This window comes from Arthrobacter sp. (assembly GCF_031179985.1).
Classification (GTDB): Bacteria; Actinomycetota; Actinomycetes; order Actinomycetales; family Micrococcaceae; genus Arthrobacter.
Genome location: NZ_JAPSHJ010000001.1, coordinates 64,728 through 177,802 on the forward strand (window position 1 = coordinate 64,728; position 113,075 = coordinate 177,802).

Annotated in this window: 110 protein-coding genes, 7 tRNA genes, 1 other RNA gene and 2 riboswitches (2 of these 120 cut by a window edge); of the genes, 33 read left to right on the top strand and 85 right to left on the bottom strand. The window is 62.1% G+C overall.

The genetic code is table 11. The features are described 5' to 3' along the window. From metE to RIN13_RS00380, 9 genes are all read right to left on the bottom strand, one after another. On the bottom strand, positions 1–630 hold the beginning of the coding sequence (gene metE / locus RIN13_RS00340) for a 5-methyltetrahydropteroyltriglutamate--homocysteine S-methyltransferase (RefSeq protein WP_309105352.1). It extends 1,713 nt beyond the left edge of the window; 630 of the gene's 2,343 nt are visible here — the first part of the coding sequence; the start codon lies at positions 628–630; its stop codon lies beyond the left edge, outside the window. Positions 631–738: 108 nt separating this feature from the next. Beyond that, complete coding sequence (locus tag RIN13_RS00345; RefSeq protein ID WP_309105353.1) at positions 739–1,707, bottom strand: methylenetetrahydrofolate reductase; 969 nt, start codon at positions 1,705–1,707, stop codon at positions 739–741. A gap of 671 nt (positions 1,708–2,378) precedes the next feature. Continuing rightward, positions 2,379–2,510 carry a hypothetical protein gene (locus RIN13_RS00350; protein ID WP_309105354.1) on the bottom strand — a complete coding sequence of 44 codons (132 nt, stop codon included), beginning with the start codon at positions 2,508–2,510 and terminating at the stop codon, positions 2,379–2,381. 40 nt (positions 2,511–2,550) lie between these two features. Next, positions 2,551–3,291, bottom strand: a complete 741-nt coding sequence (locus RIN13_RS00355) for a hypothetical protein (RefSeq protein ID WP_309105355.1) — start codon at positions 3,289–3,291, stop codon at positions 2,551–2,553. Then, on the bottom strand, positions 3,281–4,312 hold the full coding sequence (locus tag RIN13_RS00360) for a vWA domain-containing protein (RefSeq protein WP_309105356.1): 1,032 nt from the start codon (positions 4,310–4,312) through the stop codon (positions 3,281–3,283). Before RIN13_RS00360 ends, RIN13_RS00355 begins: the two co-directional genes overlap by 11 nt. Beyond that, the gene (locus tag RIN13_RS00365; protein ID WP_309105357.1) at positions 4,309–5,310 is read right to left on the bottom strand and encodes a VWA domain-containing protein; all 1,002 of its coding nucleotides are present in this window, start codon (positions 5,308–5,310) and stop codon (positions 4,309–4,311) included. The genes RIN13_RS00360 and RIN13_RS00365 overlap by 4 nt, the downstream gene beginning before the upstream one ends. Next, positions 5,301–5,765: a hypothetical protein gene (locus tag RIN13_RS00370; RefSeq protein ID WP_309105358.1), complete on the bottom strand. Its 465-nt coding sequence runs from the start codon at positions 5,763–5,765 to the stop codon at positions 5,301–5,303. Before RIN13_RS00370 ends, RIN13_RS00365 begins: the two co-directional genes overlap by 10 nt. Then, positions 5,755–6,630, bottom strand: coding sequence for a DUF58 domain-containing protein (locus tag RIN13_RS00375; protein WP_375164629.1), 876 nt, complete (start codon positions 6,628–6,630; stop codon positions 5,755–5,757). Before RIN13_RS00375 ends, RIN13_RS00370 begins: the two co-directional genes overlap by 11 nt. 7 nt (positions 6,631–6,637) lie before the next feature. Further along, entirely contained in the window at positions 6,638–7,645 is a 1,008-nt protein-coding gene (locus tag RIN13_RS00380) for an AAA family ATPase (protein ID WP_309105359.1), read from the bottom strand. 162 nt (positions 7,646–7,807) lie between these two features. Between RIN13_RS00380 and RIN13_RS00385 the strand changes: the two genes are divergently transcribed. After that, positions 7,808–8,011, top strand: coding sequence for a hypothetical protein (locus RIN13_RS00385; protein WP_309105360.1), 204 nt, complete (start codon positions 7,808–7,810; stop codon positions 8,009–8,011). 7 nt (positions 8,012–8,018) lie between these two features. On the opposite strand, the gene RIN13_RS00390 is transcribed toward RIN13_RS00385, so the two are convergent. From RIN13_RS00390 to RIN13_RS00465, 16 genes are all read right to left on the bottom strand, one after another. Continuing rightward, the gene (locus tag RIN13_RS00390) at positions 8,019–9,224 is read right to left on the bottom strand and encodes an ROK family transcriptional regulator (RefSeq protein WP_309105361.1); all 1,206 of its coding nucleotides are present in this window, start codon (positions 9,222–9,224) and stop codon (positions 8,019–8,021) included. Between the two features lie 184 nt (positions 9,225–9,408). Then, a complete protein-coding gene (locus RIN13_RS00395; protein ID WP_309105362.1) occupies positions 9,409–10,599 on the bottom strand; it encodes a methyltransferase in 1,191 nt (396 codons plus the stop codon). Next, positions 10,583–11,734, bottom strand: coding sequence for an NAD(P)-binding domain-containing protein (locus RIN13_RS00400; RefSeq protein WP_309105494.1), 1,152 nt, complete (start codon positions 11,732–11,734; stop codon positions 10,583–10,585). The genes RIN13_RS00395 and RIN13_RS00400 overlap by 17 nt, the downstream gene beginning before the upstream one ends. A gap of 207 nt (positions 11,735–11,941) precedes the next feature. After that, positions 11,942–12,014: transfer RNA gene (locus RIN13_RS00405), tRNA-Ala, on the bottom strand. Positions 12,015–12,201: 187 nt separating this feature from the next. Beyond that, positions 12,202–12,274 (bottom strand) — tRNA-Ala (locus RIN13_RS00410). Positions 12,275–12,421: 147 nt separating this feature from the next. Continuing rightward, entirely contained in the window at positions 12,422–12,823 is a 402-nt protein-coding gene (gene rsfS, locus RIN13_RS00415; protein WP_309105363.1) for a ribosome silencing factor, read from the bottom strand. 30 nt (positions 12,824–12,853) lie between these two features. Continuing rightward, positions 12,854–14,161 (bottom strand): hypothetical protein, encoded by a 1,308-nt coding sequence (locus tag RIN13_RS00420; RefSeq protein ID WP_309105364.1) that lies wholly within the window; start codon positions 14,159–14,161, stop codon positions 12,854–12,856. Positions 14,162–14,172: 11 nt separating this feature from the next. Then, positions 14,173–14,787 carry a nicotinate-nucleotide adenylyltransferase gene (nadD, locus tag RIN13_RS00425; protein ID WP_375164636.1) on the bottom strand — a complete coding sequence of 205 codons (615 nt, stop codon included), beginning with the start codon at positions 14,785–14,787 and terminating at the stop codon, positions 14,173–14,175. A gap of 55 nt (positions 14,788–14,842) precedes the next feature. Next, the gene (locus RIN13_RS00430) at positions 14,843–15,088 is read right to left on the bottom strand and encodes a hypothetical protein (RefSeq protein ID WP_309105366.1); all 246 of its coding nucleotides are present in this window, start codon (positions 15,086–15,088) and stop codon (positions 14,843–14,845) included. 80 nt (positions 15,089–15,168) lie between these two features. Next, positions 15,169–16,524, bottom strand: a complete 1,356-nt coding sequence (locus tag RIN13_RS00435; RefSeq protein WP_309105367.1) for a glutamate-5-semialdehyde dehydrogenase — start codon at positions 16,522–16,524, stop codon at positions 15,169–15,171. A 26-nt stretch (positions 16,525–16,550) separates the two neighbouring features. Further along, positions 16,551–17,702 carry a glutamate 5-kinase gene (gene proB, locus RIN13_RS00440; protein ID WP_309105368.1) on the bottom strand — a complete coding sequence of 384 codons (1,152 nt, stop codon included), beginning with the start codon at positions 17,700–17,702 and terminating at the stop codon, positions 16,551–16,553. After that, positions 17,692–19,281 (bottom strand): GTPase ObgE, encoded by a 1,590-nt coding sequence (gene obgE / locus RIN13_RS00445; RefSeq protein WP_309105369.1) that lies wholly within the window; start codon positions 19,279–19,281, stop codon positions 17,692–17,694. The genes proB and obgE overlap by 11 nt, the downstream gene beginning before the upstream one ends. A 119-nt stretch (positions 19,282–19,400) precedes the next feature. After that, on the bottom strand, positions 19,401–19,664 hold the full coding sequence (rpmA, locus tag RIN13_RS00450) for a 50S ribosomal protein L27 (protein WP_247045811.1): 264 nt from the start codon (positions 19,662–19,664) through the stop codon (positions 19,401–19,403). A gap of 60 nt (positions 19,665–19,724) precedes the next feature. Next, positions 19,725–20,033 (bottom strand): 50S ribosomal protein L21, encoded by a 309-nt coding sequence (gene rplU / locus RIN13_RS00455; RefSeq protein WP_247045937.1) that lies wholly within the window; start codon positions 20,031–20,033, stop codon positions 19,725–19,727. A gap of 342 nt (positions 20,034–20,375) precedes the next feature. After that, positions 20,376–21,938, bottom strand: coding sequence for a bifunctional hydroxymethylpyrimidine kinase/phosphomethylpyrimidine kinase (locus RIN13_RS00460; protein WP_375164631.1), 1,563 nt, complete (start codon positions 21,936–21,938; stop codon positions 20,376–20,378). Beyond that, positions 21,930–22,027: riboswitch (TPP riboswitch) on the bottom strand. (Overlaps the previous gene by 9 nt.) A 119-nt stretch (positions 22,028–22,146) precedes the next feature. Beyond that, the gene (locus RIN13_RS00465) at positions 22,147–25,365 is read right to left on the bottom strand and encodes an Rne/Rng family ribonuclease (protein WP_309105371.1); all 3,219 of its coding nucleotides are present in this window, start codon (positions 25,363–25,365) and stop codon (positions 22,147–22,149) included. Positions 25,366–25,854: 489 nt separating this feature from the next. On the opposite strand from RIN13_RS00465, the gene RIN13_RS00470 reads away from it, so the two are divergent. After that, positions 25,855–26,532 carry a vitamin K epoxide reductase family protein gene (locus RIN13_RS00470; RefSeq protein WP_309105372.1) on the top strand — a complete coding sequence of 226 codons (678 nt, stop codon included), beginning with the start codon at positions 25,855–25,857 and terminating at the stop codon, positions 26,530–26,532. 97 nt (positions 26,533–26,629) lie between these two features. On the opposite strand, the gene ndk is transcribed toward RIN13_RS00470, so the two are convergent. Genes ndk through ileS form a run of 4 tightly spaced genes read right to left on the bottom strand, consistent with a single transcriptional unit; the run spans position 26,630 to position 32,269 of the window. Then, positions 26,630–27,046: a nucleoside-diphosphate kinase gene (gene ndk, locus RIN13_RS00475; protein ID WP_309105373.1), complete on the bottom strand. Its 417-nt coding sequence runs from the start codon at positions 27,044–27,046 to the stop codon at positions 26,630–26,632. Between the two features lie 39 nt (positions 27,047–27,085). Continuing rightward, the gene (locus tag RIN13_RS00480; RefSeq protein WP_309105374.1) at positions 27,086–27,550 is read right to left on the bottom strand and encodes a DUF4233 domain-containing protein; all 465 of its coding nucleotides are present in this window, start codon (positions 27,548–27,550) and stop codon (positions 27,086–27,088) included. A gap of 3 nt (positions 27,551–27,553) precedes the next feature. Further along, the gene (locus RIN13_RS00485) at positions 27,554–28,915 is read right to left on the bottom strand and encodes a glutamate ligase domain-containing protein (protein ID WP_309105375.1); all 1,362 of its coding nucleotides are present in this window, start codon (positions 28,913–28,915) and stop codon (positions 27,554–27,556) included. A gap of 3 nt (positions 28,916–28,918) precedes the next feature. Further along, a complete protein-coding gene (gene ileS / locus RIN13_RS00490) occupies positions 28,919–32,269 on the bottom strand; it encodes an isoleucine--tRNA ligase (protein ID WP_309105376.1) in 3,351 nt (1,116 codons plus the stop codon). 392 nt (positions 32,270–32,661) lie between these two features. Between ileS and RIN13_RS00495 the strand changes: the two genes are divergently transcribed. Continuing rightward, complete coding sequence (locus RIN13_RS00495) at positions 32,662–33,684, top strand: endonuclease/exonuclease/phosphatase family protein (RefSeq protein WP_309105377.1); 1,023 nt, start codon at positions 32,662–32,664, stop codon at positions 33,682–33,684. 46 nt (positions 33,685–33,730) lie between these two features. On the opposite strand, the gene RIN13_RS00500 is transcribed toward RIN13_RS00495, so the two are convergent. Further along, on the bottom strand, positions 33,731–34,495 hold the full coding sequence (locus tag RIN13_RS00500) for an SDR family oxidoreductase (RefSeq protein ID WP_309105378.1): 765 nt from the start codon (positions 34,493–34,495) through the stop codon (positions 33,731–33,733). 90 nt (positions 34,496–34,585) lie between these two features. On the opposite strand from RIN13_RS00500, the gene valS reads away from it, so the two are divergent. Beyond that, positions 34,586–37,264 (top strand): valine--tRNA ligase, encoded by a 2,679-nt coding sequence (gene valS, locus RIN13_RS00505; RefSeq protein WP_309105379.1) that lies wholly within the window; start codon positions 34,586–34,588, stop codon positions 37,262–37,264. 321 nt (positions 37,265–37,585) lie between these two features. Here valS and RIN13_RS00510 read toward each other — a convergent pair whose 3' ends face one another. The 6 genes from RIN13_RS00510 to RIN13_RS00535 form a co-directional block, all read right to left on the bottom strand. Then, positions 37,586–38,200, bottom strand: coding sequence for a disulfide bond formation protein DsbA (locus RIN13_RS00510; protein WP_309105380.1), 615 nt, complete (start codon positions 38,198–38,200; stop codon positions 37,586–37,588). Between the two features lie 67 nt (positions 38,201–38,267). Beyond that, on the bottom strand, positions 38,268–39,557 hold the full coding sequence (clpX, locus tag RIN13_RS00515; protein ID WP_309105381.1) for an ATP-dependent Clp protease ATP-binding subunit ClpX: 1,290 nt from the start codon (positions 39,555–39,557) through the stop codon (positions 38,268–38,270). 184 nt (positions 39,558–39,741) lie between these two features. Further along, the gene (locus RIN13_RS00520; RefSeq protein ID WP_066291976.1) at positions 39,742–40,401 is read right to left on the bottom strand and encodes an ATP-dependent Clp protease proteolytic subunit; all 660 of its coding nucleotides are present in this window, start codon (positions 40,399–40,401) and stop codon (positions 39,742–39,744) included. Between the two features lie 36 nt (positions 40,402–40,437). Beyond that, positions 40,438–41,034: an ATP-dependent Clp protease proteolytic subunit gene (locus tag RIN13_RS00525; protein ID WP_309105495.1), complete on the bottom strand. Its 597-nt coding sequence runs from the start codon at positions 41,032–41,034 to the stop codon at positions 40,438–40,440. A gap of 244 nt (positions 41,035–41,278) precedes the next feature. Further along, positions 41,279–42,661: a trigger factor gene (gene tig / locus RIN13_RS00530; RefSeq protein WP_309105382.1), complete on the bottom strand. Its 1,383-nt coding sequence runs from the start codon at positions 42,659–42,661 to the stop codon at positions 41,279–41,281. A gap of 80 nt (positions 42,662–42,741) precedes the next feature. Beyond that, positions 42,742–42,816: transfer RNA gene (locus RIN13_RS00535), tRNA-Pro, on the bottom strand. Between the two features lie 147 nt (positions 42,817–42,963). Here RIN13_RS00535 and RIN13_RS00540 point away from each other — a divergent pair. Beyond that, a tRNA-Gly gene (locus tag RIN13_RS00540) sits at positions 42,964–43,037 on the top strand. Here RIN13_RS00540 and RIN13_RS00545 read toward each other — a convergent pair. The 4 genes from RIN13_RS00545 to RIN13_RS00560 all read right to left on the bottom strand — a co-directional run bounded on the left by RIN13_RS00545 (position 42,989) and on the right by RIN13_RS00560 (position 46,517). Further along, entirely contained in the window at positions 42,989–44,050 is a 1,062-nt protein-coding gene (locus RIN13_RS00545) for a squalene cyclase (protein ID WP_309105496.1), read from the bottom strand. The two genes, RIN13_RS00540 and RIN13_RS00545, sit on opposite strands and share 49 nt — an antisense overlap. A 15-nt stretch (positions 44,051–44,065) precedes the next feature. Next, on the bottom strand, positions 44,066–44,962 hold the full coding sequence (locus RIN13_RS00550; RefSeq protein WP_309105383.1) for a DNA-formamidopyrimidine glycosylase family protein: 897 nt from the start codon (positions 44,960–44,962) through the stop codon (positions 44,066–44,068). After that, a complete protein-coding gene (locus tag RIN13_RS00555) occupies positions 44,962–45,456 on the bottom strand; it encodes a ribose-5-phosphate isomerase (protein WP_309105384.1) in 495 nt (164 codons plus the stop codon). Before RIN13_RS00555 ends, RIN13_RS00550 begins: the two co-directional genes overlap by 1 nt. Positions 45,457–45,524: 68 nt before the next feature. Beyond that, positions 45,525–46,517: a hypothetical protein gene (locus RIN13_RS00560; RefSeq protein WP_309105385.1), complete on the bottom strand. Its 993-nt coding sequence runs from the start codon at positions 46,515–46,517 to the stop codon at positions 45,525–45,527. Between the two features lie 145 nt (positions 46,518–46,662). Between RIN13_RS00560 and pepN the strand changes: the two genes are divergently transcribed. Then, complete coding sequence (pepN, locus tag RIN13_RS00565) at positions 46,663–49,218, top strand: aminopeptidase N (RefSeq protein ID WP_309105386.1); 2,556 nt, start codon at positions 46,663–46,665, stop codon at positions 49,216–49,218. A gap of 3 nt (positions 49,219–49,221) precedes the next feature. Beyond that, the gene (locus tag RIN13_RS00570; protein WP_309105387.1) at positions 49,222–49,701 is read left to right on the top strand and encodes an OsmC family protein; all 480 of its coding nucleotides are present in this window, start codon (positions 49,222–49,224) and stop codon (positions 49,699–49,701) included. Positions 49,702–49,704: 3 nt separating this feature from the next. Here RIN13_RS00570 and RIN13_RS00575 read toward each other — a convergent pair whose 3' ends face one another. Then, a complete protein-coding gene (locus tag RIN13_RS00575; RefSeq protein ID WP_309105388.1) occupies positions 49,705–50,715 on the bottom strand; it encodes an NAD-dependent epimerase/dehydratase family protein in 1,011 nt (336 codons plus the stop codon). 135 nt (positions 50,716–50,850) lie between these two features. Between RIN13_RS00575 and RIN13_RS00580 the strand changes: the two genes are divergently transcribed. Next, positions 50,851–51,516, top strand: coding sequence for a mechanosensitive ion channel domain-containing protein (locus tag RIN13_RS00580; protein WP_309105389.1), 666 nt, complete (start codon positions 50,851–50,853; stop codon positions 51,514–51,516). 2 nt (positions 51,517–51,518) lie between these two features. Further along, complete coding sequence (locus tag RIN13_RS00585) at positions 51,519–51,989, top strand: globin (protein WP_309105390.1); 471 nt, start codon at positions 51,519–51,521, stop codon at positions 51,987–51,989. A gap of 4 nt (positions 51,990–51,993) precedes the next feature. Here RIN13_RS00585 and RIN13_RS00590 read toward each other — a convergent pair whose 3' ends face one another. Then, positions 51,994–52,659 (bottom strand): hypothetical protein, encoded by a 666-nt coding sequence (locus RIN13_RS00590; RefSeq protein ID WP_309105391.1) that lies wholly within the window; start codon positions 52,657–52,659, stop codon positions 51,994–51,996. A 63-nt stretch (positions 52,660–52,722) separates the two neighbouring features. Between RIN13_RS00590 and RIN13_RS00595 the strand changes: the two genes are divergently transcribed. Beyond that, on the top strand, positions 52,723–53,700 hold the full coding sequence (locus tag RIN13_RS00595) for an acyl-CoA thioesterase II (RefSeq protein WP_309105392.1): 978 nt from the start codon (positions 52,723–52,725) through the stop codon (positions 53,698–53,700). 97 nt (positions 53,701–53,797) lie between these two features. Here RIN13_RS00595 and ettA read toward each other — a convergent pair whose 3' ends face one another. The 3 genes from ettA to ssb all read right to left on the bottom strand — a co-directional run bounded on the left by ettA (position 53,798) and on the right by ssb (position 56,835). Continuing rightward, positions 53,798–55,480: an energy-dependent translational throttle protein EttA gene (gene ettA / locus RIN13_RS00600; protein WP_309105393.1), complete on the bottom strand. Its 1,683-nt coding sequence runs from the start codon at positions 55,478–55,480 to the stop codon at positions 53,798–53,800. An 83-nt stretch (positions 55,481–55,563) separates the two neighbouring features. Next, the gene (locus tag RIN13_RS00605; RefSeq protein ID WP_309105497.1) at positions 55,564–56,103 is read right to left on the bottom strand and encodes a DUF6993 domain-containing protein; all 540 of its coding nucleotides are present in this window, start codon (positions 56,101–56,103) and stop codon (positions 55,564–55,566) included. Between the two features lie 138 nt (positions 56,104–56,241). Continuing rightward, on the bottom strand, positions 56,242–56,835 hold the full coding sequence (ssb, locus tag RIN13_RS00610) for a single-stranded DNA-binding protein (protein WP_309105394.1): 594 nt from the start codon (positions 56,833–56,835) through the stop codon (positions 56,242–56,244). A gap of 219 nt (positions 56,836–57,054) precedes the next feature. Here ssb and RIN13_RS00615 point away from each other — a divergent pair. From RIN13_RS00615 to RIN13_RS00625, 3 genes are all read left to right on the top strand, one after another. Continuing rightward, a tRNA-Arg gene (locus tag RIN13_RS00615) sits at positions 57,055–57,127 on the top strand. A 94-nt stretch (positions 57,128–57,221) separates the two neighbouring features. Further along, a complete protein-coding gene (locus RIN13_RS00620) occupies positions 57,222–58,418 on the top strand; it encodes an MFS transporter (protein WP_309105395.1) in 1,197 nt (398 codons plus the stop codon). A 217-nt stretch (positions 58,419–58,635) separates the two neighbouring features. Continuing rightward, positions 58,636–59,079 carry a lipopolysaccharide assembly protein LapA domain-containing protein gene (locus RIN13_RS00625; protein WP_309105396.1) on the top strand — a complete coding sequence of 148 codons (444 nt, stop codon included), beginning with the start codon at positions 58,636–58,638 and terminating at the stop codon, positions 59,077–59,079. Between the two features lie 40 nt (positions 59,080–59,119). Here the strand turns inward: RIN13_RS00625 and RIN13_RS00630 are convergent, their stop codons facing one another. From RIN13_RS00630 to RIN13_RS00645, 4 genes are all read right to left on the bottom strand, one after another. Continuing rightward, complete coding sequence (locus RIN13_RS00630) at positions 59,120–59,296, bottom strand: hypothetical protein (RefSeq protein WP_309105397.1); 177 nt, start codon at positions 59,294–59,296, stop codon at positions 59,120–59,122. A 187-nt stretch (positions 59,297–59,483) separates the two neighbouring features. Further along, positions 59,484–60,323 (bottom strand): sugar phosphate isomerase/epimerase family protein, encoded by an 840-nt coding sequence (locus tag RIN13_RS00635; protein WP_309105398.1) that lies wholly within the window; start codon positions 60,321–60,323, stop codon positions 59,484–59,486. After that, positions 60,320–61,534, bottom strand: a complete 1,215-nt coding sequence (locus RIN13_RS00640; protein WP_309105399.1) for a dihydrodipicolinate synthase family protein — start codon at positions 61,532–61,534, stop codon at positions 60,320–60,322. The genes RIN13_RS00635 and RIN13_RS00640 overlap by 4 nt, the downstream gene beginning before the upstream one ends. Continuing rightward, a complete protein-coding gene (locus tag RIN13_RS00645; RefSeq protein WP_309105400.1) occupies positions 61,534–62,703 on the bottom strand; it encodes a Gfo/Idh/MocA family oxidoreductase in 1,170 nt (389 codons plus the stop codon). Before RIN13_RS00645 ends, RIN13_RS00640 begins: the two co-directional genes overlap by 1 nt. Positions 62,704–62,869: 166 nt before the next feature. Between RIN13_RS00645 and RIN13_RS00650 the strand changes: the two genes are divergently transcribed. The 3 genes from RIN13_RS00650 to RIN13_RS00660 are packed head-to-tail and all read left to right on the top strand — an operon-like array spanning position 62,870 to position 65,483. Next, the gene (locus RIN13_RS00650; RefSeq protein ID WP_309105401.1) at positions 62,870–64,033 is read left to right on the top strand and encodes a LacI family DNA-binding transcriptional regulator; all 1,164 of its coding nucleotides are present in this window, start codon (positions 62,870–62,872) and stop codon (positions 64,031–64,033) included. Further along, positions 64,021–64,833 carry an alpha/beta hydrolase gene (locus RIN13_RS00655; protein WP_375164632.1) on the top strand — a complete coding sequence of 271 codons (813 nt, stop codon included), beginning with the start codon at positions 64,021–64,023 and terminating at the stop codon, positions 64,831–64,833. The genes RIN13_RS00650 and RIN13_RS00655 overlap by 13 nt, the downstream gene beginning before the upstream one ends. A 32-nt stretch (positions 64,834–64,865) precedes the next feature. Continuing rightward, on the top strand, positions 64,866–65,483 hold the full coding sequence (locus RIN13_RS00660; RefSeq protein ID WP_309105402.1) for a GNAT family N-acetyltransferase: 618 nt from the start codon (positions 64,866–64,868) through the stop codon (positions 65,481–65,483). On the opposite strand, the gene RIN13_RS00665 is transcribed toward RIN13_RS00660, so the two are convergent. From RIN13_RS00665 to mptB, 3 genes are all read right to left on the bottom strand, one after another. Continuing rightward, a complete protein-coding gene (locus RIN13_RS00665; protein WP_309105403.1) occupies positions 65,473–66,375 on the bottom strand; it encodes an aldose 1-epimerase family protein in 903 nt (300 codons plus the stop codon). The genes RIN13_RS00660 and RIN13_RS00665 overlap by 11 nt on opposite strands. Before the next feature lie 101 nt (positions 66,376–66,476). Beyond that, positions 66,477–67,244 carry a type I methionyl aminopeptidase gene (gene map / locus RIN13_RS00670; protein WP_309105404.1) on the bottom strand — a complete coding sequence of 256 codons (768 nt, stop codon included), beginning with the start codon at positions 67,242–67,244 and terminating at the stop codon, positions 66,477–66,479. A 28-nt stretch (positions 67,245–67,272) separates the two neighbouring features. After that, a complete protein-coding gene (mptB, locus tag RIN13_RS00675; RefSeq protein WP_309105405.1) occupies positions 67,273–68,826 on the bottom strand; it encodes a polyprenol phosphomannose-dependent alpha 1,6 mannosyltransferase MptB in 1,554 nt (517 codons plus the stop codon). 160 nt (positions 68,827–68,986) lie between these two features. Between mptB and orn the strand changes: the two genes are divergently transcribed. From orn to def, 3 genes are all read left to right on the top strand, one after another. Then, positions 68,987–69,658 (top strand): oligoribonuclease, encoded by a 672-nt coding sequence (gene orn, locus RIN13_RS00680; protein ID WP_309105406.1) that lies wholly within the window; start codon positions 68,987–68,989, stop codon positions 69,656–69,658. Between the two features lie 131 nt (positions 69,659–69,789). Then, positions 69,790–69,862 (top strand) — tRNA-His (locus tag RIN13_RS00685). Between the two features lie 103 nt (positions 69,863–69,965). Further along, positions 69,966–70,538: a peptide deformylase gene (def, locus tag RIN13_RS00690; protein ID WP_309105407.1), complete on the top strand. Its 573-nt coding sequence runs from the start codon at positions 69,966–69,968 to the stop codon at positions 70,536–70,538. Between the two features lie 22 nt (positions 70,539–70,560). Here def and RIN13_RS00695 read toward each other — a convergent pair whose 3' ends face one another. The 4 genes from RIN13_RS00695 to rnpB form a co-directional block, all read right to left on the bottom strand. Then, the gene (locus RIN13_RS00695) at positions 70,561–71,358 is read right to left on the bottom strand and encodes an HNH endonuclease family protein (protein ID WP_309105499.1); all 798 of its coding nucleotides are present in this window, start codon (positions 71,356–71,358) and stop codon (positions 70,561–70,563) included. Positions 71,359–71,539: 181 nt separating this feature from the next. Beyond that, positions 71,540–71,752, bottom strand: coding sequence for a hypothetical protein (locus tag RIN13_RS00700; protein WP_309105408.1), 213 nt, complete (start codon positions 71,750–71,752; stop codon positions 71,540–71,542). 62 nt (positions 71,753–71,814) lie between these two features. Further along, positions 71,815–73,293 carry a glyceraldehyde-3-phosphate dehydrogenase gene (locus tag RIN13_RS00705; protein ID WP_309105409.1) on the bottom strand — a complete coding sequence of 493 codons (1,479 nt, stop codon included), beginning with the start codon at positions 73,291–73,293 and terminating at the stop codon, positions 71,815–71,817. Positions 73,294–73,574: 281 nt separating this feature from the next. Further along, an RNA gene (rnpB, locus tag RIN13_RS00710) (RNase P RNA component class A) lies at positions 73,575–73,968 on the bottom strand. 106 nt (positions 73,969–74,074) lie between these two features. Here rnpB and RIN13_RS00715 point away from each other — a divergent pair. Beyond that, complete coding sequence (locus RIN13_RS00715; protein ID WP_309105410.1) at positions 74,075–74,839, top strand: peroxide stress protein YaaA; 765 nt, start codon at positions 74,075–74,077, stop codon at positions 74,837–74,839. 25 nt (positions 74,840–74,864) lie between these two features. On the opposite strand, the gene RIN13_RS00720 is transcribed toward RIN13_RS00715, so the two are convergent. Both RIN13_RS00720 and RIN13_RS00725 read right to left on the bottom strand, forming a co-directional pair. After that, on the bottom strand, positions 74,865–75,602 hold the full coding sequence (locus RIN13_RS00720) for a C4-type zinc ribbon domain-containing protein (protein WP_309105411.1): 738 nt from the start codon (positions 75,600–75,602) through the stop codon (positions 74,865–74,867). A 120-nt stretch (positions 75,603–75,722) separates the two neighbouring features. Next, positions 75,723–76,646: a Nif3-like dinuclear metal center hexameric protein gene (locus RIN13_RS00725; RefSeq protein WP_309105412.1), complete on the bottom strand. Its 924-nt coding sequence runs from the start codon at positions 76,644–76,646 to the stop codon at positions 75,723–75,725. A 99-nt stretch (positions 76,647–76,745) separates the two neighbouring features. Between RIN13_RS00725 and msrA the strand changes: the two genes are divergently transcribed. The 3 genes from msrA to epsC all read left to right on the top strand — a co-directional run bounded on the left by msrA (position 76,746) and on the right by epsC (position 78,897). Further along, entirely contained in the window at positions 76,746–77,270 is a 525-nt protein-coding gene (gene msrA, locus RIN13_RS00730) for a peptide-methionine (S)-S-oxide reductase MsrA (RefSeq protein ID WP_309105413.1), read from the top strand. Between the two features lie 65 nt (positions 77,271–77,335). Continuing rightward, entirely contained in the window at positions 77,336–78,271 is a 936-nt protein-coding gene (gene cysK / locus RIN13_RS00735; protein ID WP_309105414.1) for a cysteine synthase A, read from the top strand. Positions 78,272–78,312: 41 nt separating this feature from the next. After that, positions 78,313–78,897, top strand: a complete 585-nt coding sequence (gene epsC / locus RIN13_RS00740; RefSeq protein ID WP_309105415.1) for a serine O-acetyltransferase EpsC — start codon at positions 78,313–78,315, stop codon at positions 78,895–78,897. Between the two features lie 91 nt (positions 78,898–78,988). Here epsC and gndA read toward each other — a convergent pair whose 3' ends face one another. Beyond that, the gene (gene gndA, locus RIN13_RS00745; protein WP_309105416.1) at positions 78,989–80,425 is read right to left on the bottom strand and encodes an NADP-dependent phosphogluconate dehydrogenase; all 1,437 of its coding nucleotides are present in this window, start codon (positions 80,423–80,425) and stop codon (positions 78,989–78,991) included. Between the two features lie 238 nt (positions 80,426–80,663). Here gndA and RIN13_RS00750 point away from each other — a divergent pair, with 238 nt between their 5' ends. Both RIN13_RS00750 and RIN13_RS00755 read left to right on the top strand, forming a co-directional pair. Then, a complete protein-coding gene (locus RIN13_RS00750) occupies positions 80,664–81,389 on the top strand; it encodes an FCD domain-containing protein (protein WP_309105417.1) in 726 nt (241 codons plus the stop codon). Positions 81,390–81,504: 115 nt separating this feature from the next. Then, complete coding sequence (locus tag RIN13_RS00755; protein WP_309105418.1) at positions 81,505–82,560, top strand: D-2-hydroxyacid dehydrogenase; 1,056 nt, start codon at positions 81,505–81,507, stop codon at positions 82,558–82,560. 25 nt (positions 82,561–82,585) lie between these two features. On the opposite strand, the gene RIN13_RS00760 is transcribed toward RIN13_RS00755, so the two are convergent. Together RIN13_RS00760 and RIN13_RS00765 are read right to left on the bottom strand one after the other, a co-directional pair. Further along, the gene (locus tag RIN13_RS00760; protein WP_309105419.1) at positions 82,586–83,794 is read right to left on the bottom strand and encodes a hypothetical protein; all 1,209 of its coding nucleotides are present in this window, start codon (positions 83,792–83,794) and stop codon (positions 82,586–82,588) included. Next, positions 83,791–84,318 carry an RNA polymerase sigma factor gene (locus RIN13_RS00765; protein WP_309105420.1) on the bottom strand — a complete coding sequence of 176 codons (528 nt, stop codon included), beginning with the start codon at positions 84,316–84,318 and terminating at the stop codon, positions 83,791–83,793. Before RIN13_RS00765 ends, RIN13_RS00760 begins: the two co-directional genes overlap by 4 nt. A gap of 109 nt (positions 84,319–84,427) precedes the next feature. Between RIN13_RS00765 and RIN13_RS00770 the strand changes: the two genes are divergently transcribed. Continuing rightward, positions 84,428–85,177 carry a class I SAM-dependent methyltransferase gene (locus RIN13_RS00770; RefSeq protein WP_309105421.1) on the top strand — a complete coding sequence of 250 codons (750 nt, stop codon included), beginning with the start codon at positions 84,428–84,430 and terminating at the stop codon, positions 85,175–85,177. Positions 85,178–85,287: 110 nt separating this feature from the next. Here RIN13_RS00770 and RIN13_RS00775 read toward each other — a convergent pair whose 3' ends face one another. From RIN13_RS00775 to RIN13_RS00805, 7 genes are all read right to left on the bottom strand, one after another. Further along, positions 85,288–86,637: an MFS transporter gene (locus RIN13_RS00775; protein WP_309105422.1), complete on the bottom strand. Its 1,350-nt coding sequence runs from the start codon at positions 86,635–86,637 to the stop codon at positions 85,288–85,290. Positions 86,638–86,830: 193 nt separating this feature from the next. Next, entirely contained in the window at positions 86,831–87,628 is a 798-nt protein-coding gene (locus RIN13_RS00780) for an IclR family transcriptional regulator (RefSeq protein WP_309105423.1), read from the bottom strand. A 349-nt stretch (positions 87,629–87,977) separates the two neighbouring features. Further along, positions 87,978–88,262: a hypothetical protein gene (locus RIN13_RS00785; protein WP_309105424.1), complete on the bottom strand. Its 285-nt coding sequence runs from the start codon at positions 88,260–88,262 to the stop codon at positions 87,978–87,980. Between the two features lie 91 nt (positions 88,263–88,353). Then, positions 88,354–88,429: transfer RNA gene (locus tag RIN13_RS00790), tRNA-Val, on the bottom strand. Positions 88,430–88,535: 106 nt separating this feature from the next. Further along, positions 88,536–89,456 (bottom strand): NAD-dependent protein deacetylase, encoded by a 921-nt coding sequence (locus RIN13_RS00795; protein ID WP_309105425.1) that lies wholly within the window; start codon positions 89,454–89,456, stop codon positions 88,536–88,538. A 9-nt stretch (positions 89,457–89,465) separates the two neighbouring features. Next, the gene (locus RIN13_RS00800) at positions 89,466–89,957 is read right to left on the bottom strand and encodes a peroxiredoxin (protein ID WP_375164637.1); all 492 of its coding nucleotides are present in this window, start codon (positions 89,955–89,957) and stop codon (positions 89,466–89,468) included. Positions 89,958–89,959: 2 nt separating this feature from the next. Then, positions 89,960–90,379 (bottom strand): DUF3052 domain-containing protein, encoded by a 420-nt coding sequence (locus tag RIN13_RS00805; protein ID WP_309105427.1) that lies wholly within the window; start codon positions 90,377–90,379, stop codon positions 89,960–89,962. Positions 90,380–90,807: 428 nt separating this feature from the next. Between RIN13_RS00805 and aceE the strand changes: the two genes are divergently transcribed. The 6 genes from aceE (at position 90,808) to RIN13_RS00835 (ending at position 98,856) form a co-directional block, all read left to right on the top strand. After that, a complete protein-coding gene (gene aceE, locus RIN13_RS00810) occupies positions 90,808–93,549 on the top strand; it encodes a pyruvate dehydrogenase (acetyl-transferring), homodimeric type (protein ID WP_309105500.1) in 2,742 nt (913 codons plus the stop codon). A gap of 148 nt (positions 93,550–93,697) precedes the next feature. Beyond that, entirely contained in the window at positions 93,698–94,942 is a 1,245-nt protein-coding gene (locus RIN13_RS00815; protein WP_309105428.1) for a helix-turn-helix domain-containing protein, read from the top strand. Between the two features lie 88 nt (positions 94,943–95,030). Beyond that, positions 95,031–95,960 (top strand): ACP S-malonyltransferase, encoded by a 930-nt coding sequence (locus RIN13_RS00820; protein ID WP_309105429.1) that lies wholly within the window; start codon positions 95,031–95,033, stop codon positions 95,958–95,960. Next, positions 95,957–97,069 (top strand): beta-ketoacyl-ACP synthase III, encoded by a 1,113-nt coding sequence (locus RIN13_RS00825; RefSeq protein ID WP_309105430.1) that lies wholly within the window; start codon positions 95,957–95,959, stop codon positions 97,067–97,069. Before RIN13_RS00820 ends, RIN13_RS00825 begins: the two co-directional genes overlap by 4 nt. A gap of 131 nt (positions 97,070–97,200) precedes the next feature. Beyond that, positions 97,201–97,446, top strand: coding sequence for an acyl carrier protein (locus tag RIN13_RS00830; protein WP_214840220.1), 246 nt, complete (start codon positions 97,201–97,203; stop codon positions 97,444–97,446). Positions 97,447–97,620: 174 nt separating this feature from the next. Further along, positions 97,621–98,856, top strand: a complete 1,236-nt coding sequence (locus RIN13_RS00835; protein ID WP_309105431.1) for a beta-ketoacyl-[acyl-carrier-protein] synthase II — start codon at positions 97,621–97,623, stop codon at positions 98,854–98,856. A gap of 180 nt (positions 98,857–99,036) precedes the next feature. Here the strand turns inward: RIN13_RS00835 and RIN13_RS00840 are convergent, their stop codons facing one another. From RIN13_RS00840 to RIN13_RS00920, 17 genes are all read right to left on the bottom strand, one after another. Then, positions 99,037–99,540 (bottom strand): DUF3145 domain-containing protein, encoded by a 504-nt coding sequence (locus RIN13_RS00840; RefSeq protein ID WP_247045687.1) that lies wholly within the window; start codon positions 99,538–99,540, stop codon positions 99,037–99,039. A gap of 238 nt (positions 99,541–99,778) precedes the next feature. Beyond that, entirely contained in the window at positions 99,779–100,705 is a 927-nt protein-coding gene (locus RIN13_RS00845; RefSeq protein ID WP_309105432.1) for a tyrosine recombinase XerC, read from the bottom strand. Positions 100,706–100,873: 168 nt separating this feature from the next. Then, positions 100,874–102,061: a DNA-processing protein DprA gene (gene dprA, locus RIN13_RS00850; protein ID WP_309105433.1), complete on the bottom strand. Its 1,188-nt coding sequence runs from the start codon at positions 102,059–102,061 to the stop codon at positions 100,874–100,876. A 9-nt stretch (positions 102,062–102,070) separates the two neighbouring features. Next, positions 102,071–103,615: a YifB family Mg chelatase-like AAA ATPase gene (locus RIN13_RS00855; protein ID WP_309105434.1), complete on the bottom strand. Its 1,545-nt coding sequence runs from the start codon at positions 103,613–103,615 to the stop codon at positions 102,071–102,073. Continuing rightward, positions 103,616–103,972: a YraN family protein gene (locus RIN13_RS00860; RefSeq protein ID WP_309105435.1), complete on the bottom strand. Its 357-nt coding sequence runs from the start codon at positions 103,970–103,972 to the stop codon at positions 103,616–103,618. It lies immediately after the preceding gene. Positions 103,973–104,080: 108 nt separating this feature from the next. Continuing rightward, positions 104,081–104,407 carry a DUF2469 domain-containing protein gene (locus RIN13_RS00865; protein WP_309105436.1) on the bottom strand — a complete coding sequence of 109 codons (327 nt, stop codon included), beginning with the start codon at positions 104,405–104,407 and terminating at the stop codon, positions 104,081–104,083. Positions 104,408–104,467: 60 nt separating this feature from the next. Beyond that, a complete protein-coding gene (locus RIN13_RS00870; protein ID WP_309105437.1) occupies positions 104,468–105,202 on the bottom strand; it encodes a ribonuclease HII in 735 nt (244 codons plus the stop codon). After that, on the bottom strand, positions 105,202–106,089 hold the full coding sequence (gene lepB, locus RIN13_RS00875) for a signal peptidase I (protein ID WP_309105438.1): 888 nt from the start codon (positions 106,087–106,089) through the stop codon (positions 105,202–105,204). Before lepB (RIN13_RS00875) ends, RIN13_RS00870 begins: the two co-directional genes overlap by 1 nt. Next, a complete protein-coding gene (gene lepB, locus RIN13_RS00880; RefSeq protein WP_309105439.1) occupies positions 106,090–106,767 on the bottom strand; it encodes a signal peptidase I in 678 nt (225 codons plus the stop codon). 82 nt (positions 106,768–106,849) lie between these two features. Beyond that, positions 106,850–107,209 carry a 50S ribosomal protein L19 gene (gene rplS, locus RIN13_RS00885; RefSeq protein ID WP_309105440.1) on the bottom strand — a complete coding sequence of 120 codons (360 nt, stop codon included), beginning with the start codon at positions 107,207–107,209 and terminating at the stop codon, positions 106,850–106,852. 228 nt (positions 107,210–107,437) lie between these two features. Further along, positions 107,438–108,247 (bottom strand): tRNA (guanosine(37)-N1)-methyltransferase TrmD, encoded by an 810-nt coding sequence (gene trmD / locus RIN13_RS00890; protein ID WP_309105441.1) that lies wholly within the window; start codon positions 108,245–108,247, stop codon positions 107,438–107,440. Further along, on the bottom strand, positions 108,248–108,814 hold the full coding sequence (rimM, locus tag RIN13_RS00895) for a ribosome maturation factor RimM (RefSeq protein ID WP_309105442.1): 567 nt from the start codon (positions 108,812–108,814) through the stop codon (positions 108,248–108,250). It lies immediately after the preceding gene. 142 nt (positions 108,815–108,956) lie between these two features. After that, on the bottom strand, positions 108,957–109,199 hold the full coding sequence (locus RIN13_RS00900; RefSeq protein WP_247045668.1) for an RNA-binding protein: 243 nt from the start codon (positions 109,197–109,199) through the stop codon (positions 108,957–108,959). Position 109,200: 1 nt separating this feature from the next. After that, positions 109,201–109,617: a 30S ribosomal protein S16 gene (rpsP, locus tag RIN13_RS00905; RefSeq protein WP_309105501.1), complete on the bottom strand. Its 417-nt coding sequence runs from the start codon at positions 109,615–109,617 to the stop codon at positions 109,201–109,203. A gap of 201 nt (positions 109,618–109,818) precedes the next feature. Beyond that, positions 109,819–110,256, bottom strand: coding sequence for a hypothetical protein (locus RIN13_RS00910; protein ID WP_309105443.1), 438 nt, complete (start codon positions 110,254–110,256; stop codon positions 109,819–109,821). A gap of 151 nt (positions 110,257–110,407) precedes the next feature. Then, a complete protein-coding gene (locus RIN13_RS00915; RefSeq protein ID WP_309105444.1) occupies positions 110,408–111,283 on the bottom strand; it encodes a VOC family protein in 876 nt (291 codons plus the stop codon). Positions 111,284–111,356: 73 nt separating this feature from the next. After that, positions 111,357–112,460, bottom strand: coding sequence for an amidohydrolase family protein (locus RIN13_RS00920; protein WP_309105445.1), 1,104 nt, complete (start codon positions 112,458–112,460; stop codon positions 111,357–111,359). Positions 112,461–112,555: 95 nt separating this feature from the next. Next, a riboswitch (TPP riboswitch) is annotated at positions 112,556–112,663 on the top strand. On the opposite strand from RIN13_RS00920, the gene thiC reads away from it, so the two are divergent. Beyond that, on the top strand, positions 112,659–113,075 hold the 5' end (the start) of the coding sequence (thiC, locus tag RIN13_RS00925) for a phosphomethylpyrimidine synthase ThiC (RefSeq protein WP_375164634.1). Its footprint extends 1,428 nt past the window's final position; the window shows 417 of its 1,845 coding nt (coding positions 1–417); it begins with the start codon at positions 112,659–112,661; its stop codon lies off the right edge, out of view. (Overlaps the previous riboswitch by 5 nt.)

Genomic DNA, 113,075 nt, shown 5'->3' on the forward strand with positions numbered 1-113,075 from the left:
CTCCAGGAGAGCGGTGTAAACGGGTAGCACGTCCTCGAGGCGTGACAGCGGGCTGAAGCCGGCCGGCGCGTCGTCGGAAGCCTTGCTGAGCAGCAGGAAGGTCACCGGCCCCACGATGTACGGGCGCGTTTCGACGCCGCTGGCCAGGGCGTATTCGAACTCTTCAACGATGCGGTTGGAGGTCAGCGCGAAGTTGGTTTCCGGCCCGATTTCGGGCACAAGGTAGTGGTAGTTGGTGTCGAACCACTTGGTCATTTCCAGGGGCTGCTGTTCCTTGTTGCCGCGGGCAAGGGTGAAGTAACCGTCGATGTCCAGTTGGCCGTCGGCGTTGAGGAGCTGACCGAAACGTGCCGGTACCGCGCCGAGGTGGGCAGCGGCGTCGAGCACCTGGTCATAGAAGGAGAAGGTGCCGGGAACGGCAGCTGCCTCGGTGAGCCCCAGGCCCTGCAGGCGCTTGGCCGTGCCGAGCTGGATTTCCTTGGCTGCGGCGTCCAGGGCAGCGGCATCGATTTTGCCGGCCCAGTAGGCTTCAACGGCTTTTTTCAGCTCACGGCGGCGGCCGATACGCGGGTAGCCCAGGATCGAGGCGGACGGGAAGGCTGTGGCTGCGGTGGCAATCTGTTCAGTCATGTGAGGATTCCTTGAAGTTTGTCGGTGAAATTCGTGGAGGGTATGCAGAAGCGGACGGGTGTTGACCCGTCAGGAGACGGTGATCATCCGCCACGTTCCAGCGGGTATTCAGCTGGCGAGAACCTGCCGGCGGGCGATGGCACTGAGTCTGCTGGCCGGACGGGACGGTCGGGGCAAGGCCAGCTTGTCCAGGACGTCGAGGGCACACGCGTGCTCGTTGAAGGTGTACAGGTGAATGCCAGGAGCACCGGCGTCCAGGGCAGCATTGGCGAGGTCCACTGTGGCGGCCACACCAATCCGTCGGCGCTCGATATCGCTGTCTGCGGACGCGAGGCGTTCCATCAGCCGTGGATCCGGCGCGACACCCGCAAGCTCGCCGAGCCGCGTGACCCGACGGAGGCTCGTCAGCGGCATAACGCCCGGGATGATGGGGATGGTGACACCGGCACGGCGGGCCCTTGTCATCAGGTCCGCGTACTGCTCGGAGTGGAAGAACACCTGGGTAATAGCGAAATCGGCCCCCGAGCGCTGCTTGGCCAGCAGCACCTCGACGTCGTGGGCCTCGCTCGGCGATTCGGGGTGCCTTGTGGGGTAGGCAGCGACGCCAACAGCGACCTTGCCCGCACAAAGCAGGGCCGAACGGCGCTGCTCCACGCGGCGGATCAGTTCGATGAGGTCCTGGGCGTAACGGAGGGAACCGCTGGCCGGCGCCGAACCGTCCTTGGGCTCGTCTCCCCGCAGGGCCAGGATGCCTCGGACGCCGACGTCGAGCAGTTCACCGATGATCCCGGCAAGTTCCTCGGGCGTATTGCCCACGCAGGTCAGGTGTGCCAAAGGGCGGAGCGTGGTTTCGAGGATGAGCCGGTTGATGAGTTCGACGGCGGTGTCCCGGTTGGATCCGCTGGCCCCGTAGGTCACGGAGACGTAGTCGGGGTCCGTGGACTCCAGTTCGCCAATGGTGGTCCAGAGCGACTCGGCGGCAGCGGGCGACCGGGGCGGGAAGAGCTCGTAGGAGAGCGCCACTGGAGCGGTTTCCGAAAGATTTGAATGTGCCTCAATAAGGCTTGGTGGTGACATTTGCGTCCTTGGCTTTGACATTGGTGATACGTTCGTCCGGTCCTGTGGCTGGAAAGCCCGATACCAGTACGGCAGTGCCGTCAATGAATGGAGTTTGGGGAACACGAAAAGACTTCCGCAGGACGCAGCCGCGACTGTTACGCCTGGAAGGAAGTTCTCCGTGAGCAAATGTCAGGCCCACATGGGGGCACCCACACCCTCCTCACACGCCGCATTTGCGACGGGCACTGCGGAGGATCGCTGACACGTTACCTCGGTAACTTGTATAGAACTCTATGGGCCCAGCAGGACGGCTTCAAGTTGGCTCCGAATTAAGACGCAGTTTTACGGTCGGTTGGCGCGGCAAGCAGAAGAATCTTCGACTAAAGCAGCGTTAGCAGCGACCCACGTCCCCCTCCTGCGCAACGACGGTGTCCAGGAACAGGGTGGGCAGTCTACGCCGGAGCGCAACGAACTGGAAGAAAAGGACCACTCCCACGATGACCCCAGCACCACGACGTAGCCTGCGATCAGGAGTTTGTATACCGCCCATCCCCGCAGAACCCGCAGGACCCCCAGAACCAAGACAAGCGATGCCGCGAAGCCAATCGCAAACCCGAAAGGCAACGACAAACCCAATGCGCCGCGCCGGACAAACTGATTAGCCAGATTCTTCCCAACCGGAAAGATACTCAGATCACGACAATAGGCAGAAGGTTCTTGAGCGCCTTAAGGAATTCGTCGCTGAACCGGCTGAAGTGCTCCATCGGGTCCTTCTCCCGGAATGATCCCGTGAGTACCTGGTCTCTTAGTTTGCCGGGCAAGCCAAGAAGTGTCCACCAAAGCGGGCAGGACTTACCAATCTCACCACGGCCGGTCTGTGCCGGCGCCGTCGCTGTCGAGGTACTCATCCCTTTGCCGGCCGGTATTGCGTTCCTGCTGGGCTGCCTTTCCGCTGTGCTCGAGCTTCTGGAGCTGGCTCTGCCTGGACTCATCGGAAGGCTCGGGCTGCGCCTCGCCCCCGTCGCCTTGCTCCGGTTGCTGCTGGGAGCCCTGCCCGGATTTCTCCTTCAAACGCGCGTCGGCACGATTGAGCTTCTCACCTTCGCTGCCCTGCGCACTTGGCGACTCGGGAAAACACTCCGGTGGGGCTTCCTTGATCACGGCGAGCCCTTCTGCATAGAGCCGCGTAGCTTCAATGCTGTCCCCCGCCTCCAGCGCAGAGTCTCCCAGTGCCTCGATGGTCAGCACAAGGTTGACGCGGATCCGGCACGCGTCCGACGCCGGAGCTGCTGCCAGTGCCTCCGCGAACTTCCCACGCGCACCTGCATAGTCCTGTTCCAGCACCAAGGCGTCCCCGGCGGCAAAGAGTGCCTTGTGAGGCTCGAACATGTTGGCGATGGCCAACCCTGACGCAGCTGAAGCCACGGCAGCAGAATCGCCCCGGTCAAAACCGTCCGCCGCGGCGTTCGCAAGGGCTCCGAGGCTGAAGATTTTGGTCGCGACAAGCATCACCAGAAGGACTGGGACCGCAGACCACAACAGCAGCTTGCGCCGCCGCCTGAGCCGTTTCGTCCCGCTGGCGCCGGAATTCCTATCCCTCACGGAGCGGCCTCAGCATCCTCAGTTGCCCTACGACCAGGATGCCCTCGCGCAGCGCCAGCAGGAGAGCTGCGAGCGCCGGGATCCAGTACAACTCGGTCCGGCCGTCAAGAACCTGTGCGGAACGGTCCAGGTTGCCAGGCCTGGCATCCTGAAGCATCGGCGCCGCGGAAGCTCCAGCCGTGCGGTGAACATAGGGGACGCCGAGCTGGTCCGCAATTTTCCGTAGCTGGTCCTCATCAATTCTGGAGATAGCATCACGGGATTCGCCGCCACTCCGGTCCTTGATGTAGCCCGCTTCGGAGTCGTCAGCTGCGCCGGTGTTCTCCCTCATTTTTCCGCCTTCCGGGGTGCCGTATCCCAATACCGCCCCGCCGTCCACCAGGCCGGTCTCCACTCCTAATGGCGCTGGCCGCTCGGCACTGGTCTGTTCGCCGTCACCAAGGTAATAGACAATCCGTGGCCTTTCCGGATGGCTTTCCCCGGCCGCTTGGAGTCTGGCCTGCAGCACCTTCCCCGCCATGGTGACGCTGCTTCCCGTGGAGTAGTTTGTGACCTGGGGACCCAGTAAGGAAGTGACTGTTGCCAGCGCCGAAGAATCGACGGTCAGCGGCATCCGTACTGTGGCCGACGAGTCGAACGTGATGACAGAGTAGCGTGCCCCGCTGAGCTCCCTGGCAACGGACAGGATGTCCGCCTTGACTCCCTGCATCCGTGGCTCCGAGTTTCCGAAATCCTCTGCGACCATACTGCTGGTGGTGTCCACGACAAAGAAAACGTTCAGGTTGGAGGCGGCAGCAGTCAGGTGGCCGCCCGGCAATCCCGGACGAAGCGCTGCAAGGACCAGCAGGATCACCAGGCCGCCACGGAACAGCCAGTCCCTGACATCTGCCCGGCGGGTAGCGGCTCGGCCAGGGGTTCCGCTGCCAACGCTCCCTCTCGAGAGCATCCGGAAAACGAGCACCATGGAGGCCAGGGAAACCAAGCCCAGCATCCACCACGGAAAAATCGGACTGAACGTCATGGCTTCAGCCTCCATGAGGCCCCTGCGAGCACCAATCCGGACAGCAGCGCAACGGCGAGCGGTACCTCTGCCCGGTCTGCAACGACTGCCCGCGGCGACCCTTGGAACCTTGAAGCCTCAGTGGCCTGCACACGCTGGATAATGCCCGCCACGGCTTCGGGATCATCAAGAACAAAATAGCCGCCGTTGGTTTTCTCGGCGACAGACCGCAGCTGGGCTCCCGGCTGCCCGGGATCGCTGCCAAAATCGTAGTCGCCTGGATTTAACGCATAGATGCGCACGCCACTTTCCTGGGCCAACGCGCCCGCTTCCGCGAGGGTGAAAATCGGGTTTCCCGACAGATAGTTGTCGGTGGCCAGGATGATGGACCGGGACCGCGGCTGCGCAGCCCCCTGTTGACCGTCAGCCCCGGGGAAGCTCCGCACGCAGGACGCCAGGCCATCTCCGATGAGTGATGACCCCTCACCGCCCCATGTTCCGTCAAGGAAGCCAGCGGCCTCTGATTCCCCATCAAACGCCCGTCGGGCTTCCTCGAGCTGTTCGGCGACATACTCGTAGTCATCCGTCAGCGGGAAGACCTGGACGGCGGTGCTGTCGAAGATGGTCAGCCCTATCCGCTCGCCGTCGAACTCCTGAGCGAGGCGGCCGAAGGTCTCTACCACTGCCGAGTCGGCACTGCTCATCGACCCCGAAGCATCGAGGCAGAGCACGATATCCCGGTTCTGCTGTTCGGGCCGGACAGTGCTGCGCTCGGCCGGCCTTGCCGCTGCGACAGCACATGCGGCGATCAGCATCCCTGCCGCCACCGCCATTACCGTGACCCAGCGCCTATACCGCCGGACCGCCGACTGGTATTCAGGCAGGGCGGTGAGCCGATCGCCATAGGCCACCGGCCGCCGTCGGGCGTTCCCTTGCTTGTATCGCGTTAGTCCCCACCAGAATGCGGCTCCAGCCATTACCAGTGCCATGGGGAGAACCCACCAGAACGTCAGCTCCATGATCGGACCACCTCGCGGGCAATCTCCGCAGCAGCCGCCGGCGATTCCTGCGGATGCGCCGCGAACTCGCCAGGGTAGAGTCGCGCGATGGCTGTGGCCAGAGGGGGCGGGCCCTTCTCCTGCAACTCAGCAAGGGTCATCCGGGGAGCAGCGACGCCGGAAGCGCTTTGCACAAATATCCGGACCAGGAGACTGAGTTCCTGATGGGCCTGCCGTGCCGGCAACCGCCCGATGTCTGCGTCAGCGGCCACTTTGTTGATGCGTTCCAGAAAGTCCTTCTGCAATGCGTTCAGGTCCGGCGCCGGCAGGAGATGATTAGCCGGAGCCTGCGTACGCCTGGTACTCAGGAACACAAACAGGAACCACCCTGTTAGCAGGGCCGCCAGGCCGACCCCAAGCCACAGCAACCAAGGACTGTAAAGCAGCGGCCCGTAGAAGTCCGCCTTACCGTCCATGGCGGTGCCGTTCCAGCAGGGAGAAAATCGCAGGAACAACCTCATGGCTGCTTCCGGCGGTCACTTCAGCTATCCCCAGCCGCCGGAACATTCCGACCCGCCCGGCTGTCCGCTCGGCAGAGGCAAGCCCGTAGGCGCGCCTGACTTCTTCTGATCCCGCCAGATGGCTCAGGAGTACGAGCGAATCGGCGACGTCGTACTGCTCCCCCGGCGCGCCCAGGTCAGCATCACGTATGGTCAGCCACAGGATCTCGTGCTGCGCCCGGAGCCGTCGGAGCAGCTTCTCCATTCCTGGATCCGGGAGCAACTCGTCGGCCACGACGAACAGCAGCATCCGCTGCCGATAGTTCCGCGCCACATGTTCCAGCTGAACGCGCAGATCGCTCGGAGGAACGGACAGCCCCGCGCGGGAATGCACTTCGCGAAGAAGCCGTTCCAGGTGGGCCTCTCCACCCTTCGCAGGCAGCGAGCGTGAACCAGCCGAATCGCCGGCCACGAGCCCGACGACGTCGCGGTGGCGGAGGGCAAGATACCCCAGGATCCCGAGGGCCATGACAGCAATGTCCTTCTTGTCCTCACCGTCAGCCGACGTGGCTGCCATGTTTCGGCCTGTATCAGTCACCAGCAGCAGTGTCTGGCGCCGGACAGCCACGTAGCGCCGGATCAGCGGTGAACCGTGGCGGGCCGTGGCTTTCCAGTCGATGTCGCGGACTTCATCACCGGGAACGTAGGCCCGCAGGTCCTCGAAGTCGAGGCTGCGGCCCTTGAAGACAGAACCGTACTCGCCGTCGAGCATTCCACGGGCTTTACGGTGGGCGAAGATGGACAGCTTCGATTTCACCCGCTGCACCAGGCTGGTGGTCACGGTGGGCTCAGGGTGTCTGGACGGAAGCGACAATGGCGTCGATCACTGTTTCCACCCTGACCTGCTCCGCAACAGCTTCGAAGCCCAGGATCAGCCTATGCCTGAACACACGGTGTGCCAGGGACTTTACGTCCTCAGGGATCACGTGGTCGCGGCCGTCCAGCAAAGCGACTGCCCGGGCTGCCTGGCTGAACGCGATGCTGGCACGGGGGCTGGCGCCGAACTCGATGAAGCCGGCAAGCCTGGCGTCGATGTACTGGGCGGCATTCCGCGTGACGTAGACCAGTCCGACAATGTAACGCACGATCGCGGGATCGATGTATACGCGGCGGACCAACTCCTGGACCTCTGAAATCGCGCCCAAGGAGGCGGCTGCGGCAGGCTTCTGTTCATCAGTGAAGACCCCGGCATCGATCCGGCGGATAATTTCAGCCTCTTCGGCGGGCGTCGGATAATCCAGTACATCCTTGAGCATGAACCGGTCCATTTGGGCTTCGGGGAGAACGTAGGTCCCCTCCTGCTCAATCGGGTTCTGCGTCGCCAGCACGAGGAACGGCGACGGCAAACGATAGACCACTCCCCCGATGGTCGTCTGCCGTTCCTGCATGGCTTCGAGCATGGCGCTCTGGGTTTTGGCACTCGACCGGTTAATTTCATCCAGGAGCACGATGTTGGCATGCACCGGACCCAACTGGGTGACGAAAGTTCCCTTGGCGGCATCGTAGATCTGGGTGCCGGCGATGTCGCTGGGCAGCAGGTCCGGCGTGCACTGGATGCGGCGGAAGTCAGCGCTGACGGCGTCGGCAACAGTCTGGGCGGCAGTGGTTTTGGCCAGCCCGGGGACACTCTCAAGGAGAATGTGCCCTCCGGTCATCAGGCCGATGAGGAGCGATTCCCGCAGCCTGGCCTGTCCAACTACCTTCGCTTCAAAACTGCGGGAAATGTCCCCCATGATCTGCTTGGCCCGGGCAAGCTCATCCGGTTCGATCCTGACGGGCGCCGTCGTCTGAAGCACTGAAATCCCCCTGAAAGCTGCTGGTTGCCGTAGGGAGGTGCCTCCCCGCGGCGCGACGGCGGCATCAAGCGCCGCCACCGGCCATCCTATCCAAACGGAACCACCCATTTTGGGCAATGGGGACTACTCCCCATGCGCGGGCCGCAGGTCTATCCTGATGGCATGATTCAGCTTCCAACCAATTACCAGCAGTATCTCTCGGCACAGGATCAGCACGTTGTCGATGCAATCCGCCCCGTCCTGATGCAGTCAGCAGCCGACCAGAAGTACGGCGTACGGGTGGTCTACAACCCCGGAGCCACAGGGCACCAGGCCCACCTCGATGAGACGTTGCCCTACGGAACGATTATTGAGGACATCGACTAGAGCCGATTCAGCCCTCAAGCAACAATCGCTGTGAACGCGGCGCAAGGGTGTGCTCGAGGACCAGGCACGCGGCTCCCACGGCGCCAACATCCTCGCCGACGCCGGTGCCCACCACCTCTATGCCGTGGATCTGCCGGGCAGCGCTGCTGCTTTCAAGCAGTTCCGGGATCCGGTTCAGATAGCGCTCTGACAGGAGGTTCCAGAAGGGGCCGCCGAACACAACGCGTTCAACGTCGAGGGTGTTGGTGATGACCGCTACAGCCCGCGAGACCAGGACCGCCGACCGGTCAATAATCTCCGCCGCGGCACTGTTTCCTGCCTCCGCTGCCTCGAACAACTTGGCGAAGCTGTTCTGAATTGCAGGCGCCGCGCCGGAATCCCCGGCGTCGTGCTCCAGCACTCCCGCCTCCACTGCCTGGGCGACCAGGACTTGGGGGATGCAGGAAGACTTAACGCAGCCCCGAAGACCGCAATCACAGGGCGGGCCGTCAGGATCGACAATGATGTGGCCAATCTCTCCCGCGTTTCCTGACGTTCCTCTTACCAACTCATCATTGAGCACGATTCCGCAGCCGATGCCCGTGCCCATATACATAAAGACGAAACTCCCCGAGCCGCTGGGACCACCCGCCCAGGTCTCCGCTACAGCAGCGCTGGTAACGTCCTTATCCACCAGGGTGGACAGGCCTGTGGCCTCGGCAAGGGCATCACGCAGGGGTACCCGGTCCCAACCGGCCAGCAGCGGAGGGGCCACAACGGTGCCATGCTCCAGATCGATAGGCCCGGGAGCGGCAACGCCAAGTCCGGCAATTTTTGAGGCATCCACTCCTGATTCGTCCACAAGTTTCTTGATTTCGCCTGCGATCGTCGCAATCACAGCAGCGGGGTCGGATCCTCCAGGCGTGTTGATCTTGGAGTGTTTCACCACAGAACCCACGAGGTCCAGGACCACGAACGTCGTTACCGCGGGGTCAAGGTGAACGCCCACCGCGTACATTCCCGAAGGATTCAGCTGCAGGATCGTCCTTGGTTTCCCGGGTCCGTTACCCTCTTTACCAGCCTCGATGATCAGATGCTGGTCCAGGAGCCGACGCGAAATGTTGGAGATGGTCTGCGGGGAAAGTCCGACAATCTGGGCAAGTTCCACCCGGCTCAGTCCAGCTGTTGACCGGCGAATGGCATCCAGGATGACCGTGAGATTAAAGTCGCCCATCCGGGGCAGATTGGTTCCGCGCCTTGGGGACGGCTGGCGGATCTCAGTCAAGGATTCCCCTACACTTTCTCGGCAAATTTATTAGTGATGTCTGCATCGTACGTTACTCCCGGGCCTCCCGGCACGACCCCACGCGCAGTTGACGATCAGGTCTCGTGGACGCCGCAAAGTCGGTTGTCCGGTTTCAGTTTCGGCCTCGGGAAATGCTCCTGGCGACAGTGAATTTTGTGTTCCTTCCCTGCACCATTGTGCGCCCAACCAACCGCTCTAAAGCAGGTAAGTACGGCAGGTGGCTGTTGAAAACCGTCCACAGTTCGCCGCCGGGTTCCAGCACCCTTGCAGCGGCCTCAAACAGCTTGATGCCGGCGCCTGCATGCACGCTCGCTCCCAGGTGGAACGGCGGGTTGAGCAGGATGAGTCCGGCGCTGGCTTCAGGCAGTGATTCCATCGCGTCATCCTGCAGTATTTTGATGCGACCCGACAGTCCGTTTGCCTGAGCGGTGCAAGTGGCCGAAGCGACTGCCGCAGCGGAACGATCGGTCGCAGTGACCTGGGCGTCTGGATGGCTGCGGGCGTACATGGCCGCCAAAATTCCCGTTCCGCAGCCCAGGTCCACCGCATGGGAAGCAGAAGCCATTTTGGGAAGGAACGTCAGAAGGAACCTTGTTCCGATGTCCAGCTTGGTGCCGGAGAACACTGCGCCGTGGGCGCAGACAGTAATGCCGAGCTCGGCGTTCTCATCAACAATCGGATATGGCAGGGGCCCGCTCGGGACCTTGGGAGTACGCGCCACCAGCACGCGGGATTTCTGCCGTGCCAGCTGCGGCTCCACATCTTCGAAGCAGCGGGCAAGAACATTGTTCATACCCAGGCTCATGTGCTTGATCCGGCCGCCGGCCAGGAGAACCACGTCCGGTTCTGCGTAGCGCGCCACGGCATCGGCAGCTTCTTCGAGTTCGGCCAGGGTCCTGGGGAGCTGCATCACGACAAGGCGCGCTCCCGAGAGTAGCGAAGGACCAAGGGGCAATTGCACGAATCCATCGATGCCGAGGCTGGCAGCGTTGTTCCGCAGGGCTTTCTCACCCGTGACGAGGTCCTGGTGGACACGAACTAGGCCAGGTGTGGCGGCTTCCGCTGAACCTGGCGCTCCAAGGGGTCGTGCCGCTGAACGAGTTCGTGCCAGCGAAAGAGTGAGGGCCCCGTAGCGGTCGCCTATCACCGTCACATTGCCGTCCTCCGGCAGGAAACCGTCAGCCGCGTCGAGCAGCAGGCTGTCCGTGGCATCCCACGCCTGCAGGTTGGCGGCTTCCACATCGGGGAACCTGCGGAGGCGGTTCAACAGGGGAACGGCTCCGCTCTCAGTCGTGTGATTCATGTTGCCCTTCAAAAAAACGCACAATACCAGCGACGGCAGCCCTGCCCGCGCGGTTTGCCCCAATCGTGGACGACGACGGCCCATAGCCCACGAGGTGCACCCTCGGCTCCGCGGCCACCTGCGTTCCAGCCATGGCGATTCCGCCGCCAGGGCCTCGAAGGTGCAGCGGGGCCAGGTGCTCCAGTTCTGCCCTGAACCCCGTGGCCCACAAAATGACGTCGGCGCCGAGGTAACCACCATCAGCCAGACGGACGCCGCCAGGCTCAATCGCGGTAAACATCTGCCTGCGGTTGAGCGCACCACGCTTCTCAGCGGCCCTGAGCGTCGGCGTCCACAGAAGGCCGGTTACCGCGACGACGCTTTGCGGAGGCAAGCCCAGTTTGACCCGCTCTTCCACGAGGGCGACGGCGTCGTGGCCTGCCTTCTGGTCGAAGTCGTCGTCCCGCCAGACGGGCTCCCTGCGGGTGAACCAGCTGGTGCTGGTGACTTTGGAGATCTCGTCCAGAAGCCCTACGGCCGAGATTCCGCCGCCCACCACCAGAACGTGTTGCCCGCGGAACTCCTCTGCGGAGACGTAGTCAGCCACGTGCAGTTGCCTGCCATGGAAGGTGAACTGGCCGGGATACACCGGCCAGAAGGGCCGGCTCCACGTTCCCGTCGCATTGATGACAGCGCGTGCGTTCCACGATCCTGCAGAGGTTTCGATCCCGAGGCGCCCAAAGGGGTCAGCGTCCTGCCGGGACACGGTCCGCACTTTGACGGGCCGCTGAATCGCCAGGCCCAGCTGATGCTCGTAGTCACTGAAGTAGCGGGTGAGGAACTCGGAGCTTGGTTCTAACGGGTCCACTTCCGGTTTCGGGATGCCAGGAAGGTCACTGATCCCGTTGACGGTAGCCATGCGGAGGCTCTTCCAGCGGTGTCGCCACGCTCCCCCGGGTCCTTCTTCGGCATCGAGCACTGCGTAAGTCCAAGGTGCAGCTGGCGGCCTGGTTGACGGAGCAACGCTGGTAGCCGAAGCGACGCCGGTAGCCGGAACAAAACCGCGGCGCGCCAAATGGTAGGCAGCGGACAGGCCCGCCTGGCCGGCACCAATAACAAGGACGTCGGCCTCGACGTCCGGCTGGGTTGCGGTCAGACCTTTTTCACCACGCCCGATTTGAGCTGCATAGGCCCCACGCCGTCAACATTGGGCGTTCAGGGCAGGGTGGCAGTGCTTCATTCACCTTGCCATCGTAGTCCAGTGCCTGGCTGATGGCGTGCGGGTTGCTGGTCCAGGACGGGGCAATGAGACAAAGAAAAACCGCCAGAACCAAGGACATTCCCTGGTTCCAGCGGTATTCGGTGGAGCTGAGGGGACTCGAACCCCTGACCCCCTGCATGCCATGCAGGTGCGCTACCAGCTGCGCCACAGCCCCGAATGCCGACCCCATCAAGATTTTATTCTTCACGGAAGCAACTCGATCAGCTTAATGCACAAACTGGCGGGATGCGAATTCAACAGGAACCTCCCGGCCCGGATGGGCAGATCGAAATCACCGCCCCCGGAACGAGTTCCGGAAAACAAAAATCCGCCGGAACCTTGCGGTTCCGGCGGACATCCGGTGGAGCTGAGGGGACTCGAACCCCTGACCCCCTGCATGCCATGCAGGTGCGCTACCAGCTGCGCCACAGCCCCGAATTTTCGTTGCCCCTGCATAAATTCTACGGGTGAATCCGTCTCATTCAGCTGATTTCCTGTCCGGGTTTCTCCGGAGCAACTCAAATATCTTAGATCAGCCCTTCGGAAAATTCCAAATCGGGCATATTCATCGTTTCCGAGCGGCTACTCCGTATCGGAGGAGACAGCAGCTTTGGCCGACGTGTCATTTCCGAGCTGCAGATCCACCACCGGGCAGTCCTTCCACAGGCGTTCCAGGGCGTAGAAAACCCGGTCTTCCTCGTGCTGGACGTGGATGACAATGTCGGAGTAGTCCAGCAGCACCCAGCGGCCGCCAGACCTGCCTTCGCGGCGGACCGGGCGAAGCTCCTGCTTGGAGAGCTCCTCCTCAATTCCGTCAACGATGGCGTTGACCTGGCGCTCGCTCGGTGCTGACGCGATCAGGAACACGTCGGCGAGGGCCAGGCGCTCACTGACGTCCAGGGCAACGATGTCCTCGGCGATTTTCTCCGCCGCAGCTTTGGCTGCGAGGCGGGCTGTGGCGATGGATGATTCAGATGCAGTCACGGGACTCCTTGTAGTGGGTTAAAGCGGGGTTCAGCGGGTCAGGCCGCTGATAATCATGGTCACGCCGGCGATCAGGGCCACGATGCCAATGGCGAGTACAGCCAACTGAAGCAGGCGCAGGCGGTGGGCCCTGCCCAAGCCAGCAGTGACGGCATCCAGCGGTTCAAGGCCATACGCTGCATTTGCGCTGACACGCGGATGCTCAGTGAAATTTTCCTCAGCCTCTGCGTCCCAGGTCTGTGTCTGTCTGCGCTGAACGCTGACAGGGGTTTGCTGGGGAGCTGCAGGGGCTGCGGGGGCCGCCTGTGAGGATGCTGCCTGCGCCACGGCCTCAGCGCGAGCCAACACGCCGGAGCGACCGGTGATGGGACCGCTGCTGTTCAGCCGGGGGGCGCCCGGCTTTCGTGGGCCCGCCTGCCGTTCCGCCGGGACACGGGGTCCGGGGTGGGTCACCACCGGAACGTAGGACGTGGCCGGCTTCTTCATGACGGGGCGGTCGATGCCGGGAACGTGCACAAATTCGAGTGGCGTCACCATGGCAAGGTTGCTGGCTGCTGAAGGATCATGGCGTGGCTGCTGGGGCGCCGTCGCTTGTTCGGCAAGCTTCTGTTTCGCCATGGCACGCTTGTTGAGCACGGCGGCGCGCTCTGCAAGGGCAATCTGCTGGGCCAGGATCTCGGGGTCCACGGCCTCCGGATCATTCGCCGCGATGTGCTCCATTTTGGCCAACTGGTTCTTGGCCTGTTCAGCAATGAGCGTGCGTGTGGCCAATGCCTGCTCCACTGTCATGCCTTCCGGAACGTTCACACCATCTAAGCCGGCGTCCTGACGTTCGGCAGGCGAACCGGCAGCAGATTCCTGACGCCGCGACTTGTGTCCCTCGGCAGGCACGTTCGTACTAGCTCGTGATGCGGAGATCACGGGATTCGCGGCTGTTGGCGGAGAAGCCTCAGCCCTCAACTGCTGAAGTCTTAGCTGTCGACGCGTGGGTGGCCCTCCAGCTGAAAGCTGCTCTTCCTTCTCGGCCAATTCCTTAATCGTCCGCAGGGCAGCACGGTCCCTGGCGCGGATCTGGGAAGAACGCTCCGCCGATGTCCTGACCGAATCCACGGGCTCAGCCGCAACCCGCCGGACCCGGCCGGTGCTCCCGGTGTCCAGAGGGTCCGTGGCCGGGCTGTTCGTACCCTGGTCTTCGGGCTGGGGTACCGTCGGCTGTTTCGAGACAGGAGGAACGTGACCGGGTGCCTCTGCTCCGGCGTCACGGGTTTCGTTCAGACGCGCATCTCTTGCCTGACGTAGTTCACGACGGCTGCGGACGGGTGGCTGTTCCTGGCTCATTTAAAACTCATTCAGTGCTTGCTGGTTTGTCTGGCGGTGGATTCTGCGCGGTACTCGTGTCCGGGCTGCGTCCCGGCGTAGAGCCCGTATTTTGCAATGTATTGGACAACGCCGTCGGGCACGAGGTACCAGACAGGCTCCCCTGCGGCGACCCTGGTGCGGCAATCCGTTGAAGAAATAGCCATCGCAGGCACCTCAAGGAGGCTGACGTCATCGCGCCCCATTCCATCCAACTCATGGCCGGGCCTGGTCACTCCCACAAAATGGGCAAGCGACCAGAGTTCCTCGATGTTCTTCCACGAAAGGATCTGAGCCATGGCGTCCGCACCGGTGATGAAGAAAAGATCAGCGTCGGGACGCTGGATGTGCAGGTCGCGGAGGGTGTCGATCGTGTAGGTCGGACCGGGCCTGTCGACGTCGACACGGCTGACAGTGAAGCGGGGATTGGATGCCGTGGCAATGACCGTCATGAGGTAACGATGCTCCGGCTCACTGACTTTCTTTGTCATTTTCTGCCAAGGCTGCCCGGTGGGCACAAAAACAACTTCATCCAGGCCAAACTGCGCGGCCACTTCGCTGGCCGCGACAAGGTGCCCGTGATGGATGGGGTCAAATGTGCCGCCCATCACGCCCAGACGCAGACGGCGCTTCGCGCCGGGCTGCTGCAGTTTGGCGGAAATGTTAGTGACCTTGGCCGTGATCGTGCTTGTTCGGGTGCTGGCGGTGAGGATCGGCATGTTCTTCAACAGCTTCGTGGCGCCTGCCGAGGTTCGTGTAGGAGAGTGTCACAAACATCAGCGCTAAGAGGATGGCAAAAATCACCGCGCCGAACACCCAAGGCTCGGCCCACAGTGGAGCGAGCTCCTCGTGGCCGGCTTCGCCGCCGGCCGTGGCAGCGATGGACGTGGCGATCTGCTGAACCAGCATTTTCTCCCCTACTGAGTACAAAGGATGACGACGGCGGGCGGTCCCGCCGTTCAGGACTTCTGTTCTATGTTACAGCTTTGCTAGCCGCGGATTTGGCCCTCGCCCTGAACGATCCACTTGGTGGTGGTCAGTTCAGGCAGGCCCATCGGTCCACGCGCGTGCAGTTTTTGGGTGGAAATTCCCACCTCTGCCCCGAGACCAAACTCACCGCCGTCGGTGAAGCGCGTTGACGCGTTGACGATCACTGCGGCCGAATCCACCTCGGCGATAAACCGCTCCGCGTTAGCGAGGTTGTTGGTCAAAATCGCCTCAGTGTGGCCTGTTGACCACGTACGGATATGCTTCACGGCATCATCCAGGCTGTCTACAATTGCCACTGCAAGGTCCAGATCCATGTACTCGGTAGCCCAGTCATGGTCGGTGGCAGGGACGGTGTCAACCGAGGCAGGCAAAGCTGCGCGGGTCCTTTCATCGGTGTGAAGAGTGACACCTGCCTTGCGGAGTGCTGCTGCAACAGCCGGAAGAACACTCGATCCGGAATGCACCAGGAGGGTCTCCACGGTGTTGCAGACGCTGGGCCGCTGCGTCTTGGCGTTGAGGAGGATCTCGGTTGCCATCTCTTCGTCGGCGGATTCGTCGATGAAGATGTGAACGTTTCCTTCGCCGGTCTCAATGACCGGAACCGCGGAGTTTGCCACAACCGTCTGGATAAGGTCCCGTCCGCCGCGGGGAATCAGCACGTCTACACGCCCACGCGCACGCATCAGTGCATTCGCGCCTTCACGCCCGAACTCGTCAACTGTCTGGACGGCATCGGCCGGCAGGCCTACTGATTCAAGGGCGTCCCGCAGGATCTGCACCAAGGCCTCGTTGGTTGAGGCTGCAGCCGTTCCGCCACGAAGGATGACGGCGTTTCCACTCTTGAGGGCGAGGCCTGCGATATCGACAGTGACGTTGGGGCGTGCCTCGTAAATAGCCGCCACCACTCCCATGGGGACGTTAATCTGGCGCAGGCGCAAACCGTTGGGGAGCGTCTGCCCCCGCACCACGTTTCCCACTGGATCAGGCAGATTGGCCAGGCTTTCCAGTGCCGCGGCGAGGGCTTCAATGCGCTTCTCGTCCAGGGTCAGCCTGTCCAGCAGAGCAATTGAGGTGCCGTTGGCTTTGCCCGCGGCTACATCCTTTGCGTTAGCGGCCAGAATCCTGCCGCGGTGCTCGAGCAGGGCATCGCCGATGGCCCGGAGCGCCTTGTCTTTCCACGCACGGTTGGCGCGCGCCATGCGCCGTGCGGCATGGCGGGATCGGTCTGCGATGGCGTAGACGGCGGCTTCTACGTCGGCAGGCGTCAAGGGCGCAATTCCAGCGTTCGGAACCGGGGCAACCACAGCGGTCTCCTCGGAAATCGCAGGTGCATTGGGAATCAGGGCCTCAGTCATGGTTCAAGTTTAGGCGAGCGGACGGGCTAAACCAGCACCAGATCGTCAACGTGAACAACTTCACGGTCATAACCGCGCCCCAGGGCCTTCCCGAGTTCCTTCGTGGAGCGTCCCAGCATCTGGGGAAGTTCGGAGGCAGAGTAGTTAACGAGTCCGCGCGCAATTACGGTGTTGTCGGCCGAAACCATCTCGACGGCGTCGCCCGCTTCAAACTCGCCGTGGACAGCGGAAATGCCGGCAGGGAGCAGCGAGGTCCGGCGGTCCCGGACAGCCAGCACCGCGCCGTCGTCGAGAACCAGGCGCCCCTGCACTGAGGCGAGGTGGGCCAGCCAGAGGAGCCGGATGGGTTTCCGGGAGCCGTTGACGGAGAACCAGGTGCCGACATCCTCCCCGGCCAGGGCTGCGGCAGCGTTACGGGTGGAGGTGACAAGCGCGTGGATCCCGGAGCCTGCGGCAATTGATGCCGCTTCCACCTTCGTGAGCATCCCCCCGGTTCCTACTCCTGCCTTGCCGGCGCTGCCGATAGACACACCGTCAAGGTCGTGCGGGCCGGCCACGTGGGGGATCCGCAGCGCACCGTGAGAAGGCGGCCCGTCGTAGAGGGAGTCAACGTCGGACAGCAAAACCAGCACGTCGGCGCGCACGAGGTGGGCTACCAGGGCGGCGAGGCGGTCGTTGTCACCGAATCGGATCTCGTGCGTGGCCACGGTGTCGTTTTCGTTGACCACCGGAACCACGCCGAGGTTCAGGAGCCTGTCGAGGGCGCGGAAGGCATTGGTGTGCTGGCTGCGGCGCATGAAGTCATCGGCGGTCAGGAGCACCTGGCTCACCGTCACCCCGTGCGCGCCGAAAGCTTGCGTGTAACGGGCCATCAGGAGCCCCTGGCCAACGCTCGCGGCAGCCTGCTGGGTGGCAAGATCCCTGGGCCGTTTCGCCAAACCGAGGGGTGCCAGACCCGCGGCGATGGCCCCGGAAGAGACCAGGATGATCTCAGTTCCGGCGTTCCGTTTGTGGGCGAGGGCATCAGCAAGGCCGATCAGGGCTTCTTCGGAAATACCGCCTTTGATACTGGTAAGGGAGGACGAACCCACCTTGACAACAATGCGGCGGGCACCCGAAAGGACGCTCCGGTCAGGAACCGTTGAGGTTTTGACCGGGCTCACGGCCTTAGTCGTCATCTTCTGCGCCCAGTCCACTCTCCTTGAGCGGGCGTGCGGCACGACGGCCGCTCACGGATTCGGTCCAGATGCCCGCCTTGCGCTCTGATTCAAGTTCAGCCCGTGCAGCTGCCTTGGCATCCTTGCGTTCCTGTTGCTCATCGCGCTTCTGGCCACGCGTGGGGCGGTCGCCAATGTCGGCAAAGCGGACATCGGTGCCGCGAGGCGATGCGAGCAGCTCGGCACCGGCCATCATGGTGGGCTCCCAGTCGAAGACCACGCCGTCGTCTTCGCCGATCACGACGGTGTCGCCGGGCTTGGCACCCTGTTTGAACAGTTCGTTCTCGACGCCGAGCTTGGCCAGCCGGTCCGCGAGGTATCCGATGGCTTCCTCGTTGGTGAAGTCAGTCTGCTTGACCCAGCGGACCGGCTTGTCACCAAGCACGCGGAACAGCGGCTCCAGGTTCTTCTCTTCCCTGCGGATCTTGAAGCCTGCCTCATTGACGGCGCGGGGCCGCAGCACGGGGGCGTGAACCTTCGGCGGGGTGGCGGCCACGGTGTCACGGGCTGCCTTGACGATTTCGGCCATGGCGAAGCCCAACTGGCGGAGTCCCTCGTGGCTTGTCGCGGAAATCTCGAACACACGGTATCCACGCGATTCCAGCTCAGGGCGCACAAATTCGGCCATATCCTTGCCGTCCGGGAGGTCCACCTTGTTCAGGGCAACCAGGCGCGGGCGGTGGTTCAGGGGCACAACCTCGCCGTCGGTTCCGGCATAGCTCATGTCGACGGCGTACTTCTCAAGTTCAGCTTCAATGATGGCGAGGTCTGACAACGGGTCGCGATCCGATTCCAGGGTGCCGCAATCGAGGACGTGAACCAAGGCCGCGCAGCGTTCGACATGCCTGAGGAAGTTATGGCCCAGGCCCTTGCCTTCGCTGGCACCTTCGATGAGGCCGGGAACATCGGCGATGGTGAAACGGACGTCGCCGGCCTGGACGACGCCCAGGTTGGGGATGAGGGTGGTGAAGGGGTAATCGGCGATCTTGGGCCGGGCCGCAGACATGGCCGCGATCAGGCTGGACTTGCCCGCCGAGGGGAATCCGACCAGGGCGATGTCCGCGATGGACTTGAGTTCCAGGACGATATCACTGGATTCGCCTTCGATGCCGAGGAGGGCGAAGCCGGGCGCGCGGCGCTTTTGCGAGGAGAGCGATGCGTTTCCGAGGCCGCCGATTCCGCCGGCAGCTGCAATGTACTCTGCACCCTCTCCTACGAGGTCAGCGAGGACTTTGCCGTCCTTGGATTTGACCACGGTGCCATCGGGAACGGGCAGGATCAGGGTTTCGCCGTTCTTCCCGCCACGCCAGTCGCCCATGCCAGGACCGCCATTGGTCGCGTGCCGGTGGGGTGCGTGGTGGTAGTCCAGCAGGGTGGTGGTCTGGTGGTCAACACGCAGGATGACATCGCCGCCATTGCCGCCGTTGCCGCCGTCGGGGCCGCCCAGTGGCTTGAACTTTTCACGGTGAACGGAAACACAGCCATGGCCGCCGGTACCGCCGGATACATGCAGTACTACCCGGTCTACAAAGCTCGCCACGTGGATCTCCTCAGTGCTGATTTCCGGACGTCCGAAAGATGCCCAAGATGATTGTAATGCGGTTAAAACACCGGTGGAGCGGACCATATGGCCCGCTCCACCGGTTCAAAAACTATTTGTTACTCTGCAGCTGCAGCAGTAACGATGTTCACGACCCGACGGCCGCGGCGGGTGCCGAATTCAACAGCGCCTGCCTGCAGTGCGAACAGGGTGTCGTCGCCGCCGCGTCCTACGCCGGCGCCCGGGTGGAAGTGGGTGCCACGCTGGCGGACGATGATTTCGCCAGCCGAAACGACCTGGCCACCGAAGCGCTTGACGCCAAGGTACTGAGCGTTCGAGTCACGACCGTTGCGAGTGGAGCTCGCGCCTTTTTTATGTGCCATTTGAAATGCCTGCCTCTAAATTCTGGGGAATCTGCTGAAAACCTGAACAGTAACCAGTGGCTACTTGATACCGGTGATCTTGACCTTGGTCAATTCCTGACGGTGACCCTGGCGCTTCTTGTAGCCGGTCTTGTTCTTGAACTTCTGGATGACAATCTTCGGACCACGGAGGTCCTGAAGGATTTCAGCCGTAACCGTTACCTTAGCCAGGTCCGCAGCTGCGGACGTGATCTTGTCACCGTCTACCAGGAGCAGTGCGGGCAGCTGAATGGTGCTGCCGGCTCCACCGGTGACGCGGTTCAGGGTAACGAAGTCTCCAACGGAAACCTTCTCTTGGCGGCCGCCTGCGCGGACAATCGCGTACACCACTTGGGAACTCACTTCTCTCGACGTTTCTTACTAAATTTGCGTGCGGAACCTAAGTCCAACTGTTTGGCCTGGCTCACGCTGTGCCTCAACGCCGTGGATTCCTCAAGGAAATCCGTGAGCTAGCCCGGAAACAATGTCCACTTGTTTTCCAAGTGGCCCGTTCCCGAGGTCAAAACCCAAGTGTTGGCGTAAGCACCGAAGATCTAGTTTACGCTAATTTTGCCTTCGGTCGCAAATGAGGCTGGTTCCGGGGCTGAGTACGTGATAGGGGCCACATGGGCTTACCTGGCGACTTCCCGAACCTTGCCCCATGATCTTACAGGCTCCCTGCGCGCTTCACGTTCATGCGTGCAGGCGCGGCGCGTCGAAGAATTCCACCTCGTAGCGGGAGGACTGCCCGAACGCGACCGCCATGGCTTGGCGCTCGGCTTCGGAACCAGCCAGAGCAGCGCGTTCCGTAAAGGCGATCGCCTGACGCGTGGCGGCGGCAAATTCTTCATCAGCGTAAGTTCGCAGCCAGTCGGCGTAGGCATGTCCGGCCGGAGCCCCGTTGGCCTCGAATTCCAGGTGGAGGGTGGCCCCTACTTCTGCGTAGAGCCAGAAGCATGGCAAAGCAGCAGCAACAAGCACTCCATAGCTTCCCGCCAGAGAGCTGGCAAGGAGGTGGTCCACGTACGACTTTGTCACTGGTCCCAGCTCAGACCGGACAGGACGGGTGCTGAGCCAGGTGCGGTGGAGCTCGGATTCGACTTCCAGACACTGCTGTGCGGAGCGGGCCCAGAACAATTGTTCCTCTTCGGTGGGAGCCATTGCGGAGGCCCTTGAGAGCACCCTCGAATATCCATTCAGGTAGATCGCGTCCTGGCTGAGGTAGTAGGCGAACTGTTGTTCAGGCAGTGAGCCTTCAACCAGGCCACGGATGAACTCGAGGCGGTAGATGGATGCCAAATGATGGTCGGCACTCTCGCGCAATTCCTCCATGAAGTTGCTTCCAGGGTGCACCCTTGCCTGCCCTTTGGGCTCCGTTGCGGGCTTGGCCTGAAAGTGGTGAAAGTGATGAACCGGGCCGGCTCCCCTGCCCACTTCGAGGATGTCTGATTCCTCCAGGGCTCCGCGCAGCCAGGGTTTGACCTCCCGCAGGGCCTCTTCCCAGTTTCCCAGCCGCGCCTGGGTTGTTGCCAAAGCTGATGAAAGTGAACATCCGGTACCATGGCTGTTTCGCGTTGGCACACGCTCGCCCGGAACCACCACCACCTTCGCCTCAAGCCCTGCCGAAACACTCACGAGGGCATCCGGGCACTCCCCGCCGTCGAGATGCCCGCCCTTGACCAGCACTGTGGCGCCGGTGACGGCTGCAAGGCGCTTGCCCTGCTCGAGTGCCGCTTCCCAGTCCTTCGCCAGGGGCTCCTCAAGCAGCATGGCCAACTCCGGGAGGTTCGGCGTGAGCAAATCAGCCAGTGGCAGCAGCTCCCGAAGAGCTGTATCAGCGGATTCCTGCAGCAGCCGGTCCCCGCTGGTGGCCACCATTACAGGATCCAGGACGACGACGCCGGGGCGGACCTTCGTGAGCCAGGTCCTGACCACCCCGATGACGTCCGCGTCGCCGAGCATTCCGATTTTCACGCCGTCCACAACGATGTCGTCGCTGATGGCCTCGAGCTGTTCGGCCAAAAAGGACGCGGGCGGCACATGCACGGCACGGACACCCTGGGTGTTCTGCGCGGTAAGGGCCGTTACGACGGCCATTCCGTAGCCACCATGAGCAGCGATGCTCTTGAGGTCTGCCTGTATCCCTGCACCGCCGGAAGGATCTGAGCCTGCTATGGCTAGTACTCGGGGAATGGTGCGGAGAACTGCGCTGGCGGAATCGGCAGCCGCAGGTGACGGCAAAAATGTTGAGGACATAGGAGACATCCCTTCGCCGGTGCTAACCGGACAGGTTCAACGGGTGTGGATCTCAGCCGGCCTTTTGCGCGGCACCCCGTGTCAGGATCCCAGCCTAGCGGGTGTCCGTGCGTGTTAAACAGCTGAAGCCCGGACCGGGATAATCCGGTCCGGGCTTCAGCCATGACTTTCGCTTATTGGCTCCAGTTCCCCTTGGGGTAACTCACACTCACAACTCTGAGGCAGGCACTCCCACACCGAGGATGATGGGCTCGTCTGCTGTGGTCGCCGGCTTGGCTGGCGCTGCCGGAGCCTTGGCCGCATGAGTGGAGCCGGTGGCGCCTGGCGCATCCTGGTTCTGCTCGATGACGGTCTCGTTCGCAGCTCCCTGCGCACGGCTGGCGCTGCGGTTACGGCGTCCGCGCCTTGAGGACGATCCTGCTGCGATCGGAGCGGCGTGGACCCCGGGGGCAGTGACCGGCGCAGCGGGAGGCTTCGGGGTTTCCTCACTCTCCTGTGGCTGATCGCTCTGCTCACCGAGGTGGGCGAAGGCCTCGGCCAGCAGATCCAGGGTCAGCTCGGGTGTCCCTGTTGACGCTTCACCAGCGTGGTCCACGAACGGAAGAACCACTCGGTCACCACCGAAGGTAAGGACAGCGGCGGGACGTCCGCCTGACGTATCGTCGCCCTGGCCGGTGCGCCCGGCGTCGGACCCTGCCGGAACAGGCTCTGTGGCCTGCGGGCGTGAAGTTTCGCGGGAGCGGGACGGTGCCTGGGCAGCGGGTTCTGCGTGGACAGCTTCCCGTTCTGCAGCTGGTGCGCTGGCACGGGCGGCCTGAACGTCGTCGTCATGAAGGTGGGCGGCGTGGGCTGCGGCGGCGATGTTGGCCAACGCTGCCCGGGTTGCTTCGGCCTTGGCGTGACGCTCGGCGTCGGTGGGTTCGGCGTGAACGGGTGCCGGAAGGGTCAGCGGCTCTCCCATGGCCTGCCCGCCCTTGCCGCGACGCCTCTTGCGCTCAGTCCGCGCAGCAGGCTGCACTTCGGCGCGCGGCACGTAGTGCTCCGCGGCAACGGTGTTGGCCCGGCGGTGCTCCACTGGCTCGTCATGGGTGACAACGCCGCGGCCGGCGCAGTGTTCGCACTGCTCACCGAAGACCTCAAGGAGGCCGGTACCCATACGCTTGCGTGTCATCTGGACCAGGCCGAGGGAGGTAACTTCAGCCACCTGGTGCTTGGTCCGGTCCCGGCCCAGGCACTCAACCATGCGGCGGAGTACCAGGTCCCTGTTGGACTCCAGGACCATGTCGATGAAGTCGATCACGATGATGCCGCCGATGTCCCGCAGGCGCAGTTGGCGCACTACTTCCTCGGCAGCTTCCAGGTTGTTCTTGGTGACGGTTTCTTCGAGGTTTCCGCCGCTGCCGGTGAACTTGCCCGTATTGACGTCGACTACAGTCATCGCCTCGGTACGGTCGATCACCAGGGAGCCACCTGACGGCAGGAAGACCTTGCGGTCCAGTGCCTTGTGGATCTGCTCATCGATGCGCCAGGCCGAAAAAATGTCCTGGTCCTTGGTCCACTTTTCCAGGCGGCCAACGAGGTCCGGCGCCACGTAGGTTACGTAGGCCTCGATGGTGTCCCAGGCTTCCTCGCCGGAGACGATCAGCTTGGAGAAGTCCTCGTTGAAGACATCGCGGACAACCTTGATGGTGAGGTCGGGTTCGCCGTAAAGCAGTTCCGGTGCCAGGACCTTCGTGGAGGTAGCCTGGCTTTCGATGCCTTCCCACTGCGCGCGGAGGCGGTTGATGTCGTGCGTCAGTTCCTCTTCGGAAGCACCCTCGGCTGCAGTGCGCACAATGACGCCCGCATCTTCGGGCAGGCGGTCCTTGAGGATCCGCTTGAGCCGGTTCCGTTCGACGTCGGGAAGCTTGCGGGAGATTCCGGTCATGGAGCCGCCCGGCACGTAGACCAGGTAGCGGCCCGGCAGGGAAATCTGGCTGGTCAGGCGTGCGCCCTTGTGCCCTACGGGGTCCTTGGTGACCTGGACGAGCACGGAGTCGCCTGATTTGAGGGCGTTCTCGATGCGGCGCTGCTTGCCTTCCAGGCTAGCAACATCCCAGTTGACCTCGCCGGCGTACAGCACGGCATTGCGGCCGCGGCCAATGTCGACGAAGGCAGCCTCCATGGACGGCAACACGTTCTGGACCTTGCCCAGGTAGACGTTGCCGATCAGTGAATCCTGCTGGGTCTTGGACACGAAGTGCTCGGCCAGGACGCCGTCTTCAAGAACCGCAATCTGGATTCTGTCATCGCGCTGGCGGACGATCATCTGCCGGTCAACGGATTCACGGCGTGCCAGGAATTCAGCTTCAGTGATGACCGTGCGACGGCGGCCCGTGTCGCGGGACTCCCGCCGGCGCTGCTTCTTCGCCTCAAGGCGGGTGGACCCCTTGACACTTGTGACGCGGTTGCTCACCGGCGCCTCGGTGACGGCCCGGGGTGCGCGGACCCTGGTTACGGTGTTGGGGGGATCGTCGTCTCCCCCACCGGTAAGTTCGATGTCCTGGTCACCACGGCGGCGACGACGACGGCGGCGCGATGTAACGCCGTCGCCCAAACCTGCAGTTCCCTGCTCGTCAGCTTCCGCTTCACCGGCGTCACCCTCGGAGTCCTCGGTTTCGTCTCCGGCCTCACGCTCGGTTCCGCGGCTGCGGGCACGACGGCCGCGGCTCCGGCGACGGCGACGGTTGCCGGATTCGTCCAGCTCGCCCTCGTCGGAGATGTTCTCGGTTTCATCGTCATCCTCGACAACGTGTGCCGGGACCGGCCTGACAACCGTACTGAGATCGGGTGCCTGGAAAATCATGGAGGTTACCGAGCCGGGTTCGAGGAACAAGGAGCCCACCGCGGAGGTCTCAGCCTTAGGCTGCTCATCGGCCACAGCTTCCTGGCCTTCCGGGCGTTCCTCGGCAGCTTCGGTTTCCTGTCCGGGTGCAGTAACAGCAGCACCGGCCGATTGGACAGCGTCAGTTGGTGCTTCTTCAGGCTCCGGTGCGGTCTCGGTGGTTTCGTCTTCCACCTCGGCTACAGTTGCTTTCGCGCGGCTGGCGCGCCGACGTACAGGCTTCTTCTTCGGGGCGTCTTCCAGTGCGGAGTCTGTCACTGCAGGTTCGTCGGCGACGGCTGCTTCTCCGGCAACTGATGGTTCCTCGGCGACGGCGGACTCAACAGGTTTGCGTGCACGGCTCCGTTTGGCGGGGGCAGCCTTTTCCGGTGCCGCTGCTTCATCCGTGTCCGTGGCGGTCGCGTCGGGATCAATGGGGATGCCTTCTGCGGTGACGGCCTGGGTCTTGGGGATGGCCTTGCGGCGGGTCCGGGTGGCCTTCTTTGGCGCTTCGGGTGCTTCCGCAGCTTCGACGTTAACGGCTACAACTTGGTCTTTATCCATATGTGGCGATACTCCTGCCCCTGACGTACCGCCACATTCGGCACCCATTGGGGCACATATTGTCAAAACCCGCAGGCGTTGACAGAAGTCAATTGAATACCCTCAGGTTCGCACCGGCAGTGGGGTGCGGCAGCCCTGGAGGGCCGGCGAAATTGTTCTGAAAACCCGTTGTTCTACCAGCCACAACCAGGTGCCGTCCAATGGCATTGCGGGATAGGCCGTGATCGAAGGATCCCCGGCGTGCCCTGCTCTTCATTGGCGGTCTTGGGAAACAAGTCACCGGACCGGAATCAGAATGTGGTTCGTCTTCCAGCCACGTTCATTCTCTCACACGAGAAGTCTTTTCACCGGGGACGCGCACAACAGGGGCCATGGTGTGGGCGACTCTGGCTGGACTATCACACCGGTACACCGCCGCCACACCGCACACCCAGAGTCCGGCGTTACAATCGGGCAAAGACCACTTAACACAAAGGACGCATCAAGCTCATGCCCAGCATCTCCAAGACCACTGGCGGCGCTGCGCCTGCACAGGGTTTCACCGACTCCGCCGGAACCCTCGAGGAGCAGGGGTTGCCTCCGATGACCCGGGCCCGCCCGTTCGCCTGGCTCCTGGTCACGACGGGCGTCATCGGCTGGATAGCATCCGGAATCCTGGTGCTCGAGAAACTCGAAACGCTCAAAGACGCCAACTACACCACTGTCTGCGACGTCAACCCGTGGATTTCCTGTGGTCAGGTCATGCAGACGTGGCAAAGCTCTGTGTTCGGATTCCCCAACATGTTTATTGGGATCGTGGCGTTCGCCATCATTATCACCACTGGCATGGGGCTGCTTGCCGGGGCTACGTTCGGCCGGTGGTATTGGCTGGGCCTTCAGACCGGGGTGACCTTGGGCTTCATCTTCGTGATCTGGCTCTGGTCTCAGGCGCTTTACGACATCCACGTCCTGTGCCCCTTCTGCATGGTTGTCTGGGCCGCAATGATTCCGCTGTTCGTCTGGGTGACGGTTCGCAACGTCAGCCACAAAGTCATTCCCGTTCCCGCCGGTCTGGCAAAGACACTCGGCGATTATGGCTGGATCATCACGGCCCTCCTGTACGTAGCCGTGATCGCCTCAATCTTCTTTGCGTTCCTCAACATGTTTGTTGGCAACGGCAGTATGTAACCAGGCTGCCCTCCAAGCCGCCCAGATGACAGATAAGGCCAATGTTCCTCAGGAACATTGGCCTTATCTGTCATCTCGTGCAGGGATGTGGGCGTGCCTACGGGAACCAGATGCCGATCTCGCGTTCGGCCGAGTCGACAGAATCGGAGCCGTGGACCAGGTTCTGCTGGACCTTCAGGCCCCAGTCACGGCCGAAGTCGCCGCGGATGGTTCCGGGGGCAGCGGTGGTGGGATCCGTGGTGCCCGCCAGTGAGCGGAAGCCCTCGATCACTTTGTGGCCTTCGAAGATGGCAGCCACGACCGGGCCGCTGAGCATGAACTCCACGAGGGGCTCATAGAAAGGCTTGCCGGCGTGCTCGGCATAGTGCTGCTCGAGCAGATCCCTGCTGGCGTTGACCTTTTTCAGCTCGGCCAGGGTGTAGCCCTTGGCCTCAATCCGGCTCAGGATGATGCCGCTCAGGTTACGGACGACGCCGTCGGGCTTGATCAAAACGAGGGTGCGCTCAACGCTCACAGTTGCTCCAAGGTAGTGGTTGTGGGGTTCCCGGTAAGTCTACGGGGTTTCGCTGCCGGCTTCGGGCTCGCTCCCGATGGGATGCGAGGCCTCCCATTCGGCCTGTTCGCGCTCCCGCTGCGCGGCCTCGGAATCCAGCCGGATACCTGTGCGGATGCCGTACCACCAGGCAAGTGCGAACAGCCCGCCAACAAGGAACATCATGGGTTCCACGAGCCCGGTAAGGATCAGCACGAGCTGCAGGGCCCAGCCCACGCCTACGCCCCAGGGTTTGGACAGCACGGCGCACGTGAAAACCAGGACGAGACTTAGCGCGATGCCAACCGAAAGAATGAGCACGGGAGAAATCTCCCCGCGCCTCAGGCCAAATACCGCCAGGGTGGCGAAGAATGCCACGAAGCCCTCAAGCAGCAGGACTGTCGAGGCGAACATCACTTTGGTGGAGCGGCGTTTTTTAGGCATGCCCGGCTGCCATTCACGCTGGGCCTTGGTAAGCCTGGCCATCGCTTATACCTCCGTCTTCCCCAGCAGGATGCGGGCTTCTGCGACCAGGGTGATGGAGCCTGTCACGAGGACGCCGCCAGAGAGGTCGTCATTGGACTCGGCGCGCTCCACGGCCCATTCGAGGGCGTCGTCCAACTGGGCGGCGACGTGGACGTTGTCCTCGCCGAACCCCAGGTCCAGAGCCAGCTCTTCGAGGTCTTCTGCCGGGACCGCCCGGGGCGAGTTGGACTGCGTAAAGCAGTATTCAGCGGCGAGGTCTCCGAGCGACTCTTTGAGTTGGCGGAGAATCTCCTCGGCATCCTTTTCCTTGAGCACTCCGACCACCACCACGAGCTTGGTCAGGGTAAAGGCTTCATGGATGGCTTCGGCGGAGACCCGGATTCCTTCCGGATTATGGGCGGCGTCCACGATGATGGTGGGCGCAGTCCGCACCACTTCCAGGCGGCCGGGCGAGGTTACGGATGCAAAGGCCTCCTGGAGGATTTCGGCGTCGAGCTCTTTCTCCCCTCCGCCGAGGAATGCTTCGAGCGCTGCCACTGCCACTGCGGCGTTCTCTGCCTGATGTGCGCCGTGCAGCGGCAACAGCAGGTCCTCGTAACGCCCACCGAGTCCCTGGATGGTGACAACCTGGCCACCGACAGCAACGGTGCGGGACGCTACACCGAACTCAACGCCCTCAAAGCGGAAGGGAACCTGGACTTCCTTCGCCTTTTCCAGCAGCACCTGTGCGGCGTCCACTGGCTGGGCTGCGCTGATCAGGAATCCGCCGCGCTTGATGATGCCCGCCTTCTCGTAGGCGATGTCCTCGGTGGTGTCACCGAGAAGGTCCGTGTGGTCCAGCGAGATCGGGGTGATGACGGCGACCTGACCGTCGCCCACATTCGTCGCGTCGGTAATGCCACCCAGGCCGACTTCCATGACCGCAACATTGACCGGCTGGTCGGCAAAAACGGCGAAGCCAAGGATGGTGAGGCATTCGAAGTAGGTCAGCCGGGGCTGCCCTTCAGCGACGAGCTCTTCGTCCACTATCTCCAGGTAGGGCCTGATCTCGTCCCAGATCCGCACAAAGGTCTCATCCGGTACCGGGGACCCGTCAATGCTGATCCTTTCCGTCACCTTGGAAAGGTGCGGACTTGTGTAGCGGCCGGTGCTGAGGCCATGGGCACGCAGGCCGGCCTCGATCATCCGGGCGGTGGACGTCTTTCCGTTGGTACCGGTGATGTGGATGATCGGGAAAGCCTTGTTGGGCTCCCCCAGGATTTCCATCGCGCGGAACAAGGGAGCAAGCCGCGGCTCCATTTTGTTTTCGGGGGCACGGCCCAACAGTTCGGCGTAGACACTCTCCACGGAAAATTCGTCAGTCATTACTCAGGCCCCTATTTTTTCGACGGAAATTCGCGGTTCAGCTGAATCAGCGGGAGCGGCGACGAGATCAACAGTCAGCGTCTCGGTCTTGACCAGATCCGCATTCGCCAGCAGGGAGTCAACTACGCCCTGCGCGGCGGTGACAGTGGTCCGGATACGGTCACTGACATTCAGTCCGGCATCCTTGCGTGCCTGCTGGATGGCGCGGACCATGTCGCGTGCAAGTCCCTCGGCCTCCAGTTCTGGCGTGACTTCGGTATTGAGGACCACGAATCCGCCTTCTGGCAGAACCCCGGCTGCCCGGGAGCCAGTGCCTGCTGCGGATTCCGCCACGACCGTCTCGAGTGTGTACTCCTGCGGCTCAAGTTCCAGCCCACCGGCAGTAACAACCCCGGCTTCGTCTACCGACCAGTCTCCGGACTTTGAGCCCTTGATGGCCTGCTGGACGTTTTTCCCAAGACGCGGACCCGCGGCCCGGGCGTTGACCACGAGCTTCTGCTCGATGCCGAACTCCTCCGGCGAGGCGCTGGCGGCGTCGAGCAACCGCACTGAGCGCAGGTTCAGTTCATCGGCGACGACGGCGGCGAAACCTTCCAGCGCATCCGCGCCGGGTGCCACCACAGTCAGTTCCTGCAGCGGCAGGCGGACACGGAGGTTCGCTGCCTTTCGCAGGGACGAGCCCGTGGAGCAGATCTGCTGCACGCGGTTCATGGCCTCGACGAGGCCCGCATTTGCGGGGAACAGCCCTGCGTCCGGCCAGTCGGCCAGGTGCACGGAGCGCCCGCCTGTCAGTCCGCGCCAGATTTCCTCGGACACGAGCGGCAGCAAGGATGCTGAGACGCGGCAAACAGCCTCAAGCGCGGTGTAGAGCGCGTCGAAGGCATCCACATTCTCGTCGAAGAAGCGTTGACGGCTGCGGCGGACGTACCAGTTGGTGAGCATATCCAGGTAGCTGCGGAGTTCATCGCAGGCGCCCGAGATGTCGTAGCTGTCCAGCCGCACGGTCATATTCCGCACCAGGTCACCGGTGTTGGCCATTAGGTACTGGTCAAGGGTGTCGGAGTAGCCGTCGTAGCGGAGCTTGGCTTCGTAGCCGCCGGCTGTACCGTCAACTACGTTGGAAGCGTTCGTGTACAGCGTGAAGAAGCTGTACACGTTCCAGAGCGGCAGGATGACCTGACGGACGCCCTCGCGGATTCCCTGTTCGGTTACCACAAGGTTGCCACCGCGCAGGATGGGGCTGGACATCAGGAACCAGCGCATCGCATCAGAGCCGTCGCGGTCCAGAACCTCGGACACGTCGGGGTAGTTCCGCAGGCTCTTGGACATCTTCTGCCCGTCAGAGCCCAGCACGATGCCATGGCTGATGACGTTCCGGAAAGCCGGGCGGTCAAACAGTGCCGTGGACAGGATGTGCAGCATGTAGAACCAGCCGCGGGTCTGCCCGATGTACTCCACGATGAAATCTGCGGGGTTGTGGGTGTCGAACCATTCCTCGTTTTGGAACGGGTAGTGGACCTGGCCGTAGGGCATGGAACCGGAGTCGAACCAGACATCCAGGACGTCCTCGACACGGCGCATGACGGACTGGCCCTCTTCAGGGGTGCGGGGGTCGTCCGGGTTGGGCCTGGTCAGCTCGTCGATGAAGGGCCGGTGCAGGTCAATCTGGCCGTCCTTGTTCAGTGGCAGCCGGCCAAAATCGGCCTCGATTTCAGCCAGGGAGCCGTAGACGTCTGTCCGCGGGAACTCGGGGTCACTTGACTGCCACACCGGGATGGGGCTGCCCCAGTAGCGGTTCCGGCTGATGGACCAGTCGCGGGCATTTTCCAGCCACTTGCCGAACTGCCCGTCCTTGACGTTGCCCGGGATCCAGTTGATTTCCTGGTTGAGCTCGGACATGCGGTCTTTGAATTTGGTGACTTCCACGTACCAGGAGGACACGGCGCGGTAGATCAGGGGGTTGCGGCAGCGCCAGCAGTGCGGGTAGCTGTGCTCATAGCTGGCCTGGCGGACCAGGCGGCCCTGCGCCCGGAGCACCTGCGTGATGGGCTTGTTGGCGTCGAACACCTGCAGCCCCACGATGTCGTGAAGGTCTCCATGCGAAAACAGCGGCAGGAATTTGGCACCCTCATCCACGGACAGCACCACTGGAATGCCGGCCTCTTCACAGACCTTCTGGTCATCTTCGCCGTAGGCCGGGGCCTGGTGGACGATGCCCGTGCCGTCCGTCGTGGTGACGTAGTCGGCCACCAGGAACCGCCAGGCATTCTCCGTGCCGAATTTTTCGGCGTCGCTGAAGTCGTTCCAGAGCGGCTGGTACTGAAGGCCGTCAAGCTCAGCACCCGTGACAGTTGCCGTCACCGCAGCCTGGGCAGCCTCAACACCCGCCGTACCGTCGCCGTATCCAAGGTCCTTTGCGTACATGCCCAGAAGATCGGCGGCGAGAAGGAAACTTCCGGTCACGGGAGCTTCCGGGGAGGCGGCCTTAACCCCGTTGGGACCGGCCGGAAGAACGGCATAAGTGATGGATGGCCCGACGGCGAGGGCCAGGTTGGTGGGCAGCGTCCACGGGGTGGTGGTCCAGGCGAGCGCCTGTACCCCTTCAAGGCGCCGCGACAGTTCCGATGCGCCGGCCTTGATGGGGAACGTCACGGTGACGGTCTGGTCCTGGCGGTTCTTGTAGACGTCGTCGTCCATACGCAGTTCGTGGTTGGAGAGCGGTGTCTCGTCCTTCCAGCAATACGGCAGCACCCTGTAACCGTTATAGGTGAGGCCTTTTTCGTGGAGCTGCTTGAACGCCCAGAGCACAGACTCCATGTATTCGACGTTGAGCGTCTTGTAGTCGTTTTCAAAGTCCACCCAGCGGGCCTGGCGGGTGACGTAGTTCTTCCACTCATCGGCGTACTTCATTACCGAGGCCCGGCAGGCGTCGTTGAATTTATCGATGCCCATGGCTTCGATCTGGGTCTTGTCGGTCATACCCAGTTGCTTCATGGCTTCGAGCTCGGCGGGAAGCCCATGGGTGTCCCAGCCGAAACGGCGCTCCACGCGCTTCCCGCGCTGGGTCTGGTAACGGCCCACCAGGTCCTTGGCGTAGCCGGTCAGCAGGTGGCCGTAGTGAGGCAGGCCGTTAGCGAAGGGCGGGCCGTCGTAAAAGACGAACTCGTTGCTGCCTGGGGCGCCTCCCGGGAGATCCGAAGGGCGCTGGTCAATGCTCGCCTGGAATGTCCCGTCCTGGTCCCAGTACTTCAGGATCCGCTCTTCAATTTCCGGGAACTTCACGGAGGCGGAGACACCTGAGGTAGGGGAAGCTGCACCGGTGGGTGCGGCCGAGGCCTTGGGGTAATGGGTCATTTCGACATCCTGGGTTGAGCTGGTGAATAAGTGGATTCATTCAGGATGCGAGGACGGCTCCTGACCGGTTGTCCAGTCTCGCTGTCCTGCGATACTTTCCAACGTAGCCCGGCACCGCGGTACCACCTCACTTACCTCCGCCGTCTGGCTCCCCCGTGGAGGAGCTGACCGGCGTCGGCCGCTCATTACTGCTGTAACGGGCTTACCCGTCCGGCTCTACTGACCCTCTCCGCGCATGACGTTCGGTGAAGGCGTTCTTCCGGAAGCTCGCCGGTGATTGCCGGGTCAAAGCTGTTGCAGCAAGTCTAACGGTTCCCGCCGGGGCCCTGCTAACCGGAATTCCGCCGGGCGGGTGAGGTGGTGGCGAGGCAATCATCCCTAGACTCGTGCCTATGACACTGCCCACCGTCGAGCTGGCTGCCTCCCCGCCGTCCGGCTTTCGCTTTGCTGCCCGGTTCCTTGCCATCCTGGTGAGCCTGCCTGTCGCGGTACTGTCGGTCTTCCGCGCCATCCCTGCTGAATGGCCTACACCAGTGGTCCAGTTGCTGTCCTTCACACCTTGGCTGGTGTTACCCGCAGCCGCTGCGGCTGTTTTGGCTGTTCTGGGCAGGAAAGCCTGGGCAATCGTTATAGCCGGGGGGCTGCTCGCTGTGCAGCTGTTCTGGCTGTTCCCTCTGGACGCGGGCCGGCACGTGCCAGGGCCTTCGGCACCAGCGACGGAACTCAGAGTCATGAACATCAACTCAGAGTTTGGAGAGGCAGACGCCCGGGAAATAGTGCGGCTGGTGAGGGAGAACGGTGTTGGACTGCTGACGATCCAGGAACACACGCAGGCCTTGGAGAACCGCCTTGCTGCCGATGGCATGGGAATGCTGCTCCCGAACAGGATCAGTCATCCCACCAACGACGCGGGCGGAAGCGCCGTTTACTCGGTGCATGCTCTGGAGCCTATGGGTGTGGTCCCTGACAGCCCGTTCCACATGCCCACCGTCCGTGTGACTGTCCACAAGGAAGGACGGACCGCGGTGCTTGAGACAACGAACGTTCATGCGCTGCCTCCGGTGGATGTCCGGGTTAAGCAGTGGCGCAGCGATCTGCGGGCGGTTGGGCGGCTGGGAGACCGTTCCGGAAGTCAGTTGCTGATCGGGGACTTCAACGCCACCTATGACCACTCGGAGTTCAGGCAACTGCTCGACCGCGGACCCACTGACGCGAAGATGGTGGACGTGGGAACGGCCACTGGTTCCCGATTGCTCCCGACCTGGCCAATGGAAGGTCTCCGGCTGCCGGGAATCGCGATCGACCACGTGGTGACGAGCCCGCAGGTGCAAAGTTCCCACTATTCAGTTCACCCCGTCCCCGGGTCTGATCACGCCGCCATCATCGCCACCCTACGGGTCCCGGCGGTCGACTGACCGCTGGTTCCCGAAATGTGGTCCCGGAGGACTATATCCCCCAGGATTACGGACTCTTGCGGATGACTTTGTGATTTGCCGCCTGCGCTACAGGCCGGACCACGATCTGGTCCAGGTTCACATGGTGGGGGGCCGTGACTGCATACCGGACGACGTCGGCCACGTCTTCGGCGGTCAACGGGTTCTCGACGCCCTGATAGACACTTTCGGCGGCGGTGCGGTCTCCACCGAGGCGGTTGAGGGAAAATTCCTCTGTCTGGACCATCCCAGGCGCAATTTCGATGACCCGGATGTTGTGCTCTGCCTCTTCCAGCCTGAGGGCCCCGGTCAGGGCGTGCTGGCCGAACTTCGCGGCGTTGTAGCCCGCACCGCCCTCATAGGCGACCAGCCCGGCGGTGGATGTGAGGTTCAGCACTGTGCCTTTGCCGTTGGCCCGGAGCATGGGCAGGAAGGCGCGTGTAAGTTTCATGGTTCCCAGGACATTGACTTCGAACATCCAGGTCCAGTCTTCTGTCTTTGCCTCCCCGACCTTGTCGGTGCCGCGGGCACCGCCGGCGATATTGACCAGTGTGTCCGCGCCTCCGGCCTCAGTGACCTCAGCCAGCAGCCGTGCGACGTCGGCGTCCTGGGTAATATCTGCCGGGACACCGACGGCGCCAGTCTCAGCTGCCAATGAGGCCAGCCTTTCCTCCCGGCGGGCTACCGCGAAAACGTTCCAGCCCTCCTTTCGCAGCGCACGGACCGTAGCCTCGCCTATCCCTGTGCTTGCCCCGGTAACAACTGCCGTCTTGTTCGGTGTCTCCTCAGTCATGGCACCACCCTAGCGGGATTGCGCGCTCCGCGATTCGAGTATGACCAGCTCCCGTGCGGGCCATGGAAGAGACCGTGAAACAATTGCTCCATGGCTCAAGCAAATCAGGGTACAGACACGCCCACCACTGCCCCTATTAACGTTCCCGACAAACCCGTGCTGGAAGGGCTGGAAGCTGCCCTCACGCAGCGCTGGCTGAACGAAGGTACGTACAAGTTCGATCCGCAGACAACGCGCGAACAGGTCTATTCCATAGACACTCCCCCGCCGACGGCATCAGGATCCCTTCACGTGGGCCACATGTTCTCGTACACGCAGACAGACGCGCTGGCACGCTATCAGCGGATGTCCGGCAAGAACGTCTTTTACCCCATGGGCTGGGACGACAACGGCTTGCCCACGGAACGCCGCGTGCAGAACTTCTATGGCGTGCGCTGCGATCCTGCCATTCCCTATAACGCCGACTACCGGCCGCCGGCCGTGCCAGCCAAGAACCAGCGCGATTTCGACGTCGTCTCGCGCCGGAACTTCATTGAGCTGTGTGAGGAACTGGCCGTTGAGGACGAGAAAGTCTTCGAGAACCTCTTCCAGACCCTGGGGCTGTCCGTCGACTGGAACCTCACCTACCGGACCATTGACGACAACTCCCGCGCCGTCTCCCAGCGTGCTTTCCTGGCCAACCTGACTGCCGGTGACGCCTACATGGCCGAGGCTCCTACTCTGTGGGACGTGACCTTCCGCACTGCTGTGGCACAGGCTGAGCTGGAAGACCGCGAGGTGGCCGGCGCGTACTACCGCTACCCGTTCTTCACCGAAGACGGCGAAAAGATCTACATCGAGACCACGCGTCCGGAACTTCTGGCCGCGTGTGCCGCGCTGGTGGCAAACCCCGACGACGAGCGCTACCAGCCGCTGTTCGGCAAGAAGGTCACCTCTCCCCTGTTCGGAGTGGAGGTGGAGGTCAAGGCCCATCACCTCGCCAGAGCGGACAAGGGTTCTGGCATTGCCATGGTCTGCACCTTTGGTGACCTGACCGACGTCACCTGGTGGCGGGAGCTGCAGCTGCCCACCCGCGCCATTGTTGGCCGGGACGGCCGGATCATCGGTGAGACGCCGGAATGGATCACCACAGAAGCCGGACGTGAAGCATTTGAAGCCATCTCCGGCAAGACGGTGTTCAGCGCCAAGGAATCGGTAGTGAAACTCCTTTCCGAGGCTGACCTGCTCGACGGCGAGCCGAAGAAGATCATGCACCCGGTGAACTTCTACGAAAAGGGCGACAAGCCCCTCGAAGTGGTGACCTCCCGCCAGTGGTACATCCGCAACGGCGGACGCGACGAGGACCGCCGCGAACGCCTCATCGCCCGCGGCCATGAGATCGAATTCCACCCCGCTTTCATGCGCTCACGTTACGAGAACTGGATCTCCGGGCTGAACGGAGACTGGCTGGTTTCCCGTCAGCGCTTCTTCGGCGTACCCATTCCCGTCTGGTACCCGCTGGATGCCGACGGCAACCCGCAGTATGACGCGCCGATCCTTCCGGCTGACGAGCAGCTGCCCGTGGACCCGGCAGCCGATGCGGCACCCGGTTACGAAGAAGCCCAGCGCGACGTCCCGGGTGGCTTCACTGGAGACGCAGACATCCTGGACACCTGGGCGACGTCCTGCCTGACGCCGCAGATCGTGGGCGGCTGGAGCCGGGACGAGGAACTCTTTGCCAAGGTCTTCCCCTTCGATCTCCGCCCCCAGGGCCACGACATCATCCGGACCTGGCTCTTTTCATCCGCCGTCCGTGCCGATGCCCTGCAGAACACCGCACCCTGGAAGCACGCTGCCATCTCCGGCTGGATCCTGGACCCGGAGCGGAAGAAGATGTCCAAGTCCAAGGGCAACGTCGTGGTTCCTACCGACATCCTGGAAGAGTTCGGCTCCGACGCTGTCAGGTACTGGGCTACGTCGGCCAAGCTGGGAGCGGATACGGCCTACGAGATCGCACAGATGAAGATCGGCCGCAGGCTTGCGATCAAACTGCTGAACGCCTCCAAGTTTGTCCTCAACCTTGGCGCAACCGAAAACTCCGTGGTTTCCGGCGACCTGTCAGTGCTGACCAACCCCGGGGTTGGTCTGCCCAACACGGAAAAAGCACCCGCGTCGGGAGCCCTGACCAACCCCTTGGACCGGGCAGTACTCGCGCAGCTTTCGGACGTGGTGCAGCAGGCCACCAAGGCTTTTGAGAACTACGACTACGCGCGCGCCCTGCAGATTACCGAGAGCTTCTTCTGGCAGTTCACGGATGATTACGTGGAGCTCATTAAGGACAGGGCCTACGGTGCGTCAGGGCCTACCGAACAGGCATCAGTTCTTGCTGCCCTCGCTACCTCCCTGGATACGCTGCTGCGCCTGTTCGCACCCTTCCTGCCCTTCGCAACCGAAGAAGTGTGGAGCTGGTGGCGCTCAGGTTCAGTTCACCGCGCAGCCTGGCCCTCCGCTTTGGAAATCTCCGACGGCGACACCACCATGCTCGCAACTGTGGGCACGGCACTGAGTGGAATCCGCAAGGCCAAGTCCGAGGCCAAGGTCAAACAGCGCACAGAGGTTCTTTCCGCAACGATCACCGCATCCGAGCGGCTGACAGCGCAACTGAGGGCCGGCCTTGGCGACCTGAAAGCTGCCTCCAATGCCCGGGAACTGACCCTCAAAGCCGCGAACGGTGAACTGACTGTGAGTGCCGTGGAGTTGGCTCCCGCTGAAGAGGTGCAGAAGGCCTAGGAGCTTCCAGAAGCTAATTCTGGGCAAAGGGGAAGCCCCATCAGCGTTTTGCCGTTGGTGGGGCTTCGACTTTTCGGCTGTCTGGTGACGTCTTTGACAGTCTGGCAAGATCCTCGGATTTTCAGGTCTTCCTACCCCGTCACTGGTAGTCTGCTTCTGACTTTGCCGAAGGCTGCGTCAGATGCATGTCACTGAATCTTTGGTTCTTACGTCCCGCTTCTTTCGAAGTGGGTAAACCTATTGTTGTCCCACGTTCCGGGATAAGCAAGGGCACCGGGAGAACTACAACAGGGTAGTTTTCCCGGTGCCCTTGGGTCAGCTTCAGTCGAACTCGGGGCGTTCCGTCCGGCTCCGCTTGAGCTCAAAGAAGTGCGGGAACGATGCAAGAGTGACCGTTGCGTCCCATAGCCGGCCGGCTTCCTCACTCCGCGGTATCCGCGTCAGGACCGGGCCAAAGAATGCGGTGCCGTTGAAGGCAACAACAGGGGTGCCGACGTCCTGGCCAACGAGGGAGATTCCGGCTTCGTGACTTGCACGCAATTGGGAATCGAAGTCATCCGAAGCGCCAGCATCGGCAAGAGCTGGCGGGAGGCCGCATTCTGCCAGTGCTTTGGTGATCACGAGCCCGTAGTCCTTCTCGCCGCCGTCGTGGATCAAGGTGCCCATTGCGTCATACAACGGCTTGATGACCTGAGCCCCATGCTGCTCGCTGGCGGCAATGATGACGCGGACCGGGCCCCACGCCTTGTCCATCAGTTCGCGGTAGCCGGCGTCAAGATCGCGGCCCTCGTTCAGGACGGCCAGGCTCATGACGTGCCATTCAGTCGCGATGTTGCGGACTTCCTCCACCTCACCGATCCACCGGGACGTGATCCAGGCGAAGGGGCAGACGGGGTCAAACCAGAAGTCGGCTTTACTGGCAATGGTTTCAGGCACAGTGAATCTCCTCGAAAAGGCGTCAGGGCATGGCGCGATACAGGCGCACGCTCAGCACAGCGAAGGCTTAGGCGGATTTATTCCGCCGTTTCGCCACCACGTCATGGGCGATCATGGTGGGTTGGCCCTTCTTGGAAACAACGTCGGCCGTAATGACAACGCTGGCGATGTCGTCCCGGCTGGGAAGATCGAACATCACGGGAAGCAGGACTTCCTCGAGGATGGCACGCAGGCCGCGGGCTCCGGTGCCCCGCTCCAAAGCTTGATCGGCGATGATGTTCAGGGCCTCGTCATCGAACACCAGCTCCACGCCGTCCAGCTGGAACATCTTCTGGTACTGCTTGATGAGGGCGTTCTTGGGGGTGGAGAGGATCTGGATCAGCGCCGAACGGTCCAGGTGGGAGACAGTGGTGATGACGGGGAGCCTGCCAATGAACTCCGGGATAAGTCCGAACTTCAACAGGTCCTCAGGCATGACTTCGCCGTAGGAGTCCACTTTGTTTTTGACCTCGTTCAGCGGGGCACCAAATCCTATGCCCTTGCGCCCGGAGCGGGAACCGATGATTTCCTCCAGCCCGGCAAAGGCGCCGGCGACGATGAACAGAACGTTCGTCGTGTCTATCTGGATGAACTCCTGGTGCGGGTGCTTGCGTCCGCCCTGCGGAGGAACTGAAGCGACAGTTCCTTCCAGGATCTTGAGGAGCGCCTGCTGCACGCCTTCACCGGAGACGTCACGGGTGATGGACGGGTTCTCGCTCTTCCGCGAGATCTTATCGATCTCGTCAATGTAGATGATGCCTTGCTCGGCCTTCTTGACGTCGTAGTCCGCTGCCTGGATCAGCTTGAGCAGGATGTTCTCGACGTCCTCGCCAACGTAGCCGGCCTCAGTCAGCGCCGTGGCATCGGCGACGGCGAACGGAACATTAAGCCGGCGTGCAAGGGTCTGCGCAAGGTAGGTTTTTCCGCAGCCGGTGGGACCGATCAGCAGGATGTTGGACTTGGAAATCTCGACGTCGTCATGGTGCACGCCTTCGGCAAGGCTTCCGCTCTTGGGCGCGTGCCCTGCCTGGATGCGTTTGTAGTGGTTGTAGACAGCCACTGCCAGCGATCGCTTGGCCGGCTCCTGGCCGATGACGTATTCCTGCAGGAAGTCGAAGATCTCGCGGGGCTTGGGAAGCTCGAAGCTGCCAAGATCAGCTACTTCCGCAAGTTCTTCCTCAATGATCTCGTTGCAAAGTTCAATACATTCGTCGCAGATATACACACCGGGCCCGGCAATGAGCTTGCGCACCTGCTTCTGGCTCTTTCCGCAGAAAGAACACTTCAGCAAATCGGTGCTCTCGCCAATCCGAGCCATATGGAAACCCCTTAGTATCTTGCTGCGAAAGCAGCTTTGCACCGGTTGTTGGAATTACCGACGTGCCTGAGACAAGCCCCGCCGTGACAACATCCACTCTAGGTCACATTGGGCCTGAAGGGTGGAAACCGAACGCCGATACGGGCCAAAAAAATCTGAACCGTACCGGCGTCGGGTGGAATTGCTACCGCGTGATGGCCTGCGGCTTGATCTTGCGTGAATCCAGGACCTGGTCGATAAGGCCGTAATTCATGGCCTCCTCTGCGGTGAGGATCTTGTCGCGCTCGATGTCATTGTTGACCTGCTCGGACGTCCGGCCTGAGTGGTGGGCGAGCGTATCCTCAAGCCAGGAGCGCATCCGCATGACCTCCGCGGCCTGGATTTCGAGGTCCGAAGCCTGGCCGCCCTGCCCGCCGGAGAGGGCAGGCTGGTGGATGAGGACCCGGGCGTTCGGCAGAGCGAGGCGCTTGCCCGGGGTTCCCGCGGCGAGGAGCACTGCTGCCGCGCTGGCGGCCTGCCCCAAGCACACGGTCTGGATCTCGGGACGGATGTACTGCATGGTGTCATAGATGGCCGTCATGGCCGTAAAGGAGCCACCCGGCGAGTTGATGTACAGCGTGATGTCGCGGTCCGGGTCGGTGGACTCGAGTACGAGCAGCTGCGCCATGACGTCGTCGGCGGAAGCGTCATCAACCTGGACGCCGAGGAAGATAATACGGTCCTCGAACAGTTTGGTGTAAGGATCCTGGCGCTTGAAGCCATACGGGGTGCGCTCTTCGAACTGCGGCAGTACGTAGCGGCTGGTAGGCAAATTACCGGCAGACGATCCGAAGTTGTAAGTCATTTCCATTGCTCCTGAATTCAGTTCTGTCTGTGCCGGTTAGTTCTGGGCGGTTCCGCCGCCACCGGCAACGGATCCGGCGTGGGCGGAGATTCTGTCGAAGAAGCCGTACTCCAGGGCCTCTACGGCGGTGAACCACTTGTCGCGGTCGTTGTCCTTGAGGATGGTGTCGACTGTCTGGCCCGTCTGCTCTGCCGTGAGTTCGGCCATGACCTTCTTCATGTGCAGAATGAGTTCCGCCTGGATCTTGATATCGGAGGCCGTGCCGCCGATGCCGCCTGAAGGCTGGTGCATCAGGATGCGGGCATTCGGTGTGGCGTAGCGCTTGCCCTTGGTACCTGAGGAGAGGAGGAACTGGCCCATCGAAGCCGCGAGGCCTGTAGCCACGGTGACAACATCATTCGGGATGAACTGCATGGTGTCGTAGATAGCCATGCCGGCGGTCACGGAGCCGCCGGGAGAGTTGATGTAGAGGTAGATGTCCTTATCGGGATCCTCGGCCGAGAGAAGCAGCAGCTGCGAGCAGATCGCATTGGCGTTCTCGTCACGGACCTCGGAGCCGAGCCAGATGATGCGCTCTTTCAGCAGTCGGTTGTAGATGTAGTTGTCCTGGGCGGCCGGATCAACAGTGGCCATTCTCGGAGCCGCGGATTGCTGTGACATATGTGCTTACCTCTCGCTGGTGACGGTGACGTCACTGAACGACATCACTGAACTTCACTACTTGGACACTAACCGTTTTCACGGACGTTTTGTTCTCAGGAATCGCACTGTTCGCTGACGGCGCATCGTACTCACGCAGTTGGTTCCGTGCGTCAAAACGGTGGTTAAAGGCGGCAGCCCCCGGATCAGGAATCCAGGGGCTGCCTTGCAACATTGCTTAGAACTTTACGGCTGCCGGGTCGTCGCTCGCGGCAACCTCGGTTGCCGGCGCTTCAGTCTCTTCAGCTTCTACAGCAGGTGCCTCTTCAGTACCGGGGCGCACGAAGTCGCTCAGGTCAACAGCCTTGCCGTCAGTGTCGGTTACCTCTGCCTGGCCCAGCACAACGGCCAGGGCCTTCCGGCGGCGGACCTCGGAAACCATCATGGGGACCTGGCCGCTCTGATCGATGATCTGGGCGAACTGGTTCGGGTCCATGCCGTACTGGCTGGCAGTGGTCACGATGTAGTCGATGAGCTCGTTCTGGCTGACGCCGACTTCTTCCTTGTCCGCAATGGCGTCAAGGATGATCTCGTTCTGGAAGGCCCGCTCGGTGTTGGCCTTTACTTCGGCGCGGTGCTCCTCGGTGTCGTGATCGCCTTCGCCGTGGGAGTTCTCAGCCTTGAAGTGGGCTTCGAGCTGCTCTTCAACTACGGAGTCCGGAACGGGAACCTCAACCAGCTCGACCAGCTTGTCCAGAACCTTGTCGCGGGCCTCTACGCCCTGCTCCACTACCTTGGACTCAGCTGCCTGCTTGGCCAGGTCCTCACGCAGCTCTGCAAGAGTGTCGAACTCCGATGCAAGCTGGGCGAAGTCGTCGTCGGCCTCGGGGAGCTCGCGCTCCTTGACGGACTTGACTACTACCTTGACCTGCGCGGCTTCACCGGCGTGGTCACCGCCAACGAGGGTCGTTTCGAAAATGGCATCCTCATCGGCGCTCAGGCCGGTGACGGCCTCGTCGAGGCCTTCGAGCATGGTGCCGGTTCCCACCTGGTAGGAAAGGCCGGAAGCGGAATCGACTTCGGCGCCATCAATGGTGGCTGTGATGTCGATGGTGAGGAAGTCACCATCAGCGGCCGGGCGGTCAACAGGCTTGAGCGTGCCGAAGCGGCCGCGAAGCTCGTCAAGGGCCTTGTCGACGTCGGCCTCCGAAGAAGCAGCGGCGGCAACCTCAACCTTGATGCCGGCGTAGTCCGGAAGTTCAACCTCAGGACGAACGTCAACCTCGGCGTGGAACTTCAGCTCGCCGTCCGTGGAGGACGGGTCCGGCACCTCGGTGATTTCAACCTCGGGACGGCTCAGCGGACGGATTCCCGACTCCTGAACAGCAGCCTGGTACCAGCCGTTGAGGCCTTCGTTGATGGCAGTCTCCAGCACGTAGCCGCGGCCAACACGCTGGTCGATCAGCTTGGACGGAACCTTGCCCTTACGGAAACCGGGGACCTGGATCTGCGAAGCGACAGTCTTGTATGCCTCTTCGATGCTGGGCTTCAATTCCTCAAAAGGGACCTCAACATTGAGCTTGACCCGTGTAGGGGTGAGGTTCTCGACAGCGCTCTTCACAGTCTAAGTACTCCTGGTTTTTGTGGGATGGGGTTCTGCGAACTCAAGGTCCTGTCCGGCCGTCGGCCGGGACTGCAGAGTCGGGGTGACAGGATTTGAACCTGCGACTTCCTGCTCCCAAAGCAGGCGCTCTAGCCAAGCTGAGCTACACCCCGTTAGTGCACAGGACAGTCTACGGGGATTTTGGCCAGGAATGCACATTTGACACTTGGGGCATGAATTAGGTTTAGTTGTATCCGGCTTGAAGAAGCCACCGGAAAGATCTGCGAGAATAGCTACAGAGGCTGTTGTTGCGCCTTCCCGGGGACGTAGCTTAATGGTAAAGCCTCAGTCTTCCAAACTGATTACGCGGGTTCGATTCCCGTCGTCCCCTCCAGTTGCCAACACCCTGGTCCCCGGACCAGGGTGTTTCTTTTTGTTCTCCTCGTCCCACCAAGCAAGTACGCGGGTGCCGTAGAAAGTGAGCCACTTGGACGGCTGGCCAGGAGGCACGTCGACCTCGAACCACGCCCGGCCCGGATGACGGCGTTCCTGCAGCCAGGTACCGTCGGGACGGCGGGCTGCGCGGATCACCTCCATGGCTTCTGCGAGCCGCGGATCGGGTGCTTTGCCATCATGCAGCGCCGCCGAGCGAAAGTAGTCCGCGGCATTGAGCACGCTGTAGAACCAGCGGAACGGGTACGCAAACATGGTGACCCAGGGGCCGACGAACTCACCTGTGGACAGGGTGCGAAGCAGCCGCCGCTCCAGCAAGTACTCCTCACCGGCTCGACGCGCCTCGCGATATGCATCGCTGCCGCCAGTCACGGCCTCAAAATCCAGCAGGCCCTTCAGCGAGTTAAGCGTGGAATGGAAGGAGGAGCGGGTAGAGCCCTCCATCCACTCGCAGTTCCAGCCGCCGTCGGCCATCCGGTGGTCGAGAAACCACTCGGCCACCCCGGAGACATCGGCCCCGAGCCAGAGGCCGTTTGAAAGTGTGAACGCATTAATGCAGCAGTCCACCTCGCCGCCCCAATACGGGAGGTTGTCGTACTCCCAGCGGCTGTTGGCCGCCAGCAAGCGGGCTGTACCGGCAAGAGCGCCGGCATCCAATCCCCAGTCCCGGAGCGTGTTGAGCGCATAGGTCGTCGCGGTCCACGGCTGCCCTGCATCCTCAGCAGCCTCGGGCCCGTTGAAGTCGAAGTCCTTGGGGTAGTACGCCCCGCCGGCCCATTGGCCGTCCGGATCCTGCAGCGCCAGCAGCCGCGCTCCGAAACCCTCTGTAGCGATCCGGGCCCGGGTTGCCCGCCAAACGTCCGGAGGTGCGTCCAGAAGGTCGCGCTCCACCTGCCACCGCAGCGCCGGGTCGGCGTCGAGCAGCCAGTCGAGAAGGGCTGGGTCGAGAGCCATCGTTGACAGGCTACCTCAACCGGTTTGTTGGCAGACAGGGCACCAATAGAGTTTTCTGGCCGAGAGTTCCGTCATGGCTATGGGCGTCCCGCAGACCCGGCACTCGAGGCCCTGGCGGCGGTACGTGAAGTGGGCCTCCTCCTGATCCGGCAGGAGACTGGGCCCAGCGGACCAGTACGCGGAAGGCGTGGTGATGATTCTCCCGTCACGGGCCCCGTCGGACATCACCGACACGGCGTCGTCCCACAAATCCGCAGCAGCGGCAGGCGTCAGCGACGTCCCTGGCAGCCAAGGGTTTAGCCGCCCTCTGAAGAGCAGTTCCGCCCGGTAGACATTTCCGACGCCGGCAATCACCTTTTGGTCCATGAGTAACGCCGCAATGGGGGTTCGCCTGGCCAGCACGCCACGGATGAAGGTTTCCTTGTCCCCCGGCAGGTTCCGCAGCGGGTCAGGGCCCAGCCGCTTGAGTACAGCGGCGAGGTCCTCCCCCGTAATGACGGCACACGTTGTGGCTCCCCTGAGGTCGGCCCAGCCGTGGCTGTCCACCAGCCGCACCCTGACGGCGCCTACCGGTTCCGGCGGGCCGGCATATATGACGGGAGCGTCGTCGTCGAACACTTCCTGCTCTCCCACCGTACGGGGAGCACCGATACTGGAGGCGCCACGGAAGGAATCATCTCCACCAAAGTTCCAGGCCCCGTACAGGCCCAGGTGGACGTGCAGGAAAAGGCCATTGCTGAACTCGAGGAAGAGATGCTTTCCGTGAGCGTGCGAAGCGGAGAGCCTGTGTCCGTCCAGGAGCCTGGCACCGGCGGAGAACCTTCCCTGGGGGCTGCTGACGCTGAGCTGTTTTCCCAGGAAGATGTCCCGAAACTGCCGGGCGAGGCGGTGTACCGAATGCCCCTCGGGCACTAGTCGATGACCTCACCGGTGGTCTCGTAGGCCGCGATCTTCGAGATTCTGCGGACGTGCCGTTCGTCGTTGCTGAAAGGTTCCTTGAGGAATGCCTCAATGAGCGCGGTGGCTTCCTCGACGCTGTGCTGGCGCCCACCGACTGCGACGACATTCGCGTCATTGTGTTCGCGCGCCAGGGTGGCGGTGGAGTGGTTCCAGGCCAGTGCGGCCCTCACGCCCTTGACCTTGTTTGCCGCGATCTGTTCACCGTTCCCGGAACCGCCCAGGACAATCCCGAGAGCGTGGACACCCGCCTGCTGGTCTGCAACAACAGCCAGGGCTGCATTGATGCAGAAGGACGGGTAATCGTCGAGTGCGTCGTAGACCTTGGGTCCGTGATCCACTACGTCATACCCCTGGGAGGTGAGGTGGCGTACGAGGTGGGCGCTGAGCTCCATACCGGCGTGGTCTGTGGCGATATGAACCCGCGGAAATGAAGGGGATGTGGTCACGGCGTTGTCCGTTCTGGTCGTGAGCACCGGGAAGCATCCGGGCTGTCTGGGGGTTGAAGCTAAGACTACTAGGAACGGCCCTCACCCCGCGCGCGTGCGGCAACTCGTGACAACACCTCGGCCAGCCTCTGCGCGGAATCCGGATTGCCGCCACTGACAACTGCCCTTTGTCCGTCAGTCTGCTTCAGCACCACAGCCGGACCGCTGCTGACCAGCACCGCTGTAGTGTCCCCGTGACTCCGGTATCCCCATCCCCCGTATTCGGCGGCCCGTACATCGGAGGCGGCGGCAGAGGAAATTGTGGCTGCGGGAACGTTCATCACGCGGACGAAACCCGCCACAAAGACCCGAAGCCCGCTCCTGTCTGCAGTGACCCGCGCAAACAGAAAGGCTGCCAGCACCGCCGCCACCGCCACCAGCAGGCCGCTAAGCCATGGGAGGGCCAGCGCAATCAGCGACGCCGGGAACAGCGTGGCCACTATGAGCATCACAAAGACCGAACTGCGGGCATGGACCCAAAGCCTGACATTGTCGCGGGCCAGATCAGGATCGAGTTGCTGCTCCAGGGCCTGTTCCAGCGCACGGTCATCATCAACCGACCACTGCTCATCTGCCTTGAAGACAAAGCCCACCACAACACCCATGGCAAGGGCAAAACCGCTTCCCATCGCGAGTACTATGGCGTCCACCTGCGCCGCGCGGGCGTCAGCCACGCCTGCCTGGCCAACCAGTACCGCAGCAAGGACAGCGGTGATGAACAGGCTCAGTGCGATACCTGTTCCCATCATGATCCGGCGCATGAGCACGGGCCTGGAGACGGGGACGGCCTGCAGCAGGACCAGCCAGCTGATGATCACAATAAGGCCTCCACCCACCCCCACAAACGCCGGAAACGGCGCAAAGCCCGTAACGCCGTCGGACGTCCACAGAACGGCTAAGGGTTCAGGGAGGTCAGGACGGAGGAGAACGGCGCACACCACGAATGCCACGGCCAGTAACACCGGAAATCCCAAAGCGAACCTAAGAGCCTTGGCATCCACAGCCTCACGGAACGTTCCCATAGTTCAACGCTACCCCTGCCGGCGGGCGTGTGAGCTGTGTAACTTGCCAACGCTGCACTAAATGAAAGAATGACTTCACAGTGCATGGTGGAGGCAGTTTCCCACCGGCAGCCGCAACCTTTTTGGAGGCAACACTTTGCCAGGTATGAACCTGACGCGCGCCGAAGCGCGCGAGCGCGCCGATCTGATCACCGTCGAGTCGTACGAAGTCAGCTTGGACCTGACGAAAGGGGACAAGGTCTTCGGCACCACCACCGCCGTGAAATTCACTGCAATACCCGGTTCGTCCACCTTTATCGATGCAGTGACGGAGACTGTCCACAGTGTCATGCTCAACGGGCTGGCCCTGGATCCTTCCGTTGTGGCTGACGGTGTCCGGATCCAGCTCCCCGAACTTGCGGAGCGGAACGAACTCCTGGTTGTTGCGGATGCGCCCTACATGAACACGGGCGAAGGCCTCCACCGTTTTGTCGATCCGGTAGACAACGAGGTCTACCTCTACACGCAGTTCGAGGTCCCGGATTCACGGCGAATGTTCGCTGTATTCGAACAGCCAGACCTCAAAGCGAGCTTTACGTTCACTGTCACGGCCCCTTCGCACTGGAACGTGGTTTCCAACTCCCCCACACCAGCCCGGGTGGAAACCATCCCGGCCGTCGACGGGGGCGCCCGGTCCGTGTGGGAATTCGCCCCGACACCGCGGCTGTCCTCCTACGTCACTGCCCTCATCGCCGGGCCGTACCAGTCAGTCAGCAGCGAGGTGAAGAGCTCTGACGGCAGGGTGGTCCCCCTGGGTATCTACGCCCGGAAATCGCTGATGCAGTACCTCGACGCCGATAACATCTTCGACCTGACCCGGCAGGGATTCGAGTTTTTCGAAACCCAGTTTGGCTGCCCGTATCCCTTCGACAAGTACGATCAGCTCTTTGTTCCCGAATTCAATGCCGGAGCCATGGAGAACGCCGGCGCGGTGACCATCCTGGAGGGGTATATCTTCCGAGGCAAGGTGACCGAAGCGCAGGTGGAGCGCCGTGCCATCACTGTCCTGCACGAACTGGCGCACATGTGGTTTGGGGACCTCGTGACCATGCGGTGGTGGAACGATCTGTGGCTGAACGAGTCCTTCGCCGAGTACATGTCCCATCTCGCGGCGGTGGAGAACACCAAGTTCGACCGTGCCTGGACCACGTTCGCTTCGGTGGAGAAATCCTGGGCGTACCGTCAGGACCAACTGCCCACAACGCACCCCATTTTTGCCGAAATCAACGACCTGCAGGACGTTGAGGTGAACTTCGACGGCATCACCTACGCCAAGGGAGCGTCGGTACTGCGCCAGCTGGTGGCCTGGGTAGGCCCGGAACAGTTCATGGCTGGTGTGCGGGAGTACTTCCGTAAGCACGCCTGGCAGAACACTGAGCTCAGCGACCTGATGGCAGAGCTGGAGACGGCCAGCGGGCGGGATCTGGACACCTGGGGCCGGCTCTGGCTGGAAACGGCTGGAGTGAACACGCTCAAGCCCGAACTTGAAGTCGACGGTGAAGGGGCTATCACCTCATTCGCCATCCTCCAGTCAGCTGTTGAGGACCGGCCCACCATCCGGCCGCACCGGCTGGCGGTGGGGTTCTACAACCTCACCGACGCAGGCAAGCTTGAGCGGGTCCACCGCGAAGAGCTCGACGTGGACGGCGAGCGCACGGAGGTTTCCGGCCTGGCCGGTTTGCAGCAGCCTGACCTCATCCTGCTGAACGACGATGACCTGGCCTATGCCAAGGTCCGTCTGGACCCTAAATCCCTGGGCACGGCCACAGGACATCTCAAGGACTTCAGCGAGAGCCTTCCGCGCACCCTGGTCTGGGGTTCAGCCTGGGATGCCGCCCGCGACGGCGAAACCCCCGCCCGCGGTTACGTTGAGCTGGTTCTCGCCAACATCGCTCAGGAATCGGACTCGTCGGTCATCCTGGTCCAGTTGCGCCAGCTCGCCACTACGTTGAACTTTTACGTGGCAGAAGCCCACAAGGAAGCAACGGCAATTTCGGCAGCGGATCGGCTGTGGGAACTCGCAGGTGCTGTACCGCCGGCCTCGGACGCCCAGCTGCAGTTCGTCAAGTCCTACGCCCTCCTCGCCAGGAGCGCCGGGCAGCTGGACACCGTTGCCGGGCTGCTGGACGGTTCCGTGGTCCTTGACGGGCTTACCGTTGACCAGGACCTCCGTTGGGAGCTCCTGGCTTCGCTCGTTGCCGGTGGCAGGGCTGATCAGGACCGGATTGATGAGGAACTTGACCGCGACAACACCTCCAGCGGCCAGAACGCAGCAGCACTGGCCAAAGCGGCCATTCCCACCCCGGAAGCAAAAGCGGCGGCCTGGGATTCGATCATGGTCAAGGGAGAGCTCTCCAACGCCTTGCAGGCCTCCGCTGTTGCCGGCTTCTCCCGGGTCCTGGACTCCTCGCTCCTCGAGCCGTACGTGGAGAAGTATTTCGACGCCGTCCCCGGCATCGTGGCATCCCGCACCCACGCGCTGGCTCAGCAGATCGTCGTCGGGCTCTACCCCTCCCAGCTGACGACGCAGGCGACGGTGGACAGGACGGACGAGTTCATTGCCGCCCTTCCCGAGGAAAGCGCTGCACTCAGGCGCATGATGCTCGAAAACCGCGACGCCGTGGCCCGGGCACTGCGCGCCCGTAAGGCTGATGAGGGTTAGGACATGACATTGGCTGAGCACCGCTATTCCGTCACTGTCCGCTGGACGGGCAACCTGGGCACCGGGACATCCGCCTACCGGGCGTATTCCCGCGACCACGACATCCGGATTGAGGGGCTGCCCGTTCTGAAGGGTTCGGCAGACCCAACGTTCCACGGGGACAGGACCCGCTACAACCCTGAACAGCTGTTACTCACCGCACTGTCACAGTGCCATATGCTTTCATTCCTTCACGTGGCGGTGAAGCGCGGGGTCGTGGTGACGGCCTACGAGGACCATGCCCATGCCATGATGCGCCTCAACCGGGACGGCAGCGGCCAGTTCGAGGAGGCCACCCTCAATCCCCACGTGACCACAGCTGAAGCTACGCTCGACGGGCTGTTGGCGGACATGCATCACGAAGCCAACCAATTGTGCTTCATCGCAAGGAGCGTGAACTTTCCTGTTCGGCATTCCCCAACTTCCGAGGTCGCCGCTGCCTAGCCGTCAATACACCCGGCTCTGGCCCGCAGTAAGCAGGCTGGCTATCAGACGGCGTTCAGTCGCGGGACTGAGCCCGGCTTTCCGCTCCCTGGCCAGTCCGCGGCTCCGTTCATCCTCGAGCGTGTCACGAAGGGTGTCCTGCCAGGGCCTCAGGGTCAGCCCGCGGGCAACGGCGGCTGAGTTGCTGCGGGCAGAGTGTCCTTCATAGTCCGGCGGCAGCCACAGCGGCAGCGAGTCCTCACCGGCCCAGGGAGCAACTCCTTCATTGACGAGCCAGTCTTCGGAGGCTTTGACTGTATCTGTGGCACCAGTCAGCCCTTGCGATTCCTCGATGTACTCCCGGAAGGGGACCACGGCGCCAACCGCATTCAAGGTTTCCGTAATCCCCTGCCGGGCTGCATAAAGGATCCACGCGGCGAGATCCCTGACGTCGATAATCTGGGTGGCGGCCTCGGGAATGTCCGGCACTAAAACGGGCCCGGTGCGCTCGGCGGCGGCCCGCGCAAACCGGGCAGGCCAGTACCCGTAGCGGTCGGTTTCGTCGCCTGGCCCGCTGATCAGGCCTGCCCTGCAGAGATGGGCCGGACGCATCCTGAGGGTCAGCGCCTCGATGGCGGACTTGGCCTCTCCATAGACTTCGGGAGAGAATGGTGTGCCGTCGGGCAGCGGGTCCAGCAGCCTCGCGTCCTCACCGGCTCCCGGTACTGAATGATCTGCATAGACTGAGCAACTCGACACAAACGTCCAATGCGCAGCCCGGTCCCCCAACGACTCCAAGGCGGCCCCCGCGTGCTGCGGATCGCGTGCCACGTCGATGACTGCGTCCCATTCCCGGGCGGCTTCAGCGTAGGCGGCAGCTCCTTCGCTGCGGTCCGCTGTGATCCAGTGGGCGCCGGCCGGGGGTGCCGCGGTTGAGCCCCGTGCCAGGCACGTCACGTTGTGGCCGCCTGCCACTGCTTGCCGGGCAATTTCCGCCGAAAGGAACGCTGTACCGCCAAGAATCAGGATGCGCATGTGGCCACGCTACGGCGCTAGTGTTGAAAGTAACCAGAGTTTATGCGCCGGGTGAACACCGATGAAGTCCGGTAGAAATAACGCCCTGGAAGTAACCCGGCAACAGCCGGTCTGCAGTGAGGAGCACATCCACAGATGTACAGCACGTTGTCGATCGCACCGCCCCTTACGTCCGCCACGGACGGAATCAGCGTTCCGGGAATTGTGATCAGTCTGGGTGTTGGCGTCGCCGTCTGGCTGGCGGCGACCTTCGTGATTTCCAGGATCTCCCGACGGGTCGCCTCCGGGAGCACTTTCTTCAAGAAGCCCCATTTCCGGTGGGTGGCGCCGGCATTGCGTGCCCTGGACCATGAGCGGCGTGTGCAGCGGGCAAACACCATCGGTTCCCTGCTCAACAGTGTGGTAGGGGTGCTGGTCGCAACCATCACTACCATGTATGTGCTCCGCAACCTGGATATCGACATCGCCCCCCTGCTGACGAGTGTTGGCATCCTGGGTATCGCCATAGGCTTCGGCGCCCAGCAGCTGATCCGTGACTTCCTCGCCGGGATCTTCATCACCATTGAGGACCAGTACGGAATCGGTGACGTCATCGAGACCAGCGAAGTGGTGGGCACAGTGGAGTCCATGGGCTTGCGGATCACCAGGGTTCTCGCCGAGGACGGCACCATCTGGTACCTGCGCAATGGCGAGATCCTCCGGGTAGGCAACCGCTCCCAGGGGACGTATGTGCCCCCGGCGTCGCAGCCGGAAGTTGCAGACGACGATGAAGCACCAACCCAGCAGAAAGCCGGAGAGTAGTTATGACCAATCCATCCGTCGAGCCCGGAAAGCCGAAGATGCTGATGCAGAACGATCCGTTCAGCCAGCCAGGCTACACTGACAACTTTTATGATGCCGTAGGGGGCCACGACACGTTCGTGAAGCTCATTGACGTCTTCTACGACGGCGTTGCAACCGACCCGATCCTGCGGCCCATGTATCCCGAAGAGGATCTTGGACCGGCCAAGCGCCGCTTCCTGATGTTCCTGGAACAGTATTGGGGCGGGCCCACCACCTACGGCGAGGAACGCGGCCACCCCAGGCTCCGGATGCGGCACATGCCATTCAGCGTCACTCCTGAAGCGAAGGACCGGTGGCTGCTCCACATGAGGACGGCCGTTGACTCCCTCGAACTTCCGCCGTTATACGAAAATACCCTGTGGGACTACATGGAGCGCGCCGCACTGTCCATGGTGAACAGCCCTTCCGGCAACGGACCCTCACAAGCCTAGAGGGTCAGAGCCCGAGTCCAGCGCCGCTCCGGGCAAGGACGTGGCCTCTGGGGCTGCTGAGCCTGAACCAGCGCCCGGCACGGTAAAGCTGGTGCTCACCGCTGCCGAGAAAACCCAGAGTCAGGGCGGCGAAGGCCGCTCCGGTGGGGAGTCCACCGGCTCCGGGAAGATCACGTCCCCAGACCGATGCCCTTGCATTGTTGACTATCAGCGCACCGGGCTTATCCGGGACAATCTGCGCGACCTCGGCCATCCCGGCTTGTGCGGCATCTTTCAGCGCAGAGTCTGTCAGTGAGCCCAGCAGCTCCCAGCCGCTCCGCGGCGCGCCGACCCCCGCCCAGGACTCGGTGACCGTCGACGGCGGAACGGGGAGTTCGACGTCGGACTCGCCTGCCCGTGCCAGACGGTCAAGGACCGCTGCGAGCGTGACAGTAACGTCAGCCTGGGCTGGCTCCGCCAAAGCCATAGTGCGCAGGCCGAGGATGGTGGGCGTGGCTTCGCCGAGCAGTCTCGGCCGCAATACGCACACATACGCAGCAAGCACCGAGCCGGACGCCTGCAGCCGGATGGCGCCGTCGTCCACCGCCTTTGCGCGGGTCACGTACGTGCGGAGGTCCGCCAGATCCTGGGGATCGGCGAAGCGGAAGGGCTGGGTGAGAACATCTGACACCTTAAGGACTCTACCGCCAGCTGTCCGGTTGAGCAGTACCGGGGTGACGTCTAGAGTCAAATCATGACTGAAGCGGAAGCCGGATTGCAGGCGTTGCCCACGCAGGACCCCACCACCTCCTTGATCGAACTTCTTGATCTCGGCGAACTCGAAGGTGCCCGGACGGATGAGGACATCTTTATGGGCCCGTCACAACGGCAGCCGGGGCAACGTGTTTTTGGCGGCCAGGTTCTGGCCCAATCGCTCATTGCCGCAAACCGCACCGTGGATCCGGCCCGCCACGTGCATTCGATGCACGGTTATTTCCTCCGCCCGGGGGATGCAAACCAACCCATCACTTTCGGGGTGCAGCGCCTCCGCGACGGGAGGTCGTTCTCGGCGCGGCGTGTCCACGCTTACCAGGACGGCACACCGATCCTCTCGATGATCGCCTCCTTTCAGGAAGACGATGAAGGCCTTGACCACCAGTCCGAGATGCCGCTGGGGATTCCGGAACCTGAGTCGCTGCCCAGCACCGCCGACCTTCTGGGCAAGTACGATCATCCCGTAGCGCGGCATTGGGCCTACGAGCGTCCCATAGACATCCGGCATGTGGACCCCGCACTGTACGTGTCAGCCAACGGCACCAAGGAAGCCAGGAATGCGGTCTGGATGAAAACGTTCGGTCCCATGCCCGACGACGCCAACATGCACCGGGCTGCCCTCGCTTACGCCAGCGATTACACCATCCTGGAATCGATCCTGCGCAAGCACGGCCTGAGCTGGGTCACCCCAGGCATGAGTGTCGCCAGCCTTGACCATGCCATGTGGTGGCACCGCCCCGTACGGGTTGACCAGTGGCTGCTCTACGTGCAGGAGTCTCCCAGCGCCCAGGGTGCCCGCGGCCTGGCCACCGGCAAGATCTTCGACAGGGAAGGCCGGCATGTTGCCTCAGTGGCACAGGAAGGCATGGTCCGGATCCCCACGGACCTGAAGAACAAGGTGGTGGGTGCTGTCCAGTCCAAAGTTCTCAAGCACCAGATGCGCAAAGCCGAACGGTAAAACAGCCAGGCAACAGCGTGAGCAAAACGAAAGGCCGGCTTGGCGGATGATACCCGCCAAGCCGGCCTTCTTCGTTTCAGGACTTTTCCTTTGGGGATCAGTCGCGGGTGAGGCGCCGGTGAGTCACACGGTGCGGCTTCGCAGCATCGGGACCGAGCCGCTCCACCTTGTTCTCCTCATAGGACTCAAAGTTGCCCTCGAACCAGTACCACTTGGACGGGTTCTCCTCATCGCCTTCGTAGGCCAGGATGTGGGTCGCCACCCGGTCGAGGAACCAGCGGTCGTGCGAGACGACCACGGCGCAGCCAGGGAATTCCAGGAGGGCGTTCTCAAGGCTGCTGAGCGTTTCGACGTCGAGGTCGTTAGTGGGCTCGTCAAGGAGCAGAAGGTTTCCACCCTGCTTGAGGGTCAGAGCCAGGTTCAGACGGTTACGCTCACCGCCGGAAAGCACTCCTGCTTTCTTCTGCTGGTCCGGGCCCTTAAATCCGAATGCTGCCACGTATGCCCGGGAGGGCATTTCGACGTGGCCTACCTGGATGTAGTCCAAACCATCGGAAACTACCTCCCACAGGGTCTTGTTGGGATCGATGCCGCCGCGGCTCTGGTCCGCATAGGAAATCTTGACGGAGTCACCGATTTTGAGGTCGCCGCCGTCGAGGGGCTCAAGCCCCACGATCGTCTTGAACAGGGTGGTCTTACCCACGCCGTTGGGTCCAATGACACCGACGATGCCGTTGCGCGGCAGTGAGAAGGACAGCCCGTCAATGAGGGTCCGGTCCTCGAAGCCCTTCTGCAGGTTCTTCGCTTCGAGCACCAGGCCACCCAGGCGTGGTCCCGGCGGAATCTGGATCTCTTCGAAGTCGAGCTTGCGGGTCCGGTCAGCTTCCGCTGCCATTTCCTCGTACCGGGCCAGGCGGGCCTTCGACTTGGTCTGGCGGCCCTTGGCGTTCGAGCGGACCCACTCAAGCTCTTCGGTCAGTCGCTTGGCCTGCTTGGCGTCCTTTTTGCCCTGAACTTCCAGGCGCGCACGCTTCTTCTCCAGGTAGGTGGAGTAGTTGCCTTCATACGGGTACAGGTGGCCGCGGTCCACTTCGGCGATCCACTGGGCCACGTGGTCCAGGAAGTAACGATCGTGGGTTACGGCGAGAACAGCGCCATGGTAGTTGGAAAGGTGCTGCTCAAGCCACAGCACACTCTCGGCGTCGAGGTGGTTGGTGGGCTCATCGAGAAGCAGCAGGTCAGGCTTCTGCAACAGCAGCTTGCACAAGGCCACGCGGCGGCGCTCACCACCGGAAAGGAGCGTCACGTTGGCGTCCGCTGGCGGGCACCGCAGAGCATCCATGGCCTGTTCCAGCTGTGAATCCAGGTCCCAGGCGTCGGCAGCGTCAATCGCTTCCTGCAGGTGGCCCATTTCCTCAAGCAGGGAGTCATAATCGGCGTCGGGGCTGGCCATTTCCTCGGAGATGGCGTTGAAACGCTCGATCTTTCCGATGATTTCGCCTACGCCCTCCTGGACATTGCCGAGCACTGTCTTCTCTTCGTTCAGCGGCGGTTCCTGAAGCAGGATGCCCACGGAGTAGCCCGGGCTAAGCCGCGCTTCGCCGTTGGAGGGTGTGTCCAGACCCGCCATGATCTTGAGAATGGTGGATTTACCGGCGCCGTTGGGGCCGACCACACCGATCTTGGCTCCGGGAAAGAACGACATGCTGACGTCGTCGAGAATGAGCTTTTCGCCAACAGCCTTACGGGCCTTGGTCATTGTGTAGATAAATTCCGCCATGGTTCCAAATCTAGTGGGTCGGCCCGGATAACTCACATTCGGGACGGTTCCAGGACACGGAAGGAATCAGGCGCACAGACGGTTCAGAGCTGTGTGCCTGCGAAGCATTTGCCGGTAGACAGCACGGGCAGAATGACCACCGTGACCTTTCCCTCACGTACTTGGCCGATCACGCAGTCCTTATCCTGAAGCACCGCAGCTTCTATCGCATCAACTTCCAGGCCTGTAGGAGTCTGGCTTGCTGACACCTCCAATGCGGACGACGACACCCCTGCCGCAGTCAGCGTTGCAAGCATCTGGTCCCTCGTGGGTTTTGCCGAACCGGCAGCAAGATTCGTGAGGGCCTGTTCAACCTTGTCCCTCACGAGGGCCGTGGCGGGCGCCAGGGCCACGGGAGTAGGAGCGGGGGCCGCGGAGCCTCTGCCCGAGGGGGAACCAGCGTTCGACGTGGCGGAGTCTCCAGGAGAAGCCGGGTCGCCCAGATCCGTACCCGCGGGGGGCGTGCAGGCAGAAGATGCGACGAGGACGAGGAAGGCCAGAACTGCTGCGCGCTGATGGCGTGCGGGCAGGATACGAGGGGTTGGCGTACGACGGGTTGGCCTCAGAGGTTTAATCGCTCGCATCACCTTGCCATTCTGCCATGCGGTTCGCGCCCCTTTCGGCACCCCGGCGTCCTGCGCACGGCGACGCCGCTGCAGCTGCGGCGCCGCCTTTCACCGAGGCTGCCCTGCCACACCGTGACACAGTGATCCTGCCCTTTATCAGGCCGCCACGCCCGTCAGCTCGCCAGTACTGGAATCAACGACGAGGAGTTCTCCGCTTTCCTCATCGACGAAAACCGAGGGTGGTTCATCCATCCCTGTCGGCACCTCGGAAGTGTCGCCGGGTTCGCGTTCCGGGCCGTCGTAGTCCGGCTCTGCAGCGAATTCGCGTGACGCACGCTCGGAATCTCCCTCAGGGGCAATCTGCACAGTCTGGTTACTGGATTGTCCATTTTGCCCAGAGGTCCGGATGAAGTTGGCTGAACCCCACATGAGGTCGTGGCCGACGGATTCGGCGTCAATTTCCGCCACGTGGTAGATACGCCCCTCCTTCTCCCAACTGCGCATTTTGAGACGGCCAACAACAATGACGCGCTGCCCCTTTTTGATACTGCAGGCCAGGTTGCCTGCCAGTTGCCGGTACCCCTGCACAGTGAACCAGTTGGTATTGCCGTCCACCCAGGCGCTGGTGGCGCGGTCAAAGCGGCGGTCCGTGGAGCCAATCCGAAAGGATGCGGTGGCCGTTCCGCCGGGCGTCGTTGAAGTCTTGATCTCGGTGGCCACGAAGCCACGGACCGTGATGTTGTCAGTCATGGTGATGTCCTGTCTCGAAGTGTGCTGCCCAAGCGGGCAGTTCCAGCTTTACCGAGGGCGTCAGCCGCGGCGAGGGACCAACGTGGCTATGTGCAAAACTCCGCCCACCAGAGAGTGTTGGGTACAACTGAAAATCGCATGGGACAGCTGGCGGTTTCCGAGCGCAAGTCACTGTAAACTTTTTGAGTTGCCTCTTGGACAGCCTCGAGGAAACATACTGCCCCAGTAGCTCAGGGGATAGAGCAGCGGCCTTCTAATCCGCCGGTCGGGGGTTCGATTCCCTCCTGGGGCACAGGAAGGAGGCTCTGGCCTGTGAAAACACAGGCCAGAGCCGATTCCGTTGAAATACGTTCGTGCCTCCGTCGTCCAACCAGGAGCTGCCTCTAGTGAAATCGGCTGCTCCCGAACTGACCGCGCGGAAACCCTCGGCCGCTTTGTACGCTGCAGGTTTTGTGACCGCTTTCGGCGCCCACAGCATAGCCGCCGGAATGGGGGCGCAAAGCGAAAACATCGGCCTGACCTTACTTAACCTGGGTATCCTCCTCGCTGTCTACGACATCTCGGAGGTATTCCTCAAACCAGTCTTCGGGGCGCTCAGCGACCGGATCGGCACGAAGCCCGTTATTGTCGGGGGTCTCCTGGCCTTTGCCGCACTCTCACTTACCGGGCTGTGGGGAGCCGATCCGCTCATGCTGGGTCTAGCCCGTCTCGGGCAGGGAGCAGCTGCTTCGGCCTTCTCCCCCGCGTCCTCCGCCATGGTTGCCAGACTGACCCGAGGAAAGAATGCCGGAACATTTTTCGGCCGTTACGGTTCCTGGAAGAGCCTGGGATACGTCATCGGGCCGCTGCTGGGAGCCGGCTTGATTCTCGCCGGCGGTTTTGCACTTTTGTTTGCCGCATTGTCAGTACTGGCAGCTGCCACTGCCGTGTGGGTTGTAGTGGCTGTACCCAACCTTCCGCCACTTCCCCGGCAGCGTTACACAATGCTGGATCTGGCACGTCAGGCCACGGAACGGCGGTTCCTCGTTCCAACACTGGTGCTGGCGGCGTCGACGTCGGCGCTCGGTGCAGCGATCGGGTTTCTTCCCGCACTGGCTACCCGCCATGGTCTTGATCCCCTTGCCGGCACTGCTGCAGTCAGCGTGCTGGCCATCGCCTCAGTACTCATCCAGCCACGGATCGGCCACCTTCGTGACAGGGGACGCATCTCCGATACCCAGGGCATGACAGCGGGACTGTTGCTCACCGCAGGCGGAGTCGCGGTCCTGGCCGTCGCCCCGGGGCCAATAACGATCTTCATCGCCGCAGTGGCGATTGGCGCCGGGGTCGGCGCCGCCACACCGATTGGCTTTGCCCACCTGGCAGATACCACTCCACCGGAACGGGTCGGCAGGACCATGGGTTCGGCCGAGCTCGGCCGGGAACTTGGAGATGCCGGTGGTCCTTTGCTGGTGGGCGGAATCGCCACGCTCGCGAGTCTTCCGCTCGGCCTTGGTGCGCTCGCACTGGTGGTTGCGGCGGCAACTCTCCCCCGACTCGCCGCGGACAGCGGGACGCAAACAGACGACCAGCCTCTGCGCTGACCAAAGCCTCTCGTCTTTCCAGCTTGGAAAATGAGGCAATCTCCCCCGGTCCAGACATTCATAATAAGCATGCTTATCATCCTATTGGCAAGCATGCTTAGTAATTTCTTTGATTGGGCTTATGATTCGAATAGGGCGGTCGGGGCCGCCACCGGCAACCCCGCCATTCCAGGGGTAGCTGCCTCTGGAGAGCTGCCTTTGGGGAGGATGAAAAGCCATGACACAACAACCCAACCATCAGGATCCGGCCAAGCCTCGCGAGGCCCGGGCGGGCTACCTCGCGCCGGAGAGTCCAGGCCGAAGTGTACCTGCGGCAGGGACGGCAGGCGGCACCGGAGCCAACCGCATCCAGGCTTCCGAACGCCCGATGCCGGCTGCGCCGGCTGAGAAACGGGTTACCCGAGCGGGAATGGTGTGGGTTTCCGTGGCCACGGCGCTTGTGGTCCTGGTGCTCCTTATCGTCTTCATCCTGCAGAACCAGGACTATGTTCAGGTGAGATTCCTGGGACTCGAGGGGGCCGTTTCCTTGGGGATGGCTCTGTTCATTGCTGCAGTCGCCGGCGGAGTGCTGGTCGCAATCGCGGGCGCGGCACGGATCATCCAGCTGCGCACCGCAGCGCACCGCCGGGCTCAGGCTGCCCGAACGCCCACAGTCAAATAGGGAGCCCAACGTCAAGACGCCCGGCATTAAATAGTGCCGCTCAGGGATCGCGGTTCACCGGATTCCCGTCAGGGGCCTCGTCGTCAAGCTCGGCGATGTCTGGGTCAACGGTCCTGGCGAGGTCCCCCTCCAGGGATTCACGGCCAGTATCTTCCTCATTTTCCTGAAGCTGACCATCGCCACGCACTGCCCGGTATTCATCCGGAATCTCAGTCATGTGCCCAAGCTAAACCCGTTGCGGGGCTGTGTCGAGGGCGAGCTTCGCAGACTCCTCTACCGGCGGGCCCAACAGTGCGGCGCGGGGGACGCGAACGGCCCCGCACCGCAAGGCGATGCAGGACCGTTTGGTGGTGTGCGGGCCCCTGCCGTGACGAAGCAGGGGCCCGCAGTCTGACTCAGGGCATTCAGGCGTACGGGAGAACAAGCTCCGCGTACCGCTGCTTCATGGAAGCCAGGACGCTGTCACCATCGGCGTCCCAGATCTCCTGATTAAAAATTTCGACTTCGATGTCTCCGGTGTAGCCGGCATCCCTGACCCAGGTGCCGATAGTCGCAAAGTCAATGACGCCGTCGCCCATCATGCCCCTGGACAACAATGCGTCCGCGGCGATGGGCAAGTTGAAGTCGCACACCTGATAGGAAGCGATGCGGTTCTCCCTGCCCGCCCGCTGGATCTGCGCTTTCAGCTCCGGATCCCACCACACATGAAAAGTGTCGACGGCGACGCCGACGGCGTCCGTCTCGTACAGTGCCGCAAGATCGAGTGCCTGGCCAAGGGTGGAGATGAGAGCACGGTCTGCCGCGTACATGGGGTGAAGAGGCTCCAATACGAGCCGCACGCCGTGCTCGACGGCGAAAGGAACCAGGTCCTCCAAGCGGTCGGCCACACGCTGGCGGGCGGCCACAACGTCCTTCTCCCCCGGGGCCAACCCACCAACCACAAGGAAAAGCTCCTTGGTGTCCAGGGCAACTGCCTCCAAGATGGCGGCACGGTTATCCGCCAACGCTGCGGCTTGTCCCTCTGTATCCGGTGCTGTGAGGAACCCTCCACGGCAGAGCGACGAAACCCGCAGCCCGGCGTCTTTGATCAGCTTGGCCGATTTTTCCAGCCCTGCCTCCGCAATGCGGTCCCGCCACGGGCCGATAGCCGGGATTCCAGCCCGGGCGCAACCCTCTACAGCCTCGGCCAGCGTCCATTTCTTGGTGGTGGCACTGTTCAGTGAAAGCCTAGAGAAGTCGCTCATACTCCCACCCCGTTGATCCTCAGGTAGTCGGACATCCGGAACGCCGCGAGGGCAGGATCCTTTAAAAGGCCGGCCTGGTCAGCGAGTTCGAACGTCTGGGCCAGATGGATCACGGAACGACCCGAGTGCAGTCCGCCCACCATTTGGAATCCGGGCTGCCTGCCGTTCAGCCAGGACATAAAGGCGATACCGGTCTTGTAATAGAAAGTTGGAGCGCTGAAGATGTGCTTGCCCAACGCCCGGGTGGAGTCCAGGATAGCCCGGGCCTTGTCCGCATCTCCCGCGTCGTAGCTCTGCAGGGCGGCCGATGCTGCAGGATAGATGGCGGCGAAAATTCCCAGCAAGGCATCTGAGTGGCTGTTGTCGTCACCATGGATGAGCTCAGGGTAGTTAAAGTCGTCTCCGGTGTAGAGACGCACTCCTTCAGGCAGCGAGGCGCGCAGTGCCACTTCATGGCTGGCGTCGAGGAGCGAGACCTTTACCCCGTCCACCTTGTCCGCGTGCTCCCGGATAAGGCCCAGGAAGGTTTCAGTGGCCTGAGCGACGTCATCGGATCCCCAGTATCCGGCCAGGGCGGGATCGAACATGGTGCCCAACCAGTGCAGGATGACGGGCTGGTCCACTTCGGCAAGGAGGGTTGCGTACACATGGAGGTAGTCATCAGGACCCGAGGCCACCTTGGCCAAGGCACGGGAAGCCATCAGGATGACCTTGGGTCCTGCTTCGCTGACGACCGCGATCTGCTCAAGGTAGGCGTTGAGGACAGCCTGAATGCCGTCCGGGCCGGGGAGCAGCGAACCCAGGTCCAGTTGATCTGTGCCGGCGCCGCATGAAACGAGATCACGAACGGACTTTCCAGTGGTGGCTGCGTTTCCGCTTGCCACGACCGACGCCGCCTCGGCACCGCTGCGCTTGATGAGCTGCTGGGTCGCCGCCCAGTCCAGTCCCATGCCCCGTTGTGCAGTGTCCATGGCATCGGCAACACCAAGGCCGTAGGACCACAATTCGTGGCGGTAGGCCAGGGTGGCTTCCCAGTCTAGGCGGGCAGGCGCGCCGGGGGTGTTGTCAGCCGTTACTTCCGGAATGACATGGGCTGCGGCGTAGGCCCTGCGTGACGTCAGCGGAGCTGTCGGCTTAGGCCAGGACGGAGCCGATTGGAGGCGGTACTCACGCGTTCCGCCGTCGGACGTGGGAAGGATCAGGGAAGTCATTAGAGGCTGATCTCCGGGATATCGATGGTGCGACGCTCGTCCGAGGACTGCAGACCCAGCTCGGCGAGCTGTACGCCACGGGCAGCGGAAAGGAGGCCGAAGCGGTGTTCCCGTCCGGCCACGACATCACGCAGGAACTCTTCCCACTGCAGCTTGAAGCCGTTGTCCAGGTCGGCATTTGCCGGGACTTCCTGCCACTGGCTGCGGAAGGACTCCGTCACGGGGAGGTCCGGGTTCCAGACAGGCTTCGGGGTGTGCGCACGCTGCTGGGCAACGCACTTGTTCAGGCCTGCGACTGCTGAACCGTGCGTTCCGTCAATCTGGAACTCCACGAGTTCATCGCGGTAAACCCGCACGGCCCAGGATGAGTTGATCTGGCCGATTACTTCGTCGCCACCAGGCGTTTCCAGTTCGAAAATGCCGTACGAGGCGTCGTCTGCGGTGGCCTTGTACTCCTTGCCCGACTCGTCCCAGCGGGTGGGGATATGGGTGGCTGTCTTGGCGTTGACGCTCTTGACCTTGCCGACGATGCCCTCAAGAACGTAGTTCCAGTGACAGAACATATCGGTGGTCATGCCGCCGCCGTCTTCTTTGCGGTAGTTCCAGGAAGGCCGCTGCGCCGCCTGGACGTCGCCTTCGAACACCCAGTATCCGAATTCGCCCCTGATGGAGAGGATGCGTCCGAAGAAGCCCTCATCAACCAGGCGGCGGAGCTTAACAAGGCCGGGCAGATAGAGCTTGTCGTGGACAACGCCGGCGGTAACGCCTGATTCCCTGCCGATGCGTGCCAGTTCGATGGCTTCCTCAAGCGTCTCCGCCGTGGGCTTTTCCGTGAAAATGTGCTTCCCGGCCTTCATGGCCTTTTTCAGGGTGGCGGCACGCAGGCTGGTCATGGAGGCATCGAAGACAACGTCCACAGTGGGGTCATTGATGACGGCGTCCAGATCGGTGCTCCACTCGGCTACTTTGTGGAGCTCAGCAAGTTCGCGGATTTTGGCTTCGTTGCGGCCTACCAGGATGGGTTCGACCTGGACCTTGGTGCCGTCTTCAAGAATGAACCCCCCGGCGTCCCGGATAGGCAGGATGGAACGGAGCAGGTGCTGCCGGTATCCCATCCGGCCGGTGATGCCGTTCATGGCGATGCGGATCGTCTTCGTTTCGTAGCCCATGTGTCCTCCACAGCTCAATGCTGTAACGCAGTAGTGATGGGAAAGCGCATTCCCGTTTCATTCATAATGCCCTTTCCTGCCAGAGTTGGCAAGCGCTTTCCTGAAAGTCGCCAGACCTGTCATAATGTGGAAAACGCAGAAGTTTTGCCGAACAGGAGATTTCCCCGTGGCAGCAAGTACCCTGACCGAGGTGGCGCGCCTGGCTGGCGTGTCACCAGCCACTGCCTCACGGGTGCTCAACGGATCCGACCGAAAACCTGGACCTGGCGTTTCCGAACGTGTGCGTCAGGCCGCGGAGGAGCTGGGCTACATTCCGAACGCACAAGCCCAGGCCTTGGCGAAGTCGAGTTCCGGACTGATCGGCCTCATCGTCCATGACATTGCTGATCCCTACTTTTCCGCCATCGCGCGAGGGGTCCAAAGCGTAGCCAAGACCCAGAACAAGATGGTCCTTCTTGCGACCACGGGAGGAACCCCGGCAGACGAAAAGGAGGCCGTCGCTGCTTTTGCTGCCCGACGGGCCGATGCGATTGTCATCGCCGGTTCCCGTTCCTCGCGGCCTGAGGATCAGAAGGCCAACACCGAACTGGCCGCCGAGCTGGACCGGTATTGCCGCAACGGCGGTCATGTTGGAATTGTCGGTCAGGCGATAGTAGGGGCAGGGAGATCCGAGGGCTACCACCTGGTGGAACTTCCCAACGAGCAGCTTGCCTCCGAGCTTGCGGCCCAACTTGCCCAACTCCACAGCGGGGAGTTTGTCATAGTCGGCGGCCCGGAGGGACTCGTTACATCGGATGACCGCATACGTGGATTCCAGAAGGGACTGGCTAATGCAGGCCGTGCCCCGGCAGAGGTTGTGAATACGTCCTTCAACCGGGCCGGCGGGTATGACGCCGGACGACAATTGGCCGATCGGATCCGCTCCTCCCAGGAAGCAGAGGACGGCGGAGATCCCGCTTACACAAGGAAATCCAGGCTCTGTGTCTTCGCTGCCAACGATGTCATGGCCATAGGAGCCGTTGCTGCATTGAGGGAGGAGGGTTTGCGCATTCCCCGTGACGCCCTTGTCGCAGGGTTCGATGACATTGAGACCCTCAGGGATTTCCGTCCTGCACTCTCCACGGTCCGGCTCCCCTTGGAAGAAATCGGCCGCCTGGCAACCATGAGCACCGCCGGTTACAGCCGGAAAGAAACTTTGGCCAGATCAAAGACGGCGGACGAGTCGGGGCACCAGCCAGCAAGTACTGGCGCAGCCCACTTTGGTGACGGTCAGGGGCCAGCGGTTACCGGCGAGGTCAAGCTTCGTCGGAGCACGCAATGGACCCCGTAGCCCAGGCTTTTCAAGCGCCGGAAGGAATGACAGTAGTCGCTGCGGACACTCCGGCAGATCATGCGGTGCCTGCCATACTGGTGCTCCCCGGCGGCGGTTATGCCCACCATGCAGAACACGAGGCGGAACCAGTTGCGCGCTGGCTCGCCTCCTTGGGTATGCATGCCTTTGTGCTGCGGTACCGGACTGCACCGCACCGGCACCCGGCTCCGCTGATAGACGCCAAACGCGCAGTGCAATGGATCCGGTCAGGCGCGCATGGTTTGCCGGTGGATGCAGAAAGGGTCGGGGTTCTGGGCTTTTCTGCCGGGGGTCATGTAGCCGCAACACTGTCCACCTCCGTTGCAACCGGAGACGCCTCGCTGGATACCCATGGGTCTGTGCCTGATCTCGCCGTCCTCTGCTATCCAGTGGTTTCGTTCACGTCTGCCGTGCACCAAGGGTGCGTGGACAACCTGTTGGGCGCCTCACCCTCCGCCCTTTCGCTCAGAAACCTGTCAGCGGAGCTGAATGTCACTCGAACCGTACCCCCGACGTTCGCCTGGCACACGGCAGATGACGCAGCAGTGGATGCCGAACACAGTCTGCGCTACGTCTCAGCTCTGACCAGGGCCGGCATCCCCACGGAACTGCATGTGTTTCCGCAAGGCCGCCATGGTTTGGGCATGGCTTCCAATGACGCCAGCATCAGCCAATGGACCGGGCTATGTGAACGATGGCTCCAAGGCCACGGCTGGATCTCAACGGAAGCCGGATCAATCGCTGAGGCAACTCCCGCTACTGTCAGGGACGGACAGTAGTCAACGGCCTGCAGGGCGTCTAGCCTTTTGGCATGCCGAAGATGAACGATGTTCCGGATTCAGCCGTCACCACTGGCCCGGCCCTTTGGCCCGATGTCGAGACCCTGTTTGGAGTGCGCGGTGATCCCTCCCGCTGTTGGTGCCGGTTTTTCACGCTGACTGCCTCTGAATACAACAGCACCTCTTCAGCGGAGCGGAAAAGTCAGTTACGCGCCCGTTTCGACTCCCCCGAACCGAAGCCCGGGGTCATGGCCTACCTCGAGGGCACACCGGTGGGATGGTGCGCGGTGGAACCCCGATCCTGCTATCCCCGCATTGAACGTTCGCAGCTGATGCGCGAGGCGGCTCCGCGTCTGGCTGAACTTCCCGTTCCCGGCGACATATGGTCAGTCACTTGTTTCGTCGTCGCCCCCGGACACCGCCGCAAGGGCATTGCGGCGGCCTTACTGCAGGCTGCCGTGGAACATGCCTTCACCCATGGTGCCGCCATGGTGGAGGGTTACCCGGTCGACCCTGCTGCCAGGCCTAAGGCTGGTGCCGCCGACCTCTACCACGGCCCTTTGTCCTTGTTCCTGGCCGCCGGCTTCAGGCTCCTGGACACCACGACGCCGGGCCGCGCCGTGGTGAGGCTGGACAAGGTCAGCGGCTAAGTGCCCTGATGATCCAGGTGGCCTCGTGAGTAGCACCGGGGGCCAATTCGACGACATCCACGCCGGTGTTGAAGGCATCCGGCGGGCAGGTCATGGGTTCCACTGCCAGCCCCAGCCTCGATGGACCTGCCGGCTTGTCAGCGGTGTGGATCTGCAACCAGGGCCACTGATCGTCCCATTCGAGCTCGACGCCTGAGCCTGAAGGGTCAAAGACGCGGACGGACGCAGAGCCGGAGGACATGTCGATATCGGTGAAGGCGTGGTCAATCTCTATCGATCCCAAGGGCCTTTCACTGCGGAAATCAAATTCATGCCCGTCAACTGTCGCCGTCCGCACCGGCAGCAGCCTGTCCTGGGTGACCTCCAGGAAGGCAGCCGCGGGCATTTGCAGTGTCCATTCGTCCAATGGGGCAGGCCCTGCAACGAGATAAGGATGGGGACAAACACCGTAGGGAGCGGCTTGGTCTCCAGTATTCCGCGCACGGACGGTGCTGTGCAGCCCGTCTTCCTTCAGCCCGTAAGTGACGGTGACGTCCAGATCCCCGGGATAAGCTGGCCCGCTTGTCACGGCGGTGCCGAGGCTGATCGAAGAAGGTCCGTGATCAAGCACTTCCCAGGTCTTGCCGATAACAAGCCCATGGAGCGCTGTGCCGCGCTCCGGTTCATTGATCTCAGCCTGATACTGCGCTCCTTGGAAGCTGTACACACCGTCAGCCAGGCGGTTGGGCCAAGGGGCACAGATTGTTCCGCGGTAATCGGGAATGTCACCTTCCGGACCGAAGCTGATCACCAGGTCGCGGCCTTCATGGCGCAGTTCCCTGAGGGCCCCGCTCCTTGACGTCACAATGGCCGTGTATGGCCCGAAGCTGATGTTTTGCTCTGTGACTGCCATGGCGTTCCTTTGTGACTGAGGGCTGTTAGCGCTAACCACTATAGTGCGAATTGGGAGACCGGCTTGCAATGGTTACGTGGCGGAATGCTGGGCCGGCTGCGCTAAGGAAGCGTCAGGATGACAGGGCCATCGGCGGTTATTGCCACCGTGTGCTCGCTGTGCGCGGCACGGCGCCCACTTGCGGACCGCAAGGTCCACTCGTCGTCGTCGTGGTAGTAGTCATCCTTGCCCCCGAGAATCAGCATGGGTTCAATGGCAATAACCAACCCTTCGGTGAGTTTGATGCCACGTCCGGGCCTGCCCTCGTTGGGGACAGCAGGCTCCGCATGCATGGTCCGGCCGATGCCGTGTCCGCCGTGATCCGCCAGCAAGCCGTAACCTGCCCTCCGCGCAGCCCCACCGATCGCATATGCCAGGTCCCCCATTTTGTTGCCGACCCTGGCGGCGTCAATTCCGCGCGCCAGTGCGGCCTCTGTCGCCTCGATCAGCGCGATGTCCTCCGGGTTGGCTGTACCCACGATGAAACTGACCGCCGCATCACCGCACCAACCGTCCAGGAACGCCCCGCAGTCAACGCTCAGCAAGTCGCCGTCCTGGAGCTTGTATTCGTTCGGCACGCCGTGCACCACAGCGTCATTAACGCTGGTGCAGATTACCCCGGAAAACGGCACACTGGCCCACCGCGGGTGGTAATTCAGAAAAGCGGGAGTAGCCCCGGCGTCGGAAATTAATGACGCTGCCACCTCATCCAGCTCCTTGAGTGTGACGCCGACTCCCGCGGCCGACCTCACGGCGGCCAATGCATTGGCCACCACCCTCCCCGCCTCGTTCATCCGAGCGATCTCATCAGGGCTCTTGATCATGGACATTACTGGCTCTCCGGACGTGTCAGGGCGCTCAAATGACAGGGCGCGTAGTGATCGGCTCGTGCATTTTGGTAAAGAGCCATTTGGTTCTGGGATCGAGGAAAATCAGGTACAGGGCAAACAGCACAGCTATGACGGCGGCAGCAATACGTGCCAAGGCAAGAGCAAGGCCCAGATCTTCAGCCTGGTAGGGAAAGACATCCAACTGGTCCGAAATGGCGTAGATCATGAAGAACGAGACGATGAAATACAGCGCTTTAACCTGCCAGTCATCACGGATGCCTGTGACCGCAAAAAGCGGGATCAGCCACACGACATACCAGGACTGGATCATCGGGGCCAGCACGACGATGGCGGCGAAGGCCAGCGTAAGGCGCCGCATGAGGCGGTCGTGGTCCCCGCGGAAGATCTGCCAGGCGACTATTCCAAGCGCCAGGACCTTTCCGGCGTCGTAGACCCATTTCGCCAGTGCCCAGCCGTCAAGGCCGAAGGCGTCGAAAATGGACGCGACGATCAGCCCCAAAAGACCCACGGGGGCGTACCAGATCCAGATACTGCCGGGTGCGGAGAGGCCGTTGATCCAGCCAAAGCCGAAACCATTGACAAGGCTCAGGGCATACAGAATCCCCAGGCTGATCGCTGCGGTGAGTCCCCAGAAGAGGAATTTCCTCACCCAGCCTGCGTTTTTTCCAGCCCAGAGCAGACCTATGAAGGGCAGGAAAACTATGGTGATCGGCTTGACGGATATGGACAAAGTGACCAACACCAGTCCCAGGAGCATCCGCTTGGTGGCACAGTAGTAGAGCCCGGCCAGGGCCAGTCCAATCATCAACGCATCGTTGTGCACGCTGGCAATGAAGTTGGTCAGGAAGAGCGGGTTTGCCGCAGTCAGCCACAATGCGCGGTGTGGATTGACGCCGTGAAGTTCGGCCAGCTTGGGGACGTAAATGATGCACAGGATGACGCCGCACAGTGCCACCAGCCGGAACAGCATGATGCTCGCCTCCGGGTGGACATTGGTAGACCACACCACGAACTGTTCGATCCAGAGGAACAGCTGACCGTAGGGAACCGGGGCCTCCGTCCACATCTTGTCGGCGCCCAACTGGAAGTAGTTGGACAAGGCGGAGATCCCGTTCTCATAGGGATTAAAGCCCTCCACCATAAGCCGGCCCTGACCAATGTAGGCGTAGACGTCGCGGCTGAACAGCGGCACCGACAACATCATCGGAAGGCCCCACAGAGCCACGGCCTGGAGTGTGGCTTTCCGGGCGGCAGGCCCCCAGACCTTCACACGTTGTCCCAGTCGAAGCCATGCGCGAACCAGCAGCATGCCACCGATCGCCAGCAGAACAATGGACAGGGCGACTCCAAGCCCCTCTGTGCGCATCCAGATGAAGAGCGGCAGCCGCCACAGCTCCGATGCCTGGGCCAGCCATCCCACTCCCACAGATCCAAAAGCCATAAATAGGGATCCGACAAAACCTGCCAGCAGCGGAGACGCCGGGTTGTCGACTTCAACCACAGCCGGCTCGGGAGACTTAACGGCAGCCAGCTCCCCCGAAGCGGGTACAGGCGCCGTCATCTCAGGAGCGTCCAATCTGTTTGGTGGGACAGGATTCCGCCGAAAGCCCAGGCGGGCTTACCGGCCCAAAACTGAGTGCAGCATGGTAATTGATCCCGCCGCGTACCCAAAAATCCTAGCATCGCACGGGCCCAAGGCAGCGTAACGGTAGGCTGGACGGGTGCCTATATCTAACGAACGCATCGTCTGGATCGACTGCGAAATGACCGGCCTGGACCCCGTCAATGACGCCCTCATTGAAGTGGCCGCACTGGTGACTGATTCCGAGCTGAACATCCTTGGCGACGGCGTTGATGTCGTGATCAAGCCGGATGATTCCGCCCTTGCCCAGATGAACGACTTTGTCCGCGACATGCATACCCGGTCGGGCCTCCTCGAGGAGCTGCCCCATGGGAAGACCATGGCCGAAGCCGAAAACGCCATCCTGGAATACATCCGCAAATGGGTGCCCGACGCCCGCAAGGCACCACTGGGAGGAAATTCGGTGGGTACGGACCGGGTCTTCCTGGTCCGGGACATGCCTTCTGTGGTGGAGCACCTGCACTACCGGGTCATCGACGTCAGCACCATCAAGGAGCTGTCCCGTCGATGGTTTGCGCGCGCCTACTTCCAGGCGCCCGCCAAGCTTGGCGGTCACAGGGCCCTCGGCGACATCAAGGACTCCATCGATGAGCTCCGGTACTACCGCGAGGCTGTCTTTGTTCCCGCCCCCGGACCGGACAGCGCCACAGCCCAGAGGATCTCCAAGGCGGTGATGGCCGGCAACACTCCTGCCACTGAGGCACCCGGCACAGCCTCGGCTGTGAGCTCCCCGGCAGCACAGGAAAAGTAATCTGCACCACGTTCGAGGGAATTTTTGGCAAAACACGCAAAAGTGGCAAAAGCACCCCCTGACAGCAGGTAAACTATTTGACGTTGCCTTTTCAGCCAGCCGGTCCGCCGGAAGGCATGACAGGGCGCATGGTGGGCGTAGCTCAGTTGGCAGAGCGCCTGGTTGTGGTCCAGGAGGTCGCGGGTTCAACCCCCGTCGCTCACCCTCATGAAAGTCGGTATCTTGCCGGCTTTCGCCAAAGACCGTACCGGAATCCGGTACGGTCTTTGTTGTTTCTGTTGCCCCTGCACTGAAGGAATCCGCCGAGATGACCGTTTTGCCGATCACCATCTGGGGCGAGCCGGTACTCCACCGCCGGGCCGCCGAGGTCGACGTCTTCGACGACGAACTCCACAGTCTCATTGCGGACATGTTCGAAACCAACGACGCCGCCAACGGCGTCGGGCTCGCAGCTCCCCAGATCGGCGTCGGCAAGCGGGTCTTCATCTATAAGTTCGCCAACGATGACGATGTCCCGCCCACCGGTGTGGTGGTGAACCCGGTCCTGACCTTGTCCAAGGTCTCCGGGGCCCTGCCCGATCCGGATGAGGAAGTCGAAGGCTGCCTCTCCTTCCCGGGCGGGCAGTATCCGCTAAAGCGCGCTGAGTGGGTTCGGGTGCAGGGATTCGACGGCGACGGCAAGCCAGTTGATTTCGAAGCCACTGACTGGTTCGCCCGCGTCATCCAGCACGAATACGATCACTTGGACGGCAAGCTGTACGTGAACCGTCTGATTGACAGGTACGCCCGCAAGGCCCTGAAGCAGGCCAAGAAGAGCGGATGGGGCGTGCCGGGTCTTACCTGGATGCCCGGCGTGGACCCTGATCCGTTCGGGCACTGACCCATTCGGGCACTGACGCGGCTCATTTCGCCATAATGGTCTGCTGCCAGGGGCAGGAATCAAGCACCCGCTTCATGGCGTCCTTCTCGGGTTGGGTCACCCAGAGCCGGTAGGCCGCTTTGACCGAGATCTGCCGGGCTACGTAGTGGCATCTGAAAGCCTTGTTGCCGGGGAGCCAGGTTGCTGCGTCCCCGGCGCCTTTTTCCTGGTTGGCGGAGCCGTCAGCCGCAATGAGATTCAGGGGATCGTTGGCCAGGTTCTGCCGCTGTTGCTTCGTCAGCTGCTGGGCGCCTTTCTGCCAGGAATCCGCCAACGCCACTACGTGATCGATCTGGACCGCCATGCTGCTCTCTGAGCCTCGGCGAAAAGAGACCATGGATCCGGTGTAGGGCTCGTGGAAATCGCCGCTGATGACCTTGCACTCTGAGCCCTCCGTGAACAACTCCCCTGTCAGATCGCGCCTGAGAATGTCATTGCGGGTGTCGCAGCCGTTGTGGTCGGCGTCGAACCATGCCTGCCCGAATGCGCTGCGGTCATAGTCGGTCTTGGGTGCCCGGCCCTTAACGGGCAGCTGTTCCAGGGCTCTGGCTGCGCTTCCGACAGGAACGGGCTGCACGGGAACTACGGGCTTCATCCAGTCTGGGTCCAGCACCGGAACTTCCGAGGGCCCATTGACGCGGGGCTCCGCGATGGCGAATTGTCCGGCGGTGAAGAACCAGCCGACGACAAAGACGATACCCAGTATGAGGACGGACAGTACGGCCCACGCCTGGCGGGAACGGCGCCGGGCACGGCGGTAAGCCGACCAGTGGATGGTCATGGCTGTCCCGCCATGCCCGTTCTGAGACACGGCCGGGTTAGATGAAGCGGAAGTCTTTGTAGCGGAAGTCTGTGGGGCACCCAAAAAGCCTAGGGCAGGCCACCGACAATTCCGGGGCTATCCACAGTGTGGAGGAACAGTGCCAGGCGAAGGCATGACCAGCCTGGTACGCAGCCTTGGATTACTGCTCCCTTGTCACCCTGCGCAGGTCTTCTTCGGCGAGGTTCATCAGGTCCTCGAGCTGCCTGATCCTCTCGTCACCGATTTCGCCGGCAGCATGCGCCACACGGGCCTGATCCAACAGCCGTTTGGCTTCTTTGTGGTTGGCGCGGGCTACGTCAAGCGCATGTTCAAGGGTGGTGTCGTGTTCCCCGAGAGCTGAGTCTGTATCCATGACACCATTCTGGGCACCTTTCCCGGCTGATACCAGAGTGTCAGCCGGGAAACTCCCGAATGCTAGATGGCGATGGCCGCAAGCACAGAGGCCGGCTCCTTGGCCGGGAACGACGGCGGATTGACTCCGGCCATCTCCTCCATGACGCGGACTACCTGGCAGCTGTAGCCGAATTCGTTGTCGTACCAGACGTACAGCACGAGGTTCTTTTCATTGGAAATCGTGGCCAGGCCGTCGACGATGCCGGCACGACGGGATCCGACGAAGTCGGTGGACACAACTTCAGGAGAGTCGATGTAGTCGATCTGCTTGCGCAGCTCTGAGTGGAGGGACATTTCGCGGAGGTAGTTGTTGACTTCCTCCTTCGTGGTGCCGTTTTCCAGGCTCAGGTTCAGGATGGCAAGGGAGACATCCGGCGTGGGTACGCGGATGGAGCTGCCCGTGAGCTTGCCCAACAGCTCAGGCAGGGCCTTCGCCACGGCCTTGGCAGCACCGGTCTCGGTGATCACCATGTTCAGCGCGGCCGAACGGCCACGGCGGTCACCCTTGTGGAAGTTGTCGATCAGGTTCTGGTCATTGGTGAAGGAGTGAACCGTCTCGACGTGCCCGTGGACCACGCCGTACTTGTCGTTGATGGCCTTCAGGACCGGAGTGATGGCGTTGGTGGTGCACGATGCCGCGGTGACGATCTTGTCCGAGTCCAGGATGGTCCCGTGGTTGATGCCGTGAACGATATTCTTCAGATCGCCCTTGCCGGGTGCTGTCAGCAGCACGCGGGAAACGCCTTTGCTCTGCAGGTGCTGGGACAGGCCCTCGGCGTCGCGCCAGCGCCCCGTGTTGTCCACCACGAGTGCGTTGTGGATGCCGTAGATGGTGTAGTCGATAGTGGCAGGGTTGTCAGAGTAGATGACCTGAACCTGGACACCGTTGGCCGTGATGGTGTTCTTGTCTTCGTCAACACGGATGGTGCCTTCGAAGGAACCGTGCACTGAATCACGGCGGAGCAGGCTGGCCCGCTTGGCGAGGTCGTTGTCGGAGCCGCGGCGGACAACGATAGCGCGGAGGCGCAGGCCGTGGCCGCCACCGGCCTTTTCGATGAGCAGGCGGGCAAGAAGGCGGCCGATGCGTCCAAAACCATAAAGTACGACGTCGGTGCTGGTGCGGTCATCGCCTCCGTGCTTGCCCACGATGTCCGAAAGTTCGTCGCGCAGGAACTCTTCGAGCGTGGCGCCGTTGCCCTCGACCTTGAACTTCTGGTTGAGGCGGGCGATGTCGATTGCCGCGGCCCCCAGTTCAAGCTCGGACAGAACATTAAGCAAAGGGGCTGTCTCTTCGAGAAGCAGTTCGTCCTTGCTCATCCGGCGTGCAAAGCGGTGTGCCTTCAGGATGTTCATCGTGGACTTGTTGATCAGGCTGCGTCCGTGGATGCTGGTGACCACGTTGTTCTCGCGGTACAGCCGGCCGATCACGGGGATCATGGCCTCGGCAAGTGCCTCCCGGCCCATCCACGTATCAAGACAAGAATCTGACGTCTGGCTCACAGAACTACCTTCCTTGGGTCAACTGCATACGTCTTCGTATGAAGATGTCGGCCGCCGGAGGTGTTCCGGGGCGCAGGCACCAGCAGGGATTCGGTCCACCCCGGATGCCTTGGAGAAGCGCAAAGAAAAACCGCCGCTGCAAAACGCAGATCCGGCGGCAGAACTTCTACGTTCACTTGCCATTCTAGAGGCGAAGGGCTTGACTTCCCGCCTCGGCTGGGCGTGAAGTCACTCACATGGGCAGGCAAGCCATGCCTCACAGGGGAACCAGGCGCGTTGTGTGGATGGGTTGACCGATACGCCGGGTTCTGTGCTCCCGCGCTGTTACCGGCACGGGAGTAGCGGCCATCCATCTACGGACGCCGTTGCCGACGCCCTCCAGCGGCCTACCCGGGCACTTGGGCGAGCAGCCCTCAAACGCGCCCTGTATGGCCTTGCTCCGGGTGGGGTTTACCTAGCCTTCCCGGTCACCCGGGAAGCTGGTGGTCTCTTACACCACCGTTTCACCCTTACCTGCCCGTCCGGCTGTGCGAACACAACCAGACTGCAGGCGGTCTGTTTTCTGTGGCACTGGCCTGCGGGTTACCCCGAGTGGGCGTTACCCACCACCCTGCTCTGCGGAGCCCGGACGTTCCTCGAGCCACTTTCGTGACGCGCGGCCGCCTGGTCAACCCATCCACATTCCATTCTACGGGCAGCCGCTCCAGCGGCTGGACCGCTGATCCACGGCCTGGCCCCTGTCATCTTTGGCGGCCTCCATTGCGGCCCCTAAGATCGTACGGTGCTGATTCTGCTCCCCCCTTCCGAAGGCAAGACTCCCGCCGTCCGCGGCGACGCCGTCCACTGGCCCAGCCTGAGTTTCCCCGAACTGAATACCCATCGTGCTGAGGTACTGGAGGCACTCGGTACTGTGAGCGCGCATGAAGATGCCCTCTCCCTTCTGGGCGTTGGGGCATCGCTGAAGGACGACGTCGACCGCAACACCCGCCTGCACCGGGAACCGGCGGCCCCCGCTCACCAGGTCTACTCAGGCGTGCTGTACGACGCACTGGGTTACCAGTCCCTCACTCCGGCGCAACGGAAAAAGGCGCATGACTCGGTGCTGGTCATCTCGGCGCTGTGGGGAGCCATTCGTTTCGATGACCGTGTGCCCGCCTACCGGTTATCCATGGGAACTGCACTTCCCGACGTCGGACGCCTGGCTTCCTTTTGGAAGCCCAGGATTACGGAGGCCCTGGCCAGCCTCACTGTGGCCGAGCTGTTCGTGGATTGCCGCTCAAGCACGTACGCCGCGGCCTGGGCGCCGCCGGCCGGGCAGACGGTAGCGGTCAATGTCTTCACAGAGGTGGCGGGAGTGCGAAAGGTGGTCAGCCACTTTGCCAAGCACACCCGTGGTGAGGTGGCCCGCCACCTGCTGACGCGGCGAGGGAACGCTCCGGGTACTCCGGCGCAGCTGCTGAAGGCTGCCGCCGAGAAGTGGAGCTGTGAACTCATTGAAGGCACGGCCCGCAAGGCTCACGCGCTCAACATCATCCTGCCGGGCTAGGGGACCTATAACGCTCGCGAGGGCCTTAGGCCCACTCGGCCGAGCGGACAAGGATGCAGCCGGAGTCCGGGCAGAACACGATGTCGTCTTCTGCCGCTGCCTTGATCTCGGCGAGGTCGCCCGGGCTGAGCTGCATGCCCGAACCTTCAGACTTGCCGTGGAACAGCCGCGCAGCCCCGACTCCCCTCTTGGCGAGGGTCTTTTCATAGACCGCCAGCATCCCGGCGTCGAGTCCGGAAGCGAAAGCGGACCGTTGGGCGGAAACTGTGTGCTCCTCAGCAGAGACTTCAGCCAGGGCAGCATCCAGTTCTGCCCGGATCACGCTGAAGGAAGCCTTAATATCGTCCACGATCTGCTGCTGGACCGCTTGACGTTCACGCAGGGCGTCGAGTCGTTCCATTACCTCGAGTTCAACGTCCTCCAGGTCTGACCGCCTCCTGTTCAGCGAGGCAATGTCTTTCTGAAGCGCCACAAGGTCCTTTGACAAACCCGTGCCGCTGTTCAGCCGCGCTTCGTCCCGTGCGATCCGCGAGGCTACCTGCTCGACGTCGTCCTCGGAGCGCTTGAGCTCCGTCTCGGCGTCGTGAACGGCCATCTTGGCCGCCCCCAGCTCGCCGTTGGCGACATTAAGGGCCGCCTCAAGGTCCGTGATGCGGGGATCGTTTTCCAGGGTACGGCGGCGGTTGGACAGTGACTTGAGTTTGGCGTCAAGCCCCTGAAGTTCCAGCAACTTCAACTGTTCCGCCGGTGCTGCCTTGGCCACTGATACCTCCGCTTGTTCCAACCGGCCGGAGCCGGACGCCGTGCGGCGCTCTCTAGACTCTAGCGCCTGCGCTGCTCCCCTGCCTCGCTGCGCTCACCCGGGGCCCCTCGCACCTCAGGCTTAGCCGGGAGTCAGAATGAAGTCCCACGGATCGCTGTTGGTAGTGCTCACCCGGATTTCCACCTCATGGCCCTGGTCGTTCAGGACGTTGCCCAGTGCTTCCGCGGCCGCCGGCAGCCACAGCCACTCGCTGGCGAAGTGTGAAACATCAATCAGGTAGGGCCTGCCGTTAACAGCGGCCTCACGCGCTTCTGACGCAGGGTGGTGGCGCAGGTCGGCCGTAACGTAGATATCGGCGTTGCTGGCTCTGACCTCGTTGAAAAGGGAGTCCCCTGCCCCGCCGCAGACGGCGACCCTGCGGATCAGGCCGTCCTTGTCCCCGGAGACGCGGACGCCGCCTGCAACTGAAGGAAGGATGCCGAACACCCGTGCGGCAAAATCCCCCAGGGTCATTACGTCGGCGAGATCGCCCACGCGGCCAATACCTTCTTCAGGCAGGCCGTTTGCGGCGGCCATCAACGGGACAACATTCTGGAGACCCAGGGCATCAGCAAGGACGTCCGAGACACCTCCGACGGCGGAATCACCGTTGGTGTGAACGGTGAGAAGCCCAGTACCGGACTCGATCAGCCGGTGGACGGCTGCACCCTTGGGCGTGGTGGCTGCGACAGAGTTGACGCCCTTAAGCAGCAGGGGGTGGTGTGTGATCAGGAGCTGGGCGCCCCATTCAATGGCCTCTTCGATGACTTCCAGGGTGGGATCCACAGCGAACATGATCCGCTTGACCGACGACGACGGATGCCCGGCTACCAGGCCAACTTCGTCCCATTCTTCTGCGAGGGACTCCGGCCAGAGTTCCTCCACCGCGAGCAGAATTTCACCCAGCGTGGGTGTCATGGATACGTTCTCAGTCCCTGTGGGGTCCGGGGTGGGCGTGCCCTGCGCGGAGGGCGCCGTTGAAACATCCGTGTTCACTGGTTCCATACCCCCATTTTTACCCTATTGCAGGGCCTCGACTGCACGCGTTGCACTCTCGTAAGGTTGTCCGGGAATCATCGGACTGCTTCAACCATTGAAGAGGACATGAAAACGTTTGTACTTGGCGGAGGCTGCTTCTGGTGCCTTGACGCCGTCTACCAGATCACCAAGGGTGTCAGCTCCGTTGTCTCCGGCTACACCGGAGGCCACGATCCCCATCCCGATTACTACTCAGTGTGTGCCGGTACCACCGGACACGCTGAGGTTGTTGCCGTTACCTTCGACGAGGAGGTGATCCCTGCAGAGGTCATCCTTGACATGTTTTTTGCCCTGCACGATCCCACCACGCTGAACAGGCAGGGGTACGACGTCGGCACTCAGTACCGTTCCTCGATGTTCTACCAGACAACGGAAGAGAAGATCCTTTTTGAGGAGGCGATTGAGCGTAACCAGGCGCTGTGGTCCCACCCGATCGTTACGGAGGTCAGCAGGCTGCCGCGATTTTACGTCGCCGAGGAGTTCCACCAGAACTACTACGGCAAGCATCCTGAGCAGGGCTATTGCCAGGTCATCATCAACCCCAAGCTGGCAAAGGCCCGGAAATATTACTCTGCATGGCTTAACGCTTAGCAAGGGTTCCCGGGCCTCGTTAGGCTGACCTCAGTATTCCCACCTCAGAGAACAGGCTCAGATACATGGCACGGATCTATGACGACGTTACCCAGTTGGTCGGCGGCACCCCCTTGGTCAGGCTCAACCGGCTGACCGACGGCCTTGATGCAACAGTGGCCGTCAAGCTCGAGTTCTACAACCCGGCCAACAGCGTCAAGGACCGTATCGGTGTTGCCATCATCGACGCAGCCGAGAAGTCCGGTGCTCTGAAGCCCGGCGGCACCATCGTCGAGGGAACGTCGGGCAACACCGGCATCGCCTTGGCAATGGTGGGCGCAGCCCGCGGCTACAAGGTCATCCTGACCATGCCCGAAACCATGTCCACAGAGCGCCGTGTCATGCTCCGGGCCTTTGGTGCGGAGATTGTGCTCACGCCAGGTTCTGAGGGAATGCGCGGGGCAGTGGAAAAGGCGCAGGAGATTGTCGCCAACACCGAGAACTCCATCTGGGCGCAGCAGTTCGCCAACGAGGCAAACCCTGAGATCCACCGCACCACCACGGCCGAAGAAATCTGGACGGACACCGACGGCAAGGTCGACATCTTCGTGTCCGGCATCGGCACCGGCGGAACCATCACCGGCGTCGGGCAGGTCCTGAAGGAGCGTAACCCCGGCGTCCAGATCGTCGCCGTGGAACCGAAAGACTCGGCCATCCTCAACGGCGGCGCACCCGGCCCGCACAAAATCCAGGGAATCGGGGCAAACTTCGTTCCGGAAATCCTGGACACCAACGTCTATGACGAGGTCCTGGACGCAACCCTGGAAGATTCCGTACGGGTCGCACGCGAACTCGGCGTCAAGGAAGGCATCCTGGGCGGCATTTCCTCGGGAGCCATTGTCTGGGGTGCCCTGGAACTGGCGAAGCGCCCGGAAAACGCAGGCAAGCTGATTGTGGCAGTCGTATGCGACTTCGGCGAGCGTTACATCTCCACCGTGCTCTATGACGATATCCGCGGCTGATACTTCGCCCGCTCTCCCCCGTTTCCTGTAGAAAGACCTTTGTGAGCTTTTTCGCAAGACTTAAGGAAGACCTCGACGCCGCCCGGTCACACGACCCGGCGGCTCGAGGTTCTTTTGAGAACTTTTTCGCATATTCCGGTTTGCACGCCATCTGGGCACATCGCCTGACCCACCGGCTGTGGCAAACTCCTTCGTTGCGCTTTCCGGCCCGGCTGATCTCCCAACTTGCCAGGTTCCTCACAGGCATCGAAATCCACCCCGGAGCCACAATCGGCCGACGGTTCTTTATCGATCACGGCATGGGCGTGGTCATCGGCGAGACTGCAGAAATCGGCGAGGACGTGATGATCTATCACGGTGTGACCCTCGGCGGGCGTTCCCTGGCCAAAGTTAAGCGCCACCCCACCATTGGCGACCGCGTCACCATCGGTGCTGGGGCCAAGATACTGGGCCCCATCACCATCGGGCGCGACAGTGCGGTGGGTGCCAACGCCGTCGTCGTCAAGGATGCACCTGCTGAATCGATCGTCACCGGCGTTCCTGCGACATGGCGCCACCGGGATGCCCAGCGGGAAACAAAGGCAGCGGTTGACCCTGCCGAGTACTACATCGAATACCGGATCTGACAGCTTCCCGGAACCTCGAACCACTTACGCAAAACGAAACGGCCGGCGCCTCCCACCCGGGAGTCGCCGGCCGTACTGTTTACGGCAGGTACTAGTGGGTATCCACTGCCGCGATTTCGGACTTGTCTTCGCCCCACAGGGTGTGGAATGTACCTTCGGCGTCAACACGGCCGTAGGTGTGGGCTCCGAACAGGTCACGCTGGCCCTGGATCACAGCGGCCGGGAGGCGCTTGCGGCGCAGGCCGTCATAGTAAGCCAGCGACGAGGAGAATACCGGAACGGGGATACCCAGCTGAACTGCAGTGGCGACAACACGGCGCCACGCCGGAAGGACCTCGGCGATTGCCTTGGTGAACGCCGGTGCGAAGAGCAGGTTTGCGGGCTTCTCCTCGGCTGCGTAGGCCTTGGTGATTTCCTTGAGCAGCTCGGCGCGGATGATGCAGCCGCCCCGCCACAGCGAAGCGATCTCGTCCAGCTTGAGGTCCCAGCCGTATTCCTTGGCGGCGGAGGTCAGCATGTCCAGGCCCTGGGCGTAGGAGACAAGCTTGGAGGCATAGAGGGCCTGCCTGACGTCCTCAACGAACGTAGCGGGAACCTCGACGTCGATTTCCTCACCGGCAAGGAGCTCCTGCGCCAGCTTGCGCTGCTCCGACTGGGAGGACAGTGCCCGGGCGAAAACTGACTCGGCAATACCCGACGTCGGGGAACCGAGTTCGAGCGCGGAAATGACGGTCCAGCGGCCGGTACCCTTTTGGCCGGCGGCGTCCACGACGACGTCGACAAACGGCTGACCCGTCTTGGAATCCACATGGCCCAGAACCTCGGCCGAGATCTCGATCAGGAACGAAGCGAGATCACCCTGGTTCCACTCAGCGAAGATCTTCGACTGTTCAGCCGGCTCGATGCCCGCCCCCGAACGGAGCAGGTCGAACGCTTCACCAATAACCTGCATGTCGGCATATTCGATGCCGTTGTGCACCATCTTTACGAAGTGGCCGGCACCGTCAGTGCCGATCCACGCGCAGCACGGCTTGCCGTCGACCTGGGCTGCGATCTTCTCTAGCAGCGGCCCGAGGGCGTCGTAGGACTCCTTTGAGCCACCGGGCATAATGGAGGGTCCGTTGAGGGCGCCTTCCTCTCCACCGGAAACACCGATGCCCACAAAGTGCAGGTCCTTGGCAGCAAGGGCAGCTTCCCGGCGACGTGTGTCCTCGTAGTGCGAGTTGCCGGCGTCGATGATGATGTCGCCGGGCTCAAGCAAAGGCTCCAGCTGCTCGATCACTGAGTCGACGGGCTTGCCCGCCTTGACCATGATGAGCACGCGGCGCGGCTTCTCCAGGGAATCAACCAGCTCCTGCAGGGTTTCGGTTCGGACAAAATCGCCGTCGTGCCCGTGCTTTTCCAGCAGAACATCCGTTTTCTCCACGGACCTGTTGTGCAGGGCAACGGTGAAGCCGTTCCTGGCCAGGTTTCGGGCCAGGTTGGCACCCATGACCGCGAGGCCGGTGACACCGATGTGTGCAGACATCAAAACTCCAATTCATTCATGTGCAGGTATGCATCCAGTCCCGCACTTCCTGCGGAACACAGTTTGAGAACCAGTGGATATGAATAAAGCATATGTATTGCCGGTCAGTACGGGGAAGTTCAGCCCACGTACTGGAAGGCTTTGCGTCATAAAAGGCCCAACGCCTGCCCGGGCACCTCTTCCGAACTGCCGGCAACCAGCTGAAGGAAACAACACGGGCACGATTATGCTTACCACTATGTCAACCAGCCTCCACCATCGTGCCATTGAACATTTGGGGACCAGCATCGTCGGAGGAAACCTTCCCGCAGGCCATGTTGTCCTGGCTGAGCAACTGGAGGATGAACTCAAAGTCTCCCGCTCAGTGGTCCGCGAGGCCGTCCGGGTCCTGCAGTCCCTCGGCTTGGTCGAAACAATTAAGCGAGTTGGCATCCGGGTGCTTCCTGCCGATCGCTGGAACCCGTTCGATCCGCTTGTGATCCGGTGGCGTCTGGCTGGGGACGCCCGCGGAGCCCAACTTCGCTCACTTGCGGAGCTCCGTTCGGCGGTTGAACCAATAGCTGCAGAGCTTGCGGCCCTCAATGCGCCGGAGGCCCTTCGAAGAGAGCTCCTTGAAGTGTCCGACGCCATGAAAGCCGCAGGCGAGGCAGGCGACCTCCCTCAGTTCCTGAACCTGGACATCCGGTTTCATTCCTTGCTGCTGACAGGTTCGGGCAATGAAATGTTTGCAAATCTTGTGGGGCAGGTGGCCGAGACTCTGACTGGCCGGACTGTCCTTGGACTGATGCCCGATCACCCCAGTGAAGCTGCCCTGGGGTGGCACAGAGAGGTGGCGGAGGCCATCGCGGCAGCAGATTCAGCGGGCGCACGGGAAGCGGCAGACAAAATCATGCGCCACTCCCTGGCTGAGCTGGAGCCCAACTGGAGGGATCAGCCCCGGGTATTTCTCCAGCCTCGCAGATGAGGCTTCTGACCGCCCCGACGCTTTCCCCGTGAGCAGCAGCTAAGACTGCCGTAAGCTGACGACTTCCTTGGCGCAGGTGTTCAGTACTCTTGACTGAATTCAGTATGATGAACACATGACCCCTGCTGAAACCATCGTCGCGATCGCTGTCCCGCTCGAAGCTGAGCATGTGGAGCGGATCCGCGCCGTAGATCCCACTGTGACTGTGCTGTATGAACCCGACCTCCTTCCCCCGGAGCGTTTCCCGGCCGACCATTCAGGCGACCCGGACTTCCAGCGGACCCCGGAGCAGGAAGAACGCTATTGGGCGATGCTCAACAAGGCCCAGGTCCTGTACGGCTTTCCCAACGAAAGCGCCAGCGGCCTGGCCAGAATCGCCGGCAGCAACCCCCATCTGCAGTGGATCCATGCCATGGCCGCGGGGGCAGGAGGTGCAGTCAAGGCCTCGGGACTGGACAGTCAGACACTCCAGAAGTTCCAGGTCACAACCTCTGCCGGCGTACACGCCTTGCCCCTCGCGGAATTCGCTGCCCTCGGCATCCTCAACGGATTCAAACGCAGCGCTGAACTGGCGCAGGACCAGGCTGTCAAAGCATGGCCTGAACTCCGAATTCCCACCCGCTTGGTCAATGGCTCGCAGCTGGTGGTCGCAGGACTGGGTGAGATCGGACTTGAGACGGCCAGGATCGCCCGGGCCCTGGGCATGAAGGTCAGCGGCACCAAGCGCTCCGTGGCACCCATCGACGGAATTGATGAAGTAGCAGACAACAGCGGCCTTGCCAGGCTTGTGGCTTCGGCAGACGCCGTCGTCAACACCCTGCCGGGCACTCCCTACACTGAGAAGCTCTTCAACCGGGAGGTTTTCTCGGCCATGAAGCCCGGCAGTGTGTTCATCAACGTGGGACGCGGGACAGTGGTGGACGAGGACGCCCTGCTTGAAGCCCTGAACAACGGCCAGGTTTCCTATGCTTGCCTGGACGTCTTCGCCGTCGAGCCTCTCCCGCAGGAGAGTCCACTGTGGAACCACCCGAAAGTTATGGTTTCCCCCCATACCTCCGCACTCAGCGCCGCTGAGAACCGGCTCATCGCCCAGCGCTTCTGCAGCAACCTGCGCACCTACCTCGACGGCGGGGAACTCCCCCACCTTGTTGATACCGTGCACTTTTACTGAGTCCCAAGAGGCAGATTCCCGGAAATTAAGGCGTTGGCAGCACGACGCCGCGGCCCTTCTGGTACGGGCTGCCCCCTACGCGTTCCGGCATGACATCGAAGACCGGGAGCGTCTCACCGGCACAGGATGCAGTTTCGACAGTCAACTGCCCCTTGACCAACGGCCGCGGTTCACCGTCTGTCATCGAGATGAATCCCCATTCATTGAGAATGACTGATGTGTCGGCTTGATTTGCTCCGCGATAGGAACCGCGGCCTTCCGCATCCACTGGTAGTGGCCTGACGGCGGCGGTGAACCCCGCGGGCCAGCGCAGATACACCTTCTCTGTGCTGTTTTCAAAGGTAAAGCACGCTTCAGCGGCGGAAATATGGCCGCGCACCAGTCCCTCCCTGGACCCACCTTCTCCTGCGGTGCCCCAGATGACATCGGTAGCGGTCTCAGGCGACAGGCTGCCTGTGTAAGAGGCCACGGGCACGTCCCCCTTCGGTGCCACGTCTATGCGCGATCGAAGGTCATCACCGATGTCCACCGGTTCGTCGGTGAAGGGGTCCGTCGTGGCGGACGTCCTGATGTTCCGGATCTGCAGAAGCGCGTGTGCTCTCTCCATCAAATGCATCTCACCGTCGGCGCCAAGGGCAAAGAACCCGAGGTACGTCATGGGCGCTTCTTTCTGGCTGTGCTGCCAAAGCAGGGTACCGCTGGCGGTCCTGTCTTCCACTGCGGCAACATCCACGGAGGTGGTCCCCAGGCTACGCGAACCTTTCAACACCTGCCGTACATCCACCGGTTCGACCCCGATCCGGTCACCTAAATTCCTGGAAGTGGGCAATGCCTCCAGGACGAGCACTTCGTCTGCTTCGGCGAATAAGTCGTGGAACGGTCCGGCGGGAGGGTTTTGACCGGGATCAGGGGCGGCAGCAGATGGAGCGGGATTCAAGGGAGGAGCCTCCATCGTGGCCGCTGGTGCCGCGACGGGCGGGGGCTGGAGGTAGCTTGCAGTGAAGACGGCTGCCGCTACCGCGGCAACTGCCAGGAACCCTCCGGCTACTCGCCGGCGTTTGAGCCGGAGGGTGTGCGAATCGTCCTCCGGATCGCCAACAAAGATATGGGTAGCATCCGATTCCCGGAACGAAAGACTTCTGGCCCGGCTCCGGGCCAACTCGGAGTCAGTGATGTCCAATGCAGGATCAGCCATGAGTAAGCGTTCCAGATCGGCGGCGGAAATGTCCTTCATCGTTGGAACTCCTCTGACTCTCGTTCGGTCTGAAGCAGCTGACCGAGCGCCTTGCGGGCACGGTGAAGCCGCATCCTTATGGCTGTGGCACTGATATTCAGGAGGTTTGATACCTCACCGGAACTGAAGCCATCCCAGTACGTCAGCAATAGGACTTCGCGTTCATCCGGTTTCAGCAGCTCCAACGCATCACGGACTGTCACGTCATCATCGACCGCCTGCTCTGCCCGTTCCAGATACAAGGAAGACAGGAGGTTGGCTGAGCGGGCTGCAGACCTCATGTGATTCCGCAGAACGTTGCGTGCCACCCCGAAGAGGACCATGACAGACAGTTCGTCCTCGTGCCTGGATTTCTCCCACACGATCCGGAATACTTCCGCGCAGAGGTCCTCGGCAGTAGAAGGATTCTCAGTTCGCCGGCGGAAGTATCGGTATATGCGGTCGTGGCAGGCTGCGTGAGCCGCCGTAAACCGCTTTTGTCTTTCCAGGTCCACGCGATCCCCCAGATGCGTTTGTAAGCTCATGCCCGGTTAATGTCCGGCAACCGGGAAAGTGTAACCAGGATTCGCAAATTGCCCGTTTTGGAGCTGATTTACCGCCCGCTACTTCCCACCCATGTGCAATAGTGGCGGCATGGTTAATCAGCAACAGCTTTGGGACCATCATGTCGCGAAAGGGTACGACACCCCGGGGGAGGGAATGTTCTCCCCCGAAGTTCTTAGGCCCACGATAGAGGTTCTGTCGAAGCTCGCAGGCGACGGTCCGGCAGTCGAGTTCGCCATTGGCACGGGGCGTGTCGCCATTCCCTTGGTAGAAGCGGGGGTCCAGGTCACCGGCGTCGAGCTGTCCCACGCAATGATCTCCCGGCTACGTGAAAAGGTTGGCGAGGAGCGCATTCCCGTTGTTCAGGGCGACATGACCGACGCATCGGCGGGCGAGGACTTTTCGCTGGCTTTTCTGGTGTTCAACACCATCTCCAATCTCCTTACTCAGGACGAACAGGTCCGGTGTTTCCAGAACGCCGCCCGTCATCTGGCCCCCGGCGGACGCTTCGTTATTGAGCTCTGGGTGCCGCAACTGCGTTCGCTGCCGCCCGGACACGGCGCGACAGTCGAGGTGAGTCAGCCCGGATACCTTCTGGTAGATACCTACGACGTGTTACGCCAGCACGTTGTCTCCCACCATGTGCAGTTCGGCCCCGAACTGTCGGAAGGGCGTGATGCAAAGATCGCACGGACACCACACCGGTACATCTGGCCCAGCGAGCTCGATCTTATGGCGCGGCTGACTGGATTTGAGCTCGAATCGAGATGGGCGGACTGGGACCGCAGCGAATTCACTGCCGACTCCCGCAGCCACGTTTCCGTATACCGGAAAGATTGAATCTATCGTTCGTACTATTTGACGTTAAGTCGGTGTTCTCAAACAAAAGGCGGCCCTCTGAGAAGGGCCGCCTTTTGCTACAGACAACGAGGAGTTGTGAAGTACGTGGCCTAGCTGGCGTCCTCGACGAGCAGGAGGTCCCGCCCTCTGGTTTCCGGAGTGAAGAAGGTAGTGGCAAAGGAGATCAGCGCCAGCACTCCCGAGTAGATAGCCAGAACGAGCCACGAGTATCCGGTGGCCGCAAGAAGGGCGGCGCCAACCAGGGGAACGAGACCGCCGGCCAGCACTGCGGAAAGCTCACGGCTCATGGCAACGCCGGTGAAACGGTACTGGGATCCGAACAGTTCCGGCAGGAGCGGGCACTGCGGGCCGAGCATCGACTGCACGCCGAGTGCGATGCCCACCACCATGACGACCCAGACGAGCGTTACGTTGCCAAGGGTGACCAGGTAGAAGGCCGGGAAGGCAATGAGAGCCTGGAAGAGGGCACCGTAGCGGTAAACGGGCACTCGTCCGAAACGGTCGGACAGGGCACCGAACGTAACCACCATAACGGCGGCGAAGCCTGCGGCGATGAGGAGGCCAACGGGACCAATGAACTTGTCTCCCGGGAACACTCCGGCCGGAGCTGCGAGGAAGGCGACCAGCAGCGCTGAGTAGATCGAGGAGTTTCCATTCTCACCCATCCGCAGCCCGATACCGATCAGCACATTCTTTTTTGAGTGCTTCCAGAGCTCGCCCACGGGGTTTTTGACAACATTCTTGTGCTTTTCCAGCTCCTGGAAGACCGGTGTTTCCTTCAGTCGCAACCGGATGAAGATAGCAACAGCAATCAACAGGATGCTGGCCAGGAACGGAACGCGCCACAGCCAGCCTTCAAGAACGGCCTTGTCTGCCATCGCGATCAGGGCAAACGTACCGGCGCCGAGCAGTGTGCCGAGCTGGATGCCGACGAATGGAAGGGAGGCGAAGAAACCACGACGCCGCCGCGGTGCAACTTCCGAGATGAGCGTAGTGGCTCCCGCCTGCTCTGCGCCCGCACCAAGTCCCTGGAGGATTCGCAGGGTTACAAGGAGAACCGCACCCAGCATTCCCGCCTGTTCAAAGGTAGGCAGTAGCCCGATGGCGAAGCTCGCTGCTCCCATAAGGCCGATGGTCAGGATCAGGACCATCTTCCGGCCGAAGCGGTCCCCGATGTAGCCGAAGATGACCCCACCGAAGGGCCGGGCTGCGAACCCAACACCGTATGTAGCGAATGACGCAATCAGCGCACCCTCAGCTCCAAGAGGCTTGAAGAACAAGGGCCCAAAAATCAGGGCTGAAGCCAGGCCGTAGATATAGAAGTCGTAGTACTCAAGTGCGGAGCCCACGGAGCTGGCAAGAGTTGCCCTTCGCAGCTGTTCCGGTTCGACGACGGCGCCGTCCTCGTCAGCCAGCGGTAATTCAGTACGAGTTGTCACAAGCACTCCCTTATGAACACTCCAGACCCCCGTTGGTCTGGCGGGATAGCCCAGCACCGCAGTGCTGATCACTATGGTGAACACAGTACAACATAGTGAACGCTCGGCCAAGGAGAATTTTCCATGTGTCACAGGAAGGGATGCATATGACCCTCGGAGGCCGAATCAGCTGCCAGGGCTCACCTGGTCACCCCTACCCCATGGGATTACCCAGGGAATGGGCCAGCTCCTGCAACTCCTTTACCATTTGGGCGCCCTGTTCCGGCGAATAGGTGGCTTTCAGTGCCGTGACTGAAAGTCCAAGGCTGGGCCCATGAGCTCCACGGGTAGGCACAGCCACAGCAAGGCAGACCACCCCGGTTGTTGACTCCTCGTCCTCGAAGGCGTAGCCCTGTTCACGGATTTGCCGGATCTGGGCCTTCAACTCCGCTCCGGTGCGCAGTGACTTGGGTGTCATTACGGGCAATTGCAAGTCGTCCGGGAACTTCTCTGCCAGGTCGTGATCGTGGAGGCGGGCAATAAGGACTTTCCCCACCGCACAGAGGGAGACAGGCATCTTGTCGCCGATGTTGGACGTCAGGCGTACGGCGGGATGACCTTCGTAGCGTGCAAGGTAGATGACGTTCATTCCCTCAAGCATTGCGATCCGTACCGTCTCACCAGACAGCGTGGGAGCCTGTTCGCAGTAGCGGTAGAACTCCTGCACCTCGTCCAGCCGGCTCAGGTAGGCGGCGCCCAGCTCCACGAGCTTGCGTCCCAAGGCAAAATCCTGGCCCTGCCTGCTCACGAGGCGCGCCTCCTCCAAGGCAAGGAGGAGGTTGGAGGTTGATGATTTCGGGATAGCCAGCTCACGGGCCAGATCACTTAGTGTCAGCCGACCAGTGGCCGACGCCGCCAAAGCGTCCAGGACGGCCGACGCCCGCGTGACAGCCGGGGCGGGAGACGCGCTTCCTGCTCCCTCAGACGAACGGGAAGTTCGGGAATCCACCATGATTCTCCTTAGCTCGATACCGCTTGTTTCAGCCCTCTGTTCATTCAGCTGAACACTAAACATCCTAGTGCTAAAGCGAGTTGGGCACTCCTGCTGTATGGCTTATACGCCGGCCCTATGGGTGGCCAACTTCGGCGAGCCCTCGCCAGGATGGGGACACAGACGTTGCCCTGAAGTTTCCGTAAAAGTTACGAGCTGTTTCGCTTTTCCAACGCTTCACGGTATATTCATGTCAAGCCTTCCACCGCGGCATCCCCCAATAGCCGCGGTGGAGGGCTTATCCAATTCTTGGGTTAGCGCTGATTCTTGCGATGACTGCCGACTGCCCTCCCGGCGACGACGGCTCCCCCTAGGCCGCCACCGCCGAGCGAACCCGCCAACCTCCACCCAATCCGTCGCGGATCAGCTCCATGGTGGTCAACGGAGACGAACAATTCCCGCCCAGCCTCGCCTGGATCTGCCACACCTCGACATCCATCCGGCTCAGCCCCTTTGGCATTCTCCGCTCGGCCTCCCACCAGTTCGTCCGCTCAAACCACCGGACGCAGTCGGCGGCGACGGTCCACTCGCGGCCACTCCTGACTACAGCCGCTGGATGACCGTTGGGGGTCAGGCGTACTACTACGTGTTCCATCGGCCCAAGTTATAGCGAGGGTACGACAATCAGCGGCACGCGAGAAACCCCGCCACTCTGGCCAAATAAACCAGAATGACGGGGTTTCCTGTGGTGGGTCCTACCGGGATCGAACCGATGACATCCACGGTGTAAACGTGGCGCTCTACCAGCTGAGCTAAAGACCCATCGCTTGGTTTGAACGATGTCGTGCGTCCAACCAACGAACATAGACTCTACCCGAACCTGGGCGGAGAAAGCCAATCGCCTTCGCTGTCCTGTAGTCGCCGGTCCCTATGGCGGGGAAAGATTGGCCGCGAGCCACGTCAGTGACTGACTTACGCCGGCTTCGAGCTTTATGGTTGCCAGGTTATCCCCGCGGGTTTCACCCCGGTTGATGATAATTACCGGTTTCCCCTGCTTCGCTGCATGGCGAACGAACCGCAAGCCGCTCATAACGGTCAGCGAGGATCCTGCGACAACAAGCGCTTCGCCTTCGTCCACCATCGCATAAGCCTGTTCCACGATTTCCTTCGGAACATTCTCGCCAAAATAGACGAAGTCGGGCTTCAGCAGCCCACCGCAGGCAGGGCAGTTGGCGATCACAAAACTCTCGATCAGCCGGAGGTCGTCCACTTCAGCGTCAGCGTCAGGCGCTATCTCGACCACTCCTGCTGCAAGAGCTTCCTCAAGGAATCCCGGATTGAGTTCTTCAAGCACGCCCGCCACAAGTTTCCTGCTGTAGCGGCGGGAGCATGAGAGGCAGACAACCTGGTCAAAGCGGCCGTGCAGGTCAACCACATTGACGGTCCCGGCGTCTTCGTGCAGGCGGTCAACGTTCTGGGTAATGAGGCCCGTCAACAGCCCACGCTGTTCAAGAGCGGTGACGGCCAGGTGTCCGGGGTTTGGATCCGCGCGCTTCAGATGGGACCAGCCGATGTGGTTGCGTGCCCAATAGCGCTGACGGTTGTGGTGATCCCCTACGAACTCCTGGTACGTCATGGGTTCACGGGGAGGCGAACCTGGGCCGCGGTAATCCGGAATTCCGGAATCTGTACTCAATCCGGCTCCGGTGAGCATTGCAAACCGGGTGCCGGCAAGGAGACCCGCTATTGCCTTGAGTATTTCCAGCTGATCAGGGGCGGGGCCTGCGGCAGGAACAGAGGGCACGATTGCAAACCCAGTCATCCCGATCCCCGGCCGCCGCTGCCTCATCGAATTCAGCTATCTGGCCAGTCCGGCCAAGGCCTCACGATACTCGGCCACGTCCCGGGCTTGTCCCCGGGGATTGACGATGACGTATTGGATCACGCCGTGCGCGTCGATGATGAAAGTGCCGCGCAAAGCCATCCCCTTCACGGCGTCAAACACGCCATACTGCTGTGCCACCGCCCCGTGAGGCCAGAAGTCTGCCAGAAGGCTGAAGCCGTAGGCTTCCGCCTCTGCATAGGCACGAAGCGTGAACTTACTGTCGACAGATACTGCCAGCACGGTTGCGTTCGTCTCTTCAAACGCAGCGAGGTTGTCCCGGATCTCACACAGCTCTTGTGTACAGATCCCGGAAAACGCAAAAGGATAAAAAATCACAACAACGTTTTGGCCACGCAATGCAGAGAGCCGGACAGGCTCACCGAACTGATTGACCAGTTCGAAATCCGGAGCCGGCTGGCCGACGGCGGGAACAAGTGCATGTTCTGCTGTGGCCTGAACGGGCAGGGTCACTTATTCTTCCTGGTCACCAACCGGGTGGCGCTCCAATCCTTGGACACACCGGCTGACGTAGTGACGTGAAGGCCGGCAGTGGGGGCAGCATCCTGGATGTCTGCAGGAGACACGTAGCCGGGCCGGCCGGATTTCGGTGTCAGAACCCAAATGGCGCCGCCCTCGGAGAGGGTGGTCAGGGGTTCGACGAGAGTGTCCACGAGGTCGCCGTCGTCGGCCCTCCACCAAAGAATGGCGGCATCAACAACGTCGTGGTCATCTTCATCAAGGAGTTCCGAGCCCGTGAGGTCTTCAATATCGTCACGCAAGTCGAAGTCGACGTCGTCGTCGTAGCCGAACTCCTGAATCAGATCCCCGTTTTTGAAACCCAATTTTTCCGCCACATTTACCGAAGTGGCGGCGTCGGCCTCGCTCACGTGTTCCTCCAATACTCTTGATTGCATAAAAGTCAGGCGACCTCCATTAGTACAAGCCAACACCCTTTGTGCCTGTGCATCAAGCTGTTGACTCCGTGGCCCCGCAATTTCTGCGCTAACGGGCACGCCGGATCCGCTGAGGCTACCCGACGGATTGTCACACAACCAGTATGACGGCGAAATACGACAGCGGTGTAAAGCAGGCGGCTACGCATCGCATCGCGGTCGGAGTTAGAGTTGCTGATGACGTCTATGCCTGCGGGGCAACCGCTCTGGCTTTATGTGTGGTCATAGACGTGATAGGACCCCTGCCCGGCGCACATGACCGGGCTGATGTTACCGATACGTCGCACACGTCGCGTTCACGCCAGGCAGTTACCCTGCCGGACCTGAGGGCGCCGCTGAATGCGCGCAAAGAGAGGTTGGACGTGGCTGCAGGAGAAGATACCTCCCATATCCTCAGCGGGTTGACTAACCAGCTGCCTGATCGTGATCCGGATGAGACCGCCGAATGGATTGAGTCCCTCGACTCGCTGATCAGGGAACAGGGCACCGAGCGTGCCCAGTACATCATGCGCAGTCTGTTGCAGCGTGCCGGCGCTCAGAGCGTCGGGGTTCCGATGGTTACCACCACGGACTATGTGAACACCATCCCGGTGGACCAGGAAGCAGAATTCCCGGGGAACGAGGAGTACGAACGCCGCTACCGGGCGTACATGCGCTGGAATGCAGCAGTGATGGTGCACCGTTCCCAGCGCCCCAATATCGGCGTTGGCGGGCACATCTCCACCTATGCCGGCGCTGCGACCCTGTATGAGGTGGGGTTCAACCACTTCTTCCGCGGCAAGGACCATCCCGGCGGAGGGGACCAGGTGTTTTTTCAGGGACACGCTTCCCCGGGAATGTACGCCCGCGCCTTTATGGAGGGCCGGCTCAGCGAGAAGGACCTCGACGGGTTCAGGCAGGAAAAGTCCCGTGAGGGACATGCCCTCTCCTCCTATCCTCACCCCAGGCTGATGCCTGACTTCTGGGAATTCCCCACTGTGTCCATGGGCATTGGCCCCATGAATGCGATTTACCAGGCCCAGTCCAACCGGTACCTGCACAACCGCGGCTTCAAGGACACCTCAGACCAGCAGGTCTGGGCATTCCTGGGCGACGGCGAGATGGACGAGCCTGAGTCCCGCGGCCTGCTGCAGTTGGCAGCGAACGAGAACCTGGACAACCTGAACTTCGTCATCAACTGCAACCTGCAGCGCCTTGACGGGCCGGTCCGCGGCAACGGCAAGATCATGCAGGAACTCGAAGCCTTCTTCCGTGGCGCGGGCTGGAACGTCATCAAGGTGGTCTGGGGCCGCGAGTGGGATGACCTGCTGACGCGCGACTCGGACGGGTCGCTCGTGAAGATCATGAACGAAACCGCCGACGGCGACTACCAGACGTACAAGGCCGAATCCGGCGGGTTCGTGCGCGAGCACTTCTTCGGTAAGACTCCGCAGACGAAGGACTTGGTCGCGGACCTGAGCGATGACGACATCTGGAACCTCAAGCGCGGCGGGCACGACTACCGCAAGGTCTACGCCGCGTACAAGGCCGCCACTGAATTCAAGGGCAAGCCAACCGTCATCCTGGCCAAGACGGTTAAGGGATACGGTCTTGGACCGCACTTCGAAGGCCGCAACGCGACTCACCAGATGAAGAAACTCACCCTGGATGATCTCAAGGCGTTCCGCGACCACCTTCGGATCCCCATCACGGACGACCAGCTTGAGGGCGACCCGTACCAGCCGCCGTATTTCCACCCCGGTACCGAAGCCCCCGAAATCAAGTACCTGATGGAGCGACGGGCTGCCCTGGGCGGATCTGTTCCCGAGCGGCGGTCCGAGCACGTGGACGTCAAGCTTCCGGATACCAAGGCCTATGAAGTGGCCAAGCGCGGTTCGGGTAAGCAAATGGCGGCCACCACCATGGCGTTCGTCCGGCTGCTCAAGGACCTCATGAGGGATAAGGAATTCGGCCAGAGGATTGTGCCGATCATCCCCGATGAGGCGCGTACCTTCGGCATGGACGCCTTCTTCCCGACTGCTAAGATCTACAACCCCAAGGGCCAAAACTATCTTTCCGTGGACCGGGACCTCGTCCTGGCTTACAAGGAGTCTCCTGCCGGGCAGCTGATCCACCCGGGCATTAACGAAGCCGGAGCAGTGGCGGCGTTCACAGCAGCCGGAACCGCCTACGCCACCCACGGCCAGCCGCTGATACCGGTATACGTGTTCTACTCAATGTTCGGTTTCCAGCGGACAGGCGATGCTTTCTGGGCAGCGGCTGACCAGATGACGCGTGGTTTCATCATCGGCGCCACGGCTGGCCGCACCACCCTTACCGGTGAAGGCCTCCAGCACGCTGACGGACACTCTCCGATTCTCGCCTCCACAAACCCCGCTGTGGTCACCTATGACCCCGCTTACGGTTACGAAATGGGCCATATCGTCCGTGACGGCCTCGAGCGGATGTACGGCGAGAACAGCGGCGACCGGAACCTCATGTACTACCTCACGGTGTACAACGAGCCCATCCTGCAGCCTGCTGAACCCGAAGAACTGGACGTCGAAGGACTCCTCAAGGGCATCTACCTGCTGGCACCGGCGAAGATCGACGGTCCCCGGACCCAGATCCTGGCCTCGGGCGTGTCGGTTCCCTGGGCTCTGGACGCCCAGCGGATTCTTGCCGAGGACTGGGGCGTTTCCGCCGATGTCTGGTCTGTTACGTCCTGGAACGAACTCCGCCGCGACGGCCTTGCCGCCGAAGAAGAGGCGTTCCTGAATCCGGGCCAGCCCGCGAGGACACCTTTCGTGGCGCAGCAACTGGCCGGGGCCACCGGACCGATTGTCGCCGTTACCGACTACATGAAGGCCGTCCCGGACCAGATCCGCCAGTTCCTTCCGAACGAGTTCGCTTCGCTCGGGGCTGACGGGTTCGGTTTCTCGGACACCCGTGCGGCAGCACGCCGCTTCTTCAAGAACGACACCCATTCAGTGGTTGTCCGCTCCCTTGAGATGCTGGCCCGCCGCGGAGAAGTGGATGCCGGAGCGCCCGCTCAGGCAATCGAGAAGTACCGCCTGCACAACGTCAATGCCGGCAGCACCGGTAACGCTGGAGGAGACTCCTAGCCCCGGACAGCACTTGCATTGAGCATTGCCATGGCGACGGCGGTTCCCACCTTTCGGTGGGGACCGCCGTCGTCGTTCTTGGGTCTAAAGGCGGTTTGTAGCCTTTGCACAAATGGAGCTTGTCCGGCGCGCACCGTATGCTCGTTGCATGGCAGAGCCAAACCCAACTCCCCCAAAGCGCAAACCTGCGTCACGGGCCCTCAGCCCGGAAAAGACCGAAACGCTTAAAAAACTGCGGGCAAGCGTGGGCCAGCTGTCCACCACCACTTTGCGCCAACTGGAAAAATCGCTTCCTTGGTACAGCAGGCTCAGCTCGGATGAGCGGTCCGCCCTCGGCATGGTCGCCCAGAACGGTATCGCAGCGTTCGTGACCTGGTACGAAAGGCCGAGTTCGCCGTCGTGGATTCTTTCTGACGTCTTCGGGACAGCACCCACCGAACTCACCCGCTCGATCAGCCTGCAAAAGGCCCTCCAGCTGATCCGCATCGTGGTTGAGGTAGTCGAGGACCAGGTGCCGGTGATCGCACCGGAGGCGGATCAGCCTTCCCTGCGTGAAGCTGTGCTGCGCTATTCCCGTGAAGTGGCCTTTGCAGCCGCCGACGTCTACGCCCGCGCCGCTGAATCCCGTGGTTCCTGGGATACCCGCCTTGAAGCACTGATTGTTGATGCCATCCTTCGCGGGGAAAACACGGACGCATTGAGATCCAGGATCGCTGCCCTGGGCTGGAAAGCCCAGGAACGGTTCACGGTAATGGTTGGAAACTCGCCATCCGAGCCCAGCGCGAGCTATGTGAGTGAACTGCGCCGGACCGCTGGCCGCTTTGCCGAGGACGCACTCGTAGGGATTCAGGGAGACCGCCTGATCCTGATCCTGGGCGGTTTGCAAGACAGGGAGTCCGCTTACCAGAAGCTCAGCGAGCTGTTCGCGCCGGGCCCTGTGGTCTACGGGCCCGAAGCCGGTTCGCTGCTGGAAGCGAGCGGCTCTGCCCAGTCCGCCTTTGCCGGATTGACCGCTGCGCGAGCCTGGCCCTCGGCCCCCCGGCCCGTCGCCGCCGATGATCTGCTGCCCGAACGGGTCATTTCCGGCGACGATGCGGCACGCAGGTGCCTCGTGAAAAACATCTACAGACCCCTGGTGGCCGCTTCCAACGGCCTCGTGGAGACGCTGGGAACGTATTTGGAACTAGGGCATTCGTTGGAGGCAACAGCCCGGGAACTCTTCGTTCATGCCAACACCGTCCGTTACCGTCTGAAGCGGGTGTGTGATGTCACAGGATGGGATCCGCTCCTCCCCCGGGAGGCTTTCGTTCTCCAGGCGGCGCTGGTTGTAGGCCGTTTGTCCGCCCCTCCGAAGCCTGCCACGGAACGCCAGCCATCCCGAAACAACAACTGAACCGTTGTAGACTTCCTACAAACTGACCCATGGAGCTTGGTGCATCAATGCACCGCTGAATCGCTCGGTAATTTGGAAAGCTGGATACGTGCTTGCAATCGTCTGCCCTGGACAGGGCTCCCAGACCCCTGGTTTTCTGGCCCCTTGGCTGGAACTGCCTTCCGTGGCAGGCCATCTGGCCGCCCTGAGTGAAATCGCAGGCATCGACCTCACCGCCCATGGAACCACCTCTGACGAAGAGACGATCAAAGATACTGCTGTTGCGCAGCCTTTGATTGTGGCCGCCGGCCTGGTGGCAGCAAAGTCCCTGTTCGACGTCGAACTGAGCACTCTCCCGGTGGTCCTGGCCGGCCACTCCGTGGGAGAGATCACCGCTTCCGCCCTTGCCGGCGTCGTCACTGAGGCCGAGGCCATGACCTTCGTCCGCGAGCGTGCCAACAGCATGGCTTCGGCTGCGGCCGTCACCCCCACCGGCATGAGTGCTGTTGTGGGCGGCGATCCCGCCGAGGTCCTCGCTGCCATCGAAGCCTCGGGGGCAACACCTGCCAACGTCAACGGAGCCGGCCAGACTGTTGCAGCTGGCACATTCGATCAGCTGAAGTTTCTCGCGGACAACCCACCGGCCAAGGCGCGGGTCATCCCCCTGAAGGTTGCCGGAGCCTTCCATACCTCGCACATGTCACCCGCTGTGAGCGCGCTGGAGGCCTTGAAGCCGACCCTGTCCCCGCAGAACCCCCAGGTGCCGCTCCTCTCCAACTTTGACGGCCAGGCAGTAACGGAAGGCTCCGCGGCAGTGGAGAGCCTTATCGCCCAGGTATCCCGACCGGTCCGCTGGGACCTGTGCATGGAATCCCTCGTCCAGAGGGGTGTCACCGGAGTCATCGAACTTGCCCCCGCCGGGACCCTTGCTGGTCTCGCGAAACGAGGAATGCCGGGCGTCAAAACAGTCGCCGTCAAGACCCCCGAAGATCTCTCCGCTGCCCTTGCCCTCTTCGCAGAACTGGATGGCCAGTCATGAGCGTCCCCGTTCTCAAACAGGCACCCGTAAACGCGAACACCAGGATCCTTGGCCTCGGCGCCTACCGTCCGGATGTCATCGTCACCAACGACGACGTCTGCCAGTGGATCGACTCCTCGGACGAATGGATCCGTCAGCGTACAGGCATCGTCACCCGGCATCGTGCAGCCGCTGATGTCAGCGTAATTGACATGGCGGAGGGCGCGGCCCGCGAGGCCCTCCAGAAGGCCGGCATCGATGCCTCCCAGTTGGGCGCGGTGATCGTTTCCACTGTGACCCACCCCTACGCGACTCCTTCTGCGGCAGCGAGCCTTGCAGATCGGATCGGAGCCACGCCCGCTCCGGCGTTCGATATCTCCGCAGCCTGTGCCGGCTACTGCTATGGCATAGCCCAAGGTGATGCCCTTGTCAGGTCCGGAGCCGCAGACTACGTGCTGGTGGTCGGTGCGGAAAAACTCTCGGACGTTATCGACAACACCGAGCGCACCATTTCGTTCCTGCTCGGTGATGGCGCCGGCGCCGTTGTCATCGGCCCGTCGGACTCTCCCGGTATCGGCCCTTCCGTCTGGGGTTCAGATGGCAGCAAGTGGGACGCCATCGGCATGACCCATTCCCTCAATGAAGCCCGGGACCAGGCACTCGACCCGCAGGGATTGGCCTCAGGGGTCCGCTCCCAAGGGAACACCACCCATGGAAACGTCACGCTCACGGCCTTGAGCACCGCCGAGGCAGCTGTAACGGAAGCAGCCATCTGGCCCACTCTCCGCCAGGACGGCCAGACAGTCTTCCGCTGGGCTGTTTGGGAGATGGCCAAAGTAGCCCAGCAAGCGCTCGACGCCGCAGGCGTCACGGCAGATGACCTTGTGGCCTTCGTACCCCACCAGGCGAACATGCGGATCATCGATGAGATGGTGAAGAAGCTCAAACTCCCCGAGACGGTCACCGTCGCCCGGGACATCGCTGAAGCCGGAAACACCTCTGCCGCATCCATCCCCCTGGCCACCCACAGGCTACTCAAGGAAAACCCTGCCCTGAGCGGCGGGCTCGCCCTGCAGATCGGCTTCGGCGCCGGCCTTGTCTTTGGCGCCCAGGTGGTCGTGCTGCCATAGGCACCGGTCCTACGGTCAGCGATCCAATAACTGAATACGTTCTGAGAAGCACGCATTTTTCCACACCAAGCCGTATCCGCGGTTTGCACCATTTCCGGTAACCGCCGGCAACACAAGAAAAGGAGCCATCAATGGCTAGCAACGAAGAGATCCTGGCCGGCCTGGCTGAAATCGTCAACGAAGAAACCGGCCTGGCTACTGAGGCAGTAGAGCTGGACAAGTCCTTTACCGAGGACCTGGACATCGACTCCATCTCCATGATGACCATCGTGGTCAACGCCGAAGAGAAGTTCGGCGTACGCATCCCGGACGAAGAGGTCAAGAACCTCAAGACCGTTGGCGACGCCGTCAGCTTCATCTCCAACGCCCAGGCCTAGTCCGGGCTTCAGGCTCCAAGCCTGAGGGGCCGCTGGTCCCGGTCCGGCGATTTCCGCCGCCGGGACCGGCAGCCCAACGAAGTTCCAAGTTTTCGATAGATCCTTACGCACGCCCCCGCGCAGCCTCCCGGCCACCAGCGGAGGGCGCGGCAAGCACCGACAGAGAGTGATCCCATGACACGCAAAGTAGTCATTACCGGTCTGGGTGCCACCACGCCCATCGGCGGCGACGTACCCACGATGTGGACGAATGCGCTGAAGGGCGTCTCCGGAGCCCGCACCCTCGAAGATGACTGGGTGGCCAAGTTTGAGCTCCCTGTTCACTTTGCCGCCCGGGCATCCACCCCCGCCCTGGACGTTCTCGCCCGGGTTGAAGCGAAGCGGATGGACCCGTCCACCCAGTTCGGCGTCATCGCTGCCCGTGAGGCCTGGGGCGATTCCGGGATCACCGAAGTTGACCACGACCGGCTCGCGGTTGCCTTTGCTACAGGCATTGGCGGAGTCTGGACCCTGCTCGACGCCTGGGACACACTGCGTGAAAAAGGTCCCCGACGCGTTCTTCCCATGACAGTTCCGATGCTGATGCCCAATGGAGTGGCCGCAGCAGTGAGCCTTGACCTCGGTGCCCGTGCAGGCGCCCACACTCCTGTCTCAGCATGCGCTTCCGGAACGGAAGCCTTGCACCTTGGCCTCGAACTGATCCGTTCCGGCAAGGCAGACGTCGTCGTCTGCGGCGGTGCGGAAGCTGCCATCCACCCGATGCCGATCGCGGCCTTCTCCTCCATGCAGGCACTGTCCCGCCGGAATGAAAACCCTGAGGGTGCCTCCCGCCCGTACGACAAGGACCGGGACGGCTTTGTCATGGGTGAGGGCGCCGGCGCCATTGTCCTCGAAGCCGAAGAACACGCGCTTGCCCGCGGCGCACGCATTTATGCGGAGCTCGCAGGCACGTCAGTAACGGCTGACGCGTACCACATCACTGCCCCGGACCCTGAAGGCCTTGGCGCAACCCGCGCCTTGAAGGCAGCGATGTTTGACGGCCGGGTGCAGGCATCGGACGTAGTCCACGTGAATGCCCACGCCACCTCCACTCCCGTGGGCGACAAGCCCGAGTACACCGCGCTCAAGGCCGCCCTGGGCTCCCACGTGGACAACGTGGCGGTCTCCGCCACCAAGTCCCAGATGGGGCACCTCCTGGGGGCCTCAGGTGCGGTTGAGGCGGTGCTGACAGTGCTCGCTATCTACGATCGGAAGGCGCCGGTGACGATCAACCTTGAAAACCAGGATCCTGAAATCCCGCTCGACGTCGTGACCACCGCGCGTGATCTCCCTTCCGGGAACATCGTTGCATTGAGTAACTCCTTCGGTTTCGGCGGCCACAACGCGGTCATCGCAGTCCGCAGCGTTTAGTACCGGCGCGCCTGGCACGGATCCACTGCCAACGCAGAAATGGCCCCCGCGGAGCAAGTTCACTCCGGCGGGGGCCACTTCTTTGCTATGGAAGGTCGTCAATCAGTGGAGGCGTGTTGGATGGACTCTGACTTCGGTCGGCTTTCGGCGCGTTCGTCAGCGGACAGACCAGGCTGCTTTTTAGCCGACCTGATGCAGCCAGCGGACGGGGGCACCTTCCGCGGCATGCCTGAAGGGTTCCAGTTCCTCATCCCAGGCCTCGCCAAGTGCCAAGGACAGCTCGTGGTAGACGGCGGAAGGATCGCCGGCGCCTGATTCGTAGGCGTAACGGATGCGGTCTTCAGAGACCATGATGTTGCCGTGAACGTCCGTCATAGCGTGGAAGATGCCGAGCTCCGGAGTGTGCGACCAGCGCCCGCCGTCGACACCAGGGCTGGGCTCTTCGGTAACTTCATAGCGCAGATGCGCCCATCCGCGCAGGGCAGAAGCCAGCTGGGCACCAGTCCCCTGGTTGCCCGTCCACGACAACTCCGCCCGGAACATTCCGGGCGCAGCAGGCTGAGCAGTCCACTCCAGGTCCGTTCGCTTGTCCACAACTGACCCGATAGCCCACTCAACGTGCGGGCACAGGGCAGTCGGGGCCGAGTGAATGAACAACACACCGCGGGTCATTGCAACAGACATTCCATCCTCCATAGCTGTAGGTACGTCTTCCCCAACGACCTCTGCCTGGATGTGTGTCCGCTGCCCGGTTACCGCGTAGTGCGGGTGATCCTTGCCAGACTTATGAAATTTTCAGGACAACGTCGGTTTCAATAGATACCCGATTGTTAGCTTCAAGCATCAGTTGAGAGTCGCCGACGTGAGTCTTATTGTGCCGTACCACGCCTAATTACGCCAGTGCAATTCGAAGAACAATGGTTCAGGCGCGGGGATGGGCCTGAAGATAGCTTTTCCGTAAGCGGTCCACTGAGACGTGGGTATAGATCTGCGTGGTGGCAAGGCTGCTGTGGCCGAGTATCTCCTGGACGGCCCGCAGATCGGCGCCGCCGTCGAGTAAATGGGTGGCGGCCGAGTGACGCAAGGCATGGGGCCCGGTTGCCGACGTATCGCCCAGTGCCTCCAACAGGCCCTCAACGACCGCCCGCACCTGGCGCTGGTCAACCCTTTTTCCCCGCAGGCCCAGGAAGAGCGCCGGGCCGCTGACTTCTGTGGCCAGCCTTGGCCTCCCGCGGCGTAGCCAATCATCCACGGCGACAGCCGCCGGCAATCCGTAGGGAACGGTGCGCTCTTTATTGCCTTTACCGAGGACGCGCAGTGTCCTCCTGTCCGGATCGAGATCGTCGATGTCCATGCCGGCGAGTTCTCCCACCCGCACCCCCGTTGCATAAAGCAGTTCCACCATGGCGCGGTTCCTTAACGGGACCGAATCACCGGCCGCTGCAGCGGCTTCCAGATCCGCCAGAATCCGGGTGATCTGTTGCTGGTTGAGGACGCCCGGGAGAGATCCTTCCCGCTTTGGCGCTTTGAGTCTGAGAGCCGGATCGACAGCGATCAACTCCTCGCGCAGCGCCCAGGCAGTAAAAGCCCGCGCGGTGGCTGCCCGCCGCGCGAGGGTTGACCGTGATATCCCGGCTTCACTCTGAGCGCCCAGCCACCGGCGCAGCGTCCCAAGCTCTATTTCCTGCGGACTGCTGATGCCTTCCGATACAACGTGGACAAGAAGGCTATCCAGGTCTGAAAGATAAGCCCGGACCGTATGCGGCGACCGTGCCCGCTCCCCCACCAGGTACTTGCCGAAGCTGTCGGCAGCACCGGCAAGGGAGGAGGGCAGGTTTTGGGTCTTCACGCCTTCACTTTCCCACCATTTGCTCCCCGATCAAGCAGGCCTGCGGCGAGTCCCCCAGTCACGGGTATGGGCTCATCCCCTTCGGGAATATTTCCTTCACGGCTGCATCAGTTGGTTATCACCTTATCCCGGCAGCAGACGCTGTGCAGCTGCAAGGGTCAAGCGTGATCAGCATGATTTCTTTGACCGCTTCCAGCCTCCACCCTCAGATACGGCGAGTCCAAGGAGACCAAGTCGCCCCAAGCCGGCACGGACCGATTCGATGCCCAGACCGGCGACGCCGGTAAGCTTTTCCACCGAACTGGTGGAGCGCAACGGAAGCGCATCCAGAAGGATCAGGTCTTCAAGCGTCAGGCCGTCATGGTCCGCCGCTGCGCCACGCGGCTCTTCCGGCAGAGAGCTTCCGCTGGGGCCCGCTAATTCTGCCACTTCGCCGGCGTCCGTGACGCACACGGCACCGCCCTCCCTGAGGAGGCGATGGCAGCCAGCAGAGTTTGCACTGTGCACAGAGCCGGGAACGGCTCCGACGACCCTTCCAAGGCTCTCGGCATGGTGGGCTGTATTGAGCGCTCCGGAGCGCCACCTCGCTTCAACCACCACAGTGACGGCGGTCAACGCGGCGATGAGCCGGTTCCGCTGGAGGAAACGGTACCTGGTGGGGGCGGAACCGGGCGGAACCTCGGCAAGCACAGCACCTTGGTTTGCTACCGCCCTCAGCAGGTCCTCGTTGCCGGATGGATAGAACCGGTCAACGCCTCCTGCCATCACTGCGATAGTGGGAATTGCTGCTGTTCCTCCGCTAAGTGCGCCCCGATGAGCATGGGCGTCGATACCGTATGCACCGCCTGACACGATGGTGAAACCTCGTTGGGCCAAAGAATAGGCGAGGTCGCCGGTCACCGATGCGCCATAACTGGTGCTGTCGCGGGAACCTACCAGGGCCACGGACATTGCGGCTGGTGGCAGCGGTTGTTCCAGACCCCTCCACCAGAGACACAGCGGCTGATGAATACCCAGATCCTCCAATTGCCTCGGCCAGAGATCATCGCCGGGAATGATCATGCGTCCTCCCAGGCGTTGCATGGTTGCAAGGTCCCGTTCCGGTGCCAGATCCGGTATCCGAGGGGCCCAGCGTTTCAGCGCCGCTCCGAGCCCTGGCCATTTGGTTCCACCGCCGCTGTCCGCAAGTACCGTTGTGATATCGCGCTCAAGTTCCTGCCCGGCTGCTATCTGGCCTGTGGCGATCAGCAGGGCATCTGTTGCCCCAACTACGCTGACCAGTGCCATACCAGCCGCATCCTGAGGCTCCATCAGCCTGGACAGTGCCGCCCTGGCCGTACGCTCTTTGTCTGTCATGTTTTCCTCTCACGCCGCAGCCGACGTGGCTGCCTGCCGCAAAGCGAGTGCCTGTCCGATGTCATTGGAATCGGGACTGCCTCGTTCTCCGAGATCGGCAAGAGTCCACGCGAGGCGGAGGACCCGGTCGTAACCCCGTGCAGTCAAGACACCGCGTTCAAGCGAATGGTCCAAAATGCGCGTTGTGGGCGCCGGCAACCGCAGGATTCCCCGCAGTACGCGGCCCGGCACCTGTGAATTTGTCTCCATACCAAAAGGCAGGAGCCGCTCCGACTGCCTGTTGCGGGCAGCCTCAACACGCGCGGCAATGGTCCTGGTGTCTTCTTCTCCTCCGGACTGTCCAAACTCCGCAAGGGAGACCCGTTCGACCTCCAGCTGGATGTCCACGCGGTCAAGGAGTGGGCCTGACATCCTCGCCACGTAGCGCCGCCTCATCATCGGTGTGCACGTACAGTCCAGTCCTTTCCCCGATGCCTTGCCGCAGGGGCAGGGATTGGAAGCCAGTACCAACTGGAAACGGGCGGGGTAGGCGGCCGTGCCTGCGGAACGGTGGATGACAAGTTCACCGCTCTCCAGCGGCTGCCGCAGCGCATCCAGGACGCGGCGCTCATACTCAGGCGCTTCGTCAAGGAAAAGCACTCCCCGATGGGCTCGTGAGGCCGCGCCGGGCCGAGGCAGGCCGGAGCCTCCGCCTATGATTGCGGCCGACGTGGCACTGTGGTGGGGATTCTCGAACGGCGGCCTGCGGACAAGCTGCACTGAAGCTGAGGGTAGGGAGCACAGCGAGTGGATGGCGGTCACCTCCATCGCCTCTGTGTCCCCAAGATCGGGAAGAAGCCCGGGAAGCCGCTCTGCAAGCATGGTCTTACCCGCGCCCGGCGGGCCTGTCAGGAGTAGATGGTGAGCGCCGGCCGCAGCGACCTCCAACGCACGCCGCGCATCCCCTTGCCCGGATACGTCACTCATGTCAGGCACCGGCCGGGCAGCGTCCTCGGGGTCGCAGGGCTCCTCGTCCTCCGGTTCGAAATCCAAGGCAAGTTCCTGGGGATCAGCCCCGTAATCGAAGGCAAGACGTGCAAGTGTTCTGTACCCTCTGACACGTGCGCCGGGCACGAGCCCGGCCTCGGCCGCATTTGCCTGCGCCACCACAATATCCGGATACCCCGCCTGGACAGCGGCCATCACAGCAGGCAGGATCCCGCGAACAGGCCGAAGCCGGCCATCGAGACCCAGCTCGGAAATGAACACGGTCCGCTCAGTGCTCTTGATGTCATTGGCTGCCCTGAGGACAGACATGGTGATCGCAAGGTCGAAGCCCGAGCCGCGCTTGGGCAGTGAGGCAGGAATCAGATTGGCCGTGATCTTCCGCCTGCTGAGTGGAATACCGGAATTCTGCGCAGCCGAGCGGATCCGTTCCTTGGCCTCGTTAAGGCTCGCGTCCGGCAAGCCCAGAATCACAAACGCCGGAAGGGTCTGGCCGATGTCTGCTTCAACTTCGACGATGTAGCCGTTCAGCCCCACCAGCGCCACCGAATAGGCCCGGCCCAGTCCCACCTAGCCCACGCCCTTGAGGTGCTCCACCACGGGATCGCCAACGCCGTCGTCCACCACGGCGATAACGTCCACCCGTCGCAACGGCATCCTCAGCTCGTGGTCGCGGCACCAGGCGGCAGCCAAACGGTGCAGCCGGGCCAGTTTGCTGACGCCGACGGCCTCAAAGGGATGCCCGTAGTATAGTGACGTGCGCGTCTTGACCTCGGCAACGACCAGTGAGTCGCCGTCGAGCGCGACGATGTCTATCTCGCCCTCAGTGCAGCGCCAGTTGCGGTCCACAATCCGCATACCCTGCAATTCCAGATAGCCGGCAGCAAGATCTTCCCCACGCCGGCCAAGTATGTCTTTGGCTTTCATCTCTACCTCCGACACCAACCCTCGCGCAGCGAGGGAGGGCCAGGCAGGGAGACGTTGCGCTATGTGGGTAAGTCAGCCCAAGTTTCTGTGTGGAGGGAAAGTGGGAGGCTAGTTGCCCAGATCGACGTCCTTGGGAAGCGCGAGCTCTTCACCGCGGGGAAGCTCTTCGACGTTGACATCCTTGAACGTGATGACCCGTACGCTCTTCACAAACCTCGCTGAGCGGTAAACGTCCCACACCCACGCATCCTGCAGGGTCAGATCGAAGTAGACCTCGCCGTCGGCACTCCGGGCCTGAAGGTCGACATGGTTGGCAAGGTAGAACCGCCGCTCAGTTTCGACAACGTAGCTGAACAGGCCGACGACGTCCCGGTACTCACGGTAGAGCTGAAGCTCCATGTCTGTTTCGTAGTTCTCAAGATCCTCGGCACTCATGCTTCCATCTTGCACCATGCAGCAGGCGCTGTGCGCCACGAGAGACGGCAGGTCCCAGGGTCAAACGTCAGGTCCGAACAACTGCCAACTGACCCGGTGATAAGGGGTGGGCCCTGACAGGCGGAGAGCTTCGCGGTGGGATGCGGTCCCGTAACCCTTGTTCTCGTTCCAGCCGAAAGCCGGGTACTCGTTATGCAGCGAAAGCATGAGTCGGTCACGTTCCACCTTCGCGAGGACGCTGGCCGCGGCTACGCTGAGGCACTGCATGTCGGCCTTCACCAGGGTGTAAACGGGAGCGTCACAACCAGACTCAGGCATTGCAGTGACCATCAGCGAGGGCTCGCCGGACAGGGAAGGGTCGTCGACAAGGCCGGGCTCGTCGAAAAGCGATGGCTGGGGATCCGGCGTCAGCCAGTTGTGGCTGCCGTCGAGCAGAACCGCCTGAGGCGTAATTCCGAGGGCGAGGATCTGGTTCCAGGCGCGGTTTCCGGCAGTCCTCAGCGCGGCGATGATGCCCAGGGAATCAATTTCGTTTGCCGAAGCGTGCCCTACCGCCGAGGCCACACTCCAGCCCCGCACGAGGGGCTCCAACCGCTCCCGGTCTTCCGCCTTGAGCAGTTTGCTGTCCCGGACGTCCTCAAGGAGTTCCTGCCGGCCAAGGTCCACCACCGTGATTCCCACCGTGACGGGTCCTGCCAGGGCGCCGCGGCCCACCTCGTCGACGCCGGCAAGCAGCTGCACACCGCGGCTGAGGAAGCGGCGCTCGTAGTCAAGGGTGGGTGCTTCAGTAGCCATTACTTTGTCGCGGGAGCAGGGACGTCTTTGAACACGTCCGGATAATTGTCGAGTACGCCAATCCTGTTGAGGGGCCACGCAATGACTGCTGCCTTCCCCTCAATGTCAGGCAGGTCGATGAACCCGCCGTTGGTTTCCTGGTGCGCGCGGGAATCGGCGGAGTGGTTCCGGTTGTCCCCCATGACCCACACCTTGCCGGCGGGGACCACGACGTCGAAATTCTTGGTCTCAGGCACTTCTGCCTTGTTCACGTAGCTCTCGTCCAAAGGAACGCCGTTGACGGTCAGCCGCCCGCCGGCATCGCAACAGACCACGTGGTCTCCAGGGAGCCCGACGACGCGCTTGACCAGATGCTGTTGCGTATGGTCAGGCAACAGCCCCACGAAAATCACGGCATCTTCGAACCAGGTGAAGGGACCGTCCTCCTCCTGGGGCGTCTGCGGCAGCCAGCCCTTGGTGTCCCTGAATACCACGACGTCGCCGCGCTGCAAGGCAAAGGGCTCGGGAACCAGCAGATTGACGAAAATTCTGTCGCTGATGTCCAGGGTATTGACCATGGATTCGGACGGAATATAGAAAGCGCGGAACAGGAAAGTCTTGATCAGGAAGGACAGGACAATGGCAATGGCCACCACCGTGGCTACCTCCTTCAGCCAAAGGAGAAGCTGGCTGGGGCCCCGGTCCTCTTTCTTCGCCTTGCCGCTTTCCGCACGCCTTTGTGCTGCTCGCCCAAGAGCGGAAGCTCCGGTGCCGGCCCGTTCCGCAGCGGGCACACCTGTTGCAGCCACACCTGGAGCCGCCGCCGCGGGAGCCACTCCGGTGAACGGAAGGTGTCCGGACTCGTCCCGCTCGTGCGACCCGGAATCCCGGGGGTCGGTCTCGGGCATCTACTGTCCATCCTTCGTTGTTGTCTCGGCCTTGGAAGGCCGTTCCACTGAGCCAAATCTATCAAGCGGCCAGATGATCTGTACCGGTCTGCCGATAACCCGGTCCAGGGGAACCATCCCGCCGCCCGGGGCACCCAGCAGGCTCCTCGAATCGGCTGACATGGACCGGTGATCACCGAGTAACCATAACCGTCCGGGGGGCACCATTACACTGAACTTCTGCTTGCTCGGCACATCGCCGTCATACACATAGGGTTCCTCAAGAGACTGGCCGTTCACTGTGAGCCTGCCGTCGCTTCCGCAGCACACCACATGATCGCCAGGGAGCCCGATAACCCGCTTTACGTAGGTGGTGTCACTGCCCGTGAGCCCAATCCAGTGTCCCAGGCCCGAGGCTGCATCCAGCAGCGGTCCCTGGCCGCTGTTCAGCGGAGCAAAGGTACCCCGCCCGTCGAAGACCACGACGTCCCCGCGCCCGATGGGCTGCGACTGGAAATCCGTCCGGGACACCAGGATGCGGTCTCCCGTTTCGAACAGAGGTTGCATGGACGCCGAGGGGATGTAGTAGATATCAAGCCACAGCGACCGGACCAACCCGCTGATGACCACTGCGACGACGAGTGCAAGCAAAACAAAACGCCAGCCCGGTCTCCCGTGCTGGCGTCTTGTGTTGTCCATGATCCGTATCCTGTGGCGCTGTTGCGGATGGCTCCGGCGCGGCCGGATACGGGTCGCGGACCCGCTTCGAAAGTCCGGAGACTTACTTGGCGGTCTGGAAGTCGCGCTTTTCCTTGATCTTGGCGGCCTTACCGCGCAGTGCGCGCATGTAGTAAAGCTTGGCCCGGCGCACGTCACCCTTGGTAACGAGCTCGATCTTGTCGATGATCGGGGAGTGTACCGGGAAGGTACGCTCTACGCCTACACCGAAGGAAACCTTGCGGACGGTGAAGGTTTCGCGGATACCGTCGCCGTGGCGGCCAAGAACAAAGCCCTGGAACACCTGGATACGGGAGTTCTTGCCTTCGATGATGTTGACGTGAACCTTGAGGGTGTCACCCGCGCGGAACTCAGGAACATCGGTGCGCAGCGAGGCTGCGTCTACGGAATCGAGGATATGCATTGATCCACTCCTGGTAAACGCCACAGGTCATTTACTTTGGGTCACGGCGGCCAAGCCCGGGGTTTTGAAAGGCCCGGAAATTCCCGCCGAAAGTTGCTGTTCCGGTTCCGTCACTGATTGACGGCTCCGGGGCGCCAGGCTGTTGGTTACGCTCCCCCTGTGGCAGGTTCGCACCCAGTAGGCACAAGGACTAATTTTGCCACATGCGGGGCCCCGGAGGCGAATCCCTCAGCCCTGATCGTTTCCCGGCTCGTTCGGCCGGCGACGCAGGCGTCCGTCGACGACGTCGTACCCAAGGTCCGCAAATTCCGTACGGTCCGCGCGGGTCAGCTTTGTTGCCTCGAAACCATCCAGCAGGTCCGGGCGGCGGGCTGCGGTGCGGCGGTACTGTTCATGGCGCCGCCACTGGGCGATTTTGCCGTGATTGCCGCTTAGAAGGATGGCCGGCACTTCACGGTCGCGCCAGGTGGACGGCTTCGTGTAGACGGGGTACTCCAGCAGTCCGTCCGCGTGCGATTCCTCCACAAGGGATTCGGGATTGCCAACGACGCCTGGCAAAAGCCGGACAATCGCTTCAACCATGGCCAGTACGGCAACTTCGCCTCCGTTAAGGACGTAGTCGCCAAGGCTCATCGGGCGGACAGTAAAGTGCTCCGAAGCCCACTCGATGACCCTCTCATCTATGCCTTCATACCGGCCACAGGCAAAAACGAGCTGCTCTTCTTCGGCCAGTTCGTGGGCCAACGCCTGGTTGAAGCGCTCTCCTGCGGGCGACGGAACGATCAGCACTGGCTTCTTGCCGGCGTGTCCCGCCTCCGAAATGGAGGAGAGTGCCTGCGCCCACGGCTCGGCCTTCATGACCATGCCGGCGCCGCCACCGTATGGTGTGTCATCAACGGTCCGGTGCCTGTCGGTGGTGAATTCGCGGAGGTCGTGCACCTTCAGGTCAAGCAACCCGTCCTGGCGGGCTTTCCCGATGAGGGACAGCTCCAAAGGCGCCAGGTATTCCGGAAAGATGCTGACGACGTCGATCTGCATTTAGTCGTCGTCCCCGGCTTCGGCGGGTGCGGTTTCGTCGCTGTCCGCGGCGCCGCCTTCTTCATTGATCCCAAAGAGTCCCGGCGGGGGCGTGATCAGCACAAAACCTTCAGCAACATTGACCTCGGGGACAATCTGTTCCACAAAGGGAACCAGGATTTCCTTGCCCTCAGGTGTCTTCACGGTCAGGAGATCCTGAACCGGCAGGGTGGTGAGGGCCGCGATCGTGCCTACGACCTCTGACCCCACCCGTGCCTCAAGTCCCACAAGCTCGTGCTCATACCAGCCTTCGTCGTCGTCCTCGCCCAGCTCCTCGGTTTCAATGAAGAGCTTGGCTCCACGGAGTGTCTCCGCCTCATTGCGGGTCTCGATCTCCTCGAATCCGAGCAGCAGGATGTCCTTGTTCCAGCGGGCGCTCAGAATCGTCAGCGGCCCTGCGGAAGCGGGTTCCACCACGAACTCGGTACCAGGGACAAAGCGGTCCCCCGGCGCATCCGTCAACACCTGTACGGTCACCTCACCGCGGATGCCGTGGGGTTTTCCGATTCGTGCCACTTGAAGCTGCATCTGTTCCTCTGTTCCTCTGTTCCGGATTCGGGATGAATAGTTTCGAGCTGCCGCTCTGGAAAGGGTATGGGATCTCAAAAAAGTCCGGCCCCTCCACCATCTGGTGAAGGGGCCGGACCCAAGACAAGTGTTGCTGGCGCGATTACCGGCGGCGGTCGGTGTCGACGACGTCGACCCTGACCTGCTCGCCATTCGCCAATGCCGCCACCACTGTGCGCAATGCACGTGCCGTACGGCCCTGACGGCCGATCACCCTGCCAAGATCGTCCTGATGAACGCGAACCTCGAGGGTATCCCCGCGGCGGTTGTTCTTGGCACTGACCTTGACGTCCTCGGGGCTGTCAACAATCCCGCGGACAAGGTGTTCGAGCGCTTCTGCCAGCAATTTACTCAGCCTCGGTGGTCTCTGCTTCGGCGCCTGCTTCAGCCGGAGCTTCCGCCTTGGCCTTCTTGGTGATGGCTTCCGGGATGATCACGGAGCGCTTTTCCGGAGCAACGAAGGCAACCTTGGGGGCTTTCGTCTTCAAGGTACCTTCCTGGCCGGGAAGACCCTTGAACTTCTGCCAGTCACCGGTGATCTTGAGGATCGCGGCAACCTGCTCGGACGGCTGGGCACCGACGGACAGCCAGTACTGGGCACGCTCGGAGTCAACCTCGATGTATGAGGGCTCCTCGGTGGGGTGGTACTTGCCGATTTCTTCGATGGCACGACCATCACGCTTGGTGCGTGAGTCTGCAACGACAATGCGGTAGTACGGTGCGCGCATCTTACCGAAGCGCTTAAGGCGAATCTTTACGGCCACTTTTGTGGTCACTCCTGTTTCTGAAACGGGGTCGAACCCGGCGTTCTGCACCCGTGGGGCGGGCCATACTAGGGGGTTCTAAAGGACAGGATCCAGACGCGGAGAGAGGGGCCACGCAGATCAAGTACCTACTTATTGTGCCAGATCAACGACGGGATTTCGACTTGACGCCCGCTCGGCCTTCTTCGACCCGATTAACGCCTACGATGCCCAGACGTACAGGCCTGTCCGATCGTTGTCGTCCACGCCGCTTGCAAGCTCTGCAATCCGCTGGACGTAGCCCTTGGCTTCATCGGTGCCGAAAGGCATATCGTCTTCCGCAGCCCACTGCTCTGCGACATGTGCAAGCACATCACCTTCGCCTTCAGATTCGTAACTGAGCAATTCGGCCAGGGCGCGGACCATGGCCGGCGGCACACCGAGAAGGGAGTCGCTTGCCACGTCCACCATGGCCAGTTCGTAATCCGCGCCCGCTGCGTGCACGGCCGCGCCTGCGAGGTCGCCCAACTGTTCGATTTCGAAGTCGCTTATTCCGGGAATGCGCACTGCATCGCCGGTGGCGGGCCCGCCGTCGTCGAGCGCTGTGGCCCGCTTCAGCGCGCCGTCGTGGGTGGAAACAAAGATCTCAGTGAACCCCATGGAAATCATCCTCATTCCGTCGCTGCGAGGAAGGTCCTACGATGCGGGTTTGAGCCCCACCGTGGCCGTCCGAATCAGCCTAACCCAGAAGACGGTCCAACCCGGAAGACAGACCAACCCGAAGGCAGCATGCCCGTGAAGGCGTGGACCGTTAGCGCACAGTCACGCGGATCCTGTTGCGCCATGGATCCTCAAAGCGCAGTTCCTGGCCCGTGTGGTGGGATGAGACCCCGGCGACTTTCAGGCGGTCGGCGAGCGCCCCGACGTCGTCCCCCAGGGGAACTTCAATGAGAACTTCCCCCAGACCAAGGGTGTCCTTGCGTGGTCCGGCGCCGCGGCTGTTCCAGACGTTCATGGCCATGTGGTGGTGGTAGCCTCCGGCGGAGACAAAAAGGGCCTGACCGTGCCAGCCGGCTGTCTTTTCAAAGCCCAGCGTACCCACGTAGAAGTCGTGGGCAGTCTGGACGTCACCTACCTGGAGGTGGACGTGCCCGACGCCGGCACCCGATTCGCGCTGTCCGGCGACCCTCTCTTCGGTCAGGTGGCGCTGCAGATAGTGCTGAGGGGGAAGGGGCAAACTGTCCATTACGACGTTCTTGCCATCCCACGACCACGCTTCACGGGGGCGGTCCCAGTAGAGTTCGATGCCGTTTCCTTCGGGATCGCTGAAGTAGAAGGCTTCGCTCACCAGGTGATCGGCGCTTCCTGTGAACAACCGGGGCTCGTACTGGGCTGCTGTTGCCACGGTGGCCGCAAGGGCCTGCTGGTCCTCGAACAACAAGGCTGTATGGAAGAGCCCTGCTTCGCCGCGGGAAGGAACAGCCAGTCCGGGAGCCGCGGCGAGGTGGACCAGCGGCTGGCGGCGCCGGCCCAGGTAGAGTCCGCCATCCTGCTCCGCCACGATCTTTAGTCCGAGGGCGCGCTGGTAGTAGTCGGTCATCAGCTTCAGGTCCCGCACCTTGAGCATCACTGTGCCCATGGTGAGGTCGGCGGGAAGCAGATCCTGGCTGCTCGTTTCCGTGGTCATAATTCACTCCTGATTCGGGGGCCGCCCGGATCGGCGACTGCACTCATAGAGTTAAATTACTTGAAGCTTCAATTTATTCCCTTGGCTGCAGTTCCCCTCTTACCAATTCGCCCCTGAGTACGACGCTGCGCAGCGTTTTCAGGGTAGTCAAGGACTCGCGGGGGTCTTCGGCACACACCAGCACATCGGCGCTGGCACCTTCGGTCACGCCTTCGGCTCCCAGCCAGGAGCGTGCAGCCCAGGCCGCGGAGTCCAGTGCTGCAGCGGCAGGGAGCCCTGCGGCATTCAGGGCGAGGACTTCGTCCACAATGCGTCCATGCGCTATGACTGTTCCAGCATCTGTGCCGGCAAGGATTCGAACGCCGGCTTCGAAAGCCTCCAGGACGCGCTCGTTGCGCCGTGTCCACAAGGACCGCATATGGGCGGCATAGACCGGAAACTTCACATCTGCCCGTTCAGCGATATCGGGAAAGGTGCCGATGTTGATCAGGGTGGGAACCAGGGCAACACCCTGCTCGACGAAGCGGGGAATATGGCGGGGAAGTAGCCCCGTGCCGTGCTCGATGCAGTCAATCCCGGCGTCGAGCATGTCATCCAGGGTGTCCTCGGCAAAACAGTGGGCGGTGACCCGGGCACCCTCCTCATGTGCCGCCAGCACGGCGTCCCTGAGCGCCCAAGCGGGAAAACTAGGGGCGAGGTCCCCGGCGTCGCGGTCTATCCAGTCCCCCACGAGTTTGACCCACCCATCCCCTGCCCGGGCCTGCTTCCTCACGGTTTCCGCCAGATCCCCGGGCTCCACCTCCAAGGCGAGGTTCTTCAGGTAGCGGCGCGTCCTTGCAACATGCCTGCCGGACCTGATGATCCGCGGCATGTCCCTGCGGTGCTGAAGCCACCTGGTGTCACTGGGCGAGCCCGCATCGCGGACCAGCAGGGTGCCTGCATTCCTGTCCTGCAGGGCCTGCGCCTCGGCCACATGGCCAGGCACTTCACCTGCCGGGCCCAAGCCGATGTGGCAATGGGCATCGGTGAGCCCTGGCAGCACCCAGCCATCGAGGACGATGTCGGGGTTTCCTGCGGGACGAATAAATGTCAGCTTCCCGTCTACTGCCCACATGCCGTGGTGCTCCGAATCAGGTGATGTGAGCACGGTTCCGCTGAACTCAATAATTTCCGGCATGGGCAAAAGCCTAACGGCGGACCACAGCACGACGTTCCCTGGCATGGTGATGCTGCGGTCCTCGGCTGCGGGAGGCATCGGTGTGATAGCTTCATTTACGACCACACGGGTGCCCTTGCAGGGGCTGAGATCGGGCTGATGCAGCTTGCGACCGTTGAACCTGTCCGGGTAATGCCGGCGAAGGAAGTGAGTATTCCCTTGAGTACCCCAGAATCACAGAACAGCCCTGTCAAAATTACCTCCCGCGAAACACAGTCCCTGAAGTCGCACTCCCTCACCTACTTCTCCGATGAAGAAAATGGCATCAAGGTGCCGGTGACTGCGATCGACTTGGAGGACTCCCCCAACGGCGGTAAAAACGGTCCATTCCACATCTACCGCACGGCCGGTCCCGGCAGCGACCCGGTAGTCGGTCTCAGGCCGTTCCGTTCGGAATGGATAGAAGCCCGCGGGGACACAGAACCGTACAGCGGACGGGAGCGCACCCTGCTCGACGACGGCCGCTCGGCCGTCCGTCGGGGAGCAGCTTCAGCGGAGTGGAAGGGAGCGCAGCCGGTGCCCCGCCGCGCCGTCGGCGGCAGGACGGTCACCCAGATGCACTACGCGCGTCAGGGA

What these genes read in the sequence shown, in the direction of transcription:
- RIN13_RS00525 (WP_309105495.1), bottom strand. Translation starts at nt 41,034, where the DNA reads ATGGCCACTGTTGATCCGGCCGCCCAGGACAACTACATCTACAACCGA.
- RIN13_RS00635 (WP_309105398.1), bottom strand. Translation starts at nt 60,323, where the DNA reads ATGAGCGACTTCTCTAGGCTTTCACTGAACAGTGCCACCACCAAGAAA.
- valS (WP_309105379.1), top strand. Translation starts at nt 34,586, where the DNA reads ATGGCTCAAGCAAATCAGGGTACAGACACGCCCACCACTGCCCCTATT.
- msrA (WP_309105413.1), top strand. Translation starts at nt 76,746, where the DNA reads ATGAAAACGTTTGTACTTGGCGGAGGCTGCTTCTGGTGCCTTGACGCC.
- RIN13_RS00645 (WP_309105400.1), bottom strand. Translation starts at nt 62,703, where the DNA reads ATGGGCTACGAAACGAAGACGATCCGCATCGCCATGAACGGCATCACC.
- RIN13_RS00750 (WP_309105417.1), top strand. Translation starts at nt 80,664, where the DNA reads ATGTCAACCAGCCTCCACCATCGTGCCATTGAACATTTGGGGACCAGC.
- nadD (WP_375164636.1), bottom strand. Translation starts at nt 14,787, where the DNA reads ATGGGCGGCACATTTGACCCCATCCATCACGGGCACCTTGTCGCGGCC.
- RIN13_RS00385 (WP_309105360.1), top strand. Translation starts at nt 7,808, where the DNA reads ATGATTCAGCTTCCAACCAATTACCAGCAGTATCTCTCGGCACAGGAT.
- ileS (WP_309105376.1), bottom strand. Translation starts at nt 32,269, where the DNA reads ATGACCCATTACCCCAAGGCCTCGGCCGCACCCACCGGTGCAGCTTCC.
- ettA (WP_309105393.1), bottom strand. Translation starts at nt 55,480, where the DNA reads ATGGCGGAATTTATCTACACAATGACCAAGGCCCGTAAGGCTGTTGGC.
- RIN13_RS00485 (WP_309105375.1), bottom strand. Translation starts at nt 28,915, where the DNA reads ATGACTGACGAATTTTCCGTGGAGAGTGTCTACGCCGAACTGTTGGGC.
- mptB (WP_309105405.1), bottom strand. Translation starts at nt 68,826, where the DNA reads ATGACGGCGCCTGTACCCGCTTCGGGGGAGCTGGCTGCCGTTAAGTCT.
- RIN13_RS00520 (WP_066291976.1), bottom strand. Translation starts at nt 40,401, where the DNA reads ATGACTTACAACTTCGGATCGTCTGCCGGTAATTTGCCTACCAGCCGC.
- RIN13_RS00545 (WP_309105496.1), bottom strand. Translation starts at nt 44,050, where the DNA reads ATGGCTCTCGACCCAGCCCTTCTCGACTGGCTGCTCGACGCCGACCCG.
- RIN13_RS00795 (WP_309105425.1), bottom strand. Translation starts at nt 89,456, where the DNA reads ATGAGGCAGCGGCGGCCGGGGATCGGGATGACTGGGTTTGCAATCGTG.
- lepB (WP_309105439.1), bottom strand. Translation starts at nt 106,767, where the DNA reads ATGGACAACACAAGACGCCAGCACGGGAGACCGGGCTGGCGTTTTGTT.
- RIN13_RS00345 (WP_309105353.1), bottom strand. Translation starts at nt 1,707, where the DNA reads ATGTCACCACCAAGCCTTATTGAGGCACATTCAAATCTTTCGGAAACC.
- RIN13_RS00435 (WP_309105367.1), bottom strand. Translation starts at nt 16,524, where the DNA reads ATGACTGAGGCCCTGATTCCCAATGCACCTGCGATTTCCGAGGAGACC.
- RIN13_RS00630 (WP_309105397.1), bottom strand. Translation starts at nt 59,296, where the DNA reads ATGACTGAGATTCCGGATGAATACCGGGCAGTGCGTGGCGATGGTCAG.
- RIN13_RS00500 (WP_309105378.1), bottom strand. Translation starts at nt 34,495, where the DNA reads ATGACTGAGGAGACACCGAACAAGACGGCAGTTGTTACCGGGGCAAGC.
- RIN13_RS00470 (WP_309105372.1), top strand. Translation starts at nt 25,855, where the DNA reads ATGCCCAGCATCTCCAAGACCACTGGCGGCGCTGCGCCTGCACAGGGT.
- RIN13_RS00580 (WP_309105389.1), top strand. Translation starts at nt 50,851, where the DNA reads ATGTACAGCACGTTGTCGATCGCACCGCCCCTTACGTCCGCCACGGAC.
- RIN13_RS00560 (WP_309105385.1), bottom strand. Translation starts at nt 46,517, where the DNA reads ATGGGAACGTTCCGTGAGGCTGTGGATGCCAAGGCTCTTAGGTTCGCT.
- RIN13_RS00910 (WP_309105443.1), bottom strand. Translation starts at nt 110,256, where the DNA reads ATGGGGTTCACTGAGATCTTTGTTTCCACCCACGACGGCGCGCTGAAG.
- RIN13_RS00585 (WP_309105390.1), top strand. Translation starts at nt 51,519, where the DNA reads ATGACCAATCCATCCGTCGAGCCCGGAAAGCCGAAGATGCTGATGCAG.
- RIN13_RS00755 (WP_309105418.1), top strand. Translation starts at nt 81,505, where the DNA reads ATGACCCCTGCTGAAACCATCGTCGCGATCGCTGTCCCGCTCGAAGCT.
- trmD (WP_309105441.1), bottom strand. Translation starts at nt 108,247, where the DNA reads ATGCAGATCGACGTCGTCAGCATCTTTCCGGAATACCTGGCGCCTTTG.
- dprA (WP_309105433.1), bottom strand. Translation starts at nt 102,061, where the DNA reads ATGACAGACAAAGAGCGTACGGCCAGGGCGGCACTGTCCAGGCTGATG.
- RIN13_RS00495 (WP_309105377.1), top strand. Translation starts at nt 32,662, where the DNA reads ATGACACTGCCCACCGTCGAGCTGGCTGCCTCCCCGCCGTCCGGCTTT.
- RIN13_RS00660 (WP_309105402.1), top strand. Translation starts at nt 64,866, where the DNA reads ATGCCGAAGATGAACGATGTTCCGGATTCAGCCGTCACCACTGGCCCG.
- RIN13_RS00700 (WP_309105408.1), bottom strand. Translation starts at nt 71,752, where the DNA reads ATGGATACAGACTCAGCTCTCGGGGAACACGACACCACCCTTGAACAT.
- RIN13_RS00870 (WP_309105437.1), bottom strand. Translation starts at nt 105,202, where the DNA reads ATGGCTACTGAAGCACCCACCCTTGACTACGAGCGCCGCTTCCTCAGC.
- RIN13_RS00840 (WP_247045687.1), bottom strand. Translation starts at nt 99,540, where the DNA reads ATGTCTGTTGCAATGACCCGCGGTGTGTTGTTCATTCACTCGGCCCCG.
- RIN13_RS00460 (WP_375164631.1), bottom strand. Translation starts at nt 21,938, where the DNA reads ATGTCCTCAACATTTTTGCCGTCACCTGCGGCTGCCGATTCCGCCAGC.
- rplS (WP_309105440.1), bottom strand. Translation starts at nt 107,209, where the DNA reads ATGCATATCCTCGATTCCGTAGACGCAGCCTCGCTGCGCACCGATGTT.
- RIN13_RS00625 (WP_309105396.1), top strand. Translation starts at nt 58,636, where the DNA reads ATGACACAACAACCCAACCATCAGGATCCGGCCAAGCCTCGCGAGGCC.
- RIN13_RS00815 (WP_309105428.1), top strand. Translation starts at nt 93,698, where the DNA reads ATGGCAGAGCCAAACCCAACTCCCCCAAAGCGCAAACCTGCGTCACGG.
- RIN13_RS00595 (WP_309105392.1), top strand. Translation starts at nt 52,723, where the DNA reads ATGACTGAAGCGGAAGCCGGATTGCAGGCGTTGCCCACGCAGGACCCC.
- pepN (WP_309105386.1), top strand. Translation starts at nt 46,663, where the DNA reads ATGAACCTGACGCGCGCCGAAGCGCGCGAGCGCGCCGATCTGATCACC.
- ssb (WP_309105394.1), bottom strand. Translation starts at nt 56,835, where the DNA reads ATGACTGACAACATCACGGTCCGTGGCTTCGTGGCCACCGAGATCAAG.
- RIN13_RS00370 (WP_309105358.1), bottom strand. Translation starts at nt 5,765, where the DNA reads ATGGACGGTAAGGCGGACTTCTACGGGCCGCTGCTTTACAGTCCTTGG.
- RIN13_RS00395 (WP_309105362.1), bottom strand. Translation starts at nt 10,599, where the DNA reads ATGAATCACACGACTGAGAGCGGAGCCGTTCCCCTGTTGAACCGCCTC.
- RIN13_RS00915 (WP_309105444.1), bottom strand. Translation starts at nt 111,283, where the DNA reads ATGACCACGGAAACGAGCAGCCAGGATCTGCTTCCCGCCGACCTCACC.
- RIN13_RS00390 (WP_309105361.1), bottom strand. Translation starts at nt 9,224, where the DNA reads ATGGGCGACTTTAATCTCACGGTCATCCTGGATGCCATTCGCCGGTCA.
- RIN13_RS00465 (WP_309105371.1), bottom strand. Translation starts at nt 25,365, where the DNA reads ATGGATAAAGACCAAGTTGTAGCCGTTAACGTCGAAGCTGCGGAAGCA.
- RIN13_RS00655 (WP_375164632.1), top strand. Translation starts at nt 64,021, where the DNA reads ATGGACCCCGTAGCCCAGGCTTTTCAAGCGCCGGAAGGAATGACAGTA.
- RIN13_RS00665 (WP_309105403.1), bottom strand. Translation starts at nt 66,375, where the DNA reads ATGGCAGTCACAGAGCAAAACATCAGCTTCGGGCCATACACGGCCATT.
- proB (WP_309105368.1), bottom strand. Translation starts at nt 17,702, where the DNA reads ATGACGACTAAGGCCGTGAGCCCGGTCAAAACCTCAACGGTTCCTGAC.
- RIN13_RS00770 (WP_309105421.1), top strand. Translation starts at nt 84,428, where the DNA reads ATGGTTAATCAGCAACAGCTTTGGGACCATCATGTCGCGAAAGGGTAC.
- RIN13_RS00360 (WP_309105356.1), bottom strand. Translation starts at nt 4,312, where the DNA reads ATGACGTTCAGTCCGATTTTTCCGTGGTGGATGCTGGGCTTGGTTTCC.
- RIN13_RS00780 (WP_309105423.1), bottom strand. Translation starts at nt 87,628, where the DNA reads ATGGTGGATTCCCGAACTTCCCGTTCGTCTGAGGGAGCAGGAAGCGCG.
- RIN13_RS00760 (WP_309105419.1), bottom strand. Translation starts at nt 83,794, where the DNA reads ATGAAGGACATTTCCGCCGCCGATCTGGAACGCTTACTCATGGCTGAT.
- RIN13_RS00920 (WP_309105445.1), bottom strand. Translation starts at nt 112,460, where the DNA reads ATGCCGGAAATTATTGAGTTCAGCGGAACCGTGCTCACATCACCTGAT.
- RIN13_RS00865 (WP_309105436.1), bottom strand. Translation starts at nt 104,407, where the DNA reads ATGAGTGCCGAGGATCTTGAGAACTACGAAACAGACATGGAGCTTCAG.
- gndA (WP_309105416.1), bottom strand. Translation starts at nt 80,425, where the DNA reads ATGTCTGCACACATCGGTGTCACCGGCCTCGCGGTCATGGGTGCCAAC.
- RIN13_RS00640 (WP_309105399.1), bottom strand. Translation starts at nt 61,534, where the DNA reads ATGACTTCCCTGATCCTTCCCACGTCCGACGGCGGAACGCGTGAGTAC.
- RIN13_RS00575 (WP_309105388.1), bottom strand. Translation starts at nt 50,715, where the DNA reads ATGCGCATCCTGATTCTTGGCGGTACAGCGTTCCTTTCGGCGGAAATT.
- lepB (WP_309105438.1), bottom strand. Translation starts at nt 106,089, where the DNA reads ATGCCCGAGACCGACCCCCGGGATTCCGGGTCGCACGAGCGGGACGAG.
- RIN13_RS00605 (WP_309105497.1), bottom strand. Translation starts at nt 56,103, where the DNA reads ATGCGAGCGATTAAACCTCTGAGGCCAACCCGTCGTACGCCAACCCCT.
- map (WP_309105404.1), bottom strand. Translation starts at nt 67,244, where the DNA reads ATGTCCATGATCAAGAGCCCTGATGAGATCGCTCGGATGAACGAGGCG.
- rpmA (WP_247045811.1), bottom strand. Translation starts at nt 19,664, where the DNA reads ATGGCACATAAAAAAGGCGCGAGCTCCACTCGCAACGGTCGTGACTCG.
- RIN13_RS00835 (WP_309105431.1), top strand. Translation starts at nt 97,621, where the DNA reads ATGACACGCAAAGTAGTCATTACCGGTCTGGGTGCCACCACGCCCATC.
- RIN13_RS00695 (WP_309105499.1), bottom strand. Translation starts at nt 71,358, where the DNA reads ATGACCATCCACTGGTCGGCTTACCGCCGTGCCCGGCGCCGTTCCCGC.
- RIN13_RS00830 (WP_214840220.1), top strand. Translation starts at nt 97,201, where the DNA reads ATGGCTAGCAACGAAGAGATCCTGGCCGGCCTGGCTGAAATCGTCAAC.
- RIN13_RS00365 (WP_309105357.1), bottom strand. Translation starts at nt 5,310, where the DNA reads ATGGAGCTGACGTTCTGGTGGGTTCTCCCCATGGCACTGGTAATGGCT.
- RIN13_RS00570 (WP_309105387.1), top strand. Translation starts at nt 49,222, where the DNA reads ATGACATTGGCTGAGCACCGCTATTCCGTCACTGTCCGCTGGACGGGC.
- RIN13_RS00785 (WP_309105424.1), bottom strand. Translation starts at nt 88,262, where the DNA reads ATGGAACACGTAGTAGTACGCCTGACCCCCAACGGTCATCCAGCGGCT.
- RIN13_RS00420 (WP_309105364.1), bottom strand. Translation starts at nt 14,161, where the DNA reads ATGAGCCAGGAACAGCCACCCGTCCGCAGCCGTCGTGAACTACGTCAG.
- cysK (WP_309105414.1), top strand. Translation starts at nt 77,336, where the DNA reads ATGGCACGGATCTATGACGACGTTACCCAGTTGGTCGGCGGCACCCCC.
- rimM (WP_309105442.1), bottom strand. Translation starts at nt 108,814, where the DNA reads ATGCAGCTTCAAGTGGCACGAATCGGAAAACCCCACGGCATCCGCGGT.
- RIN13_RS00860 (WP_309105435.1), bottom strand. Translation starts at nt 103,972, where the DNA reads ATGAAAGCCAAAGACATACTTGGCCGGCGTGGGGAAGATCTTGCTGCC.
- RIN13_RS00725 (WP_309105412.1), bottom strand. Translation starts at nt 76,646, where the DNA reads ATGGAACCAGTGAACACGGATGTTTCAACGGCGCCCTCCGCGCAGGGC.
- RIN13_RS00480 (WP_309105374.1), bottom strand. Translation starts at nt 27,550, where the DNA reads ATGGCCAGGCTTACCAAGGCCCAGCGTGAATGGCAGCCGGGCATGCCT.
- RIN13_RS00825 (WP_309105430.1), top strand. Translation starts at nt 95,957, where the DNA reads ATGAGCGTCCCCGTTCTCAAACAGGCACCCGTAAACGCGAACACCAGG.
- RIN13_RS00430 (WP_309105366.1), bottom strand. Translation starts at nt 15,088, where the DNA reads ATGCTGGTTCAGCAGATCGCCACGTCCATCGCTGCCACGGCCGGCGGC.
- RIN13_RS00765 (WP_309105420.1), bottom strand. Translation starts at nt 84,318, where the DNA reads ATGAGCTTACAAACGCATCTGGGGGATCGCGTGGACCTGGAAAGACAA.
- def (WP_309105407.1), top strand. Translation starts at nt 69,966, where the DNA reads ATGACCGTTTTGCCGATCACCATCTGGGGCGAGCCGGTACTCCACCGC.
- clpX (WP_309105381.1), bottom strand. Translation starts at nt 39,557, where the DNA reads ATGGCTCGGATTGGCGAGAGCACCGATTTGCTGAAGTGTTCTTTCTGC.